Genomic DNA, 115,343 nt, shown 5'->3' with positions numbered 1-115,343 from the left:
TTCAATTTTTTCACGTAGCTTTCTAATGTGAACAACGACAGTGGCTAAATCGCCAGCTGATTCTAGTCCCCAAATACGTTCAAATAACTGTTCTTTATTTAATACTTGGTTTGGATGCGTTACAAAGAATGTTAATAAATCAAATTCTTTCGTTGTAAACGCAATTTCTTCATTGTTTATAAAAACTTTTCTCGCTCGCTGGTCAATAGAAATTCCATGAATGTATAACGTATCGCGTTGCTTACTCACATTTCCTGATAATCTTTCATAACGAGAAATATGCGCCTTTACTCTTGCTACTAATTCACTCGGGCTAAATGGTTTCGTTATATAATCATCCGCCCCTAAACCGAGTCCGCGAATTTTATCTATATCCTCCTTCTTTGCTGAAACAAGTAAAATCGGAATGTCTTTTATAGCACGTATTTGTTTACAAATTTCAAAACCATTCATTTTCGGAAGCATAATATCTAAAATAATTAAGTCATAGTCTTCCTGAAGAGCCATTTGTAGACCTATTTCACCTGAATGCTCTACATCGACTTGAAAATCACTAATTTCTAAATAATCTCGCTGTAATTCTGCAATACTTATTTCATCTTCTACTAGTAAAATTCTCTTCATTCTACTCACCACATTCCTGTACTTTTTTCAATGAGAAGAAAATACTTGTACCTTCCCCAAGCTTACTTTCCGCCCAAATTTCCCCGCCATGTTCTTCAACAATTTGCTTCGCTATCGCTAAGCCAAGTCCACTTCCACCTGTGCTAGAATTTCGCGATTGCTCTGCACGATAAAACCGCTCAAATATATACGGCAGCGTATCAGCTTCTATACCTGATCCATTGTCCATCACTTTTACAATAACTTTATTGTTATCACTTAATACTGTTACAGTAATTTTCTTCGCTTCTTTATCCATGTATTTCACACTATTATGAATTAAATTTGATATCACTCTATTTATCTTTTCGCAATCGGCCGTTACATATAGTGGTGATGAATGTAATTGTAAATAAACTTCTATACCTCCCTCACTTAAATCCATCTGCATCTCTTCTAATAATTCTTGCATAAACACGTTTAACTCTATCGTTTCAAACTGAAAGGGAACTCGGTTCAAATCAAGCTTCGAAAACAAAAAGAGCTCATCAATGAGTGTATCCATATGCTTTGCCTTCGTATGAATGGTCGTTAAATACTTATCCATTTTTTCTGGTGTATTTGCGACTCCATCTTTTATGCCTTCTACATATCCAATAATAGATGTAATCGGTGTTTTTAAATCATGAGAGATGTTTGAAATGAGCTCTTTTCGATTTTCTTCATATTGTGTTTGCATCTCAATCGACCCTTTTAACTTCTTCCTCATTTCCTCAAATCCTTGATTTAATTGCCCAATCTCATCATGGGATGTAACTGGAATTTGAAAATCTAAATCCCCTTCTTTAATTCTCCCAGTCGCATCTTTCAATACAAAAATTGGTTTTATCACACTTCTTGAGACGAAATAACTTAATAACCCTATGAGTAAAATGGCTAACAGTAAAAGCCCTCCGAACAAAATTGGAAATAATTTTTGTGTGAGATCGACAAATGAACTTTGCCTTTTTAGTACAAATATACTCCCTTCTTCATCTCCGGGAAAATAAAAATCAAATTTTACATATCGATAAAATGTATCGCCTAGTTCCGTTGTACCACGACTATTAATATTTGCTGATTCAAATTTCGGAATGGCTTCTTTTAAAGATACACCTTCAAATATTTTTGTAGCATAAGAAATCGTTTCTCCCTTTCTTACAACTATTTTCACACCTTCTTTTTCAAGTGATGAAACGAACGATTCATCTAATAGTTGTGATTGATTTTTCTTTGCCGCTAATTTCAATTCAATATACGTATTCTCTTCTTCTGGCGTAAGCGGCTTTTGAATATAGGAACTTTTATAGAAATTTTTCACCGATTCCAAGTCTCCTGTTATGGAAAAAACAATTAAAAATCCCGCGACTAATATGAGCGTAATGGAAACGAGAATAACAGCGATATAAGAGAATAAAAACCTTGTTTTAATAGACATATGTTACATCCTCACTTTAACCCGCATTAACGGGCAGTAAGACCCCCCCCTCAAAATTCAGAGAAAGCAACGAAGTTAGGTAGGGATCAACTGCCCATAAAAGCCCGATTGGTGAAGGCTAATAATCAGTGGGGGGTATCCCCCACTGATTAAAGTTTCACTTTATCAAACCTTATTACTCATAAGCATAAAAATATATGTTCAAATACTCAAGCGATTTTATAGTAATTTTAGCGTCAGTTTATAAAAATTTAATGTTCTTATTTTACAGTTGAAATGAGGAGGTTGGAATTCCATGTTCAAAAAAACATTAAGCATGATCTGTTGCGTAATTTTTTTGCAAGGATGCTCGCAAGAACACGAAGTAAAAAAGGAGATGACAAACATGGAGACAGCGCTACTAACAGCTACTGAGAAACAAGAAACGAATACTGTTATATCATTACTCAAAAAAGGGGCTGACATAAATATAACAGACAATAAAGGACGTACTTCTCTTATGATTGCTACATACAAAAATGATGTAAAAACCGCCAAAGCTCTTATCGACGCTGGTGCTGACGTAAATATCCAAGATGATATGAAAAACAATCCATTTCTATACGCCGGTGCAGAAGGTTACTTGGACATTTTAAAACTAACGATTGATGCTGGTGCGGATCCAACGCTTACGAATCGTTACGGTGGAACAGCTCTTATTCCCGCGTCAGAACATGGCTATATTGATGTTATAAAAGAACTCCTTACTCGAACAAATATCGATGTAAACCATGTAAATAACCTCGGATGGACAGCTTTAATGGAGGCCATCGTACTAAGCAACGGAGATGAAACACAGCAACAAGTCATTCAACTTCTTATTGAACATGGTGCTGATATAAATATTCCCGACAATGATGGTATTACCCCATTGCAACACGCCCGTACTCATAACTTTGAAGAGATAGAGAAGATTTTATTAGCGACAAATAAATAAAAGCTCATTTCCTATAAAAAACGTATCATTTTCAAATCTATTTTTTGCCATTCTCCCCAGTCTATGCTACAGTTATTTCGTCACATAGCTATACAGCTAGACAACTTATATATTTATAATAGGGTGGGAAAAAAACATGAGCAAACCTCGTATTGGAATGATTGGATTAGGTAGTATTGCACAAAAGGCTTACCTTCCAACACTGACAAAGGAAACTGATTGGACTTTTGTGGGAGCGTTTACACCTAATGTTAATAAAAGAAAACAAATTTGCGAGCAATATCGTATTCAAGATTTCGCTAACCTTCAGGCACTCGCTTCAGAATGTGATGCGGCTTTCGTTCATAGTTCAACTGCTACACATTATGAAATCGTTTCTGAACTTCTGAAAAAAGGAATCGATGTTTATGTTGATAAGCCGCTAGCTGCTACTACTGAGCAAGCAGAGAAGCTAGTTGAAATGAGTGAAAAGTATAATCGAAAGTTAATGGTGGGATTTAATCGCCGTTTCGTTCCTATGTACGTTACTGCCAAAGAGCAAGCTAATGATACTTCATGGATTCGAATTGAAAAGCACCGCACAAATAAGGTGGGGCCATATACGTATGACTTTACTATGTTAGATGATTACTTACATATTGTAGATACTGCTCGCTGGTTAGCTAACGATGACCTTAACATCGTTCATAATATGATGCAAATCAATGAAAAGAACGAACTTCTTTACGGACATCATACATATACAACTGCAAATGGACTTTTACTTTCTACGGCGATGCACCGCCATGCAGGTACAAATTTAGAACAAATTGAACTTGTAACGGCAGGTAAAATCATTCGCGTAAAAAATATGAACACATTTGAAATTGAGCAAGAAAACTCCGTTTCACAGAGTGGTTCACCATCATGGGAGACAACGTTAAAGCAGCGCGGATTTGAAGATGCTGTTCATCATTTTATCCAATGTGTACAAGGTGATACACAGCCTATTGTAGATGGATTAGAAGGATTAAAATCTCAACAAATGCTCCAATCTCTACTGCAAGCTGTAAGCAAAAATTAAAACGGATACATTTTTCAGAATTTACTTTCATTCCCATTTCCTCTTTATTTCTATCACAAATTTCTATAGAATATGTTGATAGGAATTATAAATTTCATATTGAATCGTGGAAAGGATGGGATTAACACATGTGGAACGAGTTTAAAAAATTCGCATTCAAAGGGAATGTAATCGATTTAGCTGTCGGGGTTGTAATCGGTGCTGCATTCGGTAAAATCGTTAGTTCTTTAGTTAAAGATATCATCACACCATTACTTGGTATGGTACTGGGCGGCGTTAACTTTACAGATTTAAAACTTACATTCGGTAAATCATCTATTATGTATGGTAACTTCATCCAAACTATTTTTGATTTCTTAATTATTGCAGCTGCTATCTTTATGTTCGTTAAAGTTTTCAACAAACTAACATCTAAAAGAGAAGAAGAAGAAAAGAAAGAAGAACTTCCAGAACCAACAAAAGAAGAAGAAATTCTTGGCGAAATTCGCGACTTACTAAAACAACAAAACTCTTCTAAAGATAGAGCATAATTGAACGGATAAAAAGGCATGCCCCCTCGGGACATGCCTTTTCTATATGCTATAACGTTTCTGAATTCATATGAATAAATAAAATAATACCAGCAACCATAAGTACCATAATACTACCTGCAAATAGTGTAATACCCATGAACATTAAACTTGTGCTCATGTCTACTGATACACTTTCAATAAAAATAGAAATTACATACGTGATAAGGGCGATTCCTGCAAGAATACTTCCTGGAACAAATCGCTTTAAGCCATTTTGTTTTAACGTCATATATGCAAAAATAGCGGTCATGCAAAGCGTAATTATCCAAAGAACGATCATCTCTTCTCCCCCCTCACAAGCCTTTTCTTTCTATTATACATGACATTGCCCTATAATAGTTAAATTTGCACTTGTGTGACATATAACAAGGAATAATCCAAACTGTAGCGAATGTCTTATGAAGAATCCCAAATACATTATCATTATCAAAGTAACGTATTTACAATACCCGCTTCACTTATCGCGAGTATTGTTTATAAAATAAAACATTCAGCATAAGGAGACTGATCTCATGTGTATGCTGTAAAATTATTATTTGAATCTGTCCATTCAGGTGAGCCTAATCCTAGTAAAATTGATGAACATTATGAAGAGAATCACGATACACTTTTTGAAGAAAGTATCATTCTCGTTAAGGCGAACAGTTTAGAGGAAGCTCATGAGCTAGGTGAAAAGATAGCTCTACAGTCTGAAGATACGTACGATAATATGTACGGTGAGCAAGTAACATGGACGTTTAGAAAAGTGTTGCATGTTTTCGAATTAGATGACACACCATTTGAGACAGGAAAAGAATTATATGCACGCTTTTTACATGTTAAGAAAACTGAAAGTGTAGATACAGTAGTTAAACACCATTATCCTGAATATGAATAAAAGCTCACAGCTATCGCTGTGAGCTCTCTTATTCTTACTTCGTTGAATCTCTAAATTGGATACGGTGAGGTAAGATAACTGAGTGATCTTCTACTTTTTCTTTGTTCATATATTTCGTTAGTAGACGCATTGCTACTGCACCGATATCATACATTGGTTGTACAACTGTCGAAAGCTGCGGACGAACCATTAATGCAAGACGTGTGTTGTCAAAACCAAGCACTTCGATATCCGTTGGTACGTTTAATCCCGCGTCTTGTGCTGCGTGGATTACACCTAGTGCCATTTCATCAGAAGATACGAAGATTGCTGTTGGTTTTTCATCCATGCCCCAAAGTCTTTCAAACGCTTCTATACCTGAATCATATGTGTAATCTCCATCAATTATAAGATTTTCATCATATGAAATACCTGCTTCTTCTAAAGCTTTTTTATAACCTTGTAACTTCTTCGCGCTTCCTGCTTTATTAATGAAAGGACCAGAGACGAAACCGATACGTTTATGTCCTTGCTCAATAAAATGCTTCATTGCATCGTAAGCTGCTTGTGTATAATCAATATTTACTGATGACGTTTCATTTTGTTCATCAAATGACGCTGCTAATACAATTGGTACTGGAGATTTTTTGAACTCTTCAACGTGAATATCTGTAATATCTTCACCCATGAAAACAATCCCGTCCACTTGTTTCCCAAGCATCGTATTTAATAAGTGGAACTCTTTCTCTTTGTTCTGGTCAGAGTTACTTAAAATGATGTTATATTTGTACATTGTTGCGATATCTTCAATTCCACGAGCAAGTTCTGCATAAAACGTATTTGAGATATCAGGAATAATAACACCCACTGTAGTTGTCTTCTTACTTGCTAGTCCACGTGCTACCGCATTCGGGCGGTATCCTAAACGATCAATTGCTTCTAATACTTTCTTTCTTGTTGTAGGCTTTACATTTGGGTTACCATTCACAACGCGTGATACGGTAGCCATTGAAACATTTGCTTCACGCGCTACATCATAGATTGTTACGTTCATCTCTTCGCACACTCCTTCTATTTATGTTATCTATTTTTATGTATCGGTTCACTTGAATGAAAAAAAGACATCAACTCTATTTGCAGATGCCAACAATCGTCCCGAGTTCTTCCTTTTACTAATGATACGCTAAAAACACAGGGTCATACAATATTTTCCCGCAAAAGTTTCGAAAAAATTCGCTTCTTTTCTCGTATTTTCGTATTTTTTATGCAAAAAAGGTCAATTTTTGTAAAAAAGCTATGTAACAAAGGCTACATAGACTAAGAAATCTTTTTATAATTTACTTCCGAATGCTTTTAATTCTTTCATAAACTCATTGAATTCTGGAATGTCCATTTGCTGCGCTGCATTTGATAATGCAACTGCTGGGTCTGGATGTACTTCAGCCATAATAGCAAAAGCACCAATTGCCATAGCCGCTTTTGCAAACGGTAAGAGAAGGTCACGTCGCCCTGTAGGGTGTGTTACATCGACAACAACAGGTAAATGTGTTTCTTTCTTTTAAATTGGCACAGCAGAAATATCAAGCGTATTACGCGTTGCTGGTTCATATGTGCGAATACCACGCTCACATAAAATGATACTACCATTCCCCTCTGCCATACTATATTCTGCTACATTAATAAATTCTTCAATTGTTGCTGATAAACCACGCTTTAATAATATTCGTTTATTTACAGCACCAGCTGCCTTTAACAGTTCAAAGTTTTGCATATTGCGAGCGCCAATTTGAATAACATCAACATAATCTGACACTTTAAAGAAGACACTGAAAGAGTCTATTTCATAAGAAAAAAGAGGTCATTCCCTACTATGTACAGGTAATGACCTCCTTTCTTCTTTCAACATCTTTAGGAAATTCGAAATGTTTTTCTCGAAGTATTCACTTTTTCAGTAGCCTCAGCTTAAAAACTGTCTTTTTTTATTATAGGAAAGAAACAAACGGTTTATCGCTGTTCTTCTCTTTTATAATAACAGCCTCGATTTTATTCTCGGACTTTATTTGTAATTGAACTTTAGCATCTTTAGGAAATTGTTCTAACATACTTTGAGCAGCCGTTTGAGAGAGTGCCATTAATTCTGACTTACCGTTATATTTAACGACAATATCCATCTTTAATTTATCCATCTTATTTTGCTTATAAGAAATCTTAGCATTAACAGGGATATAATCTCCTGGAGAAAATGCCTTCATTGCTTCAGAAAATTTCTTTAGCTTATCATTATCTTCTCCATGTGCCCCCCCAAATTCTTGAGAAGGGTACGAATACGACTTTTCATCAATAGTATCCCAATTTCCAAGATTAGTCTCGTTCTTTTGAACAGTAGCGCTTGAAATATAAGTACCATTCTTTAAAGAACTTGTACTTTCTTGCTTGAATATAGCAAACGTAATTGGAGATTTGTTATATTTATCATTTTTATTAATAGCTTCTATAAGCCCCTTAGCGACTTCAGTACCTTTAGAAATAGCTTCCTCATTAGATACACTTGAAGACATAGATAAACCAATAACAACGCCAGATAAGCTTAGTTCATTTGAATTTTGTTTGCCGAAGTAGTCCTGTTCTATAATATTAGTCAAAACTGGTACTTCTTGTTTCGTAACTAATTCATCAATTGTTTTCTCTGGAATATATTGATTTAATTGTAATACGTAATTTTCTGTATCGAATTGTTTTGAAGCAATATCCATTAAACCATTTTCATATTCTGCTAAATCTAGTTTAGAATTAGTTTTAACATTAACTGTATTAATTACCTTTTGTTCTTTTAAAGGAATAACAGTTCTATAGTAATCCTTAGAAACAGCAGTTCTTGGAATCATACTTTTTTCTTTCGTATCCTTCTGTACAACTTCATCTTTCTTCTCAATAGTATTATTGCTGCAAGCCCCCAGTAATAAACTTAAACTTGCGATGCATAATGCCATTTTCTTCATTGCTTAAAACCCACTTTCAAAAGTCAATTTACTTAGTTTTAAAGTATCTCTAGTGTACCACTAAACATATTGCAACAAAATAAAAAAGAAGCAAGCCCTTCGCTTGCCTCTCCCTATTTTACATTCTCTTCTAAAGCTTCTTTTTTAATATTCCAGTGCGATGTATGCCATACTACCATTCCATCTTTTATGTATAACACTTGCGGAGATTCATGCTTAATGCTGTACTGCTCTGCAACATGGTTCGAAACATCTCTCGCCTCTTGTACGTATAAGTAATATGCTGGCACTTCTCTTTCTTCACCGCAATACGCTTGAAACTCTGTATATGCCCCGTGACTAATTGGACATGTCGTACTATGTTTAAAAAGAACGTAAGGCTCGTTCTTTTCTACTAACGCTTCAAGTTCTTCAATCGTTTCAATCTTCATCATACTCATCATTACTCACCTCTCATGCGAAGTCTAGAGCGCTTCTCTCTCTTTTCAGCCTTCTGCTCAGCTTTCTCAAGTTTACGCTCTTCTTTTTCAATCTTTTTCTCTTGTCTCGTAGTACGGTAATGATTATACACTTCAATTGCTGCGCTGCTCCACTGTACAACTTGTGCCACTTTATCTGCATTATTTTCAATTTCGTCCGTAACAGACTCTGAAACGTTGCGAAGCTTCGTATTTAAAGAGTGGATCGTCGTTCCGATTCCATCCACACCTTCTACTACTTTATTTAGCGACTGTGACTTCTGTTGAATATCATCAGCTAACGCATTTGTCTTATGTAATAATTGCTCCGTCTCTACGCTTATTCCTTGCATTTGCTTTTCTAAACCTTCTAACGTGCTCGCAACGTTTTCTAACGTCTTCTGAACCGATAACAACGTTCTGCATACATACACTACTAATACTGCGAAAGCAACCGCGATAATAGCCGCACTTACATATAGAAGAACTTGCATTTCATCACTTCCTTTATCTTTTTCATACTTTCTCCCATTATACAATCATTTTCCGTTTCATTCTAATCCCTATCTTTTCATTAGAATTTTCATACTTATTCGTTAACTTTAACATAAATGATTCAACAAATTCCACTAAGTAGGTTACAATAGGAGAGGATACATAATTAGTAGGGAGGCTTTACATATGAAAGATCCACGCATTGAAAAGTTAGCATACAATTTAATTAACTACTCTATTCGTTTACAAAAAGGCGAAAAAGTATTAATTGAAAACTTTGGCTTACAAAAAGAACTTGTAACTGCACTTGTAAAAGAAGCATATGCAGCTGGTGGTTTCCCATTCGTTTCTTTAAAAGATCATCAAGTAGATCGCTCTTTATTAATGGGTGCTACTGAAGAACATTTCGAACAAATCGCTGCATATGAAGCTAGTGTAATGAAAGATATGGATGCTTACATTGGCCTTCGCTCTGGCGATAACATTAACGAACAAGCTGACGTTCCAAGTGAACGTATGAAAGTTCACGGCCAAACAGTTGGCAAAAAAGTTCATAGAGACATCCGTGTTCCGAAAACACGCTGGGTTGTTCTTCGCTACCCAAATGCTTCTATGGCACAGCTTGCTAAAATGAGCACAGAAGCTTTCGAAGACTTCTACTTCGAAGTTTGTAACTTAGACTACGGTAAAATGGATAAGGCGATGGATAGCCTTGTTACATTAATGAATAAAACAGATAAGATTCGCTTAACTGGCCCTGGAACTGATTTAACATTCTCTATTAAAGACATTCCAGCTATTAAATGCTCGGGTCATTTAAACATTCCAGATGGCGAAGTATATTCTGCACCAGTTCGCGATTCTGTTAACGGTACAGTTTCATACAATACACCATCTCCTTACAACGGTTATACATTTGAAAATGTACAACTTAAATTTGAGAACGGTCAAATCGTTGAAGCAACTGCAAATGATACAGAGCGCATTAACAAAATCTTCGATACAGACGAAGGCGCGCGTTTCGTTGGTGAGTTCGCAATCGGCGTAAACCCATACATCTTACATCCAATGGGAGACATCCTATTCGATGAAAAAATCGATGGCAGCTTCCACTTCACACCTGGACAAGCTTATGATGATGCATGGAACGGCAACAACTCTAACATTCACTGGGATTTAGTATGCATTCAGCGCCCTGAATACGGCGGCGGTGAAATTTACTTCGACGACGTATTAATCCGTAAAGACGGACGCTTCGTTGTAACTGAACTAGAAGCTTTAAACCCAGAGAACTTAAAATAATGAAAAACGCTCGGAATTTTCTCCGAGCGTTTTGTTATTATTTCCACTCTATATCGAACTACTTTCCTCGCTTTTTGTTTGCTGGAAATGAAAATAATATAAAAGCGCCACTGCAATAGTACCTATTAATATTGGTACATATAGAGGCAGATCCCATTTCATATATACTCTAGTGCAACCAACAAGCACAAACAAAATTTCTAAACAGAATAAAGGTTTTACATATTTCATTTCTTACCTACCATTTCTATTTTCACATTTGGGTTCTCTTTCTCGATAAGCGCGAAAAATCCATTCATATCTTGCGGCATCGCAACCATATGTACTTTGTATGCATTCGTCGTAATTTCAAGAGATTTTCCCACTTGACGAATGATTCTTATCTCTTTCAATACGATATCGTCATTTAAAATGCCGTACTTTAATACACCATTTTCTACTTTATGCTTTTTAATAAATACTTCCCAAACGAGTGGTACATTTACAAGGAAACATAAACCCATTCCAATTAACGCTGACATCCACTGCTCTTTATTTGTGAGAATCATGACAAGTGGATATACAAACATAAAAGCTAACGTGAGACAAACGAAAATTACTACCGATTTACTTCTTTGAATCGGAATGTTCATACACGCACCCCCTACCCCAAATTATACCACTTTTTCCATTTTAGTTCATAAAAAAAGGCCATTTCTACATGACCTTCTTAAACAATATATCTATAGAATTTCTTATCCACCTGTAACACTGGAAAACTTTTTGGCAACTCTTCTATACTCACGCTTTGAAAACCATTCTTTTCGTAGAAACGGTGTGCTGCTAGAAATTTAACTGTTGTTCCTAAATAAATGTCTTCCAAGTTCTTTTCTTTCGCCCAAGAAATTGCCGTTTGAAGTAGCGTATGTGATGCGCCCCATTCTTTTCCGCGGAACTCTTTCTTCACGAACATTTTTCTTAGCGCTGCTTGATGCTTTCCAATATCTAATAAAGCTACCGTTCCAACTACTTTCCCATCATAAGTTGCTACCCAAAAGTTTCCGTTGTCCCTTTGATAGAACGTTTCTATTTCAAGTAAGTCAGGCTGCTCTTCTTTCGTAATAGGGACCTTGTACTCTTTTCGCTGAATATGAACGATAAGATCTACTACTTCCTCTTGAAACATACTTTCATACGGAATAATACAAATCTTCTCGTTCATCGAATATCCTTCCATTCTGAAGCTAGTAAACTATAAACAGCAATATCCTGAAAATGATCGTATAACCATTCGTCATCTCTTAAAATACCATCTAATTTAAAACCTAAACGTTCTGGAATCGCACGGCTTTTCGCATTTTCAACACCGCAACGAATTTCAATTTTATTCAGCTTTAAATTATCAAATGCATAATGAAGCACAGTCTTCACACTTCGCGTCATAATACCTTTCGCGCCAGCATCTTCTGCAAGATAATAACCAAGACTCGTAGCTTTCTTACCCCAGCTCACCGGATGAATACCTACCATCCCAACGAGCTTTCCTTTATAGCGTATACCAGCCTCAAACCCATCTCCCTCTGCAAATTTCTTTAACCACATCGGAAAAATCTCATTATACGCATCAGCTGATTTCGTCCCATCTACCCACGGAAGCCATCTTCTTAAATGGTTACGGTTCTGATCTAATAATTCATATAATTCCTCTTTATGATGTTTTTCTAATAGTTGTAGTTCGATTTCGTCATCTACTCGAAGTGTGAACATGTTTTTTAGCCCCTTTTTATTTTTCTTATTATTCTAACATTTAAAACTAAAGAAATGCACCATAATATATCAACAATTTTTGAAATATATCGAACACAACTCCCAATATATCAACGTTTCGACAACGCTGTACACCCACGACAGCACAAAAAAGACGCACAGCCAAGCTATGCGTCTTTTCTATTACTTCTCTGCAACTTGAACTTCTTTTACGTAAGCTGCTTCGAATTTTTGGATGTCACCTGCGCCCATGAAAATAAGAACGCCGTTTTTATGTTTCTTTAACACATCCGTTGTTGTATCTGTAATTAGTTCTGCGCCATCGATACGTTTTTGCAGATCTTCAATTGTTAATTCACCTTTGTTTTCACGTGCTGATCCGAAAATATCACATAAGTATACTTGGTCAGCTTTACTTAAGCTTTCCGCGAACTCATCTAAAAATTTCTCTGTACGTGAGAATGTATGTGGTTGGAATACAGCGACAACTTCACGCTCTGGATGTTTTTGACGTGCTGCTTCAATCGTTGCATTAATTTCTGTCGGATGGTGTGCATAGTCATCAATGATAACTTGTTCTCCCATTGGCTTTTCATTAAAGCGACGTTTTACGCCTTCAAAAGTTGTTAGCTGATGCTTAACTGCTTCTACATCAACGTTTTCATAATGGCAAAGCGCGATTACTGCTAATGCATTTAATACGCTGTGATCGCCGTATCCTGTAATTTTGAACGTGTCATAATACGTATTACGAACGAATACATCGAATATAGTACCATCAGTTCTCTTTTGAATGTTACGTGCTTGGAAATCATTATCTTCTCCAAATCCATAGAAAATAACAGGTACTTTCGCTTGAACTTTTTGAAGTTCTTCATCATCACCACATGCAATAATACCTTTTTTCACTTGCAATGCCATCTCTTGGAATGCATTAAATACATCATTGATGTCTGCAAAGTAATCTGGGTGATCGAAATCGATATTTGTCATGATTGCATAGTCTGGATAGTAAGACAAGAAATGACGACGATACTCACAAGCTTCAAATACAAAATACTTACTATTTTCTACCCCATGCCCCGTTCCATCTCCAATAAGGTATGATGTTGGGTGTGCACCTTGCATTACATGGGCTAACAAACCAGTTGTTGATGTTTTTCCATGTGCACCAGTTACAGCAACACTTGTGTACTGATTCATAAGATCACCTAAGAAGTGATGGTAACGATGTACTGGGATATTTAATTCTTTTGCTGCTACGATTTCTTCATGCGTATCAGGAAATGCATTTCCTGCGATAATCACTTGTCCTTCTTTAATATTATTCTTATCAAAAGGAAGGATGGAAATACCACGCTTTTCCAATGCTGTTTGTGTAAAGAAACGCTTTTCATAATCAGACCCTTGAACAGTATGCTTCATGTCATGAAGAATTTGTGCTAATGAACTCATTCCTGTTCCTTTAATTCCTACAAAATGGTAAACTGTCATCTTAAAGAACCTCCAACATTTCGAACTAATACAACGGCCTATCTATAAGACAGTATATGAATCTTTTCTTATTTTGGTAATCATCATACATTTCTGATGCAGTGAATTTCTTTTTATATTCACTTATCAGTGATAAACTCGTACGTACTTCTTTTATGTCCATAACACATTTATTATAGCAAAAAACAAGCCGCTATACTATGATAACAGAAAAACTGATAGGGTCAATCACCTATCAGTTTTTCTCGCTTTTACATATCTTCTTTTGTTTCTAATTGAACACGCTCTAGACGTGAATTTGGACGGTATTTACGACCAGCTTTTGCTTCTGGTTTTCCATTTAATTCTACGTTATCACCAGTAAAACCAATATTCATTTTTAATAAGCTACTTCCTACTCCGTATATATCGACAGGAACATTTTGAGCTTCAAATTCACGAATACGCTTCTCATCAAACCCACCAGTTACAACGATATCTACATGTTGGAACCCTTCCTCATCAAGAGCCTTACGAAGTGCAAATACAAGTGATGGATTTACACCACGTGGATCGAATGTTCCAAGTACTTCTGGGTGACGAATGAAGTATTGATCAATCATTGTGCGAGACGTATCGACACGTACACCTTTTAATGTTGATCCAAATTCACGCGCTACGCGAAGTGCATCTGTGATGACATCATTGTTATAATCAATTAGTACGACTAATTCATCTTCTGGGAATTTTTTATGATATGCCTTTGCAGCTTCAACAACATCACCATTAAACATTTGAATTAAAGCGTGAGGCATCGTCCCCATACCACTTCTGCCCCACCATTCATTCATTGCATGCGTCGCTTGCGCGCTCATACCTCCGATGTATGCCGCATAGCCGTCACCAGCTTGTTGCGTATAATGATCGTCACGATCTCCCATGAAAATAACCGGTTTTTCTTTATCTACACTACGTGCAGCTTGGACAACGTTATATACGTTTGTCGCAACTGATGTACGACGAGCTAAAATCCCATCAATTACACCTTCTAAAAAGCCGAAGTATTCATAAGGACCATGAATTGTTAAAACTGTTTCAAACGGACTAATATTATCGCCATCCTTTAAAGAATGAATTTCTAATTCCTCAGGATTTTTGGCAAATGTTTGTAGCAATGCGATTACCTCATCTGCTCCGCAAAGAACTGCATGTTCTTTTTGAAAAAACTGCATTGTTACAACGCTTTTCGGGCGAAATTCTTCAATGATTTCTCTAGTTTTTAAAAAGTAAACGGCAGAGAACCAGCCTTCTCCAACACGTTCATCAAATTTAAATGTTTTATTTGTTAGTCGATTTATTTCACCTTTTAATTTTAATTCAATTTCTTTCATGTCGCTTTACTCCCTACTTTACTATCCAACATTTTCTATTAGTATACAGCAAAACCGTTTCCTATACATTTGTTTCCTGCATAGCAGCGAATTCATCCTCAGAAATAAGGACATCTCTCGGTTTCGTTCCTCTTCCTTCAGAAATAATCCCTTGCGACTCCATCTCTTCAATTAGACGTGCCGCGCGATTATAACCTATGCGGAATTTTCTCTGTACAGAAGATGTGGACGCTCCCCCTTGCTCTACAACAAATTGACATGCATCAAAAAATAGTTCATCTTCAGACTCACTCTGCTCTGATTTTGCTAATAAATCCTCTTGCTTAAATAAGTAGTTTGGCTTCATTTGCTTTTTCACATGATCAACTGTTCTTTCAATCTCATCATCTGATACGTATACACCTTGTACACGAACTGGTTTAGATGTGCCGTTTCCTAAAAATAGCATATCACCACGACCAAGTAACTTCTCCGCGCCCCCAATATCGATGATCGTACGCGAATCAACTTGAGATGATACTGTAAACGCAATACGCGTTGGAATGTTTGATTTAATTAAACCTGTAATAACGTCTACAGATGGACGCTGCGTCGCAACTAATAAGTGAATACCACAAGCACGAGCTTTTTGTGCAATACGACAAATCGCTTCCTCCACATCACCAGGTGCAACCATCATTAAGTCCGCTAACTCGTCAATGACAATTACAATATAAGGTAATGTCTCACCTGGGATTTCTCTACCACTTACAATCGTATTGTAACGAGTTAAATCACGAGCACCAGCATGAGCAAACAATTCATAACGACGTTCCATCTCTTCAACCGCCCACTTTAACGCAGCTGTAGCTGCTTTTACGTCAGTAATAACAGGTGCTACAAGATGTGGAACAGAATTGTATGGTGCAAGCTCAACCATCTTCGGATCAATTAGTATCAACTTCACTTCATGCGGCTTCGCTTTATATAAAATGCTCGTTAAAATCGCGTTAATGCACACACTTTTCCCTGAACCAGTTGCACCCGCAATAAGTCCATGTGGCATTTTTCGAATATCCGTTACAATTGGATCACCTGAAATATCAAGCCCCAGCGCAACTGTAAGCGGTGATTCACTCTTTGTAAATACAGGACTTCTTAAAATTTCACGCAGGAATACTGGCTTACTTTCCTTGTTTGGAACTTCAATTCCAATCGCACTCTTCCCTGGAATTGGCGCTTCAATTCGAATATCTTTCGCAGCTAAACTTAACTTAATATCATCACTTAAATTTGTAATTTTATTTACTTTCACACCTGGGTCTGGTTGTACTTCAAAACGAGTTACCGCCGGCCCTTGTGACACATTAATCACATGTGCTCCAACATGGAAATTATTAAATGTCGTATTTAATAATTCTTCCTGTTCTTCTAGCCACTCCGTATTATCTAATGCTGCCTGCTGTGGAATTGACAACAACGTTAATGGCGGAAGTTCATACTTCGGTGGCGCTTGTAGTACGTTGCGCATATCATTCTCTTTTTGATTTACAACATATGCTTTCTCTTGTACTTCCGTACTTGAAATTGACTCTTGTACTTGTCCAGCCACCACTACTTGTTGCATCGGTTTTTCTTCCACTTGAGCTTCCACTACCACTTGCTGCATTGGTTTTTCTTCCACTTGGGCTTCTACTACCACTTGCTGTACTGGACTTTCTTCCACTTGCGGGTTTACTACCACTTGCTGCACTGGTTTTTCTTCCACTTGCGGGTCTACTACCATTTGCTGCATTGGCTTTTCTTCTGCTTGTGGTTCTACTACCACTTGCTGCACTGGCTTTTCTTCCACTCGTTCACTGACAGTTGATTGCATTACGTTCGTTCTTGCCGCATGTCTTTCCATTAATTTCTTTCTATCCTGCTTTAACATGACAACATTAAATGGGACATGACGTTTTTTCTCACGTTTCGGTTCTTCTATTTGTAAAGCAGGCTGTTCTTCAGCAACTTGCTTCTTTTCTTCCGCTTCTTCAATTAAAACGTTCGCAAAGTTTTGAACATCTTTCTTTGTTTGCTCATCCGTTTCTGAAACTGGTACGAATACTTCACTTTCTTCCTTGAACGTAATTGTTTCTTGTTGAGAAATCACTGGTTGCTCTGCAACTGGTGTATTTTCCACTAAATCTGTATTCATCGTTTCTTCAATTACTGTTTCTTGAGAAATTGGTTCTTCTTCCTTAGTACCCTCTAACTCCGCAACTTCTTCTGTCGCTTCCTCAGGTTTCTCTAATTCCACAACTTCTTCTGTCGCTTCCTTAGCTTCTTCTAATTCTGCAACTTCTTCTGCTGCTTCCTCAGCTTCCTCTAATTCTGCAACTTCTTCTGCTGCTTCCTCAGGTTTCTCTAATTCCACAACTTCTTCTGTCGCTTCCTTAGTTTCTTCTAATTCCACAACTTCTTCTGTCACTTCCTCAGATTTCTCTAATTCCATAACTTCTTCTGTCGCTTCCTTAGTTTCTTCTAATTCCACAACTTCTTCTGTCACTTCCTCAGATTTCTCTAATTCCATAACTTCTTCTGCCGCTTCCTTAGTTTCTTCTAATTCCACAACTTCTTCTGTCGCTTCCTCAGGTTTCTCTAATTCCACAACTTCTTCTGCTGCTTCCTCAGATTTCTCTAATTCCACAACTTCTTCTGTCGCTTCCTTAGTTTCTTCTAATTCCACAACTTCTTCTGTCGCTTCCTCAGATTTCTCTAATTCTGCAACTTCTTCTGTCGCTTCCTCAGCTTCCTCTAATTCCACAACTTCTTCTGTCGCTTCCTCAGCTTCCTCTAATTCTGCAACTTCTTCTGTCGCTTCCTCAGATTTCTCTAATTCCACAACTTCTTCTGCTGCTTCCTCAGGTTTCTCTAATTCCACAACTTCTTCTGTCGCTTCCTCAGATTTCTCTAATTCTACAACTTCTTCTGCTGCTTCCTCAGCTTCCTCTAATTCCACAACTTCTTCTGTCACTTCCTCAGCTTCCTCTAATTCTGCAACTTCTTCTATTGCCTCCTCAGTTTCTTCTAATTCCACAACTTCTTCTGCTTCCTTAGCTTCTTCTTCAAAAGCATCTGGTATTTCTATAGTAATTGTTTCTTCAAGCTTTTCATCTGCTTTTACAATCACTACATCTTCTAAGGTTTCTTCTTCGACTTGATTTGCTGCAACTTCAGCAACAGTTTCTTCTATTTCTGTATTACATTCATTTTCTTCTGTTAATATCGAATACACATGCTCTACTTTAGAATCTATTGACTCTTCTTGTAAAGTTTCTTCGTTATCTTCTGTAGATGATAACGCCACTACATCTTGCTCCTGCTTCAAGGCTTGTACAATTGTAGCCTCTTTTTCCACATGCTGTCCTACTGTTTTATGAAGCAAATCATCACTTAGGCTTTCTTCTAATGAAGGGGCTTGACGTTCAACTTCGTAACCGTTTTTCTCTAACCATGTATCCACAACCGATTTTTCTTCTACTTTATTACTTCGTTCGTTCACTCCGTTCTTAACAGATGAACTTCCTTGTAGAACTCCCGAAAAGTCAGATAATGTATATCCCTTTTTCTCTAACCATGCGTCAACAACAGCTTTTCCTTCAACAGATATTTCAAGATCTTCTCTTACCTTTTCTTCCTCCTGCACAACCTTCGTTTCTACTGAAGGACGGTTATATCCATAAATCGGAGAAATCATTTCTGTTGGACGAAATGGTCTACGGTTACTTTCTTGCGACGGTACGAATGCTTTTTTTACGACAGGCTCTGGTTCCGGTTCATATTGCAATTCCGGTTCCTCATATGTAGGTGCTTCTGTTTCCACATACGGTCGTCTGCTTCTTTCCACTTTTATTCCTCTTTGAGTAGGCTGTTCTTCATATGCTCCTCTTTGAATAGGTTGTTCTTCAAAGTTAGGCAGTTCTCTTACATCCTCCTCATCGAAGCCATTATCTGGTATTAATGGAAAACGACATTTCCCTGCATTCCGACTTGCCATTTGTGCTTCTCTTGCTTCAGTGTAGTGGTTTACACGAGGAATTTTCGGCTGACTTTCAATTTGTGCCGGTACTTCTTTATTCATCACTGTTTTTTCTTCCTCTTTGTTAAACAGCTTTTTCATCCAATCTAACATGTTTACCACTCTTTCTACTAAATAGTAACATCCTTTATTGTATCAGCATTCGGCAAAAAGTGCAGGTAAAATTAAGCATATTAGTTTTATCCATAATATTCTAATTCGCGATTGTTTTTCATATAGAAAAACGAGGTCTTACATGTAAGACCTCGTTTAATCTTTACCCTTCCGATATTCATCCACACTATCCGTTACACTTTGCAATAAAGAATTTACATACTGTGGGTCAGATAATTTTTTGTCTTCTTCAGGGTTTGACATAAATCCAAGTTCTAATAGTACTCCTGGAACTTTTGACCAATTAAATCCAGAAAGATCATCCCGAAATTTAATTCCATTTACTTTCACTTGATGATTCTCTCTCATTTTATTTACTATCGTTTGAGAGATTTGAAGACTTTCAGCATAAATCTCTTTCGTATACGGACTTCCTTCTGCCGGTGTCAATACAGCAAATCCACTTTGATTTGGATTTTCAGAACCATCTGCGTGAAGGCGCAAAAATAAATTCGCTTTATGATCATTCGCGAATGTTGCTCGTTCCTTATTACTTATATCAGCCTCATGTGACGTTCTCGTCATCAATACTTGTATACCTTTTTCTTCCAGTTTTTCTTTCAATATAAAAGCCATCTCTAATACAAGAACTGATTCCCTCTTTTTCGTTACAACTCCCGCTGTTCCGTCTGTTACTTTATATTTTTGCGTAGTTGCTCCTGGACCAATTGCCTCTAAATTTAAATTCGCTTTTTGTTGATGACCTGGATCAATAACGACGAGAAACTTTTCTTGTTTTTCATTACTCTCTACTTTTTGTTCATTATTTTGCAGCGGTTGCTCAGTTGGCTGCAGCGGCGTAGTTTCCTCTTTCTTTTCCTCGGCCGGCACTTCCTCCTGCTTATGTTCCACTTGCTCATTCGTTTGAATTGCTTGCGGCTGTTCTTTCTTTTCTTGTTCTTCTTGCTGCTTTTCTACCGGTGCGTCTTCCTTATTATCTTTGTTTTTTTCTTGTATAGAAGATGTTGTTTCTTTTTTCGGCTCTTCTTGCGAACAACCTCCCATATATATTCCAATGACTGCAATAGCGCTCATTATTTTTATATACTTCATTTTTCTCTCCTATCACTTTGCACCGGTCTCAAAGTTTTTCTTATAATTGTTTTATAATTTCATCCATATTTCCAATATGAACGGGTTGCCACGTTTCTGTACCACGCTCTGCGGTATAGACTAGATAAGCATCATCAGCTACATTTACGAAAACAGGATCCCCCATATCCGTTTCATATCCGATAACAATCCATTCCTCTTTCCATTTTCCACTTTCTTCACTTATTAATGAATTTTTATGTTTATCATATCGATAACCGATTTGTCCTTTTTCTAATTCATTTTCGCTAAACACATATATTTCATAGGAACCTAGTTCGATATCTTGCTGTTTTGAAGTTTCAATTCGTTTCAGAAGTTCTGCAATTTTTGGTTGTTGCTTCATACGTCTACCCCCTTCTTTTTTTCTAAATTTTAACTAATCCGTTTTTGAAATACAATATAGATTTTGAGAGGAAACGTTACAATCCTAGGAATTTCGCACAAAAAAATAGCCTCACATATGCGAGACTACTTTTTCTAACATCAATTAAAATTTAAATTCTTGTCCAACTTCAAAGCTATCTTCTAATACAAGAATACCTTTTTCTTCTGGAGCATCTGGAAGCTCTAACTCACGTGCAGAGCAAATCATTCCAGAAGAAGGAACACCGCGAAGTTCAGCTGGTTTAATTAACATACCACTTGGCATTACAGCACCGATTTTTGCAACAACAACTTTTTGTCCTGCATCAACGTTTGGTGCACCACATACGATTTGTAATGTTTCTGTACCGATTTCTACTGTACAAATGTTTAATTTATCAGCATTTGGATGCTTCTCTTTTTCAGCTACATAGCCTACAACAAATTTCGGCGTGAAATCAGCTTCTACTTTTTCTTCAAAGCCATTCTTCGCTAAAATTCCGTTAATTTTTTCAACAAACTCTTTCGTTAATGTAACGTTTCCGTTGTCTGTTACTTCTACATAAGAAGACGCATTAAAGATGTTGAATCCTGCTGTTACGTTGCTTTCACGATCGTATACGCGAGCAACATCTCCTTTGCGGTCAAATGTACGGTTTTCTAAAGTAATATCTTGTAAGGTAACAATTAAAGTGTCACCAATTCCTTCAAGGTTGTAAAAAACGTTCACTTCGTTCATCCTTTCTCTTTTCCATCTGTCTTCTTCCGATTCTTCGCTAAAATAAAGATTGGTTCGAAGTCCCCATCTTCATATACGAATGAAAGTGATGTAATCGGAACATGCCCTTCGGCAAAAAATTTCATTGTCATTTGTGCAATAATATCATAACCGATTTCGTTGACGATATCAGCAATAATTAATACATCTTGGTGAGGAACTGCAACAACCATATCACCAGAGATCTTTTCACGCATCGAGTGTAGTAACGATTCGTTTAAAATACGACTCGCATCGTATCCATCATTTGTGTTTAAAAAGTAGAATGTATTACCTGCTACTGTCTCCTGCTTAAATTCATAGCCTAATGAGCGAGCATTAAATAATGCCATTTCACGTACTTGTTCCTCTGTAAGCTCTAATTTTTGCAATAGGCGCTCATCAATTAATCGATATGTTTTATTAGAATCTAGCGCATAGTAAATACGTGTTTCCGCCGTATGGTCCGTCATAATAAACGGATTTCCTTCTTCTGATTGTTTCGGGAAAGAAGTAGAGCGAATAACAGGTAAAATTTTCGCCGTGCTATTTTCTTCTTTATGCATTGCAATTAGCGCTTCTTGTACGTAATAAGCGACCTCTTCAATTGCTTTTTCTTTGTTCACTTCCCATTTTGCAACTACTCCTGGAAGTGATACGTTAATACCTTTTTTCGAGTCTGTTTGTTCAATACGAAGAACTTCTTTCTCGCTATCATAATGACAGTCCCATTCTGGTCGAGATAATTTCTTCATTAACTCGTCTTTCATCTTTTTACTTGTCATTTTCATCTCTTTTTCCTCCCTTCCAAAAAAATAACCTCCCCCGCGAAGGTAGAGGTTGTTTTTACAATTCAATTGGCTAATTGTCTTATTTTAAACCTTCAATAAACTCTTCGATTTGCTCTTGTGTTTTACGATCTTTATTTACATAGCGTCCAGTTTCTTCACCTTTATTGTACGCTACAAAGCTTGGAATGCCAAATACGTCTACTTTCACGCATAAATCAATAAATTCATCACGATCTACATAGTAAAATGAGAAATCACTATACTTCTCTTCTACTTCTGGCATAAATGGATCAACGAAACGGCAATCTGGGCACCATTCTGCTGAGAACATGAAGACTACATTCTCTTCATTTTTTAATTCTTGGAATTGTTCCATGCTTTCTAATGATTTCACCTATATTTCCTCCTCTAACGAGTGCACTTTTTCACACTATAATCTTTTCTTTATACTACCATACATCGCGCATGGTGCAAGGTTTATGCTTGCTTTTCATCATACTTATATTGCCCAACAAGTAACTTAACAACGTGTACAAATAATTCCGTTCGGTCGACATAATCATCTGTAAAAATACCGATAGCACCTTCGTGACTACGAATATCTTTTCGCTCTACAAACTCTTCCATCACTTCACTTAGCTCTTTTCCTTCTTCAAGCGGTGCTAAAAAATCGTCTGGTAACTTAATACGTGCCCCGCCCGCAACAAATGTTTTACCTTCAATCGTCGCTAAAGCACCCCAGTTACACATAAATAACCCATGCTCCGTTTTCATAACGCCGCCTTCTAGCCCAATGCCGATATGAGCTGCACCTTCCTGCAATGCTCTCTTCGCTCTATTTACTGCTCCTTGCATCGTCTCTTCATCTGAAAAAGGCTGATTTGCTACTCCTGATGGAACAGAAAGAGATGTAATTTCAGCATCTTCCCAAACCTTCTCCACAGCCCCAACCTTCGTCTTATTCTTCGATCCAACCACTACCTTCATTTCATTCACCTCTATATAAATTCATCATTCTATCCTAATACTAGCCTCGAACACCAAATCAGTCTTCATGACTGAGATTTATACCGTAGTGCGCCTGACCGCACACACGCATCTCTGTGTCATCTCTCCCACCTAAAAAAAGAAAAGGTTTTCCAAAAACAGCCTTCCTCTCTCTTCCTACCCGCGGTCTTAATACATCGCTCGAACACCAACTAGACACTGACCGCTCCCATTCATCGCTGGGTCATCTATTCAACCTAAAAAAAGAAGGGTTTTTCACCCTTCCTCTTTACGCGTTATTCTTAATTGTCTCTAACGTCGTTTTGTCCGTCGCTCTCACAAGCTTCGTAATTAATTCCTTCGCTGCCGCATAATCATCAACATGTAAAATAGAAGCATGTGTATGAATGTAGCGTGCACAAACACCAATTACTGCTGATGGGATACCAGAGTTACTTGTATGCACACGGCCCGCATCTGTACCACCTTGTGAAATAAAGTATTGGTACGGAATGTTATGTGTTTCTGCTGTATCTAAAATGAATTCACGCATTCCTCTATGTGTTACCATTGTACGGTCATAAATACGAAGAAGAGCGCCTTTTCCTAATTGACCGAACTGCGTCTTATCACCAGATGCATCATTTGCTGGACTTGCATCAAGCGCATAGAAAATATCTGGTTGAATCATATTTGCAGCAGTTTGTGCTCCGCGAAGACCTACTTCTTCTTGTACAGTCGCACCAGAGTATAATGTGTTTGGTAATGTTTCATCTTTTAATTCCTTTAGCAATTCGATAGCAAGGCCACATCCATAGCGGTTGTCCCAAGCTTTCGCCATAATTTTCTTTTCATTTGCCATTGGCGTGAATGGGCAGATTGGAACGATTTGTTGCCCTGGCTTTATGCCAATTTCAATCGCATCTTCATAACTATCTGCACCTATATCAATTAACATATTTTTTATATCCATCGGTTTTGCACGTTGCGCATCACTTAATAAATGAGGAGGAATGGAACCAACAACCCCAATAACAGGACCATTCTTCGTCATAACTTGTACACGCTGAGCTAATAGTACTTGGCTCCACCAGCCACCTAACGTTTGAAAACGAAGCATCCCATTTTTCGTAATTTGCGTAACCATGAAACCTACTTCATCCATATGACCTGCTACAAGAACGCGCGGGCCAGTTTCGTCCCCTTTTTTCAGGCCAAATACGCTACCTAAACCGTCTTGCACAATCTCATCAGCATATTTGCTTAATTCTTGCTTCATAAAACTGCGCACATCATGTTCAAAACCTGATGTACCTTGTAATTCTGTTAACGTACGAAATAATTGTAATGTCTCTTTATTCACGAAGTCCCCTTCTTTCAAACCTTAGTAGAATACCTCTTTTATTGTAACGAAATTTTCGAAATGTTTCTAGTTTCTTCTTTTTTAGTTGCATTTGCATTATAATTATTATTGGTACACTATTTTTATTTTACAGAATTGAGGTGAATATATGAGCTGGAAAGGTTTAGTCACAGGTCTTGGCGTTGGGTTCGCAGCTGGTTATTTCGTTGCAAACAAAGTACAAGAACAATCCCATATTTCTTCAGAAAAAGCATTGAAAATGGTGAAACAAGCATTAAGTCATAAAGGTGAAATTACTGGCTCTTGGGTACATATGGTTCCAGAGGCATTTGAAAAATATGATGTCGCGTACGAAGTTTATCGCGGCGGTCTTACAACGATGTTAGATGAAATACAAGAACGATTTGAATTTTTAGTTGATGCTAAAACAGGTACTGTTTTAGAGGTTATAGCAGCATAAAAAGAGGTTTCCCATTAGGTGAACCTCTTTTTTTTTAGAATTACCAACAAAAGCTGATAATAACAGCAATACATAATAAGTGGAGATTGTTCCAATAAATATTTTTGGACACCTTCCTCTTATTAATATTAAGCTTCTATATTTGTTTTTCTCTCTATCTTCTCCACTATATGCCCTTCCTCATTCCACTTTACTGCACGGTAATATGCATCATGATAAAAAGTAAACCACGCCTCTTTTTCAGCACCATACTTCATCCACTTTTGTTTATGTTCAATCGATGTCATTGGATAGTCATCATATGCCATTACCCATAATACATTTTGATGTGCATACGTCGGTAAAATGTCCGCTAAATGAAGCATCGTTTCACCCTGACTTTCAAGGACGACAACGGCATGTCCATCGCTATGACCACCCGTATGCACCATCTTTATTTCATCCGTAATTTCTATTTCTTGCTTGAACGTAACAATCTTATCAACGATTGGCTCCCAATTTTCCTTCCAATATGTATTACGCGATCTAACATTCGGATTTTTCATTTCATTCCATTCAGTCTCACTTACATAAATCGTTGCGTTCGGAAACGCCGGAACAAGGTGATTTCCCTCCCATTTTGTTAAACCAGATGCATGGTCAAAATGAAGATGCGTCATTAAGACGTAATGAATATCTTCATTATGCAGTCCCAATTTTTCTAAAGATTCCTTAACTGATGATTCTTCTGTTACACCTTGATTCCGCTTCATTTTCTCATTCAATTTACCATTCCCTATCCCTGAATCAATAAGCATGTTTCCTTCTTTCGTTTGTAAGAGTAACGGATCTGTTCGTAAATAAATATGATTTGTATCATTATGTTTATATTTTCGTGACCAAAGTACTTTTGGCACAACTCCAAACATCGCGCCTCCATCTAAATGTGTATTCCCACCTTTTAGCCACGTCACTTTTATATTTCCAATTTGTAACTGTTCCATATCCCATCCCCCTTTTTCATTTAATTTTAACATAATATTCCGATTATTTTTCATATAAAAAACCTATGCATTACTGCATAGGCTCCGTACGATATTTTGCTTCAACTCGATAAATACGATGACCTTTACTAGAAAATTTCTCTTCGTATTCCGTCATAATGTTTCCTTCATAATCACTATTATGAAGATCTAGGCTAAGGTAAGTTAATAACATACCATACTCAGCCATACTCATAATAGAATATTCAAATAAGCCTTGGTTATCAGTTTTGAAATGAATTTCTCCGCCATCTACTAACACTTCTTCATAATTGCGTAAAAATGTTTTATACGTTAAACGACGCTTCGTATGACGATTCTTCGGCCATGGATCTGAGAAGTTTAAATAAACGCGGTCAATTTCACCTTTCGCAAAGAAAACTGTTAAATCTTCAGCATCTTTATTAATTAACTTTAAGTTCGGTACTTCTTCTTCAATTAATTTATCAAGTGCATCTACAACAACACTTGTGAATTTTTCAATTCCAATATAGTTAATATGCGGATTTGCTTTTGCCATATCATACATAAAGCGGCCACGTCCTGTACCTACTTCAATATGAATTGGCTGTTCATTTCCAAATATTTCTTTCCAGTTACCAGCGCTCTCCTCTGGGTTTCCAATTACGATATGTGAATACTCATTAATTCGATCCATTGCATAAGGCTTATGTCTTAAACGCATAGATGTCTCCCTCTCTTTACAAAACTATTTTAAAGGAAAAATTCCTTCTTTCTGTTTTAATCAATCTATCAAACAAAAAACCAAGTACGTACGAGCACTCGGTCCGTTTCTTTCAAGTATAAGATGTACCATTTTGATAAAAACTACATAAAGCATTAAACATTCCATGACGAAATAGCTTTTTCTCTTACATTTCTAGGGAGAGAAAAACACTCGAAAGGATGATCCGTTCATGCCAATTAATCAACAGCATCAATTAGAAGTGTTAAAAGATATTTTAATCAACCATCAAAGTGATTGCTGCGGGACAGTTTCTGAATGCGAACAATTAGAGCGACTCATTCAATCGTTACTCGCAAACGATAGTATAAGTAGTGACACTAAAGTAATGCTAAACGATGTATATTCTTATAGTCAATCGGGTAAATCTTCCTCTAATTTGGACAACCATATTTCCAATAATCAAGAACAACTTACTCAGTGGATTGCTGGAATGGACAATTTTTCTTAAGTATTATTCTGAAGCAAGTAGTTGCTGTAAATATTGATGCCAATATTTAGCTTCTGCTTGCTGCTTTTTTGTTGTGTGCCATTGCATAGATAAAATCGTTTGTGCTATCACATACCATCTCATACGCCTAAGCAATGATTCATCTAGTTCAATCTCATAATATCCGAGCCACTCACTCCATTCATGGCGCGGAACATACCAATATAATAACATACCAAGATCTAAAGCTGGGTCAGCAATAACAGCCCCATCCCAATCAATTAAAAACAATTCATCTTCGTCCGACAATATCCAATTGTTATGGTTTACATCACAATGGCATACAACGAATTCATTGTACTCAATGTCTTTTAATGACTCCGTTAAATATTGAAGACCTTGCTGAATTGTTTCATCAACTCTTATATCTCCTCTTAAAACGAGCTGTAATTGTTGTAATAACTCTTGCGCATGAAGCGGCTGCTTTCCTAGCCTTTGAATCATCTGCACAAGCGCTTTAGAGGAGTGTATTTTCTTCAAAAGTTTCGCAACACGTTCTAGTTTCATATCCTCTGGCTCTAACTTCTGTCCCGGAAGCCATTTTTGAGCAGAAATTACATCACCGTTCGTTACCCTTCTTGTCCAAAGTAATTTTGGAACAATTCCTTCTGCTGACAATACCGCTAAAAAGGGCGATGTATTCCGCTTTAAAAATAACTTTTGTTGTCCGTTTTGCGCAATATATGCATCGCCCGTTACTCCACCAGCCGGTATAAGACTCCACTCTTTTCCTAATAATTGTTCCAACCATTCCATATTCATTACCCGTTAACAAATCCTTATCTTTTATAGTTATGAAAAGAAAAACCGCAACATTTCTACACATGTTGTGGATTCATATATTTTACTGTATTTGAATGAAAAAACTTGGCATAAGCCGAAAACAGGATAAATCACCTGTTCTTCTAGTTTATTTTACAAAATCAATCATAGAATGACAACTTATGAAAATCGTCACCTTTGTCAATTCTACATTTATTACATTCTCATCGTCAAGTAGCGATTTGTCACATTATCGTCAATATATACGTGCTAATTGGAGCCAATTGAAGTTCCTTTCCTCTAAATGAAGAAATTGGCTCTATTTTCGCTTGCTTTTCGTTTACTAAAACATGCCACGTTTCTTCTTTTGGAAGCTGCACCGTTTTAGCTTCCAAACCGCTATTAAATAAAACTACAATCTCTTTCCACGGTCCAAATAATTCTACATGCTCTAGGTGGTATGCCAGTACTTCTGTAGATGTTCGCAAAAAAGTCATATGCGTTTTTATAAGGTCTGCATTTTGTAATCGGAATGCCCCGTGCCCTTTGCGAATCGCAATTAACCCTTTTATATAGTTAACGGTCTCCATCTCTTTCTCTTTTTGATCCCAATCTAATTGATTAATTTCATCATTTGCATTATAACTATTTTCATTCCCTTGCTTCGTACGATAAAACTCTTGCCCCGCATGTAAGAAAGGAATCCCTTGTGAAAGAATAACCATTGCAGTTGCTAAACGATGACGCCTTTTCAAAATTCCTTCTGATTCTGGATTACTTTGCACTAGTTTATCCCACATCGTCATATTGTCATGACATTCTACATAGTTGATGCTTTGCATTGGCTCTAGGAACAATCCTGTTTCTTTCATACTTAAAAGGCTACCAGCTACTATATACTGCAAATGATTACAGTCTACATGCCCACCAAATGCAAAGCCACGTTTATTTATATTAAAAGTACTTCCTTTTATTCCATCACGAAATTGATCATTAAACTGTGCGATACATGGCATTTTATTCGCATTATTTAACGTCGCTTTCTCTTCAAGAGGAAGCGGTGTTTGCAAATCCCATCCTTCACCTAATAACAGCGCATCCTGCTTTATTTTTCGTACTTCTTTTTCTAATTCATTCATCGTTTCAACATCTAAAATTCCCATTAAATCAAATCGGAATCCATCAACATTGTATTCAGTAAGCCAATATAAAACAGATTCTATAATAAATTTCCTCATCATTTTCCGTTCAGATGCTATATCATTTCCAACTCCCGTCCCATTAGAAGGCATACCGTCTTCCCCATGACGAAAATAATATCCCGGGACAAGCTTCTCAAATGATGATAATTCTCTTTCATAAACATGATTATATACAACATCTATAATCACCCTGATGCCGTGATCATGAAATGTTTCAATTAGTTGTTTACACTCTACTATCCTGTTATATGGATCAGAAAGGTTTGTAACATAAAATCCTGTTGGTATATTGTAATATAACGGATTGTAGCCCCAATTATATGCGGAAGCAGGATTCACTTCATCTATACCACCAAAACAATGTAAAGGTAATAGTTCAACATGTGTAACGCCTAAATCTTTTATATGAGACAATCCTGTTAATGTCCCATTTCGCCCTACTGTCTCCTCTTCCATTAGCCCTTTATATGTTCCTTTCTTATTCACCCCACTGTTTGGGTGAATAGTAGCGTCACGAATATGCAGTTCATACAATATGGCATCTGTCATTGACTGTAATGGTGATAATTCTACTCGTTTTGTCACATTCGTTTTTTCCAAATCGATAACGACGCCGTATTTTCCATTTATCGTCGCAGACTTTGCATAAGGATCAACCGCTTCGTTCCATATTAAATTAATACAAACAAGGAATGTATATCGTGCTCCATCATGATCACCTTGTAATGTATGAATCCACACTCCGTTTTCTTCTCTGTACATTTCATAATCAATATATTCTTTATCACTTTTATAAATCCGTACTTTCGCAAGCCTTGCAGTCGGAGCCCATACTTTAAATATTGTTTCTTCTTTTTTATACACAGCACCTAAGTCGGTACCTTCGTAATAATATTTTTCATCGAAAACTACTGTTCGAATCACAGCGCCTATTTGTAAATCTGTTTCTTCATTCCGTTCGTCCCGTACTGTATAATACTTCCCCACATCTATCGGCTCTTCTATAAAACATTCATACTTCGTTGCATCTGGAAGAGCAATAGTATGAACAATCGGTAACTCTTTCACATTGCTTCCTTCTTGTAAACGAAATGTCCGGCTTGTTCCATACGCATGCGGGAGCAAAATTGTAATTTTATTCATTTCATCTAAATAGGCATCAAATGGACGTTTTACTTTCAACATAAAAAATCACCATCATTCTCAAAATTAAAATGAAACGAGCTGCAAGTGATAAGGGTTTTCTTATCAGCGAAGCTCTATACAGTAACACATTATTCCCTATAGTATATTCACCTGTATAAAAAACGTTTTCATACATTCTATTTTTGTAGTTTTATTTCAGTAATCGATTTATACTTCGGCGTTTCCTTAACGTGAGATTCATACAAAGTAATCGTATCTGCTTGAAATGATGTTACAGGTAAATCTTTTATATTTGTCAGATCAAATACTTTTTCTCCAACCCATTTACGCGCAACAGTAATATGTGGATGATAAGGACGTGTATCTAGAGAGAAGCCATTTTCTTCACAAATTGTATGCACTTGCTTTTGTAAAGTAAACAAATCTTGATTATCACTTATCCCCGCCCAAAATATACGAGGTTGGTCCACCTGTCCGAACGTAGAAAGTCCTTGTAACGTGAACGATAATTCCGTTTTTTCTGTAAGTGTTTGTAATCCATTCTTTATTCCTTCTAACTGTTCCTCTGTCGCACTTCCTAAAAATGAAAGGGTAATATGATAGTCTTCTTCATGTACCCACGAGCGAAATGGTAATTCATCCTTCACTTCCTCTTTATAATTAGAAAGAATTTCTTTTATATGACGTGGTAAAGTTACTGCGACAAAATAATGCGTCACCATCTACATCGTCTCCTTTATGTTATTGTTGCTTTTCTTCCTTATCTCATTCAGCTAAAAAGAATCCGCCCTCTAAAGTAGAGAGCGGTCATTATTTAAATATCTTTTATTTCGCTAATTCATGAATTGCTTGCGCATAAATCGCTGTCGCTTTTAATAAATCTTCAATTTCAATGTACTCGTCTTTTTGATGCGCAAGTTCTTCTTTTCCTGGGAATAACGGGCCAAATGCAACGCCAGCTTTCAATGAACGAGCATAAGTACCACCGCCAATTGCTAACAATTCAGCTTTTTCACCCGTTTGTTCTTCATATACGCGTTGCAAAGTACGAATTAACGTATGATCTTTGTCAACGTGATGCGGGCGAGAGTTAGAATAATCCGCTACTTCAAATCCATGAGTACCAACATATTCTTTTAACTTTGCAATCGTTTCTTCAAAGTTAGTCGTAACTGGATAGCGTACATTTAATCCTAAATTACCACCGTTTTCTTGCGAGTAAGACAGGCGCCCAACATTCACTGTTAACGGCCCGCTAATATCGTCTTTATAAGAAATACCAGCTTTTTCTCCAATAATATCACCTGTAAATGTTTCTGTTACAAACGATGCAAATGAAGCCCCTTTTCCATCAAGAGAAACTTTCGTTAAGCAGTTTGCCAATAATAAACCTGCATTTTCTCCCTTTTCTGGAGTAGATCCGTGAGCTGAAATCCCTTTGATTTGCAACGTCACCGTATTTCCTTCTACAATTGCTTTACCTATTTTTTTAGCAGTTTGTAAATACTCTTCATATGCTACTGTAAGTGCATTTACATCTTCTCCTGTAATAACTGCTTCTGCAAAATCAGGAACCATATTTAAACGACGACCTGACTCAAATGAAAGAAGCTTAAATGTGCCTTCTTTCTCTTCGCTACCATTTTGCACAACTTGTATGTCAGAAATTCCTTTTTCCGCATTAATAATTGGAAAATCTGCATCCGGCGCAAAACCGATTGTTGGCATTTCTTCATTTTTAAAATAATGATCTACACACTTCCAATTGCTTTCCTCATCTGTTCCTAAAATCATACGAACACGTTTTGAAAGAGGTAAGCCTAATTCTTTAACGATTTTCATCGCATAATAAGCTGCCATCGTCGGCCCTTTATCATCAATTGCACCGCGTGCAAAAATCTTCCCGTCGCGAATATCCGCACTATACGCAGGAGTTGTCCAGCCATCTCCTTCTGGTACAACATCAACGTGACAAAGAATACCTACTAATTCTTCTCCTTGTCCCATTTCAAGATGACCTGCATACCCTTCTAAATTTTTAGAAGCGAAACCTTCTGCTTCTCCTTTATGTAACATGAAAGATAAGGCTTTTTCTACACCTTCACCAAATGGCGCGCCCTCTTTCGCAGATTCTTCTTCCCATACACTTTTAATTTGCAAAAATTGTTGTGTATCAAGAATTAAATCATCTTTTCGTTTTGTAACTTCTTCTGTCCAATTAATCGTTGACATCACGCATCCATCCTTCACTATATTGTCTCTTTCATCATAGCAAACGAAAATCTCTTATGCCATACATGAAAACCTAATAACTAACAATTTTAATATTTCAGATATTTCTTATTAGTTTTTCTTTTATTTTCTCAAAGAAATTTGCAGGAATTTGGCGTTTTACGTAGAAATTTATGAGTTAGTTGACTGACCAAATATACAATGTCAACTTCCAATATTTTTCTATATGAATCTTTGTTAAACTTTTGTAAAATTTAAGTAGATTAAAGCATGAATTTTATCATGTAGAGTACAATGGTAGTAACGACCTTCTTTCCTGAATGGGGTCAAAAAAACTGGTAGAGGAGTGGTTTTCTCTTGAAACCTACAACTACTCGTATGCTAACACGCATTAAATCAATTTATATGTACATCAATGAAAACGGTACGGTAACAACGAAAGACCTTGTAGATGAGTTCGGGATCACACCGCGAACGATACAACGTGATCTAAATGTGTTGCAGTTTAATGAACTCGTGTATAGCCCTTGCCGCGGCAAGTGGACAACGACAGGAAAGAAAGTGAGAATGACCTCATAACAAAAAAATAATTGTATGTAAATAAATACATACCCCTTTCTATATAATTAGAAAGGGGTCTTTTCTATATAATTAGAAAGGGGTCTTTTCTATACTCTAAAATTGGCGTTACTTCTCGTTATCTACTTGATACGTCTTTAACATTTCTACTTCTTCATCTGTTAGCTCGCGATATTGCCCAAGTTCTAACTCTTCATCTAACAATAAAGGTCCCATCTCTGTTCTCTTTAAATACACTACTTTTTTCCCTACAGCTTCAAACATACGCTTTACTTGATGGAATTTCCCTTCTGTAATAACAAGCTCAATTTCGGAAATATCATCACTTTTTAAAATTGTAAGTTCGCCTGGCTTCGTTTCATAGCCATCTTCTAAAATAACACCTTTAGCGAATTCTTTTACATCCTCTTCTGTTACAACGCCTGAAATGTGTGCATAATATTTTTTCGGCACATGCTTTTTCGGAGATAATAGTTGATGCGTTAACTTCCCATCATTTGTGATTAATAAGAAACCTTCTGTATCAATATCGAGCCTTCCAACAGGGAATGGATCGAAAATCGCATCTTCTAATTCTAATAAATCTATTACTGTTTCGTGGTTATCATCTTCTGTCGCTGAAATAACACCTTGTGGTTTATGCATCATTAAATAAACAAACTCTTTATATTCCACAACTTCACCGTGAATCATAACCTCTTGCTCTTCTACATTCACATGAAACTTCGCATCTTTCACTGGCGTTCCATCAATCTTCACAACGCCGTCTTTCAGTAATTTCTTTACTTCTTTTCTACTTCCGTGTCCCATATTCGCTAATAATTTATCTAATCTCATGTTCTTCACCTTCTTTATTTATCATAGAAAAGGGGACGTATTTACGCCCCTTTTGATTTCAACTTTATTTTGAATCTACTACCAAGTTTACGCTGGATTTTCTCTAAAGCTTCTCCGCCAAATACTCTTTCTAGTACTCCTGTGCGAATCGCTAACAATCCGTAAACAAGACCACCAATACCTGCACAAATCGCAACTGTAATAAGAGCACCAATACGGCCATCAGGCGAAATCATGAAGGATAGAAGCCATTGTGATAGTTTTACAGCAATAACCATTACAAGTGTTAAGACTGCAATTTGGAATGTTCTCTTATATACAACACCAAATGAATAGTGTGCGTGTTTTTTAATTTGTCTATTCGTATACCATACGGAAGCTAAGAAGCCGACTGCAGTAGCCAAAATCGCCCCAACTGTACCGAAATAACGAATAAAGATTACGTTACATGCAAATTTCAAAATAACACCCATCACAAGCGCAATAACCGCATGTTTCTGCTGGTTAATCCCTTGCAGAATTGCTGCTGTTACTGTGAATAAAGCGAATAACAATGCAACTGGCGCATACCACATTAATACTTGTCCACCTAGTGGGTCTGAATCGTAGAAAGCAGTGTAAATCGGATATGCAAGTGTAGAAATACCGACAACTGCTGGCAATGTTAAAAACATATTCGCCTGGAATGTTTGTGTAATTTGTAATTTCAAATAGCGGTATTGCTTTTCAGTAAACGACTTTGTAATCGCTGGCACGAGCGTTAAACTAAACGCTGTTGCAAGTGATACTGGAATCATAATTAATTTATGCGTCCACATCGTGAAAATACCGAGTGCTCGCTCTGCGATATCTCCTTGACCAATCGCCTGCATAATAGAGTTAAATGTCAATGTATCAATTTGTTGATATAAAGGAATTGTTAATCCAATTACAACGTAAGGGATTGCATATGCAAACAACTCTTTAAACAATTGAGCGGTACTTACCGTCGACTCTGGTACAGTTTGCTCAATTAAATATTGATCCAAATATTTTTTACGTTTTAACCAGTACCAAATTAACACGCCAAGTGCTCCAACTGCTGAAACGAACGCAGCGAATGTCGCAACCCCAACTGCCGTTGCTACTGTACCGCCAAGTACTTTAATAACGATGAAACTACCCGCTAATAAAAAGACGATACGAATAATTTGCTCAATAATTTGTGAAACCGTAGTCGGTCCCATCGATTGGTGGCCTTGGAAATAACCACGAATCAAACTTGCTGCCGGCACAACAATAAGCGCAAAACTTACGAGGCGAATAATCGTCGTAACTTCTTCTATCTTATTTTGTAAACTTTGTTTACCAAGCATTGCTTCTGCAAATAATGGTGCGGTCATGTACAGTACTAAGAAGGAAAGAACTCCTGTTACTATCATCATAACCATTCCCGAGCGGAACATTCTCCGGCTCGTTTTATAATCTCCAAGTGCATTATATTTGGAAACAAACTTAGAAACAGCAAGCGGCACTCCTGCCGTTGCGATACTTAAAAATATCGTATATGGAATGTATCCATATGTATAGAGCGTTCCGCCTTCTGTGCCTACTAATGCATGAAACGGAAAAACGTAAATCATGCCTAAGAACTTTACTAAAAATGTCCCTAACGTCACAATAAGCGTTCCGCGCAGAAATTTTGAATCGGACATACGAAAATCCTCCTACATCTACATAAAGTGAAACTATAATTAGTTGAACTAATCTGGCTTTTACGGGCAGTTTATCTCCCACCTAACTTCTTTGCTCTAGCCGAATTTTGAGGTGGGAGTTTTACTGCCCGTTAATGCGGGATAAAGTGAAACTATAATTAGTGGGAGACTCTCCTCCTACTAACCATTCAAGCATTTACAGGCTGCTTTAACTCCCTCTTTACTTCTCCAAAATCTTAAGGTAGTAGTCTTATTGCCCATAAATAGCACGATAATGCTGAACTCTAACTTTTGTATTGTACCACAATTCTCCTCTTAAGCAGTACTTCACTCTATTTTTCTTTTAAGGGAAAACATGCTATTCTTTTAGGCAGGAAATGTAGAAAATGAGGTCGATATATTATGCATTATGATGTTATTGTCATCGGCGGCGGTCCTTCAGGGCTAATGGCTGCAATCGGTGCTGCTGAAGAAGGCGCAAGCGTCTTACTTCTTGATAAAGGAAATAAACTAGGACGTAAACTTGCGATTTCTGGTGGTGGTCGTTGTAACGTAACGAACCGTCTACCACTTGATGAAATCGTTAAACATATACCTGGAAATGGTCGCTTCTTATACAGTGCTTTTTCTATTTTCAGTAATGAAGATATTATTACATTCTTCGAAAATCTCGGTGTACAACTGAAAGAAGAGGATCATGGCCGCATGTTCCCAGTATCAAATAAAGCGCAATCTGTTGTAGATGCACTGTTAACACGATTAAAAGACTTAGGTGTGAAAATACGTACGAATACGCCTGTCGAAACGATTGAGTATGAAAACGGTCAAACGAAGGCTGTTATTCTGCAAACAGGTGAAGTGTTAGAAACGAATCACGTCGTTATCGCTGTTGGCGGAAAATCTGTTCCTCAAACTGGTTCTACTGGAGACGGATACGCTTGGGCTGAAAAAGCTGGGCATACAATTACAGAACTTTTCCCAACAGAAGTACCAATTCTTTCAAACGAACCGTTTATTCGTGACCGCACATTACAAGGTCTTGCTTTACGAGATGTAAACTTAAGTGTATTAAACCCGAAAGGAAAAGTTATCATTTCTCATAAAATGGACATGCTTTTCACTCACTTCGGCCTATCTGGTCCTGCTGCTCTTCGCTGTAGCCAATTCGTTGTGAAAGCGATGAAAAAGTTTAAAACGAACACAGTGCACATGAGTATCGATGCATTGCCAGAAGAAAATAGTGAGCAACTGTTCCAGCGCATGCTGAAACAAATGAAAGAAGATCCGAAAAAAGGAATTAAAAACGTTTTAAAAGGCTATGTTCCTGAACGTTACTTTCTATTCTTATTAGAAAAAAATGAAATTGACGGTAGCGAACAAGCTGGACAAGTTTCTCATGAGAAGATTCGCGCACTTGTGAAAGACTTTAAAGAATTTACCGTCCATGTAAATGGTACGCAGTCAATTGAAAAAGCATTCGTTACTGGCGGAGGGGTATCCGTTAAAGAAATTAACCCGAAAGAAATGGCTTCGAAATTCACGAATGGTTTATACTTCTGCGGAGAAGTTCTTGATATTCACGGTTATACTGGCGGCTATAACATTACATCTGCCCTTGTTACTGGCCGAATTGCCGGAACAACAGCAGGACAAAATTCAAAAATGCAATACTAAAAAAGAAACAGGGACTCCTGTTTCTTTTTTTAGTATGTTGAAATAGCAAAGTAATACACGAAATTATATCGGCGATACTTTAAATATGTCGACCGTTTCTTCAAAAATATCCCTTCCTCCTAACTTCCCATTGCTTTTTTGTTGCTTTATATACCTTAGTACCTTTATATTTTATATTGTTGAATATTCGAAAAAGGGTAAGGGGAAAACAAATGAGAAAAAAAGTCATGATGTCTTTAATGCTAATGACGTTTCTTTCTGCGGTAGAAGGAACGATTGTTAGTACAGCGATCCCTCGTATAACGAGTGATTTGTCAGGTGTCGAACTTGTTAGTTGGGTATATGCAATCTATATGCTTGCAACAGCTGTTTCGACTCCAATATACGGAAAGCTAGCTGATTTATTCGGCCGTAAAAAAGTTCTGCTCATCGGAGCAACAATCTTCTTAATCGGTTCTGCACTTTGCGGAGTCGTTACATCAATGGAACAATTAATCTTCTTCCGTGCTCTTCAAGGTATAGGGGCTGGTGCTGTTATGCCGATCACAATGACGATTATTGGAGACCTATATAGCGAAGCGAAAGACCGCGCGAAAGCACAAGGCTGGATGAGTGCAGTTTGGGGTGTATCTGGTGTTATTGGGCCGTTAGTAGGTGGATTTTTAGTTGATTCTCTTTCTTGGCGCTATATTTTCTTCTTAAACGTTCCTTTTGGAATTATCGCTTGCTTAATGTTTGCCACTTCTTATAAGGAATCTGTTAAGTCCGCCGCTAAGCAACATATCGACTATCTTGGTGCGACAGTTTTCTCATTAAGTACAATTGCTTTACTATACGCATTATTAACAGGTAGCAGTAAGCAAAACTGGGGAGACATTTCAATTATTGGCCTATTAATCTTTGCCGCTGTTTCATTCATTATTTTCTTATACATCGAGAAAAAGTCTCCGGAACCATTAATTCCGCTAGCACTTTTCTCTAACCGTACATTATCTACAATAAACATACTAACACTTATTGCTGGCGCAATGATTATTAGTATTACAGTGTATCTTCCAATTTGGAGCCAAGGTGTTTTAGGAAAAAATGCGACAGAGGCTGGACTCATTTTAATGCCGATTCCTGTTATGTGGACATTCGGTGCGATGTTCTCCGGTAACTTAGTTGGCAAGTTACAAACGAAACAAATTATTTTACTTGGAGCTAGCATTTTATCAGTTGCTACTTTCTTATTATTTACATTATCAACAGATTCACCATCATTCCTTATTTATGTTGCAGTCGGATTATTCGGCTTAGGAATGGGGCTTGTTACACCAATTTACATGGTAACAATTCAAGCAGCTGTACCGGCGAATACGCGCGGAACGGCAGTCGGATTAAATACATTTATTAATACTTTCAGTCAAACACTAGGTGCTGCAATCTTCGGAACGATCTTCAATACGATGATTCATGCACGTGGCATTAAAAACCTTGATCTTGTATCTGGCGGACACGGCGGAACTACAGCAAACGTGGTAACCGAATCGCAATCCGCATTAGCATCAAGTGTACACGTCATTTATATGAGTACTTTCGTATTAGCGGTATTCACATTAATTATCGCTTGGATCCTATTAAAACCAGCTAAACAAACAAGTGAACAATAAAAAGAGGATGACCATTTTGGTCATCCTTTTTGCATAAAATCTACTCTTCATTCTCCACAATATGTTTAAGCACGGACAATTTATTATCCCAAAATCGTTCATAGTACGAGAGCCACTGCTGTAATTCCTCTAATGGTTCTGGATGCAAACGATATATCTTCTCTCTTCCGCTCTTTCTTCCACTCACTAAATTCGCTTCTGAAAGAATATGAAGGTGCTTTACAACTGCAGTACGGCTCATCGGAAAATGATCCGTTATTTTTGAAATGGGTAACTCTTTATCACTTAATAACCGTAACACTTCTCGGCGGGTTGGATCAGCAATTGCTTGAAACACATCATATTTCGCTGCTGATGAGGACATTTAACCTTCGACAACCTTTTTCAGTTTTTCATTTACAATCGCTACCCAGCCGCCATTCATTCTATCGCGAATAATAGAGCTCTTCGCATTCGCTTTCGGAAGGATTTCATCAGGATGTTTCCAGCCGCCGTGAATTAACGTAAATTCTGTTTTACTATCTCCTAAGTCTTTCAAATTAAATGAAACAATCCAGCCATCTGTATCCCATGAGAAAGATAAATGATTTGGCTCATCAATCTCTAACACTTTACATGGTGATGGCCCAAAAGGTGATTGCACATGAAACTCATGTCCTACCTCTAATTCGAAATCATTTGGCATAAACCATGACGAAATTCCTTCTGCAGTTGATACTACATTCCATACTTTTTGAATAGGCGCGTTAAAAACGATTGTTTGTTTAATATCATTTAATGTATTTTGTTGTTCCATTTTATATCTCCTTTATTCGGCATTAAAATATAACACCTTTTAGTTTCACATTAACAATATAACACCTTTTGGTTTCATGTCAAGAAAGACTCTTTTTCACTGTTGAGAAATTCTCAACATTTTTTCAACAGGACAAACACCCTCTCACCATTCCTTCATAATATACTCACAAAGGCAATGAAAAATAGAAAATTCCCTCAATATGAAACTCTATCACTCCTATTGAGAGAAGCGCCTAACTTATCTCATCTGTACTTCGTCTCTCCTCCTTCCCTCGGGGACAATACGCGAGATATGTAAAAAACAGAAGGAGTATGCCCGCCGTTTGGGTAGGTAGTTATTTCTCTTCTCCTCAACATTTCCTTAGGAGCGAAATGACTACCTCCCCACTTTTTTAAACAAAAATAAAAAGGAGATGAAAGCTATGTTCTATTGCATTAACTGTTCTGAAATTCACCATGAAAAACACCCGAATGATAAAGTTTTCAAAAACGGTTTTTATATTGATCCATTTTTAGGTGATCGTTATCACCTCGGTATGTGCACTGATGCTCAGGAGCACGAAGCAGAAAAAGTTCTTTTAACGGAAAAGAAAATCGGTGCAACACAATCTATTATGAGTATTTTACCGACACATGTTGTCCCAACGTAAAGCATAAAAAAGAGCTGGCTCCCCAGCTCTTTTTTATGCTTTATAAACAATCATCGCTGAAAAACAATAAATTTGATTTTCATCATCGTTAATTGAAACACCAACTTGATACTTTATATCTACAAAATTTCCATCATCAATTTTTTTCAAAAATACATTTACAGCGTCTTCTAAGTCTTTTTCATGACTTTCATCAAACACTTTCACACGAATCATGTTAACACCATCCTAGATCGCAGCCCTCCGCCGCTTGTTTATTGCCACGGTGCGTATCTATGATGCGATAAAACTTTCCATCTTCATATATATATCCGTCTTCTAACACATATTGTTTATCTTCAGTATAGACATAAAACTTACCTATCATAAACTTACTCGTATATAATTCCAAATAATCTTGCCTAAATTTAGCTACAACTTTATTTGTAATATCAATTCTAATTGTTCGCCCCACCTTCTCTCCCTCCCTTGCAAAGAACGGATTTAGGTATATTGTATTAACGATTTTATATTTTATGCTTAAAAATAAGTGGATATGCCCTCTTTCTGCACCTGTACTATTTTTCTAAAAACCCCCCCCTATTTATTCAACTTATAAGAGCAAAAAAACGACTTTTATATATTGACTACAGCACATCAGATGTGATATTATATAAAATTTGACATTTTTACCCTAGTATGTTATCATTAAAAGTAGTTACCACATACGGAGGTGGATGATTTGTTTCAAATTGGTGATAAAATCGTTTATCCAATGCACGGTGCAGGAATCATCGAAGCAATTGAAGAGAAAGAAATATTAGGCACTACGCGTCAATATTGTGTTATACGCATCATTAGTAAAGATATGCAAGTAATGCTTCCGATGAATCAATTACAAAAATCAGGTATACGTTATATCGTCGATAAAGGTACGTTAGATGGTATACTTCTTGAATTTCATCATGGGGGATCAGACCCCACACTCTCTTGGAAACAAAGATATACAATGAATATGGAAAAAATGAAGAACGGCAATCTTCAAGATAGTGCAGAAGTTGTTCGTGATTTACTTCGTCGCAATAAAGAACGAGCATTAAATGCGAGCGAAAAACAAATGCTAGATAATGCGCGTAAAATGGTTATTAGTGAAGTTGCGCTCGTACAGAATGTTTCAGAACATCAAGCAACAGAATTTCTTCAAGAGACAATCAATCATTAATTTTAAAAATAGCCGACCGCTATTTTTTTTTTGCGTAAAAAAGGCCAAAGAGTTAAATCTCTTTGGCCTTTCATATTACCCACGCCCCGCTTGAAACGATGGGTATAAAGTCATTCCACCATCTGCAAATAACGTAATTCCAGTTACGTAACTTGCCTCTGCTGAAGCAAGCCACGTTGCTACTGCTGCGATTTCTTCAGGTTTTCCAATGTAACCCATTGGAATCATACTTTCTACGTCGTCACGTTTTTTCGGGTCAGCAAATTTTTCAGCATTAATTGGCGTATTAATTGCACCAGGCCCAATATTATTTACCCGAATACCTTTTGGTGCATATTCTAACGCTAACGTTTCTGTCATAAGCTTAACCCCCCCCTTACTAGCCGCATAATGCACAAATAATGGCCACGGGATTTTCTCATGAACACTAGACATATTAATAACCGAACCTTTAATATCGTGTTCCACAAAATATTTAATCGCTTCACGACTTCCTAAAAAAGTACCTGTTAAATTTGTATGAATTACTTTATTCCAATCCTCTAACGGCATTTCATGCGACGGTACCGCGTTTTCTATCCCTGCATTATTAATCATAACGTCGAGCGTACCAAATTCTTTCACAGCAGATTGAATGAGATTTACAACATCTGCCTCGACCGTCACATCACCTTTTACAGCAATCGCTTCTCCACCTACCTTTTTTATTTCTTCTAATACATCGTTCGCTTCTGACTCTCTTGAGCGATAGTTAATAACAACTTTCGCCTTCTCTTTAGCAAATCTTACTCCCATGGCTCTTCCAAGACCAGTTGCTGATCCTGTAATAACGACGACTTTCCCTTCTAAATCGCTATACATTTTAATACCTCCTTAACCTTTCGCAATCCCCAGCATAATTCCAGCTGCAATGATAAAAACGATACCAATAACAATCCCAATTAATTGACGCTTCGTTTTCCTTTCACCTAATATAAAAATCCCGCCAAGCGTCGAAATAATAATTCCCATTTGTGAAAGGGAAAAGCTTGTTGCGACCCCAACTCTTGGCTGCGAAATGAATAAAAACATATTTCCAGCTGCCCAAATCAATCCTGGAAGAATATTTCGAATCGCATATTTATTGAATGGATGATGTTTAAATGTGAGTAAAATCCCGCCTAATACCATACCGACCGCTTGTGGTAATAAAGCCGACCAACCGTTCACGTTAAATAACCGGATAACTACTACGTAAACTAAATAACCGACTGTTGAAATTAATAAAATAATAATTCCTTTTTTAAAATTTCCTGCTTGCTCTGCATTCTTCTCTTCTGTACTTTGCAGCGATGTTAAAATAACCCCGATAATAATACAAACGAGCGCCAAAACTCCAAGAACGACCGATATCGTCGTTGACCATTCATGAAACACGATAACCCCAAATAATGTTGTTGCAACTAATTGAAGCCCTGTTGAAATCGGCATCGTTCTAGAAACACCCATTAAATCAATACTTTTTAATTGATTCGCTTGACCAAGTGCCCAAAATAAGCCAGATACAATTCCAACTCCAATAACGGTCGGAGTTAATACTGGCTTCATAAAAATATAAACGACAATTGAGAAGATAAGTGCACCGAACGTTGTACCGAGCGTTTGACTATACGGTCCCCCACCCAGTTTCACGTTAAATAGCACAATACTCCCCCAAAATATAGCTGGTAAAATCGCTAAAAGTATATCCATCGCTCATTACCTTTCTCTACAAAATGTCATAGGTTATCGCTCTAAATCATTAGAGTGAGCTTTTATTTTTTCGTTTTTTCGTGCACAAATCTTTTCTACAATAGCACCAGAAACATTCTTTTCTCGCTCCACTTTCTTTATCTTTATGTGATCTAAATTGTCTTCCAAAGTAAGTGTAACTTTATCATTCGGTGGATTATGTGCCCCTTGAAATGTAAGAAATTGTATCGTAACTTCAAACCTAGGAACAAACTCATCTTTCTTGCCTAGACGCTTTATATTTGTAACTGAGTCACATTCATATTGATCTTCTGTCACTTGCCTTATAACCGAGTAATATCGATTCAGTAACGCACTTTCTAAAAGCTGTTCCGTCGATTCCTTTGCCAAAGAATTGCTTGGAGAAAAGAAAAAAACAGAACATATCATTGCAATCATTACACATATCTTTTTCATAACTTCCTCCTTTTCCTATAAGATAGTGTTCTCCAAAATGCCATAAAAAAACGACTTTCCCTATTTAGGAAAGTCGTTTTTTATAGCATAAATCCAATATTAACCACCACTCACTGGTGGTATTAGTGCAACTATATCACCAGTGTGTATCGTGTCATCTTCATTTGCGTACTCTTCATTAATCGCAACCATAATTGGCGCTGACACTGGTACATTATATTCTTTCGCAACAATATCTTTTAACTCTGCAACAGTAATATTTTCTTTCTCTATTTGTAATTCACTCGTTCCTGCTTCTTCTTGCAAGTTCGCAAATAACAATACTCGAATCATATTTATAACTCCTTCCCAGGCTCTCCTGCTGGATATGGTGTTTTTTCTAATTGGTCACCAATCCATGAGTCACCATCTTCCCAAAACTCCTTTTTCCAAATTGGAACAATTTGCTTAATACGCTCCATAATATATTCATTCGCTTCATAAGCCTCTTTGCGATGAGGCGTTGATACAGCAACAACAACCGCTATATCAGAAATTTGCAGCGTGCCGATGCGATGCGTAATCGCAACATGTGTACCGGGCCACTTCTCCTTCACTTCTGATCCAATTTTCTGTAGCATCTTTTCTGCCATCGTCTTATAAGCTACATACTCTAAGTATAGTGTACGACGCCCTTTCGTAAACTCCCTAACTGTCCCGATAAATGTTGTAACAGCACCACATTCACGGCGAACTACTTTCTTTGTCACCTCTTCAATCGAGATTTCTGTATCAATTACTTCATAATACGTATTTATCATTTTGCACCCCTAGCCGTTTGTAAAAACCAGTCTATATACAATTTTTCTTCTGTTATATGAAATACTTTATATTCTTCTCGTACATTTGACGAAGCATCATACCACGTAATAACTGCCGCTATATTTTCTACTTTATGTAAAAGTTCAGCGTCTTCCGCAGAACGAAGTAACACTACTTTCGGATAGTTCTCAGCTTTATAGCCCTCTATTAAAATCGTATCTACTTCAAAAAATTCGTACAAGCGGATAATTTCTTGCAAGGACCATTCATCTCGCAAAGAGGACAAAGATAGTAATCCGGCACCTTCTACACTACTTACTACAGCACCAGCTTTTCTGTGTCTTTCACTATCTTTTTGCGCTACTTCAGGAAAGCCCCCGTGACCATGATGTTTAATTGTAGCAACCTTCATTTCTCTTTCAGCTAATGCATGTACAATCTTCTCTACAAGTGTTGTTTTCCCGCTATTTTGATACCCTACTATTTGTAAGATTGAAGAGGCTTTGCCCACGGCCAATCACTTCCCTCAGAGCATTCTAACAATAATACAGACACTTTCATTCCTGCTTCAAATCCTCTCGTTCCTCCAGGCAGCACGATAAAAGCATTTGCATCCGCAAGTGAAGAGACCGCACTCGATTTATCTAAACCGACTGGCATCGCTTGTAGTGCCCCATTAACAATACTCGCTTTCGCTCTTACAAAACGAGTAAACGGATTTGGTTTTGGGAAATCTTTTTGTAAAATAGCATCAGTTCTATATACGTGAGGCTCCTTCACATGCAAATACGTTTTCATAATTGGATGCACAAATAATTCGAAACCTACATAACAGGCTGACGGATTACCTGATAAACCGAAAAGTAGCTTTCCATCAACTTCAGCTACTGTCGTTACACTCCCCGGTCTCATCGCTATTTTATTAAAGAGTACATTCGCCTGTAACCTTGCATAAATAGCTGGCAAATAGTCGTAATCCCCTACTGAAACACCGCCCGTTGTAATTAAAATATCAACCTCATCCATCGCTGATTTAACAGCTGTAAAACATGCATCTAACTCATCGGCAAGTTGTCCATAGTAACGCACTTTTCCGCCAGCTTTCATAATTTGAGCGGCAATCATGTAAGAGTTACTATTTCTAATTTTCCCTGGCTCTAACGCCTCATGCACTTCTAGTAATTCGCTGCCCGTCGTTACAATACCGACAACAGGCTGTTTTACAACTTTCACAGTGCTATATCCAAACGTCGCTAATAATGCGGCAACACCTGGATTGATTACAACACCTTTCTTAACGAGGACTTGATTTTGTTTTATATCTTCTCCTTTAAATGACACATTGTCACCGTTTTGGAAAGGACGTTTTAACTTCATATATGTACTTTCGTTCCTCTCGAATCCTTCCGTCAGTTCTAGCATTACGACTGCATTGCAATCTTCTGGAATAGCTGCTCCTGTCATAATACGAACCGCCTGAAAAGCCCCTACTTCTTCTGCAAAAACAGATCCTGCTCCGATTTCCCCTATTACTTCAAATTCAATCGGATGCTCTTGACTCGCTTCCTTCGTGTCTTCTGCTCGAATTGCGAAACCATCGTAAGGAGAACGATCAAAGTGAGGAACGTCGTGATCTGAGACAACATCCTCTCCAAGAATCCTCCCGTAACTTTCTGTAATAGAAACTTCTTCTACTTCACCATGCTTAGCATATTTCATAACCCGCTCTACAGCCTCAGCAACTTGAATCGGGATTCGTTTTTCTACCATTGTTTCTCACCTCATATTTGCAAAATATCTAATCTCGATTACACTTTATATATTAAATCGCAATTACTTCAAGGAGGAATTCCATGTCTTCATTCACACATTTCAACGACCAAGGGCGCGCTAAAATGGTTGATATAAGTGACAAAAAAATAACCGTTCGAACAGCAATAGCATGCTCTAGCATTCTCGTTACAAAAGAAATTTTTGATAAAATCTCACGCAATGAAATTGGTAAAGGTGACGTATTAGCCGTCGCACAAATCGCAGGTATTATGGCTGCAAAACGTACTTCTGATATTATCCCAATGTGCCATCCTTTATTATTAAAAGGTGTTGATGTCTCTTTCGATTGGAAACAGTCAGAAGAACAATATCGGCTACTTATTGAAGTAAAAGTTAAAACAGAAGGTAGTACCGGCGTTGAGATGGAAGCTTTAACAGCTGCTTCCGCTACCGCTCTTACTGTATATGACATGTGTAAAGCCGTTGATAAGGGTATGATTATTGGCGAAACGTACTTACTTGAAAAAACGGGCGGAAAAAATGGAGATTATATTAGAAATTCTTAATCCTACCTTTTCCATTTGAACCTAAAGGATTCCCCTTTAGGTTCAACCTATATATCTTGCATATAGTCGTTTCGCAACATTCATATCATTCGTACCATGAATAAACGCCCTGCCATCTGTAAATAAAACAAAACGATATTCTTCCACTGGAAATGATAATAAGTACGGCGTTGCTTTTACATCCACACTTTTTTGTAAGCGCTTTTTAATTTCTTCTAAATTAAAACCCTGACGCACACCTGGACGGATTTGAACTGTATTTCGCCCACATAATACTTCTGTTTTCGTTTGTGCTTCAAATGTTAAACTCGGATATGTACGTAACTTTCCACAGGATAAACATGTATCCTTTTTCTGCCTATTCACTTTAAATGCCATCTGTTGATTATTCCAAAGATCAAATGATAGCATCGTTTCACGAAGTGCCTCAAAATCTTCTACTAATATTTTCAAGGCTTCCGTTATTTGATGTGCAACTACTAATTGCACTGCTGGCTGTATAATACCGGCCGTATCACATGTCGCTCCGCTCGCCGGATGTTCCATTAAACATCGAAAACACGGCGTTTTTCCTGGCAAGATTGTATAAGTTACTCCGTAGCTTCCAACGCATCCTCCGTATATCCACGGAACGTTATACATCTGCGATATATCATTAATAAGAAGGCGCGTTTCAAAATTATCTGTCGCATCTAATATTAAATCTACACCTTTAATTAAATCTTCCATTTCTTGCACCGTTACATCAGTCACAACCGGTACAATTTCTACTTCGGAATTAATTGCCTTTAAATGTTCTGCTGCCGCTATTGCTTTCGGTTTATAATGCTTCGCATCTTCTTCTGTATATAATTGTTGCCTTTGTAAATTACTCCATTCTACATAATCACGATCCGCAATTGTTATTTTTCCAACACCTGCTCTAACAATTGCTTCTGCATTCGCTGCTCCGAGTGCACCAGCACCGATAACGAGCACATGCTTCCCTCTTATTTTCCGTTGCCCTGCTTCCCCAACACCAGAAAATAACATTTGTCTTGAATATCGCTCTTGCATACGACATCCCCCTTTCTTATCCTCCTATATAAGACATTTCAATTTTCGGACGATTTTTCGCACTTTCTTCTGTCCGTTCATCTGAATATCGATCTTTTCTATTCTCCCATACATATTGTATAGCTTTTAATAACTCATTATCCGAAAGGTTTTCCCTCAGAAGTTTCCTTAAATCCATTCCTTCTGTTGCAAACAAGCAAGTATAAAACTTTCCATCTGCCGAAATTCTTGCTCTCGTACAAGAAGAACAAAATGACTCAGAAACAGAGGTAATAAAACCAACCTCTACATTCGTTCCAACGTATCGATACCGCTTCGCAACCTCACCAAAATAATGAGCTTCAGCTGGCTCAATTGGATACACCCCATGAATCATATCAATTAATTCTCGTTTCGTAATAACTTGATCAAAATTCCATCCATTCGTACTGCCAACATCCATAAACTCAATAAATCTAAGCGTGATTCCTTGTTCTTTAAAATACGTAGCAACCGGAAGTACTTGATGATCATTCATTCCTTTTTTCACAACCATATTTACTTTCACTTCAAGGCCTGCTTCTTTCGCTGCCATAATTCCTTTTAACACTGGCTTCGTATTCATATTCCGGCCATTAATTGCGCGGAACACATTATCATCTATCGCATCCAAACTAACATTTACTCGGTGTAACCCAGCTTCTTTTAACGCCTTCGCTTGCTTCGTTAAATGAATCGCATTTGTCGTTAATCCTATATCTACTAAACCGTCAATTTTCACGAGACGTTCGATAAGTTTTGTTAAGTCCTTACGGAGCAAGGGTTCGCCACCAGTAAGTCTAATTTTCCGTACACCGATGCTAACAAATACTTTTGCTAATCGCTCTATTTCATCAAATGTCAGTAAAAACTCATCTTTCAAAAAAGCATAATCAGGACCAAACACTTCCGCTGGCATACAATACGTACACCGTAAATTACAACGATCAATGACAGAGATGCGTAAATCTTGAAGTGGGCGTCCGAAAAAATCTTTAACCTTCTCCTGCATCGCCACTCTCCCTTTCTGCCAAATTTATACCTCTCTTCATTCTATTATAATATATTTTTGAACCGCGATGTTTTTGCTAAGGTGAATAAAGTGAAACTTTAATCAGTGGGGGTTTTGTCCATCCCCACTGATTATTAGCCCACAAATAGAGGGATAAAAAACCTTGAAACATAAAAGTTCCAAGGTTTTTTTGCTTATTAACTTAATCTAATAATAGTTAGAGTAGCTCCTGGCGTTGTCGTAGATAATGTAGCCACTGCAAGTAATCCAAATAACTGTAAACTAATAGCAGAGCCCGCAGCTAAATTACTAATAATTGTCGCATTAAATGAACCTGTAGCCACTGCCGGTGAATTTATTGTTCCTGCTAGCGGACTTCCATTTACAGTTATACGCGAACTTACAAGTAAAGCTGCCGTTATATTAATTGTGTAGGCTATATAATAATTACCTGCATTTGTAACGGTAAACACAGTATTTCCACCACTAACTGTTATTCCCGGTCCAATATTTTGATTGTTCGGTAATGGTATATTCGTACCCCCTAACAACACGGAAATAGCACTTCCTGAAGTATTATTTGCAAAGGAATACGTTGCAGTTGTACTAACTCCAGTCACCCCGGTCGCTCCAGTGGCTCCTGTCGCTCCCGTTGGACCTTGGATTCCTTGTGAACCTGTTGGACCCGTGCCTCCGGTTGGACCTTGTGAACCTGTTGCCCCCGTTGGACCCGTGTCCCCGGTTGGGCCTTGTGGACCTTGTAAACCTTGCACACCTTGCGGACCAGTTGGACCTATTTCTCCTTGCACACCTTGTATTCCGGTTGGGCCTTGTGGACCAGTCGGACCTTGCACTCCTTGTATCCCTTGAATTCCCTGTGGGCCTTGTGCTCCGGTTGCACCTGTTGCCCCTTGTATCCCTTGTGGGCCTTGACCTCCTTGGACTCCTTGAGGACCTGTTGGACCTTGGATTCCTTGCGGGCCTTGAATTCCTTGCGGCCCTTGATCTCCCGTTGCTCCCGTTATACCTTGGATCCCTTGTGGACCTTGAACACCTTGCGGACCGGTTGGTCCTATGTCTCCTTGTACTCCTTGTATTCCTTGTGGACCCTGCAGCCCCGTTGCTCCTGTTGCACCAGTTACTCCAGTTGCTCCGGTCACACCCGTCGCCCCTGTTACTCCCGTATCTCCTACTCCTCCCGTTACACCTGTCGCTCCTGTCGGACCAGGTGGTCCACCGGATGGACCTGTCAATCCCGTCGGCCCTGATGGACCTGTTGGGCCAGTCGGTCCAGCTGGGCCTCCTGATGGACCCGTTACACCTGATGGACCCGTTACTCCAGTTGCCCCTGTAGTCCCTTCCCCTGTCGCCCCTGTTGTACCCGTATCTCCAGTTACTCCTGTCGGCCCTTGGATTCCTTGAATTCCTTGTGGGCCTTGCACTCCTTGCGCACCCGTCGGTCCTTGAATTCCTTGGATACCTTGAACTCCCTGTGGACCCATTGGACCTGTTGGACCTATATCCCCTTGAGTACCTTGCACTCCTTGCGGGCCCTCTGGACCTGTTGCTCCTATATTCCCTTGAACACCTTGAACTCCAGTTGCTCCTTGTGCTCCGGTTGCTCCTGTTATACCTTGAATCCCTTGTATTCCCTGAATTCCTTGTGGACCTTCTGGACCTGTTACTCCTATTGGTCCTTGAATTCCTTGGATTCCTTGTGGGCCCTCTGGACCTGTTGCTCCAGCTGGTCCTGGCACTCCTTGTATTCCTTGCGGACCCTGAAGTCCTTCTGGGCCTTCTGGGCCTGTTGGTCCTATATCACCCATTGGCCCTTGAATTCCTTGGACTCCTTGTGAGCCTGTGTCTCCGGTTGGACCAGGTACCCCTTGTATTCCTTGTGGGCCTTGATCTCCTGTTGCTCCTGTTATACCTTGAGGTCCTATGGCCCCTTGTATACCTTGCGGACCTTGATCTCCAGTTGCCCCCGTTATCCCTTGAATTCCCTGAACCCCTTGGATTCCTTGTTCACCAGTTACTCCTGTCGGACCAGGAATACCTTGAATACCTTGCGGACCTTCTGGACCCGTTGGTCCAATTGGCCCTTGAACCCCTTGGATTCCTTGCAGGCCCTGTGCTCCTGTTTCTCCTGTACTTCCAGTCGGTCCTGTATTTCCAGTCACTCCCGCACTTCCAGTTACTCCAGTATTTCCAGTCGCTCCCGTCGCACCTGTACTTCCACTCGGTCCACCTCCTGGCCCTGTCGCACCAGTTGCTCCAGTCGGACCTGGAGGTCCTCCAGATGGGCCGGTTATCCCTGTTGGACCTGTTATTCCAGTCGGACCACTAATCCCCTGACCAGTCGCTCCTGTTGCTCCCGTATTTCCACTCGGTCCTTGTGGGCCTTGTATCCCTTGAGCTCCTTGTATTCCTTGTGAACCTGTTGCACCCGGTACCCCTTGCACTCCTTGAATTCCTTGAGGTCCCTCTGGCCCAGTAGCTCCAATCGGCCCCTGTAATCCCTGTATCCCCTGTATACCTTGTGCCCCAGTCGCTCCGATTGGACCAATTGGACCTTGTAACCCTTGCACTCCTTGAGGTCCTGTCGCTCCAGTTTCTCCCTGTGGTCCCCTTAATCCTTGTGGTCCCTGCTGTCCTTCTGGTCCTGTTGCACCCATTTGTCCAGCTGGTCCTTGAATCCCTTGCACTCCTTGAGGTCCTGTCGGGCCCATCTCCCCCATCGGACCTTGAAATCCCCTTGGTCCTTGTGGGCCAGTCGGGCCTTGTGGACCGGTTGGACCAGTAATCCCAATGCCAGTAAATCCCGTTGGAACGGGAGGAAAGGTAGGTCCAATAAGATTCGGTGAAATTCTGAAATTAGAGTTTAATGAATTTTGTCTATCGCGCTCTTTCACACTTTCACCACCTACACACCATCTTTTTTACTTTAAACAAACCTCTTCTTCTTAATATGTATTTACAAAAACAATCTCAAAGACTATTTTTATTTTAAATAATAAAAACTCCCTTAATTCCTTAAGGGAGTCCCGCAATTGAATCCATATTATCTGTATTCGGGACAGCTTGCGCTATACCCGATGCATTTACACTTTGCCCCATATTTGTTCCTGTTAAAGCACCAGCAGGGGTACCTCGTGTATAGGTTGTCGTCACCGAATCTCCCGGTTGTAAACACAGCTTCGTCTCCGTCCCTATTACTGTAACAACATCAATCCAAGTGCAACCCGTTGAACCACTATACGATTTCGTAGCAGTAAATGAAGTATCACTCAAATTGTCACCTGTAAATATATTCCCAGTATTATTAACGATAATAAATTCTTTAATACGTGCAGGCATACTTACACTCTACCTTTCCTTTATGCACCTAATGTACGTGTACTCGTCGCTAATGGCGGAAGAAACACTGATGTTCTAATCACAGCTTCTGGCTGTCGTTTCCCATTTAAAAACACAGCCGCACTCGATCCTCCAGCACCAGCATATATTTTTGCCACAGATAAAGGTGAGATATCATAACAGTCGCCGACATTAACAGCTCCTGTATTATTAATAATTTTTACTTTACGCATGTTAATTCCCATTTCCCCTCCCCCTTTTGTATACTGTATGCAAAAGAAAAAAACTTGAAACAGACTCGTTTCAAGTTTTTGCAGCTACTTATTTAGTTTCGCCTTCATATTGAAGCATACCGCCAACCATATTCACTGTTTTAAATCCTTGCTCATTTAAATAATGGCATACATTTTCACTACGCATTCCCGAACGGCAAATAAAGATATATTCATTCTCTTTCTCAAAGAAATCTACTTTATTTGGAATATCGCCCATTTTAATATGTACAGCTTCCGGAATTTTCCCTGCCGCTACTTCTTCATCTTCTCTTACATCTACTAAAAATAATGTTTCTCCATTTTCTAAACGCTCTTGCACTTCTTCTGTAGTAATTGTTTTTACTTCTGTCATATGTAGTTCCTCCTTATATACAATAAAACCTTCAGTTTCTTCTTTAAACAATCATTTCTCATCAATTTTAGCATGCGAAGGAAGGAACGCAAAGAATGGAACATTTATTTCTCAATTTCCCCGCAAAACTTATTCTTTACAAACATAACTGACGCATTGTATCCTCAATATACTTGTTTGATGAAAGGAGCCAGTTAAAATGACACTTTTTCTTTTCATTATGGGCATCATTTTCTTAGTTTTTGCAGTTATTGCTCTTAGTATGAAAAATAATAAAAAGATAAAATCCCCTCAAGAAATGTCATTCTTATTTCTATTACTTAGTATAGCTTTCTTCGGTTTATCAATCGCTTCATATATTTTCCGTCTGCAAATCATGTAAAAAAAGGTGCCTACTATAAATCATGCACCTTTCCACATTAATTATTTCCTACACAAAACTAGATACTTTCCGGTTTAAAAACTCATAAATTTTCTTTTCAAATAAATGAACATCTAACGCTCCTGCCATATGCCCATTTATACTTTCTATCTCATATACTTCTGCATATTTCCCCTGTTTTTGCAAAATGTCTACCATTTTATAATTATAACGAGGTGGCTGAAGTAAATCTTGTTTGCACGGAATCATGAGTACATTCGCTTCTATATTAGAAAGAGCCTCTTCTAAAGAAGAAAATCCATGCGCAATATCATGTAATAAGACTGCTTTCGCAGTGTACATCCACGAATTTGCATCTACTAAATCTATACTTTTGCATATCACTTTATTAATCTCCTTCTCAAATGATGTTAATGCAGAAAATTCCTGATAAGGTGCCATTTCTATACTGTTCCGCGGGAATGCCATTTCATAAAAATGTTCATCAAACGCATTCATAAACATCATTCGATTTGCTAAATGAAGACCCTTCGTTGGCTGCTCTTCTCCATACTTTCCACCTTTCCAGTTTGGATCAAGCTGAATTGCTTCAATCGCATTTTGCGCTACATTTCCCGACGTTATAATTGGATTTTGTGGATTCGTAATAACTCCAATCACTCGCTCTACCATATGAGGATAGTGAACAGCCCATTGCTGCGCAATCATCCCACCTGCCGACGGTCCCATTACAGCATGTAGCCTAGCAATCCCCATATCTTTTATTAACTTATATTGCATACGTGCTACATCTAAAAATGTGAAAACTGGAAAATCCATCGCATACTCAAAACCAGTCATCTGATTTATCGATTTTGGTCCCGTTGTAATTACGTAGGGATTCTTCACCTGTACATTACAAAGGTTATCAGTGCATATAACGAAATATTTATTTGTATCAATTGCTTTTCCAAGTCCAATTAACCCATCCCACCAACCAGCTTCCTCATCATGCTCTGTATATTTTCCTGCCGCATGACTTGTTGCACTAAAATAGTGACAAACCAAAATCGCATTTGATCTTTCTCTATTTAAAGCACCATACGTCTCATACCCCATTTGAACAGGAATTTCCCTACCATTTTCAAGCACAAACTCTTTTAAAACAAATTTCTCCTTTTTTACAATTTGCATAGACTCACCTTCTTCCCATCATATTATGAACTGCTTACTAAAGGATTTTTTCTACGGAAAGCATTCTCCTTCTTCTTTTCATAAATAAATGAATAATATACAAAAATAGCCACAAAATAGCACTATATTACAAGATCAAAGAGGGCATACATATGATTTGGAATTGGTTACGTAAAAAGAAAAAATCAAATTCAACAGAAACAAAAGAAGCAGATAATACTCCGAAACAGCAATCTAGTAATCAAGAGGATGAAAACAAAGAACAGACTAGAAGTATGAAACACAGTACGGGTAAAAATAGTGAACAAAAAAAATCTGAGCAAGATGATTCTTCCCAAGAGAAACAGCAAAACTCTAAGCAAGGTAATTCTTCTCAAGAGAAACAACAAAACTCTAAGCAAGGTAATTCTTCTCAAGAGAAACAACAAAATTCTAAGCAAGATGATTCTTCTCAAGACAAACAGCAAGGTTCTAAACAGGATGATTCTTCTCAATCGAAACAGCAAGATTCTAAACAAGACGATTCTTCCAAAGAGAAACAGCAAAACTCTAAACAAGGTAATTCTTCTCAAGAGGAACAACAAAACTCTAAGCATGATGATTCTTCTCAGGAGAAACATCAAGATTCTAAACAAGACGATTCTTCCAAAGAGAAACAGCAAAACTGTAAGCAAGGTAATTTTTCTCAAGAGGAACAACAAAGCTCTAAACAAGATGATTCTTCTCAAGACAAACAGCAAAATTCTAAACAAGATGATACTTCTCAAAACAAGCAGCAAAATTCTAAGCAAGAAGATAACTCTCAAAACAAACAGCAAAGCTCAGGAAGTAACAGCATTTATGACTTTAGCAAACCAGAAAGTGACCATATTCATTCTCTACAAGATTTAATAGAGAAGATGAAACAGTCTAGTGACTTTGTTAATTACCATACATCTGACGATGAAACGATGCCTTATTGGATTTCTTACTATCGTCCTTCACTTGATGGTGAGAAATTGCAAAAGTATTTAATGCCTACTCTTTTGGAACGTCCTTGCGCTCCATTAGAAGAATTAAAAGAACATATTCCAATGAGTGGTATAACGATTACGAACGACTTACAAAAAATTGAGGACATGGTTTTAAAGGGACATGCAATTATTCAATTAAATCAGCAAGATCAAAAATGTATGCTTGCAAACATTGCAATTGATAATTATCGTGCACCAACTCCTCCATTAAATGAATCCACCGTTATCGGGCCACAAGAAGGATTCGTAGAAGATATTGATACGAATATTAATTTAGTACGAAAACGTCTTCCTGTTTTAGATTTACACACAAAAGAGATGATTATTGGAGAGTTTTCAAAAACAAAGGTTGTCATGATGTATTTAGACAACCTTGCCGAAAAAGATAATGTAGACTTTCTAGAAGAATCACTTCGAGCTCTTGAATATGATCAAATTAACGATAGTGCTTATATACAGGAATTAATGGGTGAAAAGTCAATTTTTCCTCTCTATATAAATACAGAACGCACTGATAGAGTCACAAAAGCACTTATTGATGGAAAAATTGCTATTTTTGTTGATGGTTCTCCAAGTGTCCTCTTAACGCCTGTATCATATTTCGATTTTTTCATTTCACCAGAAGACTATAACGTATCTTGGCTATATGCGACATTTTCAAGAATATTACGCCTTATCGCAGTTCTATTCTCAATTTGTGCCACACCGCTATATGTCGCTATTTTAAATTATCATTACGAGCTCATTCCAAGTGATTTGCTTGAAACATTGATTTTATCAAGGGCACAAGTACCCTTCCCACCTTTAATCGAGGCGCTCTTTTTAGAATTAGCCATTGATTTATTAAGAGAAGCTGGCGCGCGATTACCAATGAAAGTTGGACAAACACTAGGTATTGTAGGCGGTATTGTAATTGGGCAAGCATCTGTACAAGCTGGTTTAACGAGTAATATTTTATTAATTATTGTTGCTTTATCAGCTTTAGCTTCCTTTATTACGCCCATTTATAAAATGGGTAACGCCGTTCGTTTACTACGTTTCCCATTTCTCGCATTTGCAGAAATAGGTGGGCTCTTCGGTATATCTCTTGGATTTATCTTTTTATTTACCCATTTGTTTAGACTTACTTCTTTACGTAAGCCGTACGCTCTCTTTTATCCAACGAGACAACAATCCTTTAAAGATTCTTGGATTCGTTTTCCATTAACAATGATTGATACTCGAGATGTTCAAGCAAGACCGCAACACGTAAAGAAAGCAACTAATGGAATTTCTACAAAACATACGTCAGATTTTGATGATTAAGAAATGAGGTGCATCGATGAGTAAAATTAAAGCAGAACACCAAATATCACCCGTCTTCGTTTTCTTTTTAATTCACGGTGCACAATTTGGTGCTGGTGTTCTCGGATTCGCTCGAATCATTGCAAAAGCCGCTGGATACGACGGCTGGATGGGCGTTCTAATCACAGGAATCTGTATCCATATTCTTATATGGATGATGTATTTCTTATTAAAAGAAACAAACGGGAATTTAATCGACTTACATCGGCAAACATTTGGAAAGTGGCTAGGAAACGGCATTAATATCATCTTTGCTGCTTATTTTTTAATCGTCAGTATTTCCGTCATTCGAACATACGTTGAAATTATTCAAGTGTGGATGTTTCCTACCGCTTCCACTTGGATGTTAACACTATTTTTATGCTTAATTAGCTATTACATTATCTCTTCTGGATTTCGTGTAATTACCGGCATTTGTGTCATCTCAGTTGGTGGTACATTAGGATATTTATTTCTTAGCCTATTCGTTTTGAAATACTCTCATTGGCCTAATTTACTCCCTATATTCACACATTCTTTTTCAGATATTTTAAAAGCCGCTCAACTGTCAATCTACAGTATGACCGGTTTTGAGGTTTACCTCATGGTTTATCCATTTGTGAAAAACCCTAAACAATCTCATAAATTCGCTCAATATGGGGCACTATTTTCAAACCTACTATATTTATTTAGTACCCTTTTAGCCTTTGCGTTTTTTAGTGAAAAACAATTATTAAAAACAATATGGTCCCAACTTTCTATGACCCAAGTCATTCAATTACCATTCATAGAAAGGCTAGAATATATTGCAATTTCAGCTTATGCACTCGTTATTATTACAAGCTTTATCCTTCCTTTATGGTCGGCAACGAGAGCAACTCACGAAATATTCCGTGTAAAACAAAGAGGTGTTCTAATCGCTTTCATCTTTATCACTCTCATTGTTTCACAACTTTTAACAAACAGGCACGATATTAATAATTTTATTAGTAACGCATCAAAAGTTAGTTTTTGGCTCATTTATGTATACATCCCAATCCTATTTATTATTGTGTGGGTGAAAAGAAAATGGAAAAAATCAAAAGAAAATTAATACTTATTTCTTGTATAGCACTTTTTAGTTTAACTGGATGTTTACAAAAAAATATTATCGATGATGTACAACTTATTCAAGGAACCGTTTTTGATACAGCAAAGGATAATAAAATAAAAGTAACATTCGTTTGTCCCATTCAGAAAAAAGGAAATAAAGTTCAAGTTTTTGAAGGCAGCTCAAATGCGGTAAAACAAGTAAAAGCAGACACATCTTTAGAATCTTCTCAACCATTTGCTAGCGGACAAATGCGTGTTGCTCTATATACTATACGACTTGCAAAAAAAGGAATGTCTACTTCATTCGATACATTACTTCGAGATGTGAATATAGGGAACGCTTTATATGTTGCTTTACTTGAAGGTAATGGTACTGAACTTTTAAAAGGGAAATATACGACTTCATACAACGTTGCAATTTATATAAAAAAATTGTTAGAGCATAACATGGAAACTGGTCCTTTACCAACGGATAATCTGCATGTAGGAGCATTCCGTTATTATCAAGAAGGGCAAGACTACTATATTCCAATTTTAAAGAAACATGGTGATAAAATAAAAATCACCGGAATTGGTCTTTTTAAAAAGGATAAATATATCGATAAAATTGCGGAAAAAGATATGTTCATATTTAAAGGACTATTAGAGAAACATAAATTAGATTCACATGAATTTAAAACAGATTCTGCGTACGTAATGATTAATAATATTCGTTCTGTTCCAACTTACGATATAAAGATTAAAAACGGAAAGCCTTCTTTTTTCATTCACGTTCATCTTGATGCACGTATTCAAGAACTATCGAAGCAAATTAACTTAGAAAATAACAAGAACACAAAAAACATTGAAAAAAATGTACAAAAACAATTAGATACACAAGCTGCTAAATTAATTAAGCAGTTTAAATCTTTAGGCGTCGATCCCCTCGGACTAGGAGCAAAATATAAGCAACATTATCGTCCATTTAAATTAGAAGAGTGGAAAAAAATGTACAAAGATGTCCCTGTTAACATAAAATACACCATAAATATTACAAATTCTGGTGTGATTGAATAAGTTAATGATTGAACTCCCCTCTCTGGCATGGTACAACGGAGAAGGGAGTTTTTATTTTTAAATAGAGAAAAGGGATATTTACGGGGGAGCTTATGTCTAAAAAATTAATAAAACCTATTTTAAATGGTATTTTATTTCTCGGCGTCTTTTTATTTGCTCATACATACTTAAAAAATGTTTCTTTCACACGTTATTTACTTGTCGTTATACCAATGCTACTCATCGGAATGTTTGGCATCGATCTTATTTTATCCATTTTAATTAAGAAAGAAGAATAACGAGCGAACATCTTATTTCTCATAAGATGTTTTTTTATTAAATAACTACCTTATGTTACAATAAACTTCGGCATAACGTAAGAAAGGATGAAACAACATGACAAACGAAAAAGGTTTAGATAAAGGGTACGAACTTGTTGCAAAAATGCATGAAGAGTTCGGACATCCTGTGACAAGTACTCCAACAAAACTAACAGAAGAGCGTGCAAAAATTCGTGCTAGCTTTATGCAAGAAGAGTTAGAAGAATTTCTAGAAGCAACAACTGTTGAAGATCAATATGATGCACTTATTGACCTTATTTACTTTGCATTCGGAACGTTTGCAGAAATGGGCGTACGTCCAGATAAAGGATTCGAAATTGTAAACAATGCTAACATGGCAAAACTATTCCCTGATGGAAAGCCTCGATTCCGCGAGGGCGACGGCAAAATTATGAAACCAGAAGGATGGCAAGCACCGGAACCACAACTTCGTGCGGAAATCGAACGCCAACGTCAAGAGGCAGAAAAAAACTGCTAGGATCTCCTAGCAGTTTTTTATTATGTCTTTTTTCCTTTGGTCTATTAATGACCCACGTGTCCCGCGTGCCCTGCTGCTCCTGCTGCTCCTGCTGCCGCCCCTGCTCCAATTCCACCTGCCCAAGGCTGCTGTTGCTGCTGATACTGTTGGTATTGTTGTTGACCCTGATGCTGTTGTTGGCCTTGATGATGCTGTTGACCTTGGTGATGGTGTTGACCTTGGTGATGATGTTGACCTTGGTGATGGTGTTGACCTTGGTGATGGTGTTGACCTTGGTGATGATGTTGACCTTGGTGATGATGTTGGCCTTGGTGATGGTGTTGACCTTGATGAGTTTGAGAAAGGACAGCCTGCGGGTGAATTTGATGATGACCTTGGTGATGTACTTGTTGCTGATGGTGGCCGTGATGATCTTGATGACCGTGGTGCTGATGGTGACCGTGGTGCTGATGGTGACCGTGGTGCTGATGGTGGCCTTGGTGTGTTTGGAAAAGAACAGCCTGCGGATGAATTTGATGATGACCATGATGATGTACTTGTTGTTGATGATGACCGTGGTGCTGATGATGGCCTTGGTGACCATGATGGCCGTGTTGTTGATGATGGCCATGATGCTGATGATGACCGTGGTGCTGATGATGACCGTGGTGCTGATGATGACCGTGTTGTTGATGATGGCCGTGATGCTCATGATGACCGTGAACACCTTGAGGGAATCCGCCGATTCCACCAGCTACAACACCAACGCCAGGTACAGGAAATCCTGTTTGTACACCGCCAACGAAAGATGGAAATGTAGTTGGCATACCTACAGGCACTCCTCCTTGTGTACCTCCTACTACTGCCGGAAATCCTGTTTGCACTCCAGCTACTGATGTTGGGAATCCTGTTTGTACACCCGCCACTGACGTCGGAAATCCTCCAGCTTCTCCTCCCATCCAACTTGGGATTCCGCCATATCCGTGTTGACCATCTCCTCCCATAAACATCATTTGTCCATAACTATCCGATCCACCTCCGAAGAAGCCATGTGGTGCATTATTGTCCATCCCTTTCATTCCTTTCACCTCTTCTGCTCAATTTAACCTACCTTTTTTATCATATTTCCTATAGAAGAATAGGTGTTTGTCTATATAGGAATTCCGCACCTTTTTCTTCATTCTCCATTCATGATAGGATTAATTGACTGATTATTTTTCTTTCACTTGAAAGGGGGCATTTCCATTGGAGAACATAGCAAAAGCTTCAATTGATGATTTAGAGTCAATCTTACATATAGATGTCGCTGTAATCGGAGACGATAGTAGACGAAATTATATTAAACACGCTATTGATGAAGGAAAATGCATAATTGCAAAAGAGGACAATTCTATTTCCGGTTTTCTAACATACGATACAAATTTCTTTGGTTGTACTTTCCTCTCATTAATCATTGTTTCGCCAACGAAAAGAAGACAAGGTCATGCAAGCTCATTAATCTCATATATGTTAAGTAATTCTCCTACTCAAAAAATATTTTCTTCAACGAACGAATCGAATGCAAATATGCAAAAAGTTTTTAAAGCGAATGGATTTATGCGTAGTGGAATAATTGAAAACCTAGATAAAGGCGATCCAGAAATTATTTTCTATATAAAAAAGCTCAGAGCATAGAGGCTCTGAGCTTTTCTTTCATTCATTAGTTTGCAACAACGTTAACAAGTTTTCCAGGAACAACAATTACTTTACGAACTGTTTTCCCTTCAATTTGTTCTTTGATTTCCTCAAGTGCAAGTTGTTCCATTTCTTCTTTTGATGCATCTTTACTCATTGTTAATTTTGCGCGAACTTTGCCCATAATTTGAACAACGATTTCAACTTCATCTTCTACAAGTTTAGACTCATCAAATGTTGGCCAGCTTGCATATGTGATTGTTTCACTGTATCCAAGTTTGCTCCATAGTTCTTCCCCGATGTGAGGTGCAACTGGTGCAATCATTTTCACGAAACCTTCTACATATTCTTTCGGAAGTGTTTCAGCTTTGTATGCATCGTTAATGAATACCATCATTTGAGAAATCGCTGTGTTGAAGCGAAGCTCTGCATAGTCTTCTGTTACTTTCTTCACTGTTTGGTGGTAAGCTTTTTCAAGATCTTTGTTTGGTGCATCAGTAATTTTCTCACTTAATTCACCGTTCTCTTGAATGAATAGGCGCCATACGCGGTCTAGGAAGCGACGAGCTCCGTCAAGACCATTTTCAGACCAAGCGATTGAAGCATCTAATGGTCCCATGAACATTTCGTATAGACGAAGTGTATCTGCACCGTGGCTTGCTACGATATCATCAGGATTTACAACGTTACCTTTTGATTTACTCATTTTCTCGTTGTTTTCACCTAAGATCATACCTTGGTTGAATAATTGTTGGAACGGTTCTTTCGTTGGAACTACACCGATATCATATAATACTTTATGCCAGAAACGAGCATATAGTAAGTGAAGTACAGCGTGCTCTGCTCCACCGATATAAATATCAACTGGAAGCCATTGTTTTACTTTTTCAGGGTCTACAAGTGCTTCGCTGTTGTTTGGATCGATGTAGCGTAAGTAGTACCAGCAGCTACCAGCCCATTGCGGCATTGTATTCGTTTCACGACGACCTTTTTTACCAGTTTCAGGATCAACAACATTTACCCACTCTTCAATGTTTGCAAGTGGTGATTCACCTGTACCTGAAGGACGAATGTTTTCTGTTTTCGGAAGAACTAATGGTAATTCTTCTTCTTTCACAGCTGTCATTGTACCATCTTCCCAATGGATTACTGGAATTGGCTCACCCCAGTAACGTTGGCGACTAAATAACCAGTCACGTAGACGGTACGTTACTTTTTGATTTCCTGCGCTTGTTACTTCAAGCCACTCAATCATTTTTACAATTGCTTCTTCTTTATTTAAACCATCAAGGAATGCTGAGTTTACGTGCGCACCATCACCTGTATATGCTTCTTTCGAAATGTCTCCGCCTTTTACAACTTCCTTCATTGGAAGATTGAACGTTGATGCGAATTCATAGTCACGCTCATCGTGAGCTGGAACTGCCATTACAGCACCTGTTCCGTAAGTTGCAAGAACATAATCAGCGATCCAGATTGGTAATTTCTCACCGTTTACTGGGTTAACTGCGTAAGCACCAGTGAATACACCAGTTTTTTCTTTCGCAAGTTCTGTACGCTCTAAATCGCTCTTCATTTTAACAGAGTTAATGTAAGCTTCTACAGCTTCTTTTTGTTCTGGTGTTGTAATGTTAGCAACAAGTGCGTGCTCTGGAGCCAGTACACAGTAGCTTGCTCCAAATAGTGTATCAGGACGCGTTGTGAAAACTGTGAACTTCTCATCTGTACCGTCGATGTTGAAGTGTACTTCTGCACCTTCAGAACGACCGATCCAGTTACGCTGCATATCTTTTAAGCTTTCTGGCCAATTAAGCTCATCTAGATCTTCTAATAGACGATCTCCGTAAGCTGTAATTTTTAGCATCCACTGTCTCATCGGACGACGCTCAACTGGATGTCCACCGCGCTCACTCTTACCGTCAATGATTTCTTCGTTTGCAAGTACTGTACCAAGTGCTGGGCACCAGTTTACAGGTACTTCATCAACGTAAGCTAAACCTTTTTCAAATAGTTTTAGGAAGATCCATTGTGTCCACTTGTAGTAGGTTGGATCTGTTGTATTTACTTCACGATCCCAATCGTAAGAGAAGCCTAATGCTTTAATTTGATTACGGAACGTATTAATATTAAGCTCTGTAAATTCAGCCGGGCTGTTCCCAGTATCAAGTGCATATTGCTCTGCTGGAAGACCGAATGCATCCCATCCCATTGGATGAAGAACGTTATATCCTTGCATACGCTTCATACGAGATAAAATATCTGTCGCTGTATAACCTTCTGGATGACCTACGTGTAAGCCTGCACCTGATGGATATGGGAACATATCTAGTGCATAAAATTTTGGTTTTTCTGTTTCATCTGGCGTACGGAATGTTTTATTCTCTTCCCAATGCCCTTGCCACTTCTTCTCAATTTCTTGATGATTAAAGCTCATGAGATACCCTCCTTGAAATTCTATTTATTTTCACCGCCCAAAATACAAAAAACCTCTCATCCCTAGAAAGGGACGAGAGGTTATAGATTCCCGCGGTACCACCCTAAATTAATGTAATAAATACATTCGCTTAGATCCGTAACGTGGATTAACGGCAATTGCTACTAATGATTTCACAACTGCAACTCAAAGGCGAGTTCATAACGAAACGTGGATTGACTTGCACCGACCGTCAACTCTCTAAACCAGCTTCTATTACTACTACTCCTTCTCACTGTTATTACAAATATGAGTTAATGTGAACTACCCACCACTTAGTATCTCTTAAGAGCTTACTTGAAGCGAGGGCTTCTCGGTTAATCGTTACTCTTGCTAACTAACGAATTTGTCATAGGACAGCCGAGCTAACTCCCTTGTTCCAAAGGATATTTTATTACTATTTATTTAAATATATTCTAAAACATGTTGCATGTTCCGTCAAACTAAACTGCAATTTTTTCTTCAACTGTTTCTTCTACTTTTACTCGTCTATCATAAATACTCGTTGCTATAAGCGCTACTACAAGCATTACCATGATCGCAATAAACAATACTTCCATATTGTATAAGTCAACAATCGCTCCGCCAACGACCGGTCCGAACATTTTCCCTACAGTCGCTGCGCTATTTACAACACCTTGATAAAATCCTAGCTTATCTTTCGGTGCAAGTATATTTGCGATGGTCGGAACTGCCGGCCATACGAATAATTCACCAATTGTTAATGTCACCATCGCAATGAGAAACATCGTAAATTGCTGCGCTTGGCTTAAAACAATAAACGACGCCGCAAAAATGATAATTCCAATCATAATTTGTTGTTTTAAAGAACGCTTCAGCCAGCGAATTAACATACTAACAAGTGGCTGCGCACAAACAATCATCGCTCCGTTTATCGTCCATAATAAACTATAATGGCGGAGGCTAATATCTAATTCTCGCATATGAGTCGCAATTGCCCCTTGCCACTGTACGTATGTAACCCAGCATAAAGCATATGCTACACATACGATTAGAAGCGCTTTGAAGCCAGGTGTAAGTGACCAACCTTTTTTCGTTTCGGCTTCTTTTTGTACCTCTTGCTCTTTTTTTGCTTCCATACCACGAAATCCAATAAACGCAATTAAGAAGAAAATAAAATATAAAATAAAGTTCGCTAAGAAAATATAATCAAAACGATAAGACGCAACTAATCCACCGCACGCTGTTCCAATCGCAATCCCAACGTTTTGTCCAACATACATTGCATTGAACGCTCTTCTCCCGCCTTCTGGCCAAACCGTACCGACCATCGCATACATCGATGGAAACACCATTCCAGAACCGAATCCGATTAATGCTAGCCACACAACATATAATGGCCAACCATGGAAAAATACAAGACCTAAAATCGATACAAGTGTAATGACAATCCCTACTAAAATTGATTTATAACCGCCCCATTTATCAAATAAAACACCGCCGAGCAAGTTTCCGATTACACCAGTAAGCGAGTTGATCATTAATACCATTCCGGCTACTGATAAAGATTTCCCTAAACTATCATGTAAGTAAATTGTATTAAAAGGCCATAAAAAAGAAGCACCCGTGACATTAATAATCATCCCAGCTACTAATAGCCATACTTTCCTTGGCATAGTCTCCCCTCCTATTCTCTTTTTTTCGTTCATATATATAACAGTAAAATTGTAGTCGTTTTTAAATAGGAAGGCAACTGATTAATAGTTGATGAAATTCAGATAATAGCACAAAGACGATTAGAATGTATTCTAATCGTCTTTGTAAAATATTAATCTATAAATAATGGAATCGTTCCCTCGCGAAAGGTTATCCAACTTCCTTTTTACGTTTTGCACTTTCTTTCGCACTCCATTTAAATATTTTGTCTAGTAGAGAGTATATTCTCCCAGACTCCTTCGTTAATAATGGCCCTAACGACGCCAATATTAAAACATATAAAGCTGAGAATGGTTTAATCGTTGCCATTAAGCCACCCGCTATTCCGAGATTCGCGACAATAATGGAGAATTCCCCACGTGATATAAGTGTTAAACCGATATTCGTAGAAGCCTTATGCGATAACCCGGCTTTACGACCTGCAATCATTCCAGCTGTAAAATTACCGATGAGAGTAATGAAAACTGCTCCTAATGCCAACCATACTGCTCCTCCAAGTGAAAACGGATCTATACTTAAACCGAAGCTGAAGAAAAATATAGCTCCAAAGAAATCACGAAACGGGACGACGAGATGCTCGATCCGGTCACTATGCTCTGTTTCTGAAAAGACGAGTCCTAACAATAAAGCCCCAATCGCTTCCGCAACATGAATTGTTTCTGAAAATCCTGCTACAAAGAATAAAATAGCGAATATTACGATAATAAAAATTTCGTTTGACGAAATATCTAATACTTTATTTAGGAACGGCGTAGCTTTTCTAGCGATTACAAAGAATAGGAGCATATACCCTACTGCGATTAACACCGATGTAAGAGCACCTACAAATGATGTTGCACCTCCGAGTACTAATCCTGAAACAACTGATAAATATACAGCTAAAAAGATATCATCAAACATAATGATTCCTAAAATTAGCTCTGTCTCTTTATTACCAGATCTTCTTAAATCAACGATTACTTTCGCTACAATTGCACTCGATGAGATTGTAATAATTCCAGCAATAATTAATGTTTCTAGTAAGGGGAAGCCCATTATATATCCATAAAGTAAACCTAATATGAAATTAAGCGATATATGAACACTACCCCCAAAAGCAATCGACTTTCCTGATTTAATTAATTTTTTTATTGAGAATTCTAAACCTAAATAGAATAAGAGGAATATGACGCCAACACGGCCGAGGAAGGAAATAACTTCTCCGCTTTCAATAAACCTTAAATCGATAAGTCCTAAATCTGGGGCATGAGGCCCCACTAACATACCGAGTATAATGAGAAACGGAATAATCGAGAACTTTAACTTCGCAGCGAGGATAGCTGCAAAAGCTACTAATACTAACGCAGTTCCAACTTCAAAGATTAAAGTATCCATCGATTAGGAATCACCTCCTGCTGAAAGCAATTCATTAATAATTCTTTTTACTTCATGTCTTTCACCCGACAATACGAGCATATCGCCAGCTTCAATAATAGAGTCTGGACCTGGATTAAAGAATTTCTTCATATTCTTTTTCAAAATAGCAATAATCGTTACGTTATACGTTTTTCTGACATGTAAGCTACCAATTGTTTGTTGTACTACTGGTGCATTATTCTCCACCTTAAACCATTCAATTGATAATCCTTCAAAAGCCATCTCAATTGTGTCTAGCGCTTGCGGCCTATATACCATTCCGCCTAATATAGCCGCAATTTGTCTCGCTTCAGAATCACGAAGAGAAATGCTTGAAATACTCTCATCGTGATCCGCATCAAAATGATACATTTCTCTTCGGCCATCATCATGAATAACGATAACCATTTTTTCATTACCTTTTGTGATTACTTCAAACTTACAACCAATGCCCGGTAGTTCACTCTCTCTAATATTCATATTTTCCGCCTCCTAAAGTTTTTAGTTACGGCTTTTACAAATCTACATCAATCTCTGTTTTAAACTTCTCATCTTTTGAGATTCCTAAATACTTGAGCGTCTCTGATGGAGTTGCGTGATGAAAATGCTTTTGCAATAGCGCAATCGCTATTCCTCTTTTGTACGCATGAAATCCAAATGTTTTTCGCATTGAATTCGTTCCAATCTTTCCAACAATCCCAACCGCTTCAGCTGCGCTATGGATAACACGATATGCTTGTTGGCGTGAGATTGAATTTGTCGTTTTATTAGATTGAAATACGTAGTTTTCTCTTTGAGCATCAATAGATTTTACATACTCTAAAAGGGCTTCTTTTACTTTTGTATTTAAATAAATATCTTGTTTGAATTTTTCATCTTTCACAGGAAGAGAATAAAACTCTTTAACAGTCTTATCTTCATTTAATACCTCTTCAAATTTCATACTAAGTAGCTCAGTAATCTTTAATCCAGTGTTAATTCCAATAACAAATAAAAGATAATCTCGCTGCGAGTGCTCTTTTAAATACTTTTTCATAGCCTCAATTTGGTTTATATCTTTTAATGCCTCTACAACTTCCATACATGTATCTCCTCATCTTATGAACGGTAATTTTCTCATTATCCTGTCCATTTTACCTTATCATGCTATGAGATTTCCATGTATTATCTATTATTTTCACAATATACTCTTACGACAATTTTTCATTTGGAAATTTATGATTGTACAAATACGGTGTGGGTAGAAAAAATAGGGGGAGTACAAGTTCAGCTTCTTTCTACAGATCGGATTCCTCCTTTCATTTTTCGGTTGCTGATACTTTCATATTATGTTACTTATTTACATTATATTATATATTTCAGTAACATTAAAGTGTTTTTTCTGAAAATATAAAAAGCCGAGCACTTTCACTCGGCTTTTTACCTATTAATCTTCTTTTGGAAGAACAATTCCTTTATACAATTGAACTGTAATGAAGTAATAAATCGCATAAATAACTAAGAAAATTACGATTGGTACCCAAATACGGAAGTAAGGATCCATTAAAATAAATCCGAAAATATTCATACCAACTAATACGTGAGCGATCCCCACAATTGCTGGGAATAAGAATACTAAGAATAATTCTTTATAAATCGATTTCGTTAATAACTCACGGCGCACACCGATTTTACGAAGCATTTGATAACGCGTAATATCTTTTGATGCACCAGAAAGAATTTTAAACATTAAACAACTTGCCATCATTGCTAAGAACGCAATTCCAAGGAAGAATCCCATAAATACTGTTCCACTCGCAATGCCGTAGAATCCATTGTAAGATTGATATTTACTATCTAATCTTTCAGCTTTTACATTTTTATATTTAACTAGCTGCAACTCGTCAAGTTTTTTCCATTCTTTTGTGTATGCTACAAAATCGTCTGTTTTTCCAGTAACTACGATTCCTTCTTTACCATTTACAGTATCGTACATTTTCTGATCTACAATTTTAATTGCATGATCTTCATATAGATAAAATGGCTGAATTGTTCTGAAAGCCTCGTTCCATTCTTCTGGAAGTTCTTTAGCACTCGCATCTTTTTCATTCATTTCTCTAGAAACTGCACCTACTGGTAGTTCCTCTGAAACTTTCTTTGTTTTTCCTAAATCCTTCATACTTTCCATCTGTTTTGTATCTTGTACGAAAGGAGGGTTTTTCTCTAAATCTTCTTTTACATAATAAACGTATTTATTATCAACTTTGTAACGATATTCATTTTTCTCTTTAAATGTAATACCATCTAAAATTTTCTTTTCTTCAGCTGTTGGGTTATGAATAACTGAATCATATATTACTAAACCATCAACCATTTTTATAACGTTATTTTTAAATGCCATACCACCTGAAATTGCACCCGCTCCAAGAGCAACTAACATCGCTACCGTTGCAAGTACTTTCGTTAAGCTATTAATACGGAAATTTAATTGTGCAAACGTAAAAGCATTAAGTCCTTTTTCACTACGCTTTTTATTACTCTTTAACTTTCTAATGATAACTGGGAGAAGTGATCCAAATAGCATGTAAGTACCAGTTGTTGTTGTAATTAATGCAATAAGGATTCCCATTTCTCTTAGTTTTTCCATGTAAATCATTGATGCATAGCCAATTCCTAATAAAATAACAGCAAGGATTGCAACGACACCTGTCATTTTTCCTTTTACCGCAACACGTTCTGTTTGTGCATCTGCATGTACAAGTTGCAGTACTGAAATACGTGATAACTTAATACTGTTCATAATTGCTGATAATACAAATAATGCAAAGAAGAAAATGCAAGTAACAGTCATAGATGGTAGATAAAATGCCTTATAGCCTTCACCAGCAAATTCTAATTGTTTCATTAATAACTGTCCGATACCTTCTGCAAGTCCTACACCAACTGTAAGTCCAATCGCAAGAGACGCAGCACCTAATACAATCGTTTCAATAAACATAAGTAATGTAACTTTATGCTTTTTTGCACCTAACATCATGTACATACCAAACTCTTTTTGACGAAGAGATAATAAGAAAGAGTTTGCATATAAAATGTAGAAGAACGTTATAATTGCTAATAAAAATGAACCTGCTTGGAATACGAAACCAATAGACTTAATAACAGAATTGGATTCGATAAACGCTTTATTCAGCGCTAACGTTTGGAACATATAAAAAATTGAAATCGACATGACAAGACCAACAAGTAAGACAATATAATCTTTCAGCTTACTCTTTAGCCCTGACATGGAAAGTTTAAATAACATGCCCTAGACCTCCCTTCCTACGCTTTTTGTGTGCCTAAGTCCGCAAGCACATCTAAAATTTCTTTATAAAATTCTTCACGCGTACCACCGCGGTGAATTTCTTTATATAGCTCACCATCTTGAATGAATAAAATACGCTGACAGTAACTTGCACTATATGGATCATGCGTAACCATCATAATAGATACGCCTTGTTCTTCATTTAAGTTTGTCATCGCATCAAGTAAACTTGCTGCATTTTTCGAATCAAGAGCTCCTGTTGGCTCGTCTCCTAAAATAATTGCCGGTTCATGCACTAGAGCACGTGCTGCTGCTGAACGTTGTTTCTGTCCACCGGATACTTCAGTTGGATACTTTTGAAGAATTTCTGTAATCCCTAACATATCCGCTACTTTCTCTACTTTCGGTCCAATATTACGTGATGAAACACCTTGAAGTGAAAGTGGAAGTGCAATGTTCTCATAAATAGATAAGTTCTCTAATAAGTTGAAGTCTTGGAAAATGAATCCTAACTTTTGCGAACGGAAATCAGAAAGCTCACCTTGCTTCATTTTCGTAATGTCCGTACCCGCAATTTCAACAACGCCACCCGTTGCTTTATCAAGCGTTGAAATTACATTTAATAATGTCGTTTTACCAGAACCAGATGGTCCCATAATACCAACAAATTCACCCTCTTGAATTGAGAATGATACACCTTTTAACGCGTGTGATTGGTTCTCACCTTTTTTACCGTACACTTTTTGAACGTTTTTCACGTCTACAACTGGTTTCGTCATATATATCCTCCTACGCTTGTTTTTCCATTACCTATTTTGCGCCTTTTGGAGGTGAACTGCTATTTATTAACATTACAATTACCTTACACTTTTGTAATAAAATAAAACCAGGTCGTATTTCGACCTGGTTTACTCTGATTGCTTCGATCTTTGAGGTTGTCCTTTTTTACTGTTACGCTGTTTCACTTGAACAACTGGATCAAGTTCATTTGAAAATTCAGCGTTATGTCCATTTTGCGTTTTTTGCTCTGGATTATTTTGATCTGAACGTTTTGCCATTACATTCACTCCTTATTAGTGCGGTGTAATAATCATTTGATGTTGCAATTGGCGAATTGCCATACGTGCTCTATTTAATTGCTCACGTTGCTCATCATTCGCATGTTGCTGCATAGTTTGTAAGTCGTTATATGCTTGTTCTAATTGTAACTGAGCATCCGAATACTCCATCGTATTGTAATGCTCTTGTCTCATGCCTTGGTCTAATTGTTCTTTCGCATATTCCACCGCTTGTTCTGCCTGTGTAATATACTCTTCAAGTGATTGACGCTCTGCCATAATTGTCCCTCCTTGCTTCAATTCCCCTTTAGTGTGTCCCTTCCATATGAACCTTATGAGTATGTTATAATGGATTTTGTTTCATTTTGACTCGTCTTAGGAGGGAAAATAATGAAGGTTCAAAACCCTTTTCCATATACAAATGACAATAAACGTTATCATACATGGAATTACCACTTACGAAATGAATTTGGTGAAAAAATCTTTAAAGTTTCATTAGATGCTGGCTTCGATTGCCCGAACCGTGACGGTACAGTTGCTTACGGTGGTTGCACGTTTTGTAGTGCTGCTGGATCTGGTGACTTCGCTGGCGATCGCCGCGATGATGTTATAACGCAATATCATGAAATGAAAGAAAAAATGCACTCAAAGTGGAAAGACGGAAAATGTATCGCTTATTTTCAGGCTTACACAAATACACATGCACCACTTGAAGTGTTAAAAGAAAAATTCGAACCGCTTCTAGCAGAAAAAGATGTTGTCGGTCTTTCTATCGCAACTCGTCCAGATTGCTTACCAGACGATGTTGTTGCATATTTAGCGGACTTAAATAAACGCACGTACCTTTGGGTTGAACTCGGACTACAAACCGTCCATGAACGTACTGCAAATCTTATTAATCGTGCTCACGATTATCCTTCTTACGTTGAGGGCGTAAATAAATTACGTAAGCATGGCATTAGAGTTTGCTCGCATATTATTAACGGTCTTCCCCTTGAAGATTATGACATGATGATGGAAACAACTCGTGAAGTAGCAAAGCTTGACGTACAAGGAATTAAAATCCACTTACTTCATTTATTAAAAGGAACGCCAATGGTGAAGCAATATGAAAAAGGACAATTAGAATTCCTTTCTCTTGAAGATTACGTAAGTCTCGTTGTTGACCAACTTGAAATTATTCCAGAAGATGTAATTGTGCACCGCATCACAGGTGACGGTCCGCCTGATTTAATGATTGGCCCAATGTGGAGCTTAAATAAATGGGAAGTATTAAATTCCATCGATGCAGAATTTGTACGCCGCGGAAGCTGGCAAGGAAAATATGCAAATGAGGAGAAACAAAAATGAAATTAGAACGTGTATTACCGTTTGCTCGCTCGCTGCTGCAAACGGCTGTTAAAGAAGGCGATTACGCTGTAGATGCAACTTTAGGAAATGGACATGACACTTGCTTCCTAGCTGAAATCGTTGGAGATAACGGAAAAGTATTTGGATTTGATATTCAAAAAGAAGCAATTGAAAGCTCTACTATCCGCCTAAAAGAAAAAGAGCTTTTTGAACGTACTGTTTTAGTTCACGATAGTCACGATACGCTTCTATCCGTACTACCAGAAGATGCAAAAGGAAAAGTAACAGGCGCTATCTTCAACTTAGGTTACCTTCCAGGCGGTGACAAGCATATCGTCACAAAACCGAACTCAACAATCTCGGCGATCGAGCAATTATTAGAAGTAATGGCACCTGAAGGTATCATCGTCCTTGTCATTTACCACGGACATCCAGAAGGACAAGTAGAACGCGACGCTGTACTTAAATTTGCAGAAAAACTAGATCAAAAAGAAGCTCACGTTTTGCGATACGGCTTCATTAACCAGCAAAATAACCCGCCATTTATTGTGGCGATTGAGAAGCGATAAAGTGAAACTTTAATCAGTGAGGTTTACTGTCCGGCAAATAGCAGGATAATTATATCAACGATTTTTCAGATATATCGATCATTCGACAAAACATAACAAAAAAAGACGTGCATTCATTGCACGTCTTTTTCTTATTCTCCTATATAATGGATGTATACAATATTTGAAGAAAGAAGGATAGAACTTTGCTAGTAGAACTAAGAGGAATTCAAAAGAAGTATGGCAAATCACTTATACTAGACAACATCGATTTATCCATTCCAGAAGGAGAAGCACTCGCTATTATTGGTGGGAACGGGACTGGAAAAAGTACTTTACTCAAAATAATTGCAGGCTTTATTCCACCTACGGCAGGGACACTTCAAAGAAAAGAACATATACAAATCAGTTATGTCCCTGAACATTTTCCTGAAGGAATTCGTTTTACATTAGAGGATTATTTATATCATCTCGGCCACATTCACGGTTTATCAACAAAATATTTAAGAAATAAAATTCCGATGCTCCTTGAATCTTTTCATCTACATCATGCAAAGCATTACGTTGTACGAAACTTTTCAAAAGGTATGAAACAAAAAACAGGCATTATGCAAGCATTACTTACGGACGTCCATTTATTAATTCTAGATGAACCTCTTTCTGGACTCGACCCTAACTCTCAGCAAGAATTAGAGCATATTTTACTCTCATTAAAACAACAAGGCATATCTATACTCTTCACATGTCACGAAAAACAACTACTAGAAAACTTCGCCGATAGAATTGTGACATTAGCAAATCATACAATTGCGGAAGATACCTCTGTGCAAAAATCAACAGAACAGGTCTATATTGAGGCAATTGTTCACGAAACATTTTCAGCTATAGAACTACAAAAGCAATCAGGATTTATACAAGTTACACACAATTCAAATCAAAACCTCATTCAATTACAAATCGAAAAGGAATATGCAAACGAAATGCTTCAGTTTTTATTACATAAAAAAGCATCTATCACACTGCTACAGCCTAATTTTTAAATCGAAAGAAGGTTTATTATGTTTGCGCTTATTCGTTACCATTTTCTCGACTACACGAAATCGTATAAGTACATTCCTCCTATTGCGATGTACTGCATAAGCTTACTTTTTGTATATACATATAAACCAACTCCCATTGTACCAACATACTTAGAAACAGCACTCGCACTTTATTTATTATCTGCCTGGATTACAGTCACAATTTTTCATACTGAAGATCCTGTACAAGAACAAATCACTATTTCACATACAAATAATATTTCGGCATTATACGTTGGTAAATATATTACGGCTTTTTTTATTTGTACTGTTTTATCTTTTATATCCGTAATCTATCCAATTATTTTGCAAATGTTTAATGAAAAAATGACAGCTTCTTTATTTCTAGTCGGATTTCTCGCTCACATGTCTTTATCTATACTAGGAATTTCAATCGCAACATTATTTACTAGAAATATTATTCAAAAAGCAAGCACCGCTTGGCTTAGTCTTACATTTATATTACTTATGACGATTGCCTCAATCCGGTTAAAAAAAGAGTTACTATGGTTTTTACCACCTGTCGAAAGCTTTATAATGCTTGGACAATACAAATATAATATACTTACTCATACTCTATGGCTTACAGCTTGGGCTATTGTATATTCATTTTTATTACTTACTTTATTTCTTTTTCTCGTTCGCAGAAAACGTTTTTGATTACATATTAAAGGGGACTAAACAATGATTGGAATACTAGCAGGAATGGGTCCAAAATCAACCGGACCATTCGTCGATACAGTTGTAGCAGGGTGCCAAACAATATATGGAGCAAAGCATGATATTGACTTTCCTCATATGATGATTTATTCGTGCCCAACACCGTTTTATATGGATCGCCCTATTGATCATGCGGCGATGAAAAAAGCGATTATTGAAGGAGCGCAAAAACTTGAAAGTACTGGTGTAGATTTCATCGCAATGCCATGTAATACAGCGCATCTTTTTTTCGAGGAATTACAGCGTTCTATTACCATTCCTATTTTGAATATAGTCGATGAGACGTTAAAAGCAATTCCTGAAAATACAAAAAGAGTCGCTCTTCTTGCAACAGAAGCGACTGTTCAAGCAGGTATTTACCAAGACGGGATTATAAAACGTAATATAGAGTACATTCATCATGAAAAATGGCAGACAATGATTAATCAAATTATTACTTGTATTAAAGGCGGAGAAATTGAGGAAGCTCGTAAATTATGGAGTCTGCTCGTTTTACAGTTAAAAGACGAAGTAGATACCGCTATTATCGCATGTACCGATTTGAATGTGGTGATGAGTGAGGACTTTGTTGATTCCGCTCAATGTCTTGCGAAAGCAGTTGTTAGGATCTATGCATCCAATATAAAAAAGTCTTCATAAACATAGAACACATCCTTTTTAAAATGTGTTTTATGTTTGATAAAAACAACCAAAACTTTTAACTTTTTTCACAATTCTTTCAAAGTAATCACACTTAATCTCGCTATATTAAATAAGTAGTTTATTCATATAGGGAAGGTTAGGGGAACTGTCGTATGAAACAAAATCGTTCGCTTCATTATATTTTTTGGCGTTGGCATTTTTATGCCGGGCTTTTTATTACGCCGCTTCTTATTACTTTGTCACTGAGCGGAATTGGGTATTTATTTCGGGAAGAAGTTGAAGATTTCATCTATAAAGATTTATATTTCGGGAAGAGCGCCCAAACAGAATCTATTTCGATGTCTGATTCGCTTTTCTTAACAGAGAAAAAATATCCGCATTATAGCGTGACGAAAATTAGTGAGTTTAATGGGGATTATAATACGAGGCTTACGATTGCTAATGAATATACAGGAAAGCAAAAATTTGTGTATTTAGATAGCAATAATCAAATTGTTGGGGATCAAAATGCAGCTGAAACGTTTGCCAATATAATGCGGGAATTACATAGTTCCCTTTTAGTCGGTGGCACTGTCGTCAATTATATTGTAGAACTTGCAGCGTGCTGGACAATCTTTTTAATTGTAACCGGGTTGTATATGAGTATACGCCAATTCAAAAACACACCAGCATCCAATAAGCGAGAAAAGGCAAAACGACGTCATTCTATTATCGGTATTATATTTACAATTCCTCTCGTTCTTTTAGTTGCATCAGGTTTACCTTGGTCAGGATTTATGGGTAACCAAATTTATAAAATCGCAGCGTCGAATGAATCAATCGGATATCCGAAATTGTATATGGCACCACCTGAATCAAAGGTAAAAGAATTACCCTGGGCAACAAGAAAAGAAGCTCCTCCGGAATCAAACTCAAATGAACCAAAAGCAATTTCAGTTGATGAATTACAAAAAGGAATTGAAATAAAGAAGCCATACGTTATCTCACTACCGACTGATCCGAAAAGTGTATTCACTGTTTCGAAATCAAGCGGTTCCGGTATTACGGGTATGGATGTGGCACCAAATGAAGAAATAACAGCTTACTTTGATCAATATAGCGGAGAACTCATTTCGAAAACGGACTATCGTGATTATGGATTATTTGCACAATGGTTCACTTACGGTATCCCGCTTCACGAAGGACATTTATTCGGATGGCCAAATAAAATATTATGCTTACTAACGACATTATCTTTATTACTTCTTATTTATTACGGAATAAAAATGTGGTTAGCAAGAAAGCCGAAAGGAAAATTAGCAGCACCGCCAAAACAAAGAGATAAAAAAAGCATAATCGTTTTCTTTATCATGATGGTTATACTAGGCGCTGTCATGCCTTTATTCGGACTATCTGTTTTAGTTATTCTCGCGATTGAACTTCTCATATATGTATTTTCAAAAATACGATCATAATAAGAAAACCACTCAACATGAGTGGTTTTCTTCATCACTGCGCCATTTTCTTTCGGTACATCTTCCCGTTCCAGTAGAAGAATCGTGAAGTGAGCCCTCCGTATTTTACAATGCGCCGTGCCATTTTGTGCATATTCTTTTGCGCAGATACTTTTTGATCTGATAAATAAATACCAAGTAATCCTCGGCTTATGAGACGATGAAACTTTGCATGAGGCAAATCACCAATGCTCTTCTCTGCTTCTTCTACAAAATGTTTCATACGATCTAATATAGCTTGCTCGTTTTCATAATAACTACAGAAATTCAAATCTCCGCCGATACGGTCTTCTTCTTGATCGATGAAATAATCAAGTAAAATGTGAAGTCCTTGTACGTATGGAAAATACCCTTGTCTAATTTTCACAATATCTTCTTCATGTAACTCATCATGAAATGCATATGCTACAAGACAGAAAATTCCAAGCGTAGAACCTGCACATGCTGAAAACTCAAACCAACTCATCGGTGGTAAATTTTCTTTATGCGCTTCAAACCATGTTTTTAAGCGTGGTTCTCTTTCTTCTAACTTCACGTGTTTATGAATTTGCAAATCACAATAATAACAAGCAAGTTCATGAAGAATTGGAGCAATTTTATCATAATGCTTCGTTTTCTTTAAAACATCCTGACATGTTTCAACAAGCTCATCTAAATAACCACCATCATCTTGATCATCACGATAACGATAATAGTTACCGCCCCCTTCAACTTCAGGGCTTAATGCCATTACCATCGACTCATGAAGAGCCGCAAAGTCTTTCGGGTCAAGTGATGTACTACGATCACATAAATTATCTAAATAGTCGCTAATCGTTTGATAAGCTACGATAAAACGAATACATTCCTCACGATGTTCATTTGCTAGTAGCGCTAAAATGCCACCGCCCTCGCAATGAAACGTTTTATTCTCAATACTTGCGATTGCCTGACTATGAAGCTCGTCATTCGGAATATGGTAGGCACGCTCTTTCCACATCGCTAGCTCATGGTGTACTACCGGAAACACATCACGGTATACTTTCGCCATGAGCGTTATGGGATTACTCGGTACGTTCACTTCTTCCTTCATCTCCTCTATTCAATGTACAAATAATTTACTTATTTGTTTCTATTATGTTATTGATGCGTATTTCAGTAAATGACTGAATATAATTCAAAATTTCATCACGCTCATACTCATTTAATAACTCATGATAACAATTCGGCCATTCTTTAAAAGCCTTATCACTTATTTTAACATTATCAAACCAAGTACGGACACGTGTTTTATCTACAAGTTTATCCTCACAAGCCTGCATTAGCAAGAGTGGAACGTCTGGAAAATCGCCTATTTTTTTATGCGCAATTTCGATAGACTTAATCAATTCACTATACCAACGTACTGATACTTTGCGCAAGAACAATGAATCATTCTCCATCGCATCTCTCACTTCATGATTACGAGTTGACATTTCCACTGTAAGATTCGTTGCAAATTGCAATTTTGGAGCAACAACATTTAATATTTTTGAGGCAGCTCGAAGCGGAGCAGAAGGTCCAGTTAATACACCTAAACATGGTGAACTTAAAATAATACCATCTACATCTTCTCTCTTCGTTTCTTGCATCATACGAATGACAATAAGACCACCCATACTATGACCAAATATAAAAATAGGTAATCGATACTTCCTTGCCTCTTTCACCCATAATTTAACTTCCTCTATGTATTCATCAAATGAATCAATATGTCCTCTATTTCTCGAAGTCGTTCCATGTGATGGAAGGTCTCCCATCACAACGTGGTAGCCAATATGATTCCACATTTCCGCTATAGCTTCGTAACGTCCGTGATATTCCATTGCGCCGTGCACGATAACGACTACAGCTTTCGCTTCCTCTGCTACATAATTCCACATACGGACCTCCTCCATTTCACTCTTTCTCATAATTTGATACACTAAAACTAGTCTCTAGGAAAGGAAGGCTTTACATGATATATCCTTACAAAGAAAAAAATCCGAAAATTGCGAGTAGTGCTTTTATCGCTGACTATGTTACCATTACAGGCGATGTGACAATTGGCGAAGAATCTAGCATTTGGTTTAATACAGTCATCCGCGGTGATGTATCACCAACGATAATTGGAAATAGAGTAAATGTACAAGATCAATGTACACTTCACCAAAGCCCCCAGTATCCTCTTATTTTAGAAGATGACGTTACCGTTGGGCATCAAGTTATTTTACATAGCTGCAAAATTGAAAAAGATGCTTTAATCGGAATGGGATCTATCATATTAGATGGCGCTGAAATTGGTGAAGGAGCTTTCATTGGTGCTGGTAGTCTCGTTTCACAAGGAAAGAAAATCCCTCCTAATACGTTAGCTTTCGGTCGCCCTGCGAAGGTCATTCGCGAATTAACAGAAGAAGACCGTAAAGATATGGAACGTATCCGCACACAATACGTTGAAAAAGGACAATATTATAAATCGTTACAAAAGTGATTTTATCGCTGCCATAAGACTGGCAGCTTTTTTTATGAAAAAATCTAACTTTTTCTTTACAAAACCTTATTATCCCCTCAATAAAATCTTATTAAAATAGAAGTTAATAACTCCATATATATGTAAATGAGGGAGGAAAAATCTCATGAAGGTCAGTGGACTATATAAAATAGAATGTTACATCTTCAAAGGAATTAATCGCTACTTTGATCAAAAAACATTAAACATCTTTTTCAGCAATATTACCCATATCGGTGGTGCAAGTTTTTCCATTGCACTTACCCTATTCTTTTTAATTTTCGCAACAGGGAATTTGCATCAAGCTGCAATTGCAACTGCTATTTCTTTAACAATTAGCCATATTCCTGTGCAAATATTAAAAAGATGGTATCCACGAAAACGTCCTTATTTAACAATTCAAGATGCGAAATATCCAGTACAGCCTTTAAAAGATCATTCTTTTCCATCCGGACATACAACGGCTGTTTTCTCTGTCCTCATTCCATTTATTTGCTATAATCCAAACTTGCTTGCTTTTCTATTACCGTTAGCATTATGCGTCGGTATTTCCCGTATTTATTTAGGGCTTCATTATCCGTCAGATGTATTTGTAGGCATGTGCCTTGGCATTTGCTCTGGCATCATCTCTTTTTATCAACTCATTCCACTCATGTAAAGGAGCGATATGATGAGAGTCGCCATATTTACCGATACATTTACACCACAAGTCAACGGTGTGGCGAAAACTTTGGAACGTTTAACTAAATATTTTCAAAAAGAAAATATCGCCTATTCTGTTTTCGCCCCTCAGCATACGGCAGAAGATAATTTCGTAGCGAATGTGAACAAAATGAGAAGTATCCCGTTAACAATATTATATCCAGAATGTCGCTTTTCCTTTCCTACTCCGCGCATTAAGCGGGAACTTCTTGCCTTTAAACCTGATATCATTCACATCGCTACGCCTTTCAATATGGGGATTTGTGGGTTATATTATGCCAAAAAGTTAAATATCCCAGTTGTCGGTTCTTATCATACTGATTTTGACGCCTATTTACGCTATTACAAAATCGAATTTCTCTCCAATATGCTATGGAACTATTTAAGGTGGTTTCATAGTCATATGCAAAAAAACTTTGTTCCTTCTCCTGAAACATTACATCAATTAAAGAAAAAAGGATTTCAACAGCTCTATATTTGGGGACGTGGTGTAGATTGTACTCTCTTTCATCCAACTTACAATAAAGACCTATTCCGAAAAAAATATAATATTACAGCGAAATATATTCTTTCCTACGTCGGGCGCCTTGCTCCTGAAAAAGATATCGATACTCTTCAAACACTTATTCAAACGACAAACAAAGAACGTGACGATATTCATTGGCTCATCGCTGGAGACGGGCCTCTAGCAACAAATTTGCGTGAGGCTGTTCCGAAAACAAATGTCACTTTTACTGGATATTTACAAGGTACGGATTTAGCTGAAGCATATGCTTGTTCTCATATGATGGTATTTCCATCAGCTACTGAAACGTTCGGAAATGTCGTACTTGAATCATTTGCATGCGGTACACCTGTCATCGGAGCAAATAGTGGCGGGGTTAAAAATATTATTACAGATGGAAAAACGGGAATTCTTTGTCCACCAAAAGATACAGATTCCTTTCTATCCTCCATCAATTCTTTATTGCAAAATGAAGAGCAGCTTATGCAAATGGGCATAGCAGCTTCGTCTTATGCTAAATCAAAAAGCTGGGATGAGATCTTTCGTGGCTTACTTGACCAATATGAAGAAGTCCTTCAGCACACTGCATCAGAATTACTCGCTTAAACAGAAAAACTCCCTTCCAAAAAACGAAGGGAGTTTATTACACAGTTATAAATTTTAGTTTAATAAATGATACATAAGGTGAAATATCATTTTATTCCTATATTCATTATAACAAAAAGATACATAACTAAACAGACTTGTAATAAAAACCCATAAAAATTAATATATGGTTATACAGTATTTTTTACTGTATGGTGATTTTAAGAATCCCCTTAAAATCAACTTACTCACATACCTTTATACAGCAATTGTTCCCCAATTTCTGTATATCAAAAAACCTTTCATTCATTTGAAAGGTCTTTTTGAGCCTGCACATATTCTTCTTTCGTATTCACATTTATAAACCAATCTACATTCGCTTGTACATCTTCACCAGCAATATATTTCACATTACATTGTGATAAAAGCTGGCCCATACTTCTTTTTTCTTCTTGAAGCAAAGCATAAATCTTTTCTTTCACGCGGTTATTATACGCTGCAAGTAACGGTTGTTTTCTTCCATTAATAATAGGGACAACAGCATCATATTCATCGCTCGTTTGCTCTAATAAAATGGTAATCCATTCATTTGAAACGTTCGGTGCATCACAAGGCATGATAATATACCAATCTGAATCTATGTATTCCATTCCTGACACTATTCCAGCAAGTGGCCCATTTCCTTTATAGTGCGACATATCTTCTATAACTGGAACTTGTACTAATTGCTCTACTCTCTCTTTTATATCAGTATGACTAATAACAACAACATCTTGCAAAATACTTTCCATTACTTGCACAATATGCTCAATAAAAGTACTCTCTTTCCAGCCTACTAACGCTTTCGACTCACCGAATCGGCTCGACATACCTCCTGCTAATACAATTCCAGCACACTTACTCATTGGCGATGCAGCTCAAATGTAATATGACCTAATTCCGGTAAAATTAATTTATTCATTGCAAGGCGAACTGCTCCGCTAGATCCTGGCATCGAAAAGACAACTTTCCTTCCAATAGTACCGCCAATTGCTCGACTTAACATCGCAGCGCTTCCGATATCTTCTAAATAACTAATCATACGGAACAACTCACCAAATCCAACAATTTCTTTATCTAATAACACTGAAACTGCCTCAATCGTTACATCACGTTTCGTAATACCAGTTCCGCCATTCGTTAACACGACATCAACATCTTCCCTATGATAACCAGCTAACACAGCCTGCTGGATACTTTCTTTATCATCTTTCACAATTTCATAAGAGGTCACTTTATGTCCTGCTTCTTTTAATAATTCATGTAATAGTTGTCCGCTCTTATCTGTCTCTTCCGTACGTGTATCGGAAATCGTCACGATTTTGCAGCGCACTTCTTTTGGAGCTTGTTTTTTATGTTCAGTTACGCTCATGTCTCATCTTTCCCTCCTAAAAATTTCCCTTCACTTTATTATACGTATCTTTATACTGTTACAAGTAAAAAAATAAAAATTGTGACCCTATCTTAATAATGACTTCCTTAAGATCCTAAGAATAAAATCCAAATAATTAAAACTGTTACAATTAAGTAAAATAATTACTTTTATTGATAGAAATAGCCATTCCCCTTAAATTCATTAACCATATATCTATTTAAACTACACACTTAGAGAATCATTTTTTATCTTACATAAAAATAGTTTGGATAACAAATATCAGTAGCATTTTATTAATCAACAATAAAAAGATGGTCGAGTCAATACCCTAACCATCTCTAAGTGTCTTTCTCAAATTTTACCATTAACCTTCTCTAATAATTTCTAATTTTCCATCTAAAAATATCTCCTAAGCGAGAATTCAACTTCGGTTCACGAACCACCTAACGCATTAAGTAGAGCCCCTAAAATTCCCACCATATTAGTCAATAGTTTATTTAGATTAATAAAAACTATAGTTATAATCCCTAATAATACAAGCGCTATTACTCTTGTTACAATATTAAATATATTTATTTCAAAATACCCCCTTCAAAAATTGACTTTACACACTTTAAATTAACATACCGTTTTTTAGACTTCACATTCCTAATTATTACTAAAAACACGTCCATATTCCTGGTATAAACTAAAATGAGTAAAAATATATAGTTGAAAATATTTTGAATGTTATAATTAATCGCAACATATTTTCTCATCATAGAAAATCTTGTTTTCAAACATATTAATTCTTAATAAGGAGCTTAAATTACTATGGAACTTTATAAAAAATTAACAACAACATTCATTCTCTTATTTGTTGCTTCCATCACTGTCGGCTTTTCCTTAAAAAGCGCGATTCCATATGCTACATTAGTGAGTATTATATTCGCAACGCTATTTTTACTGAGCAGTGCTTTTTACGCAGGAAAAGCACACCAACTGAAAGGGTGACCGTCTATGTTCCGTAAGAAACCACACCTTTGTAAATCATGTGAAAAGGAAATACAAACGTATGAAAAAGCGTGGATTCATATGCCATTTCCGGCAAGTGGGATGACAAATATGAAGAAGTATATTGAGCTAGACGGGGAAGTTTATTGTAGTTCTTGCATTCAAGTAGTAAATAAAGTGAAACTTTAATCAGTGGGGATTTTGTTCTTCCCCACTGATTATTAGTTGAACCAATCGGGCTTTTACAGGCAGTTAGCCTCCTACATAACTTTTTTGCTTTACAGCCGAATTTTAAAATGGGAGGCTTACTGCCCGTTAATGCGGGATAAAACCAAATAAAAAAAGCTTTGCGACACGCGCAAAGCTTTTTTTTCATATATTATAGACCAGCTTGCTCTTTTAAAGTAGCTGCTTTGTCTGTACGTTCCCATGTAAGATCTACATCAGTACGTCCGAAGTGGCCGTAAGCTGCTGTTTGTTTGTAAATTGGGCGACGTAAGTCTAGCATTTTAATAATACCAGCTGGGCGAAGATCGAAGTTGTTACGAACTAGTTCTACTAATACGTCTTCAGATACTTTACCAGTGCCTAATGTATCAACTGAAATTGATACTGGTTGTGCTACGCCAATTGCGTATGCAAGTTGTACTTCTGCTTTGTCAGCAAGACCAGCTGCTACGATGTTTTTCGCAACATAACGAGCTGCATATGCTGCAGAACGGTCAACTTTCGTTGCATCTTTACCAGAGAATGCACCACCGCCATGGCGAGCGTATCCACCGTAAGTATCAACGATGATTTTACGTCCTGTTAAACCAGCATCACCTTGTGGTCCACCAATTACGAAGCGGCCAGTTGGGTTAATGAAGAATTTCGTTTCTCCATCCATTAATTCTGCTGGAACTACAGCTTTAATTACGTGCTCTTTTAAATCGCGATCGATTTCTTCCCACGTAACATCTGGATGATGTTGTGTAGAAATTACAATTGTATCCACACGTACAGGTTTACCATTTTCATCATACTCAACTGTAACTTGCGTTTTTCCATCCGGACGTAAGTATGATAATGTGTCATCTTTACGTACTTCAGTTAAACGACGAGCTAATTTGTGAGCAAGCGAGATTGGAAGTGGCATTAATTCTTGTGTTTCATTACATGCGAAGCCAAACATTAAACCTTGGTCTCCCGCACCAATTGCCTCAATCTCAGCGTCAGTCATTTGACCTTCGCGTGCTTCTAGTGCTTGGTCAACACCCATAGCGATGTCAGCAGATTGCTCATCGATAGATGTTAAAACTGCACAAGTTTCTGCATCGAATCCGTATTTTGCGCGTGTGTAACCAATGCCTTGAATTGTTTCACGAACGATTTTTGGAATATCTACGTAAGTAGAAGTCGTAATTTCCCCCGCTACCAATACTAAACCAGTTGTTACAGTTGTTTCACAAGCTACACGTGCATTTGCGTCCTTTGCTAAGATCGCATCTAAAATTGAATCAGAAATTTGGTCACAAATTTTATCTGGATGTCCTTCAGTTACAGACTCAGATGTGAACAGATGACGTTTTTTTGTCATGTGGTAAACCTCCCTACAGTAATTGTATATATTGTACGGAACTCATCCTTAATTTGCCACAAACTGCGACATACATTTATTCTCCCACACAAGCATACAGAAAAACCTTTCCTACTTAACATAGAGGAAAGGTTTAATTTGCTACTTGCATACTGCTTTTTGCCCTTTGCTCTTATCGTTCGAGACCGTTAGCCTCGCACAGGTTTTAGCACCTATTCACCTGTATTTACCACTACAAATGAGGTTGCTGGGCTTCATCGGGCCTGTCCCTCCGCCAGCTCGGGATAAGAGAGTATCCGTCCCAATCTATACTAAAGAAATGATATTCATTTGTCAATTAATATTCACATTTTCCTGAAAGTTTTTCTCAATACCCATAGAATGAAATATTAATAGGGAAATGATACATTCACACAAACAAAAATAAATAAATAGTATACATTATTTATATAATTGTGTTATACTATTGATGGGGATTACGAGAAATATTTCATTAAATGAAAAGGATGGTATATAAATATGAGTACTGTGAATGTCCAAATTGGTTTACATGAATTATTGAACGGAAGCAATGCACAGATTCAATTAAGTGTTCCGCAATTAGTGGAAAAAGTATTAATGCGAAACGAAGGGAAATTAACTTCTACTGGTGCCGTTTCTGCTTCAACAGGAAAATACACAGGACGTTCTCCTAAGGATAAATTTATTGTGAAGGAAGCATCGGTTGCTGACAAAATTGCTTGGGGAGCCGTGAACCAACCGATCTCTGAAGAACATTTTAATAAATTATATATAAAAGTTTTAGAATACTTAAAAGAAAAAGAAGAGTTATTCATCTTCAAAGGATTTGCTGGCGCTGATCGCAACTATCGCCTACCAATTCAAGTTGTTAACGAATATGCATGGCATAATTTGTTCGTACATCAATTGTTTATTCGTCCAAATGAAGAAGAATTAGCAACTCACGAATCAGAGTTCACAATTGTTTCTGCACCAAACTTCAAAGCAGATCCAGCAATTGACGGTACAAATTCTGAAGCATTCATTATGGTTTCATTCGAAAAACGTATCGTACTAATCGGTGGTACAGAATATGCTGGAGAAATGAAAAAATCAATCTTCTCTATTATGAACTTCTTACTACCTGAACAAGACATTCTTTCTATGCACTGCTCTTCAAACGTAGGCGAAGAAGGCGACGTAGCACTATTCTTCGGTTTATCTGGAACAGGCAAAACAACATTATCTGCTGATCCAAACCGTAAATTAATCGGTGACGATGAGCACGGTTGGTCTGATAACGGCGTATTCAATATTGAAGGCGGTTGCTATGCAAAATGTGTAAACCTTTCTCATGAAAAAGAACCACAAATCTTCGATGCAATCAAATTTGGTTCAGTTTTAGAAAACGTTGTCATTGATGGTCAAACACGCATCGCTGACTATAACGATACTACTTTAACAGAAAATACACGTGCTGCATACCCTATGCATGCGATTGACAATATCGTACTGCCAAGTGTTGCAGGACATCCAAATACAATTATTTTCTTAACTGCTGATGCATCTGGCGTATTGCCTCCAATCAGTAAGTTATCAAAAGAACAAGCTATGTACCATTTCTTAAGCGGTTACACTAGTAAGCTAGCAGGAACAGAGCGCGGTGTTACATCTCCGCAAGCTACATTCTCTACTTGCTTCGGTTCACCGTTCTTACCGCTTGATGCATCTCGTTATGCTGAAATGCTTGGTGAAAAAATCGAGAAACATGACGCAAAAGTATTCTTAGTAAACACTGGCTGGACTGGTGGCGAATATGGCGTTGGTAAACGTATGAACTTAGGTTACACTCGTGCAATGATTCAAGCAGCACTAAGCGGTGAACTTGCTAAGGCTGAAACTGCAAAACACGACATCTTTGGCCTTGAAGTACCTCGTCACGTTCCAGGTGTACCTGACGAAGTATTAATGCCTGAACAAACTTGGGCTGATAAAGATGCTTACAAAGTGAAAGCAATTGAGCTTGCAAACGAATTTAAAGAAAACTTCAAAAAATTCGATAGCGTTTCTGAAGATATTATTAACTTAGGCGGTCCAATCGCTTAGGTTAAAATTTTCTGTTGGAATAACCCTTTTACTCATATGAATAAGTGTTGTGTAACCGTAAAGTTCCGCGTACTCACCGACAAAACCCAATGCGGCTTAACGGTTACACACACTTACATAAAAAAGAAGCTTACGTTTTCCGCGTAAGCTTCTTTCTATATATTCTTTAATTTACTCACATACAAATCACAGCTTCGAACACACAAACTATTCCCCACTTACTACATCCTTCTAGTTTCACACCGCATGGGACTAAAAAAGGATCTGACCGCTTCTATCCATCGCCAGATCCTCTATTCCAACTTAAAACTTCCCAAGCCCAATTTTCAATTTACATACTCGGATTTCCATACATACAAACCACGGCTTCGAACATATAACCTATTTTCCCACTCACTACATCCTTCTGGTTTCACACCGCATGGGGCTAAAAAAGGCCCTAACCGCTTCTATCCACCGCTGGATCCTCTATTCCATCTAAAAAGAGGCTTTTCATCTTTTTCAGCCCTTCGTTAATTCTTCCTCATCCTTCATACTATAATACCCTAAATTAATAACGATTAAGAAATAACCACCCAGAATACCTACTGCAAATGCCCACATTACCATATGATGCTCAATTTCGTACATGATAATAGCACCCAAAATTGCAGCTGCAAAGCGATTAAACATACCAAGCGTCGGTGCTTTCGTCTTCTTTACTATACTATCTCCAAGCTTTTCGATACGCCTTCCTAAAATCCAAACACAATACATGCTTACAATAAGTCCAATTCCTGCACCTAGAAAATGTGCTGAAAACGGTGTTAACATCCAGCCTAATAACAGAATACCTAGTAGATAATATGATTGAACTTTAAACGATTTTAATGACAAACTAATCATGCTGTACTCCCCCTCAATGTTTTTTCTATTTATCCAACAAAAGCTGTATAACTCATTTCTTTCGAGTCCATACTACTTAAAATCTATTTCATTCAAATTAAAAACAACATAAACGGTATGTTTATGTTGTTAAAATGCTTTTAGGAAATAATATTATACAAGATTTTTAATATAGAATCCCTCATAAATGTGACGTTTTTCAAAACATTTTCGTCCAATTATGAAAAAATTGATATCAATCTATGAACATACGGATATGATGTAATAAGCACATAAATAAAGGGGGCGTCTAATGATTTATTTTTTAATGGCTCTCATTCATCTCATTGTTCCTGCACTTATTGGACTTTCCTTGTATTGGTACACGAAAAAACATAGTATTTTCTATGCTGTCCTCGGTGTTCTTCTTCCAGGAATTATTCTAATTACACTCTTCCGCATTCCTTTTCTTAATTTAATCCCACTTATTACTGCCATTTTATTCCTCGTATTTTTACCAAAAATAAAAAAATAGGAAAGCAGATCATAGGTGATCTGTTTTCCTATTTTGATATAGGTTCTTGCACGATAGAATGCGCTTCTACTTTCTCTGATTTCACAAACCATAGACCGAAGAAAATGATCATTCCACCGATTATTTGTTGTAACGATACATATTCATTTGCCCATACTGCTGCAAATAAAACCGCTACGAGCGGCGTAATATACATATATACCATCGTATGTGATGCTCCAATTTTTTGAACACCAACATACCACATGACTAAACCAAATACTGTTACAAAGAAAATAGAATATAGTAAAGCAAACAATGTCATTCCGTGTATAATGTGAAATGGCATGACAAATACATGTGGGCCACTTAACAATAAGAGCGGAATCGCTCCAACTAATGTCGACCATGCAGTAACACGTAATGCTGAGTATTTTTTAATAAGCGGCCCTGCTAAAACGGGATAAAGTCCCCAACATATTGATGTAATAAGTCCAATCCCATTTCCGTAGAAAGAACTAGCGAGTGAATGCCCCGCTACTAAAACTAATGTAGCACCAATAAAGGCAATCATGGAACCAACTAACTTTCGAGAAGAAAATTTTTCTTGTTTCAAGAAAATCGCAAATACAGTTGTAAAAATAGGTGAAATAGATATGAGTAAAGAAGCATTTGTAGCGGATGTGTATTTTACAGTTTCCATAAATAACGTTTGATACAGTACAATACCTACAACGCTAACGATGATTAATCTTGGTATATCTTTTCGCTCCATATAAAGTGACTTTTCGATAAAGAACGTAAGTAATAACAGTAGTGGTGCTGCTGTCATCATTCGAACTGCAGTAAACTCAATTGCTGTAAATTCTAAAAGTCCATATTTCGCAATCGTATAGTTAATCCCCCAAATAATAACGACACTTAAAATTAATAACTCAATTCCCCATCTTTTCATGCGCAACCCCCTCCGCAAAGAGAATTATACAGAAAATTCAACTATATGTACATTTCATTATGTGAAAAAATCCATAAGAAAAAGGAGCATATTATATACTCCTTCTCTCTTCATTATACTCGAACATGTAACTTCATATTCGGATTATAAAACTGGCTTGGGCTCTTCAGCTGGAAAGTCCCTCCAACTTCATGCCAATCAACTGTTAATTTATCATCCATAAATACAAGCTTTGTGCGATCTGCAATAAAGTTTAGTACGCTTGATTCGATATCTACATCGCGCTCATCTTTCTCTGAAACGGCTACTAAATCAATAATCCCGCTCATAACACAACCGCAACCTTCATTATCATAAAATAACTTTATATATTTCGTTTCACTTGGAATCGTATCCATAATCTTTTTATATGCTGCCTCTGTTACAGTAACGTACATGTGTTAACCTACATCCTCTCTTCTCGTATCATTTATATATTGTACCACCATTTTTCTCGAATCTTATATGCAGAAAATTAAGACTACTATAAAATATATGTGATAAAGTGAAACTTTAATCAGGGAGGTATCCATCCCCCTCTGATTATTAGCCCTCGCCAATCAGGCTTTTACGGGCAGCCCGACTCCCACCTAACTTCTTTGTCCCAGCTTAATTTGGAGGTGGGAGTCTTACTACCTGCTAACGCGGGATAAATCAATTTAAAAAAACATCACTTTTGATTAAGTGATGTTTTCTATTTATCTCTTACACTATCATTAAATCGGCAACATAATCTCAACAGTCGTTCCAACTCCAACTTCACTTTCAAAGTTCAATTTACCGTGGTGATCTTTAATAATTTTTTCCGTAACTACTAATCCTAAGCCTGTTCCAGTTTCTTTCGTTGTGTAAAAAGCTTCATTTAGCTTCGGAATTTTATCTTTCGGAATGCCGCATCCCTCATCTATAATTTGAACAATGATCACATCTTCCACTATAACTTTTACAGTAATAGTTCCGCCAACTGACATTGCTTCAATCGCATTTTTTATTAAATTAAAAAATACTTGTTTCAATCGTTTTTCCTCACATGTAATTGATGGTATATCTTTACTATAAATAGCATGCATTTTTATCCCTTGTTCTAAAGCTGGCTTTTCCATAACCCTGATAACATAAGAGATGATTTCTTTAATATTATGCGTTTCGGATTCTACCGATTTAGATTTCTCAAACCCATTTAGTTCTGTAGCAATTGTATGAATTCGCTCTACTTCCTGTCTCATAATTTCACTATAAATTTTATCTTCTGGATATTTTTTCGCTTGCTTATTCACAAGTTTTTTCAATTTTTCTAACGGTCTTCTAATCTTATCGCCAATTACTGTCGCCATTTTTCCAACCATTGCTAATTTCTCTACATTTCGTATTTCTTTATCCATCATTTCAAGTGTACGAACGTAAGATTGGAATCTTAAAAATATAATCCAACATATAATAACAAACACGCTATATAATGCTATTGGGATAAGAACAATAAAGGATTGAACAACGAATCCCATAAGTGCATATTTTCCAACAATAGTTCCGGCAACTAACCAAAAGTACCTCTTATTCACAAATATCGGTGCAAATAAAATAAAGAATCCTTCTACTATATTCCCGCCATCAAATTCCGCATCACTTCCGTAATAAATAATGAAGTTATGAATAAAATCCAATATATTATAGCCAATTAAAATAATATACTTCACAATATACGGCTTTTTCCATTTCATAAAATAAAATCCTATAAAGAATAATCCAACCATCAAACTATATAGCCATAAACCTAATCCTTCTCCAAAAGCATCTGCTAGTTTTTGATTTTCATCTGATAAAAGGACAATAATTTTTTCAGCAAAATCATACGCAAAAAATATAACGAAGAATAAGCTTAAAAATATTATTAATGCCTTTATCTCTTCTTTTTCAAATATATTGCCTTTTTCCATATGATAACTCCTTTAACAACACCTCTTAATCTTGTGTCACATTACGCTCACATTTTTTCGGGAGCAGTATTTCTACTCTCGTTCCTTTCTTTACTTCACTAGAAATGTGTAATTCTCCAAGATGCTCTGTCACAATTCGCTCTGCTACCGTAAGACCTAATCCAATTCTATCTTGCTTCGTTGTATAAAAAGCATCCTTAACTCGTCCTAAATTATCCTTTTTTATCCCAAAACCACTATCTACTATACTTACTATTACATAATCTCTTTTTTTATTTTCAACTTGTATTTTTAATGTTCCGCCATGTTCCATTGCCTCTAAAGCATTTTTAATAACATACAAAAATACTCCTTTTAATTTGCGTTTATCACATTCAATTTCACTTCTATTTTTCTCTTCATTAAAGGTGCAATTTATATTTAACTCATTCATTTTCCCGCGCATGTTTTCTACCGCTTGTACTAAAACATCACTTACAATGTGTTTTTCATAAACAGAAGGTTTACATGCAGCAATCTCCATTAATTCACTAATCATATTATTCATATTTTCGATTTCGAGAATCATTTGTTCATATGTTGCATCTTTTTCGTGTTTCTCTTTTTGTAATTGCGTAAACCCTTTTAGTGAAGCAAGTGGGTTTTTAATTTCATGTCCGACTGTCGCTGCCATTTTTCCGATAACCGCCAATTTTTGTGACTGACTTGCCTCTGCAATACGTCCCTTTACTGCTGAAAGATATTGTAAAAATCGATTTAAAATAATAAATGACACGAAAAGTAACACCATATTTATAACAAGAGACATAAACAGGTTAAGTTCTCCAAATACAAATAGGTATATCATATATTTCCCTATAAGGAATGGAGCTAAGACAAATAAATATTTTTTACTCAAAAAGATCGGTACGAAGAAAATGAAAATATATTCAATTACATTCCCTTCATCAAATGCTATTGTATTATGAAAAGCATACCATCCAATATTAAAAGTCTCTGCGATCATGTATGCAAATAAATATGTATATTTAACTAAATATGCTTTTTCTCTCTCAAATAAGTAAACACTAATACCTAATATAGCCATAATATATGCAAGCTTCCATATCCCTTTATGCCAATTTGCTAAAGGCATTGTATCTTCTAATATAATCGCGTATGCAACCTCGTATACAATTAAAATAACATGTATTACCCATAAGAAAATCTTAGCGTTTTTCTTTTCTTCTTTAGCTGATAGAAAACTCTCTTCCACTTCAACACCCCTTCAAAAGAATACCATTTATTATAATAAATGATTTTCATAGACAAACAAAGATAAATTGAACAAATGAGGAAAATCAATCCATAGATAATATACTTCCCCACACCATATGTAAGCATAAAAACCATGAACAATAATACGTATAATATGGGAGGTGCTTTATATGGACGGTCGTGAAAATAAGAAGATAGAACAGTTACAATCCTTTACGAAAAACAATGAAGGAAAAGAGATGACAACGAATACAGGTGTCAAAATTTCAAATGATGAAAACTCTTTAACCGCCGGCGATCGTGGTCCTACACTTTTAGAAGATTTCCTGATGCGAGAAAAACTCGCTCATTTTGACCGTGAACGAATTCCTGAAAGAGTCGTTCATGCCCGCGGTTACGGAGCACATGGTGTTTTTGAGCTATATGATTCTTTAGAAGACTTAACAATGGCTCATTTTTTACAAGACCCATCTAAAAAGACACCTATTTTTATTCGTTTTTCTGAAGTTGCTGGATCAAAAGGTGCAAATGAAACGAACCGAGATGTACGAGGATTCGCTGTTAAGTTTTATACAGAGGAAGGAAATTTCGATTTAGTGGGTAATAACATTCCGATTTTCTTCATTCAAGATGGTATTAAATTTCCGGATCTTATTCATGCGCTTAAACCAGAGCCACATAATGAGATTCCCCAAGGGCAAACAGCACATGATACTTTTTGGGACTTTATCGCCAATAATCAAGAATCAGCTGCGATGATGATGTGGATTATGTCAGATCGCACAATTCCGAGAAGTTTTCGAATGATGCAAGGATTCGGCGTTCATACATTTCGCTTAGTTAACAAACAAGGAAAGTCACGATTCGTAAAATTCCACTGGAAGCCAAAGCTTGGCGTTCACTCGTTAATTTGGGATGAAGCTCAAAAACTAGGCGGCGCTGATCCAGATTATCATCGCCGTGATTTATGGGAAAATATTAATGCCGGAAACTATCCTGAGTACGAACTTGGCGTTCAAATTTTAGAAGAAGAGGATGAATTTAAATACGATTTCGATATATTAGATGCAACAAAAATTTGGCCGGAAGAAGACTTCCCTGTTAAGATCATCGGAAGAATGACGTTAAACCGAAACGTTGATAACGTATTTGCGGAAACAGAACAAGTCGCACTGCACCCTGGAAGCATCGTCCGCGGTATCGATTTTACAAATGATCCTCTCTTACAAGGTAGACTATTTTCTTATACAGATACACAATTAGCACGCGTCGGTACAAACTATCAAGAGTTACCGATTAATCGTCCGGTATGTCCTTTTCATAACAATCAAAGAGATGGTGCGTCTAAATATATAATTGATAAAGGAAAAGTCGCTTACCATAATAACTCTTTAGCTAATAACTCTCCCTTTACTGTACCTGGTACGAAAGGCGGTTTCGTTACATATCCTTCTACTGTTTCTGGACATAAAACAAGAGAAACAGCCGCTAGTTTTAAAGACCATTTCTCACAAGCCCGTTTATTTTGGAATAGTATGAGCCACGTCGAAAAAATCCATATTATGCAGGCCTTTTCCTTTGAATTAGGAAAAGTAAAAAGTAAATCAGTTCGCCAACAAGTCGTAGGTATGATTGGTCATATAAGTACAGAATTAGCTACTTTAGTAGCTGAAGCAGTCGGGGCAACAGTGCCAAATGTTCAAGAATCAAATGTTACAAAATCCTCACCAGCACTAAGTATGGAACATACAACATTCAGCCCAAATACATTACGAGTAGGCGTCATTGTCGCAAACGGATATGACGGTCAAAACGCACAATATATTATAAATCAATTCAAACAAGCCGGTCTTCAGCCCGTTATTATTTCCGAACGATTAGGTTTTGTGCAAGGCTCTCAAAATGGACAGTGGGAAGTGAATGATACTTTCTTAACAGGATCACCACTTCTTTATGATGGGCTACTTCTTATTGGCGGAAATATTAATGATCATTTTCTTAACAAGGCAAGTTCATTCGTCGTAGAATCGTATAATCACTTTAAGCCAATTGGCGCTTTCCAAAATGGAACTACTATTGTTCAATCTTTAAACATCGAAGGAAAACCTGGCGTTATAACAGAACAAAATCCTACCTTACTTGCGAATGAATTTATTCAGGCAATGACAAAACAGCGATTTTGGGAAAGAGCCTATTAAAATACATGAGGAGGATACGTCATGTTCGTTACAGTGGAAAAAGATGTACACATTTTTGTGCAAGATATGAACCCAGGTCCTGACAGTAAAACTGTTTTCTTTGTACACGGCTGGCCTTTAAATCACCAAATGTTTCAATATCAATTCAATGTTTTACCACAGCACGGTTTTCGCTGCGTCGCTATGGACATTCGCGGAAACGGGCAATCTGATAAACCATGGACTGGTTACACTTATGATCGTTTAGCTGATGATATCGCAATTGTATTAGAAGCACTTCAAATAGAAAATGCTACGTTAGTCGGCTTCTCAGTCGGTGGCGCTCTCTCTATTCGGTATATGTCACGATATAATGGTCGTCGTATTTCCAAACTTGCATTAGTGGATGCTGTCTCTCCTTCTTTCGTGAAAAACCAAGAATCCCCTTACGGCGTACCGAAAGAACAAGCAGATGCTCTGATTGCTCAAATGTATGCAAATTTGCCTAAATTTCTTAATGATGTATCTTTATCATTTTTTAATAGAAACTTAGGAGCTGCCACGTTAGAATGGTTTTCTTATCTCGGTATGCAGTCCGCTTCTTATGCTCTCATCAAAATTTTGCAAGCTGCTGCAAACGAAGACGTAACGAAGGACTTGAGTAAAATTAACGTCCCAACAAAAATATTCCACGGTGTTCACGACCAACTCATCCCTTATAAAAGTGCTGAGCTAACAAAAGAGCGAATTAAAAACTCTGAACTATATCCTCTTACAAATAGTGGCCACGGCTCTCCAATCGATCAAGCGGATGAATTAAATAAGGGACTAATAAAATTTTTAAATTCATAGTTCCTTTACAGTAAAAAAAGAATTTTCCCTTACGGCAAATTCTTTTTTCTTAACTACCTTTTGCACGAGCAAATTCCACATATGACTTATTCTTCTCTTCCATTAAAAATAAAACGATAATGCGGAAAAAATGAAGAGTTGGAACAATTGTCATACAAAGAATAGATAAAAAATAAACACGCTCATCGTTAAACGCATAAATACTAACAACTCGAAATCCTGTCTGTTTATAAATCCATACAACAAATAATTGCAAACTAAAAATTAATAACAAATCTGGAACTGATTCTAGTGAACTACTCGCCACTTAGCAAAGCTTGAAGTGGGAGCTTCTCAGTTCCACGACGAAAGTACCCTTTCGTCTCCCTGAGCGTTACTTCGGGGTGTTCCACCCCTAGATGTCCAACGCTTGGACGCTCTTTTAGTACGGTTGATATTTTACGCAGGAACCGAATGGCTTGGTTTTCGCACTCTATTTTCTTCCTGCAACCTCATATATCAAGTTATCAAAGAACTTCATATAGCTAGTTTATCAAAAGTTTTTGGCTATGCCAAACCGAAATTCATCTCCCACCTACCGTTGGGCTACGCCCTTCACACGCTTGAGGAAGGAGAATTCTTTCGGGGAATTAGTTAAAATTAAACAAATTGTCCAATTATATACTAGGTGAAAAATTCACATACTTCTCACAAATCAATTATTAAAACGACTCTATTTTAATTTATACTAAATGTACAAGTAATACTCCCTAAACCTAGCTTGTCTGGTTATCCCGTTAAATACTATGAAAAAAGAACTTGTATCGTATACAAGTTCTTTTTTGTCGCCTATTTAAATAATATATCCTTACTATATTGCTTTCCGATGAGTAAGTCATATTGAATAAACTCATATTGCTTTAACATTTCTTTTTGTTTTTCTGTTAAATTTTTTATTACTTCTCCGTCTTTTCCTATCTTCAATTCATCACGAAGTACGGGAATTTCTTCATATAACTTCGATAAAAATTGATAGAACGGTACCTTATTTAATCCAGCATAATCAAAGACAAGATTTGAAAAATAGATTGGACTTACTAAACCTAAATTGTCATTTGGCATATCAAAATTTGCATACATTAATAACGGCGTTTGCGCCATCGCTAATCGTTCACTTGGCGTTTTTTCATTTGTTATATAACCAGTCTCTTTATAAAGAGATTTATTTGTTCCTAGTGATGGGAGATGGTCCCCAAAAAATACTAATAATGTAGGTCTATCTAAATTATCTAGCTCCTCTATTAAATACTGAAGAGCTTCATCTGAACGTCTTAGCCCTTCTGTATAAGTCTCTAATTCAGCCTTCGACTCTTCATTTTCTAATCCACTAATCTCTATTTGATTTTCACCAAATCTTCCTTCTGTAAATGGAAAATGATTTTGCATCGTAACTGCATGAACAAACGTAGGTTTCTTTTGCTTCTCTAATTCAGCTATTATCTCTTTACTCATAGATAGATCGCTAATATAATCTCCATCAACTTCTACATTTTCCATCGTATCTTGTGCATTAAACTTATCAAATCCTAACACTTTATATACATCATCCCGTTTAAAGAATGAGCGACCGAACGAATGAATTGCACTTGTATAATACCCTTCTTTTTTCAATGCTCGAGGAATTGATGGAATTTCTTTCTTATTTGTAACGACTTGCTGATATGGTATTGAGCCTGGTTTTAACAAACTCATTGAATAACTCGTTAATGCCTCAAATTCAACATTTGCAGTATTTCCTCCAAATGCAGGAGAAATAGTTTGTCCACCAGGAAAACTTTCTATATAATGATGCAAATTAGGTAAAGGATCTTCACTAAAGGACAGGTTCGTTAACTTCGTTGGATCCCAAAACGATTCACTCATTACAAAAATAATATTCGGTTTCTCTTTTTGCTTCTGCGCCCCTATATTGCTACTATATTGTTTCTTTATATCGTTTGCTATTTGAAGCATATTTTCTTTTGAATAATCTTTCGGCTTTTCAATGACTGTCGTATCTAAATTACTTATAAATCCTAGCACAAAACCATTTGAAGCATAATTTTCATTTTGATTCCACAAAACGAACTCTATACCTGACTTTTGAAACCATTTATTCATAAACGTATTCGTAAAATTACCATACACATATAAAATAAAAACGGATCCTATTATAAATAGAACTCGTACGCCTGCATGAACTTTTACATTTTGAATATACTTCCTCACATACATCCCCGCCAAAATACAGACAACAACACTTACAATAACGAGAAGAATATAACCCCAACTAAAATAATCCATCACCATTGGTATAACAGATTGCATATGTCCAATCTGTGTAAAATCAGAAGGATATAGTGGGTCTCCCCTAAAAATAATTTTGAAGTGATTTACAATAGCCAAAATGATTAGCAAAATGCTTGTCAAAATAGTACTCAAAAAAACTTTCCCAAGCACGTTATACACCAAAACATATATCGCATAAATTACAATTAAACTAAATATAAACTGTGCGTTATAATTGTAAATCCAATTCAGTGTATTTACGAGATTCATATTATTTTGCGTGAAAATAAAAAGCAAAGTAACCACATGCGCTACTAAAAACATTCTAATATAAATCCTAATAATCCGTTTGAATTTATTAACAATATCTTTATTCAAATGCGCAACATACAATAGTACAATCCACATCAAAATTGTCATTATACTTAAGACAATTATTTGATTTAACATATCTTTCATCGTATCTAAACTAAAATATTTTAAAATCAAGAAAAGTGTGGGTATTACATATAGGGTTACTAGACCACTTAACATCGCTGAAATTAATATACTTCTTCTTGGCTGATGAAATGAAAAATCACACCTCAATTCATTCCCTCTTTTCTGTTTATTAATTTCACCCCGCACCGTAAAAACAGTTTCTATTAAGATAACATACTTCATGCATTTCGTCTTCACACTGGATTCTACTATAACTGTAGTTTCTTAATTCTCCCTTAATCAATAGTTAATTTTTGGAATGCTAACTATTCATTCTTAAAAAACTAAATTCCTTCATTCCACTTTATGATATAATAACTATGTTTTGGAAAACCTTAATACTAATAGGGTTTTATCATGAAAATACGAAAGAAACAATAAAAAAGGAGATGCTCATTTTTGCTAAATAAGTTTAAAAATCTACCTAAAGCGGTATATGCAATTTTGGCGCTTTCTTTCCTACTGCACGTTTTTTGTCTAGTAAAACAGCCAGGATTAGATGGAGAGTTAGTCAAAGTAACATATGGTGCAAATGATGCCTTTAACTATTCGTTAACAGCTGAACAATTATTAAAACATGGTGTATTTGGCTATGTTTATTTAGAACCTAGTGAAGTGCCTGGAAAAAATGCATATATCACACCAGGTCAGCCGCTATTATTAGCTGGTGCTATGATTATTTCTGATGTTACATCACTTCCTTACTATTACGTAGCAACTGTTATTAATATGATACTAAACCTTTGCACAGTGTTATTAGTATTCTTAATAGGGAAAGAGTTATTTGAAAAGAATATTTATGGAATTGTTGCGAGTATTTTATATGCTATTTATCCAAGTAACTATACATACTTCCGTACATTACTAACAGAAGTTCCTTCAATATTCTTATTATCGTTAAGCGTGTATGTATTTGTTCTCGCATGGAAATACAATAAAGCAAAATTCCATATATGGTTTGGAATTGTCGTTTCCATTTTACTTATGTTCCGCCCAAATCCAGCTCCAATGATGCTCATTCCTGTTCTTGTCGTCTTGTTCACATATGGATTTAAAGACTCCATTCGAATTGGATTATTATGGTTCATTGGCCCGTTCTTTATTATCGGTGCCTGGGTTGTTCGTAACTATTTAGCGTTCAATCAATTTATCTTATTCTCAACCCAAGGTGCGGACCCATTAATTGCCGGTGCAGATCCATTTAACAAAATTGGCTATGAAAATGTAGTTAACCAAATGAAAGCCCAGGGCTTAGATGATAAAAATGCATACGCAAAAGATTTAATCAAAAATGGATTTAAAACGGACTTCACATATTGGTTCTCTTGGTTCACTGTCGGTAAAACAATTGAGTTATTCAAAACAGCTCCTGCTGTAGACCAATACCGTATTCATAACTTTATACAAATGTGTCATAGAGTCTTTATCATCGGTACATTCTTGAGCAGTTTCTGCTTCATGCTAAATTCATTTAAGCATAAGCGCGTTATGATGCTAGTAGCAAGTTCTGTTATTTACATCATCTTCTCAAACTTATTCTTAGCAATTAATCGCTACGGATTTTTCATTAACCCTCTTATGTGCTTAATTCTTGCATACGGGTTAGTTTACGCTGTGCAGAAGCTTCCATTTTTCCGCACTAGCCAAGCATAATAAAAAAGAGGTCGTCCAAAAATGATATGATCCCCTTATAGTAGACAGGAAAAAGAAAGCACATTAACCTGTTTACTATGGAGGGGATTTTTTCATGGGAAAAATTAGAGTCACTTACGATGTAGAATTTAAGAAACAAGCTATAGATTTATACTTAATAGAAGGCATGAGCTATAAAACCATTGCGAAAGAATTAGGTATTCATCACTCGGTTGTAAGTCGTTGGGTGAAACACTTTGAAGCTGAAGGAATCAAAGGACTAGAAGAAAAACGCGGTAAAGCGAAAGGACCAGGTTTAGGTAGACCAAGGGTTAGACCCGAAGATCCTGAAGCTAAGATCAGACGATTAGAAGCGGAAAATGAAATGTTAAAAAAGCTCTTAGGGATGTAAAAGGAGGAATGAAAGTCGTATCCAAAATAAAAAAATTCGAAGTCATCCATGAAATGACAAAAACAGGTTATACAGTGACCATTCTATGCGATATTGCTGGTGTAACCAGAAGTGGGTACTACAAATGGATAAAACGGCATACGACGCCTTCAAAAAAACAATCAGAGGATATCGAAATTAAGAAAAAGATATTGAAGTGTCATAAAAAATTAAGAGGAATTTATGGATATAGAAGAATACAAGTGTGGCTGAAAGCCACATATAACCTTCATTTGAATCATAAACGCATCCAAAGATTGATGAGTGAACTAGGTATCAAAGCCGTAATTAGGAAAAAACGACCTTATTACGGAAAAAAAGAAGCTTATGTGATTTCAGAGAACCATCTAAATAGGGAGTTTCAAGCTTCAAAACCGAATGAGAAATGGGTAACCGATATTACCTATTTGATTTTCAATGGACAGCGCTTGTACTTATCCGCTATTAAGGATTTATACAATAATGAAATTGTTGCCTATGAAACCAGTCGTAGAAACGACTTAAAACTTGTGTTAGATACACTTAAAAAGGCAAAGAAAAAACGAAATGTGAAGGGAATCCTCTTACATAGTGATCAAGGGTCCCAGTATACATCTCGTCAATATAATCAATTACTTAAAAAATATCAGATGAAGGCAAGTATGTCTCGAAGAGGCAACTGTTGGGATAATGCTTGTATGGAAAACTTCTTCAGTCACTTTAAGGCAGAGTGTTTTCATTTACACTCCTTCCATAAAGCGAATGAGGTCAAACTTGCCGTGCGTAAATATATGTACTTTTATAATCATCAAAGATTTCAAAAGAAATTAAATAACCTGAGTCCATATAAATATAGAACTCAGGTTGCTTAGTTGCGCTTTTTTAATACTGTCTACTTGACAGGGGTCACTGCAAAATGGACGACCTCTTTTTTTATTTATCCAACACTTTGAACACGGCCAATTTGTCCATCTTGTAATCGAACCTTAATTCCGTACGTATGTGTTGCCGTGTTTGTTAAAATATCTTTCACAACACCGCTCACTGTTTTACTATAATCTTTATCTAATTGAATAACTACATGTGAACCAACCGAAATTTGTGATCTTGTCGGTTTACCACCTGTTGCTTCTGTTGTTTTTTCTTGTTTTTGTGTTCTCTCTTGTCGTGCAGACTGTTGTTGCTGAATCTTCTGTTGCTCTTCTTGCTTACGTTTCTCTTCCTCTACTCTTCTTTGCTGCTCTTCTTGCTTACGTTTTTCTTCCTCTACTCTTTGTTGCTCTTCCTGCTTACGTTTTTCTTCCTCTACTCTTTGTTGCTCTTCTTGCTTACGTTTTTCTTCCTCTACTCTTTGCTGCTCTTCTTGCTTACGTTTTTCTTCCTCTTCCTTTTGCTGCTCTTCTTGTTTGCTTTCCTCTTCTACCTTCTTATCTTCTTCAACTTTCTTCTCATCTATTTTCTGTTCTTCCGCTACCTTCAGCTTTTCCTCTTCATCTTTACAAGCTGTTAAAACAACTACACATAAGCCCGTAAGTAAAAATAATAATAATTTTTTTAACATTAAAAAATCCTCCTATATATACATTGCAAATAATGACCTTTAATAGAATAACAAATATGTATGAATCCCTTTGTCGTAATTTGTCGTATATATTGGATTTTCCATGTAACACTACATGCTCCAAATAGAGAAGAACCTGTCGTGTGACAGGTTCTTCTCGTTATTTATTAGGATACGATGATTAGCATGTTTACTATACAAGAGGAAGCATCCATATTTTCCATATGATACTTACGATTACTATAAGTACAAAATCAAACAAATCTAATCTCGGACCCTTTTTCATAGTCATGTCTAGCCACATATAAATCCATTTCATTTCCTTATATTTATGAACATTTTTCTTTGCGAATCGGTAAGTAAGCACTTGCATAATGTAAATTCCAATTACGCAAATAAGCAATAAGATGAGAAATTCAAACACAAAATTCCTCCCTATTTTTGAAGCGTTCTTTCTACTATATGGTTCTTCAAAACCCATTCCTCAAATTGAGCACTTCCAAATTCCCAGCTCAAATCACGAGCATGTACAGAAAAAACGTAATAACCGGCATATTCGTCCATAAACATCCCTGCCCCTACATCATCTTTTTGAATACCGTATACTCCAAAATTAAAATACACATCCCACACGTCTTCATGCTTCCTCTTATAAGCAATCGATTCCATATCACATTCAGTTCCGAAATAATCAAGATGTAAATGTACGCTATCATCGTATTCGTAATCCATTTTATCACCCCTTATATTTGTACTTCTTTACTACCCAAAAAATTCCTGCTATATATACTCACATATGGGCACTTACCTACATATTATGCTTGTAGATTGACTTCTAGGAGGTGTCATATAGTGAAAAATTTAATAACCGTTTTTTGCATCATGTTACTAGCTGTTTTCACATTCGCTGCTTGTAGTAGTACAAAGGAAAGTACGAAAGAACAAGCTCAAAAAATTCGCGTTGGCGAAGTTACACACTCTCTTTTCTACGCACCATTATATGTTGGAATTGAAAAAGGATTTTTTAAAGATGAAGGCTTAAATATTGACTTACAAACAACAGCTGGCGGAGATAAAACGATGACCACCCTTTTATCTGGCGGAATTGATATTGCTCTCGTTGGTTCAGAAACGTCTATTTATGTTCATCAACAAGGAGCAAAAGATCCTGTCATTAATTTTGCGCAGCTTACACAAACAGATGGTACATTTTTAGTTTCCCGTAAAAAATTAGACTCTTTTAATTGGAACGACGTAAAAGGCGTTACATTTTTAGGACAGCGTAAAGGCGGCATGCCGCAAATGGTTGGTGAATACGTTTTAAAGAAAAATGGCATTGACCCTCGCAAAGATACGAACTTAATTCAAAATATCGAGTTTGCTAATATTGCAAATGCCTTTGCATCTGGTACGGGAGAATTTGTACAGCTCTTTGAACCGACTGCAAGTATACTTGAAAAAGAAGGAAAAGGTTATATCGTCGCGTCTTTCGGAGCTGAATCTGGTACTGTTCCTTATACAACGTTTATGGCAAAAGAAAGTTTCTTACAGAAAGATAAAGCTGCTGCAGAAAAATTCACGCGCGCACTATATAAAGCGCAGCAATGGGTTGATACACATAGTCCAGAAGAGATTGCCGATGCCGTTTCACCACTATTTAAAGACACTTCAAAAGACATTTCAGTAAAAGTAATTGAACGCTACAAAAAACAACATTCATATGCGACAAATCCATTATTAGATGCGGCAGAATGGAAACAACTCCAAACGATTATGAAAGAATCTGGTGAATTACAAAAAGAAGTTCCACATGAAGCGCTCGTCAATACAAAAATTGCCGAAAGCGTTATTAAGAAATAGAGGCGAAGTGTATGAGCTTTTTACAAATACGTAACGTTTCTCACTGCTTTTTTGCAAAAGAAAATGCCAAACTTATTCTTGAAGATATGAGTTTGCAAGTAGAAGAAGGCGAATTTATTTCAATCCTTGGTCCAAGTGGTTGCGGAAAAACAACGCTCCTCTCCATCATCGCAGGTCTACTTGATCCAATTGAAGGTATCGTATTTTTAGATGGTGAACCGATTACAAGTAAGACCCCCTCTATGGGCTATATGCTCCAGCAAGATTACTTGTTTCCGTGGAAAACAATTGAAGAAAATATTATGCTCGGACTTCATATTCGGAAGGTTTATGATGAAAATACGAAAGAACATACATTAAAGCTTTTAAAACAAGTCGGCCTATATGATATAGAACAGCAATACCCTCGTGAACTATCCGGTGGTATGCGCCAACGTGCTGCACTCGTTCGAACATTAGCGACCGACCCAAAAATTTTATTGTTAGATGAACCATTTTCCGCTCTTGATTATCAAACAAAATTAAAACTAGAAGATCTCGTCTTCACATTACTACGTAACTATAAGAAAACATCCCTACTTGTGACACATGATATTGAAGAAGCAATTGCGATGAGTGATCGTATTTATTTACTGCAGGCGAACCCTGGAAAAATCGCAAAAACATTCATCGTCCCAGAAAGTATCCGTTCCTTATCGCCGTTAGAAGCACGCCACCACCATGACTTCCCATCCCTCTTCCAAGAAATATGGAAGGAGCTGGAACGACTTGGATAATATAAAACAACTACATGAACAGTTTCGAAAAAAAGAAAGACAACATGCATGGTTAGCTCGCTCTTTACAACTTGTACTTCTTGTTCTTTTCTTTGCACTATGGGAAATAGCTAGTAAAAAAGAATGGATTGATCCTTTACTCTTTAGCTCTCCTTCAAGTATTTGGGATCTCTTTTTAACGAAATGGATTGACGGTTCACTTTGGGTCCACATATGGACGACATTACTTGAAACAGGAGTAGGCTTCATTCTCGGAACTGTACTTGGAGCTATTATTGCTACTCTCCTTTGGTGGATGCCACTTTTGGCCCGCGTACTTGATCCTTATCTCGTCGTACTAAATGCAATGCCAAAAGTTGCACTCGGTCCAATCATCATTGTTATTTTCGGTCCAAATATTTCATCCTCTATCGCAATGGGGGTAATCATCTCTATCATCATTACCATTCTCGTTATTTACAGCGCATTTCAAGAAGTCGATTCCAACTATATTAAGGTCATGGACACATTTGGCGCAAATAAATGGCAATGCTATAAGCACGTTATTCTCCCTTCATCTTTCCCTGCAATTATTTCAACGTTAAAAGTGAATGTTGGCTTATCATGGGTCGGTGTTATTTTCGGGGAACTCCTCGTTTCTAAACAAGGACTTGGCTATTTAATTAGCTACGGATTCCAAGTCTTTAACTTCACACTCGTCTTGCTCAGTGTATTGCTCACTTGCGTCCTCGCAACTCTTATGTATGTATTTGTCGAGGCATTTGAAAAACTCCTTATTGGAAAACGAAAAAAAAGCTGACTTAGAGCGATACGCTAGAGTCAGCTTCTTTCTTCTACCTTTTATCACATATTTTCGAATCATCTGCAATATTCCCATTAGCAACCGTAACTGTATGGAAACAATCTTTCACACGCACCGTAACGACATTATCTTTTCGATCAATAATATGATAATCATTAAACTCTTTATTTAATGCACTACGAATTTGCTCCCCTTCAAAAATCGGAAAACCGTGAGACATTACCCAAATGAGACCAGCAACAGCAAGAATCGTTTTCATACGTTTCATTACCTCCTCGAGAGTAAACTTATAGCCCCTATACTATGCGCATTATAATTGTGTCTAATTTGTGACGTTTTTATACTAATTCTATTTTAATGATTCAGTTCCTTCTTCTTTTTTAAAAAAGACAGAATTTTCAATTTTATCAACATAAAGAAACGCAAAGAACTATAATTCTTCACGTTTTCCCTTGGCTAAAATATATCGAACACATAATTCGCATTAGTGTCCACTTGGTTATTCTATCGTTTTCGAAACATCATATAATCCCGCTAACACTTCCGCTCTCATTTTTACAAGCTCGGGGAATTGATAGAAGAAGACAATTTTTTTATATTTTAATTCTGTTCCTTCTTTCACCTTTTTTGAATCTTGTAAAATAAACGCTGTAAATGTATCCGCAATATCCTCTGCCACATTTGTCGTCCCATACAGTGAAACAAACTCACCATGCTTTTCCTTAAAAAATTCAATTTGAGCTTCTTCGCTTTCTTCCACTTTCTTTTCTGTCCACTCCTGGTCAATTGGTTTCCAGAAAGAATTATAAAATTGATTTATATAAGAGCTCTCCTTCGCACATCCTTCTTGTAAGAAAAGAGATTTACATTTATTTTGGTATGATGAAATATCTTTATCTTCTTCAAAAGCCTTTAAGTACTTTTCATTTACTGGTATTTGTTTATGTCCCAGCGTCAATACGTGAGCCGTCTCATGTATTAATGTTTTCATCACCTGATCGATATTTACTGCAGAATCAAGCGTATCTAAACTAATGGTCCACTCTTTCGGATACTCCATACTCGGCATAACATGAGCCACAATTCCATCGTATCCATCTGTTACCATATCAAACTCTTTTATGTCAGTGCGATACTTAGCAGGAATAAGCGTGCTATACATCTCCCATAACGATTCATGATAATCCCTATCTTGACGTTGCTTTAATACTTCTTCTTTCGCGTCCTTATCCTCCGCAAAAGCCTTATTCAATCGTTTGCGATCTAGTTTATCGAAATAAGGATCTACAATTTCATCACCATCGATATAATAAGAAGCTAAAAAGAAATAATTTTCATCATCCTTTTTTTTCATTTCTGCTTCTTTCATATCGTTACTTGAATGTCCTTCTAAATCATAATCCTCTAGTACTTCAAGTTCTGAAAGTCCATCTATCTTTTTATATACTTTTTGAAGTGTTTTATCACCTATTTGTGTGCATTCTTCTGTCGTTTCGCACACATCTTTTTTCTCTCTTTTCAAAGTTTGCTCCGACATATCACATCCAGCTACTAAGCCCGTTGAAATCATAAAACACATTAACTTGCCATACAGTTTCTTCATACGCCCCTCCATTATTCCATTCTACAAAAATATCATAATCATTTTTTAACGAATATGCGATAATTAATTATAAAAACTGTATGGAGGTTTCCCATGATTCGAGCAGTCTTATTTGACTTAGATGGAACACTATTAGATCGTCGTCAATCTCTAGAGCAATTTATTCGTGATCAATATAATCGCTTCGCCTTTCATTTGATAAACATAGAAAAATTCGAGTATTGCTCTCGTTTTCTCGAACTCGACAATAATGGTTACACGTGGAAAGATAAGGTATATTCCACTCTCCTTTACGAATACAACATTACCACTTTAACGCAAGAGCAACTGCTGCACGACTACATTACAAACTTCCAACATCATTGTATTCCTTTCCAAAACATGCATGAACTACTTCAACAATTAAAACAGCGAAACATTAAAATTGGTATTATTACAAACGGCTTTACTACATTTCAGATGAGCAACCTTCGAGCACTAAACATACATACGTATACAAGCACGATTCTTGTTTCAGAAGCAGAAGGAATTAAAAAGCCTCACCCTGAGATTTTCGAACGGGCTTTACAAAAGCTAAACGTAAAAGCAGAAGAATGCCTTTACGTTGGGGACCATCCAGAAAATGATGTGCTTGGTTCTGAACAAGTAGGGATTCTTGGCGTTTGGAAGAGAGATTCATTTTGGGGTGACTTTGAACATTCACGTGTCGTGGATGATTTATTAGAGGTGCTTTCGTTTTTAGAGGTGGAGGTAAAAACAATACAATAGTAAATAAATTATATCAGCGATTTTTGAAATATATCGATTTACCAACAAAAAGAGGAGGCCGTTGTTCAAAAACGCCTCCTCTTCCTTTATTATTCATATACTGTAAACTGCGGTTTACTCGGATGATCTTTAACTAGCGCATCATCTGGAAACTTTGAAACTTTTTTATATAAAGCAATGTCACCGATACAACCTGCTGTTAGTAGAATCCCTAAAAATGAGAGTGGCTCCAAATTCATAGCTAATCCCAATACAATTGGTAAAATTCCAGTTGGTAAAAACGGAAGCATTAACACTGTCTTCATTTGCTTTACTGTAATCACCTGTTTAGAATGAGCATATGCAGCACCTAATTTCCAATTGACGCCCCATTTTAGTTCACTCCACGGAACACCTCCGATATAACGAAATCCAATTAAATGTATTGCCTCATGAATACAAACGAGGATAATCATTCCAATAATCAAAAGAAACATAATCGGCAATGTAATTTCAATTTGAAACTCGCCTGAAAAAAGCGCATGTAAATAACCAATTCCAATCGCCAGAGCGAATATTATAAAAAATGAATAAACATTTAATTTAACCATTGAAACAGAGACAGTTGTTTCTTTTCTGTTATCCACCTTTTCACCTCCTAAAATGTAAATATACCTTTATGAAATTGTATAATATATCTAAAACGATATAAAGACATATTTACATTCATTCTTACACATAAAAAAGAAACCGGCCATTTTACTTCGTAAAACAGCCGATTTCTTCTATATGTTTCATCGTACGCGCTAATACATCATCGCGCATAATAAAGCTAAATTTTCTATCAGTTTTAATATTATCAGGAATGTCTTTTAATAAAACAGACCCTTTCGTTTCTTCGTAATGCGTATGTTGCTCTACCGCACTAATTGTTGCAAAATAAATGTTTTTAATGATTATTTTGTCTTTTCCGGATACTTTGTATTGCCCTAAGTAAGTTAAATCAGAAACTATGCCGCCGGTTTCCTCATGAACTTCTCGAACTGCCGCTTCTTCCGGTGTTTCCCCGAGTTCTACTTTACCACCTGGAAATTCAAGACCACGGCGTAAATGATGCGTTAATAACCATTGATCCCCGTACCGGCATACAACCCAAACATGCTTTGGCTCAGGAGAAAATGGGTAACGTTCAAACGATAATTGTACAGTGTTGTGGTAATAATCTTTAAATTTGTACATGCCATTACTCCCCTATTGATGATTACAAGTTTTTCCTACCACAAATTGTAGCATATTCTCGCTTTTCTGCATAATATTATCCAATTACAATCCATTGATTATTCCCATTTGTGCGACTAATTCTTTCGTTTCATGATTCCCTAGATCATAAATCATTTTATATGCTTTTTGTAGTTGTTCATCATATCGATCATTATTCGAATCGTGATGATACTCAACGAATGGAACGTGGGAGCGTACATACGAACCTAAGTCCTCTTCATACGCTTGATCAAAATACTCTCTTAACTCCGTAATCTCTTCGTCATTTGCATAAATTTCAAAATTATACGTATCCGCCGTCTTCACTTGCGAAATTTGACCATTTCCAACTGATATATAATATGTTTTTTTATTCTCCATGTAACACCCTTCTTTCATCCTTTTAATTTCTATTGTTTTCATCAATTACAAAATTATGTAAAATAAAGAAAAGGAGGGATTTCATGCTCAAAATATTAATTATCGGCATTATAATCGTACTGATCATATTAGTACTCTCCGTTATGACGATTAATAAAGGCTATTCTTACAAACATTCGATTGATAAACCAGAAGATAACCCTTATACAAAAAACAGTAAAGAGCATTCATAATATACTACGCATTTTAATCGCACTCAGTGTCATCATATCCGCTATTAGTTTACTGACAGGTCAAAATAACTTTCTACCACTTTCACAATTTCTATTAGGAGCTTTAATGTTTCTCATCGCAATTGAGCAAATAAAAAAGAAGGATTCAGGAACCGGATTTATTTGCATTGTTGCTGGTGCTTTCATTTGGCTTGTTTTTATCATTACCTACATAAAATAGAGGAGGGTCTTTTATGCTGAAAGGATTACGGATTACTTTATCACTTATTGCTTTATCTATAGCAATCTATAGCTTTTTTACTGGTAATAGGGAAATCATGCTTTATATGTTCATCTTTTTAGGGGGGATGGCTTTCATTATTAGTATAGAGGAAATCTTGAAACAGCAAAAAGGTGGTAGCATACTTGCTCTGTTAGCAGGAGCTGTTGCTTTATTTCTTGGCTTCTCAGAAATATTTCGATAAATAGTCTCTTTAAAGGAGGAATTCGATGCTAACTGGAATACGCTATTTTTTCATGCTTCTCACAATCTCTCTTTGCACTTATTCTCTTGCTACCGATAATTTCACACTTCTCCCATACATGCAATTTGCTCTCAGTTGTTTCTTTATTCTTCTAGGAATTAATGAACTGAAATCCGGAAGAAAATCAATGGGTATCTCGCATTTTTTCGTTTCTATTCTTATGCTCTTCATTGTAATATCGAACTACCTTCGTTACATGTAGAATGAAACTTTAAATACCAACTACAAACTGTTATTACATTGAAGGCTAATTTAAAACTACAAGAAGATAGGTGGTAGTATGCTAAAAACATTTCGCATCATATCCGCTCTTATTGTCATCTCTCTCGCTCTATATGGAATATCTACAAACCCGCTTGTTACGATGCCCTATATGCTTATTGCCTTATCTATTATGACTTTCATCATGAGCGCAGAAGAAAAACAGAAAGGAAAGAAAGTACATAGTACACTCTCCTTCTTTTCTGGCGTATTTACTTTAATCGTCGCTATTATAATTATTATCTCCAGGTAACTAACTCTTTCTACTTAAAAGGGGCTAAAATGCACATAAAACAAATACAACTAATCATCGTTTTTATTACTTTGATTCTATGTTTATACAGTACATTTACAATGAACTTTCAAATCTTTTCACCTACCATTTGTATGGCATTTTAGTAGGAATTGAGATGATTCAAAAGCAGTAAAAGCAAATTGGAGCTATTAGCATCGGTTTAAGTATGTTTACCATTATTTTTGTCATTCCATTTATACTGTTCTTCTAAAGGAGGATTTCATGTTATAAAACATTCGAATTATAATAGCGACTATCGCTCTTATTCTCGCCCTATTTAGCCTCTTTTCAAACTTCTCTATGCTTTTACCATTCGTATTTATCCTTTTAAGTATTATGTTTATCCTTTTTGGAATTGATGAAATAAAAGAGCGGCAAAAAGCAAAAGCATTTGTTTATTTTCTCGGTTCTGTCTTTATTTTATATGTTGCAGTGTCTAGTATACTTTCATAAAAGAAGAGCAAGTTTTCTCTTAACAAAATAAAAAAACTGCCCTTTCACAGGCAGTTTTTCATTCTTATCCAAATACTTTTTCAAGTTCATCTTTATCTTGGCTTAGCCAGAAGTTCATTAAGCGTTGTGCTCCTTCTAAGTCGTGAAGCTTCGCTTGGCCACATTGTGTTTCGTTTGCAGCTGGAATTTCTGTAATTTGAACCGCATCTTTTAATGTTAGTTCTAATAAATCAATGATTTCGCGAACTGTTGGTGTTCCGCTTACTACAAGATAATATCCTGTTTGGCAGCCCATTGGCGAAATATCAATAATGTCAAAATGCGGATAACGATCAATATATTTACGTAAATTAAATGCTAATAAATGTTCTAACGTATGAATAACATCTGGTTTCATTGCTTGTTTATTCGGTTGGCAGAAACGAATATCAAATTTATTTACAATACCGTCACTACCTACATTGTGGACTCCACAATGTCTTACATAAGGCGCCTTTACAATCGTATGGTCTAATTCAAAGCTTTCTACTGATGGCATACAACATCTCTCCCGCTTTTAATTTAATTCCGTTATATCCAATATGATATAACGGAAATCGACATTAGTAAAGAATTATGTACTGTCGTGCTATAATACTTTAAGACTATGCTGAAAAGGAGACCATTATGAAACAGATTTTTATCAGTATTATACGCTTTTATCAAAATTTCATTTCTCCGATGACACCGCCAACGTGCCGCTTTCATCCGACTTGCTCTCATTATGGATTAGAAGCGTTTCAAAAACACGGTGCCCTAAAAGGATTTTGGCTTACATGTAAGCGTATATTAAAATGTCACCCTTTCCATCCAGGAGGATTTGATCCTGTCCCAGATAAAAAGGATGACAAAGTAAATTCTTAATTTTCGTAACCATTTACAACTAAATCTAATTTTCCTGTGTCAGGATCTATAACAAGACCGTGAACAGGTACTTCTTCCGGAAGTAACGGATGGTTGCGAAGTATTGACACACTATGTTCTACACTTTCTTCTACACTAGAGAACCCTTGTAGGAATCTTTCTAAATCGATTCCAGAATAACGAAGTGTATCTAATTTCTCTTCTGTTACGCCGCGCTCTTTCATTTTCTCAATTGTACTGCTTGCTTGAATTTTTGCCATACCACAATCATGATGACCGACAACACATACTTCATCAGCTCCAAGCTCATATACAGCGACTAAAATACTACGCATAATACTTCCGAATGGATGTGAAATAACAGCGCCTGCTACTTTAATAATTTTTACATCACCGTTACGCATATTCATAGCTTTCGGTAATAATTCAACAAGACGAGTATCCATACAAGAGATAATTACCATTTTTTTATTTGGAAATTTTCCTGTTTCATACTCTTCGTATTTTTTCTCTTCAACGAATTTTTCATTGTATTGTAAAATCTCTTCTAATGACTTCATAGTAAAGAACCCTCTTTTCTCTCATTTACACTACATATATAGTGTACCAAAATTTGAAAAACTCAAAAAGGATATTGCTTTATAGTAAAAATAGGATTTTTTCAGATAATCGACATAATTCTTTCAAAATATACACACACCTTTGTAACAAGTCTCACATACTTTAAACGTTTTTTCACTATAAACTGATTGTAGATAATGTAAAAAAGGAGTGAATATTTATTATGTCCGACGTTCTGTTACTAAGTCGTTTTCAATTTGCAATTACTATTTTTTATCACTTTTTATTTGTACCTTTGACAATCGGACTTGTTATTTTAGTAGCATGTATGGAAACTCAATACGCCCGCACATTGAATCCAACATACCGCAAAATGGCAAATTTCTGGGGAAAACTTTTTACAATTAACTTCGTAATGGGGATTATAACTGGGATTACGATGGAATTCCAATTTGGAACAAACTGGTCTGAGTACTCCAAATATATGGGGGATATTTTCGGATCACCTCTCGCAATCGAAGCACTCGTTGCCTTCTTCTTAGAATCTACTTTCATGGGAATATGGTTATTCGGTAAAGACAAAATCTCACCAAAATTCCGTGCTTTCTGTATGTGGATGGTTGCACTTGGAACAAATATTTCTGCCCTTTGGATTATTACTGCAAACGGATTCATGCAAAATCCTGTTGGGTACGTAGTACGTAACGGCCGGGCTGAATTAAATGACTTCTGGGCACTTGTTACAAATCCATATGCATGGAATATGTTCTTCCACACTGTAATTGGTTGTTATATTGTCGGTGCTTTCTTCGTTATGGCAATTAGTGCATATCACTTACTACGTAAAAACGAAGTGGAATTCTTCAAAAAATCATTTAAATTTGGTTTAATGTTAGGTTTATTCGCCGCAACAATTACACCATTTATGGGCCATCAATCCGGTGTATCAGCTGCTAAATATCAACCAGCAAAAGGAGCTGCGATGGAAGCTGTTTGGGAAACCGGAAAAGGACAAGGCTTCTCAATCATTCAAATTCCTGATGTGAAAAATGAAAAAAACTTTGAACTACTTACTATTCCAAAGCTCGGAAGTTTCTTCTATACAAACTCATTTGATGGAGAAATTGTTGGTTTAAAAGATATTCCAAAAGAGGATCGTCCAAATGTTAACCTCGTGTACTATAGCTTCCGCTTAATGGTTGCACTTGGCATGTTCTTTATGGCATTAACTTGGTACGGTTTCTATTTAAACCGAAAAGGAAAACTAGAAAACTCAAAATGTTATTTAAAAATTACAATGTGGTCTGTTTTATTTCCATATATCGCAATTAACGCTGGCTGGATTGTCGCTGAAGTAGGTCGTCAACCGTGGACAGTTTATAAACTAATGCGTACAGCAGAATCCGTGTCACCTATATCAGTTCCACAAATTTGGTTCTCATTAATTAGTTTAATATTGTTCTACACTTTACTCTTAATTGCAGACGTATACTTAATGCTAAAGTTCGCGAAAAAAGGACCTGCTGCATTAGAAGAGCCTGCTACTGAAGGAGGTGCGGC

At 36.9% G+C, this 115,343-nt stretch carries 128 protein-coding genes, 3 pseudogenes, 1 riboswitch and 1 other annotated feature (2 of these 133 only partly in view); of the genes and pseudogenes, 51 read left to right on the top strand and 80 right to left on the bottom strand.

Annotation, left to right across the window (positions count from 1 at the left end; all coding sequences use genetic code 11):
* Together JFU18_RS19750 and JFU18_RS19745 are read right to left on the bottom strand one after the other, a co-directional pair.
* On the bottom strand, positions 1–624 hold the 5' portion of the coding sequence (locus JFU18_RS19750; RefSeq protein ID WP_002034338.1) for a response regulator transcription factor. The gene continues 66 nt to the left of window position 1, outside the view; 624 of the gene's 690 nt are visible here — the first part of the coding sequence; the start codon lies at positions 622–624; its stop codon lies beyond the left edge, outside the window.
* A 1-nt stretch (position 625) separates the two neighbouring features.
* Positions 626–2,080: a sensor histidine kinase gene (locus JFU18_RS19745; protein WP_002034337.1), complete on the bottom strand. Its 1,455-nt coding sequence runs from the start codon at positions 2,078–2,080 to the stop codon at positions 626–628.
* 295 nt (positions 2,081–2,375) lie between these two features.
* Between JFU18_RS19745 and JFU18_RS19740 the strand changes: the two genes are divergently transcribed.
* The 3 genes from JFU18_RS19740 to mscL all read left to right on the top strand — a co-directional run bounded on the left by JFU18_RS19740 (position 2,376) and on the right by mscL (position 4,649).
* Positions 2,376–3,056: an ankyrin repeat domain-containing protein gene (locus JFU18_RS19740; RefSeq protein WP_201034376.1), complete on the top strand. Its 681-nt coding sequence runs from the start codon at positions 2,376–2,378 to the stop codon at positions 3,054–3,056.
* Between the two features lie 136 nt (positions 3,057–3,192).
* Positions 3,193–4,119: a Gfo/Idh/MocA family protein gene (locus JFU18_RS19735; protein ID WP_002129436.1), complete on the top strand. Its 927-nt coding sequence runs from the start codon at positions 3,193–3,195 to the stop codon at positions 4,117–4,119.
* A 128-nt stretch (positions 4,120–4,247) separates the two neighbouring features.
* On the top strand, positions 4,248–4,649 hold the full coding sequence (gene mscL, locus JFU18_RS19730; protein ID WP_002015591.1) for a large-conductance mechanosensitive channel protein MscL: 402 nt from the start codon (positions 4,248–4,250) through the stop codon (positions 4,647–4,649).
* Between the two features lie 49 nt (positions 4,650–4,698).
* Here the strand turns inward: mscL and JFU18_RS19725 are convergent, their stop codons facing one another.
* Entirely contained in the window at positions 4,699–4,971 is a 273-nt protein-coding gene (locus tag JFU18_RS19725) for a DUF3917 domain-containing protein (RefSeq protein ID WP_000636592.1), read from the bottom strand.
* A gap of 111 nt (positions 4,972–5,082) precedes the next feature.
* Between JFU18_RS19725 and JFU18_RS19720 the strand changes: the two are divergent.
* Positions 5,083–5,190 (top strand): annotated as a pseudogene (locus JFU18_RS19720) (DUF3949 domain-containing protein); the annotation flags it as partial.
* 15 nt (positions 5,191–5,205) lie between these two features.
* Entirely contained in the window at positions 5,206–5,568 is a 363-nt protein-coding gene (locus JFU18_RS19715) for a DUF4288 domain-containing protein (RefSeq protein WP_002138663.1), read from the top strand.
* 34 nt (positions 5,569–5,602) lie between these two features.
* Here JFU18_RS19715 and ccpA read toward each other — a convergent pair whose 3' ends face one another.
* The 5 genes and pseudogenes from ccpA to JFU18_RS19685 all read right to left on the bottom strand — a co-directional run bounded on the left by ccpA (position 5,603) and on the right by JFU18_RS19685 (position 9,498).
* Positions 5,603–6,601, bottom strand: coding sequence for a catabolite control protein A (gene ccpA, locus JFU18_RS19710; protein WP_002034370.1), 999 nt, complete (start codon positions 6,599–6,601; stop codon positions 5,603–5,605).
* Between the two features lie 276 nt (positions 6,602–6,877).
* Positions 6,878–7,354, bottom strand: a pseudogene (locus tag JFU18_RS29910) (bifunctional 3-deoxy-7-phosphoheptulonate synthase/chorismate mutase); the annotation flags it as partial.
* A 175-nt stretch (positions 7,355–7,529) separates the two neighbouring features.
* Positions 7,530–8,546 (bottom strand): CamS family sex pheromone protein, encoded by a 1,017-nt coding sequence (locus JFU18_RS19695; RefSeq protein ID WP_002015611.1) that lies wholly within the window; start codon positions 8,544–8,546, stop codon positions 7,530–7,532.
* A 113-nt stretch (positions 8,547–8,659) separates the two neighbouring features.
* Entirely contained in the window at positions 8,660–8,986 is a 327-nt protein-coding gene (gene ytxJ, locus JFU18_RS19690; RefSeq protein ID WP_002067603.1) for a bacillithiol system redox-active protein YtxJ, read from the bottom strand.
* Positions 8,987–8,988: 2 nt separating this feature from the next.
* Positions 8,989–9,498 carry a DUF948 domain-containing protein gene (locus JFU18_RS19685; RefSeq protein WP_012261840.1) on the bottom strand — a complete coding sequence of 170 codons (510 nt, stop codon included), beginning with the start codon at positions 9,496–9,498 and terminating at the stop codon, positions 8,989–8,991.
* Between the two features lie 187 nt (positions 9,499–9,685).
* Here JFU18_RS19685 and JFU18_RS19680 point away from each other — a divergent pair, with 187 nt between their 5' ends.
* On the top strand, positions 9,686–10,801 hold the full coding sequence (locus JFU18_RS19680) for an aminopeptidase (RefSeq protein ID WP_201034378.1): 1,116 nt from the start codon (positions 9,686–9,688) through the stop codon (positions 10,799–10,801).
* Positions 10,802–10,849: 48 nt separating this feature from the next.
* Here the strand turns inward: JFU18_RS19680 and JFU18_RS19675 are convergent, their stop codons facing one another.
* The 14 genes from JFU18_RS19675 to JFU18_RS19610 all read right to left on the bottom strand — a co-directional run bounded on the left by JFU18_RS19675 (position 10,850) and on the right by JFU18_RS19610 (position 24,980).
* On the bottom strand, positions 10,850–11,032 hold the full coding sequence (locus JFU18_RS19675) for a hypothetical protein (protein WP_088040257.1): 183 nt from the start codon (positions 11,030–11,032) through the stop codon (positions 10,850–10,852).
* Positions 11,029–11,433, bottom strand: coding sequence for a PH domain-containing protein (locus JFU18_RS19670; protein WP_098635261.1), 405 nt, complete (start codon positions 11,431–11,433; stop codon positions 11,029–11,031). Before JFU18_RS19670 ends, JFU18_RS19675 begins: the two co-directional genes overlap by 4 nt.
* Positions 11,434–11,510: 77 nt before the next feature.
* On the bottom strand, positions 11,511–12,002 hold the full coding sequence (locus JFU18_RS19665; RefSeq protein ID WP_201034379.1) for a GNAT family N-acetyltransferase: 492 nt from the start codon (positions 12,000–12,002) through the stop codon (positions 11,511–11,513).
* Positions 11,999–12,547: a GNAT family N-acetyltransferase gene (locus tag JFU18_RS19660; RefSeq protein ID WP_085312539.1), complete on the bottom strand. Its 549-nt coding sequence runs from the start codon at positions 12,545–12,547 to the stop codon at positions 11,999–12,001. Before JFU18_RS19660 ends, JFU18_RS19665 begins: the two co-directional genes overlap by 4 nt.
* 183 nt (positions 12,548–12,730) lie before the next feature.
* The gene (murC, locus tag JFU18_RS19655; RefSeq protein ID WP_002015598.1) at positions 12,731–14,041 is read right to left on the bottom strand and encodes a UDP-N-acetylmuramate--L-alanine ligase; all 1,311 of its coding nucleotides are present in this window, start codon (positions 14,039–14,041) and stop codon (positions 12,731–12,733) included.
* Between the two features lie 251 nt (positions 14,042–14,292).
* Positions 14,293–15,411, bottom strand: a complete 1,119-nt coding sequence (locus JFU18_RS19650; protein ID WP_002015597.1) for a nicotinate phosphoribosyltransferase — start codon at positions 15,409–15,411, stop codon at positions 14,293–14,295.
* 61 nt (positions 15,412–15,472) lie between these two features.
* A complete protein-coding gene (locus JFU18_RS19645) occupies positions 15,473–19,564 on the bottom strand; it encodes a DNA translocase FtsK (RefSeq protein ID WP_201034380.1) in 4,092 nt (1,363 codons plus the stop codon).
* A 156-nt stretch (positions 19,565–19,720) separates the two neighbouring features.
* On the bottom strand, positions 19,721–20,677 hold the full coding sequence (locus JFU18_RS19640; protein ID WP_201034381.1) for an N-acetylmuramoyl-L-alanine amidase: 957 nt from the start codon (positions 20,675–20,677) through the stop codon (positions 19,721–19,723).
* A 40-nt stretch (positions 20,678–20,717) separates the two neighbouring features.
* Positions 20,718–21,062, bottom strand: coding sequence for a hypothetical protein (locus JFU18_RS19635; RefSeq protein ID WP_002015616.1), 345 nt, complete (start codon positions 21,060–21,062; stop codon positions 20,718–20,720).
* Between the two features lie 144 nt (positions 21,063–21,206).
* The gene (ytpR, locus tag JFU18_RS19630) at positions 21,207–21,821 is read right to left on the bottom strand and encodes a YtpR family tRNA-binding protein (protein ID WP_002089041.1); all 615 of its coding nucleotides are present in this window, start codon (positions 21,819–21,821) and stop codon (positions 21,207–21,209) included.
* Positions 21,818–22,630 carry a DUF1444 domain-containing protein gene (locus JFU18_RS19625; protein WP_002089043.1) on the bottom strand — a complete coding sequence of 271 codons (813 nt, stop codon included), beginning with the start codon at positions 22,628–22,630 and terminating at the stop codon, positions 21,818–21,820. Before JFU18_RS19625 ends, ytpR begins: the two co-directional genes overlap by 4 nt.
* A gap of 79 nt (positions 22,631–22,709) precedes the next feature.
* A complete protein-coding gene (locus tag JFU18_RS19620; protein WP_002015619.1) occupies positions 22,710–23,024 on the bottom strand; it encodes a thioredoxin family protein in 315 nt (104 codons plus the stop codon).
* A gap of 83 nt (positions 23,025–23,107) precedes the next feature.
* On the bottom strand, positions 23,108–23,617 hold the full coding sequence (locus tag JFU18_RS19615; RefSeq protein WP_002089045.1) for a DUF84 family protein: 510 nt from the start codon (positions 23,615–23,617) through the stop codon (positions 23,108–23,110).
* 289 nt (positions 23,618–23,906) lie between these two features.
* Positions 23,907–24,980, bottom strand: coding sequence for a M42 family metallopeptidase (locus JFU18_RS19610; RefSeq protein ID WP_078184718.1), 1,074 nt, complete (start codon positions 24,978–24,980; stop codon positions 23,907–23,909).
* A gap of 148 nt (positions 24,981–25,128) precedes the next feature.
* On the opposite strand from JFU18_RS19610, the gene JFU18_RS19605 reads away from it, so the two are divergent.
* Entirely contained in the window at positions 25,129–25,440 is a 312-nt protein-coding gene (locus tag JFU18_RS19605) for a PepSY domain-containing protein (protein WP_002015622.1), read from the top strand.
* A 128-nt stretch (positions 25,441–25,568) separates the two neighbouring features.
* Here JFU18_RS19605 and JFU18_RS19600 read toward each other — a convergent pair whose 3' ends face one another.
* Positions 25,569–26,423 (bottom strand): YtnP family quorum-quenching lactonase, encoded by an 855-nt coding sequence (locus JFU18_RS19600; protein WP_434088054.1) that lies wholly within the window; start codon positions 26,421–26,423, stop codon positions 25,569–25,571.
* Between the two features lie 70 nt (positions 26,424–26,493).
* On the bottom strand, positions 26,494–27,147 hold the full coding sequence (gene trmB, locus JFU18_RS19595; RefSeq protein WP_002015624.1) for a tRNA (guanosine(46)-N7)-methyltransferase TrmB: 654 nt from the start codon (positions 27,145–27,147) through the stop codon (positions 26,494–26,496).
* Positions 27,148–27,379: 232 nt separating this feature from the next.
* Here trmB and JFU18_RS19590 point away from each other — a divergent pair, with 232 nt between their 5' ends.
* Positions 27,380–27,658, top strand: coding sequence for a YtzH-like family protein (locus tag JFU18_RS19590; protein ID WP_002015625.1), 279 nt, complete (start codon positions 27,380–27,382; stop codon positions 27,656–27,658).
* Between the two features lie 3 nt (positions 27,659–27,661).
* On the opposite strand, the gene JFU18_RS19585 is transcribed toward JFU18_RS19590, so the two are convergent.
* The 4 genes from JFU18_RS19585 to pepV all read right to left on the bottom strand — a co-directional run bounded on the left by JFU18_RS19585 (position 27,662) and on the right by pepV (position 33,039).
* On the bottom strand, positions 27,662–28,459 hold the full coding sequence (locus JFU18_RS19585; protein ID WP_002034382.1) for a phosphotransferase family protein: 798 nt from the start codon (positions 28,457–28,459) through the stop codon (positions 27,662–27,664).
* A gap of 245 nt (positions 28,460–28,704) precedes the next feature.
* Positions 28,705–30,846 carry a type I pullulanase gene (gene pulA, locus JFU18_RS19580; RefSeq protein WP_085312542.1) on the bottom strand — a complete coding sequence of 714 codons (2,142 nt, stop codon included), beginning with the start codon at positions 30,844–30,846 and terminating at the stop codon, positions 28,705–28,707.
* A gap of 137 nt (positions 30,847–30,983) precedes the next feature.
* A complete protein-coding gene (thpR, locus tag JFU18_RS19575) occupies positions 30,984–31,529 on the bottom strand; it encodes an RNA 2',3'-cyclic phosphodiesterase (RefSeq protein WP_085312543.1) in 546 nt (181 codons plus the stop codon).
* Positions 31,530–31,632: 103 nt separating this feature from the next.
* Positions 31,633–33,039: a dipeptidase PepV gene (gene pepV, locus JFU18_RS19570; protein ID WP_085312544.1), complete on the bottom strand. Its 1,407-nt coding sequence runs from the start codon at positions 33,037–33,039 to the stop codon at positions 31,633–31,635.
* Between the two features lie 357 nt (positions 33,040–33,396).
* On the opposite strand from pepV, the gene JFU18_RS19565 reads away from it, so the two are divergent.
* Entirely contained in the window at positions 33,397–33,618 is a 222-nt protein-coding gene (locus JFU18_RS19565; RefSeq protein ID WP_000805512.1) for a DeoR family transcriptional regulator, read from the top strand.
* Between the two features lie 108 nt (positions 33,619–33,726).
* Here the strand turns inward: JFU18_RS19565 and JFU18_RS19560 are convergent, their stop codons facing one another.
* Together JFU18_RS19560 and JFU18_RS19555 are read right to left on the bottom strand one after the other, a co-directional pair.
* Positions 33,727–34,455 (bottom strand): pseudouridine synthase, encoded by a 729-nt coding sequence (locus JFU18_RS19560; RefSeq protein WP_144504652.1) that lies wholly within the window; start codon positions 34,453–34,455, stop codon positions 33,727–33,729.
* 41 nt (positions 34,456–34,496) lie between these two features.
* Positions 34,497–36,149 carry a putative polysaccharide biosynthesis protein gene (locus tag JFU18_RS19555; protein WP_002089053.1) on the bottom strand — a complete coding sequence of 551 codons (1,653 nt, stop codon included), beginning with the start codon at positions 36,147–36,149 and terminating at the stop codon, positions 34,497–34,499.
* A gap of 402 nt (positions 36,150–36,551) precedes the next feature.
* Between JFU18_RS19555 and JFU18_RS19550 the strand changes: the two genes are divergently transcribed.
* Both JFU18_RS19550 and JFU18_RS19545 read left to right on the top strand, forming a co-directional pair.
* On the top strand, positions 36,552–37,823 hold the full coding sequence (locus JFU18_RS19550) for a BaiN/RdsA family NAD(P)/FAD-dependent oxidoreductase (RefSeq protein WP_002129466.1): 1,272 nt from the start codon (positions 36,552–36,554) through the stop codon (positions 37,821–37,823).
* Positions 37,824–38,035: 212 nt separating this feature from the next.
* Positions 38,036–39,475, top strand: a complete 1,440-nt coding sequence (locus JFU18_RS19545; protein WP_085312546.1) for an MDR family MFS transporter — start codon at positions 38,036–38,038, stop codon at positions 39,473–39,475.
* Positions 39,476–39,515: 40 nt separating this feature from the next.
* On the opposite strand, the gene JFU18_RS19540 is transcribed toward JFU18_RS19545, so the two are convergent.
* Together JFU18_RS19540 and JFU18_RS19535 are read right to left on the bottom strand one after the other, a co-directional pair.
* Positions 39,516–39,839 (bottom strand): ArsR/SmtB family transcription factor, encoded by a 324-nt coding sequence (locus JFU18_RS19540; protein WP_002015665.1) that lies wholly within the window; start codon positions 39,837–39,839, stop codon positions 39,516–39,518.
* Positions 39,840–40,271: an SRPBCC family protein gene (locus JFU18_RS19535; protein WP_002067696.1), complete on the bottom strand. Its 432-nt coding sequence runs from the start codon at positions 40,269–40,271 to the stop codon at positions 39,840–39,842.
* A gap of 424 nt (positions 40,272–40,695) precedes the next feature.
* Here JFU18_RS19535 and JFU18_RS19530 point away from each other — a divergent pair, with 424 nt between their 5' ends.
* On the top strand, positions 40,696–40,923 hold the full coding sequence (locus tag JFU18_RS19530) for a DUF3973 domain-containing protein (protein WP_085312547.1): 228 nt from the start codon (positions 40,696–40,698) through the stop codon (positions 40,921–40,923).
* 33 nt (positions 40,924–40,956) lie between these two features.
* Here the strand turns inward: JFU18_RS19530 and JFU18_RS19525 are convergent, their stop codons facing one another.
* Complete coding sequence (locus tag JFU18_RS19525; RefSeq protein WP_000621746.1) at positions 40,957–41,139, bottom strand: sporulation protein Cse60; 183 nt, start codon at positions 41,137–41,139, stop codon at positions 40,957–40,959.
* Position 41,140: 1 nt separating this feature from the next.
* Positions 41,141–41,377: a DUF2553 family protein gene (locus tag JFU18_RS19520; RefSeq protein ID WP_002089059.1), complete on the bottom strand. Its 237-nt coding sequence runs from the start codon at positions 41,375–41,377 to the stop codon at positions 41,141–41,143.
* Between the two features lie 267 nt (positions 41,378–41,644).
* Here JFU18_RS19520 and JFU18_RS19515 point away from each other — a divergent pair, with 267 nt between their 5' ends.
* Complete coding sequence (locus JFU18_RS19515) at positions 41,645–42,124, top strand: CarD family transcriptional regulator (RefSeq protein WP_201034382.1); 480 nt, start codon at positions 41,645–41,647, stop codon at positions 42,122–42,124.
* Between the two features lie 75 nt (positions 42,125–42,199).
* Here the strand turns inward: JFU18_RS19515 and JFU18_RS19510 are convergent, their stop codons facing one another.
* The 7 genes from JFU18_RS19510 to JFU18_RS19480 form a co-directional block, all read right to left on the bottom strand.
* Positions 42,200–42,985 (bottom strand): glucose 1-dehydrogenase, encoded by a 786-nt coding sequence (locus JFU18_RS19510; protein ID WP_002138693.1) that lies wholly within the window; start codon positions 42,983–42,985, stop codon positions 42,200–42,202.
* A 12-nt stretch (positions 42,986–42,997) separates the two neighbouring features.
* On the bottom strand, positions 42,998–43,855 hold the full coding sequence (gene glcU, locus JFU18_RS19505) for a glucose uptake protein GlcU (RefSeq protein ID WP_098636405.1): 858 nt from the start codon (positions 43,853–43,855) through the stop codon (positions 42,998–43,000).
* A 33-nt stretch (positions 43,856–43,888) separates the two neighbouring features.
* Positions 43,889–44,311: a DUF3888 domain-containing protein gene (locus JFU18_RS19500; protein ID WP_002089063.1), complete on the bottom strand. Its 423-nt coding sequence runs from the start codon at positions 44,309–44,311 to the stop codon at positions 43,889–43,891.
* A 99-nt stretch (positions 44,312–44,410) separates the two neighbouring features.
* A complete protein-coding gene (gene moaD / locus JFU18_RS19495) occupies positions 44,411–44,644 on the bottom strand; it encodes a molybdopterin converting factor subunit 1 (protein ID WP_201034383.1) in 234 nt (77 codons plus the stop codon).
* Between the two features lie 2 nt (positions 44,645–44,646).
* Positions 44,647–45,111 carry a molybdopterin synthase catalytic subunit MoaE gene (gene moaE, locus JFU18_RS19490; protein WP_002129479.1) on the bottom strand — a complete coding sequence of 155 codons (465 nt, stop codon included), beginning with the start codon at positions 45,109–45,111 and terminating at the stop codon, positions 44,647–44,649.
* Entirely contained in the window at positions 45,108–45,629 is a 522-nt protein-coding gene (mobB, locus tag JFU18_RS19485; protein WP_137077247.1) for a molybdopterin-guanine dinucleotide biosynthesis protein B, read from the bottom strand. The genes moaE and mobB overlap by 4 nt, the downstream gene beginning before the upstream one ends.
* Positions 45,593–46,882: a molybdopterin molybdotransferase MoeA gene (locus JFU18_RS19480; RefSeq protein ID WP_201034384.1), complete on the bottom strand. Its 1,290-nt coding sequence runs from the start codon at positions 46,880–46,882 to the stop codon at positions 45,593–45,595. The genes mobB and JFU18_RS19480 overlap by 37 nt, the downstream gene beginning before the upstream one ends.
* Positions 46,883–46,965: 83 nt before the next feature.
* On the opposite strand from JFU18_RS19480, the gene moaC reads away from it, so the two are divergent.
* On the top strand, positions 46,966–47,451 hold the full coding sequence (gene moaC / locus JFU18_RS19475; protein WP_002129484.1) for a cyclic pyranopterin monophosphate synthase MoaC: 486 nt from the start codon (positions 46,966–46,968) through the stop codon (positions 47,449–47,451).
* Positions 47,452–47,493: 42 nt separating this feature from the next.
* Here the strand turns inward: moaC and JFU18_RS19470 are convergent, their stop codons facing one another.
* From JFU18_RS19470 to JFU18_RS19445, 6 genes are all read right to left on the bottom strand, one after another.
* Positions 47,494–48,507: a molybdopterin-synthase adenylyltransferase MoeB gene (locus JFU18_RS19470; RefSeq protein ID WP_201034385.1), complete on the bottom strand. Its 1,014-nt coding sequence runs from the start codon at positions 48,505–48,507 to the stop codon at positions 47,494–47,496.
* A gap of 16 nt (positions 48,508–48,523) precedes the next feature.
* The gene (gene moaA, locus JFU18_RS19465; RefSeq protein WP_002138702.1) at positions 48,524–49,537 is read right to left on the bottom strand and encodes a GTP 3',8-cyclase MoaA; all 1,014 of its coding nucleotides are present in this window, start codon (positions 49,535–49,537) and stop codon (positions 48,524–48,526) included.
* A 197-nt stretch (positions 49,538–49,734) separates the two neighbouring features.
* Entirely contained in the window at positions 49,735–52,449 is a 2,715-nt protein-coding gene (locus JFU18_RS19460; RefSeq protein WP_201034386.1) for a BclA-related collagen-like exosporium protein, read from the bottom strand.
* Positions 52,450–52,570: 121 nt separating this feature from the next.
* A complete protein-coding gene (locus JFU18_RS19455; RefSeq protein WP_201031923.1) occupies positions 52,571–52,894 on the bottom strand; it encodes a hypothetical protein in 324 nt (107 codons plus the stop codon).
* Between the two features lie 20 nt (positions 52,895–52,914).
* Positions 52,915–53,139 (bottom strand): spore germination protein, encoded by a 225-nt coding sequence (locus JFU18_RS19450; protein ID WP_201034387.1) that lies wholly within the window; start codon positions 53,137–53,139, stop codon positions 52,915–52,917.
* A 76-nt stretch (positions 53,140–53,215) separates the two neighbouring features.
* On the bottom strand, positions 53,216–53,521 hold the full coding sequence (locus JFU18_RS19445; RefSeq protein ID WP_000141214.1) for a rhodanese-like domain-containing protein: 306 nt from the start codon (positions 53,519–53,521) through the stop codon (positions 53,216–53,218).
* Positions 53,522–53,720: 199 nt separating this feature from the next.
* Between JFU18_RS19445 and JFU18_RS19440 the strand changes: the two genes are divergently transcribed.
* On the top strand, positions 53,721–53,903 hold the full coding sequence (locus JFU18_RS19440; RefSeq protein WP_002129493.1) for a hypothetical protein: 183 nt from the start codon (positions 53,721–53,723) through the stop codon (positions 53,901–53,903).
* A gap of 48 nt (positions 53,904–53,951) precedes the next feature.
* Here the strand turns inward: JFU18_RS19440 and JFU18_RS19435 are convergent, their stop codons facing one another.
* The gene (locus tag JFU18_RS19435) at positions 53,952–55,076 is read right to left on the bottom strand and encodes a homoserine O-acetyltransferase family protein (protein ID WP_201031924.1); all 1,125 of its coding nucleotides are present in this window, start codon (positions 55,074–55,076) and stop codon (positions 53,952–53,954) included.
* 152 nt (positions 55,077–55,228) lie between these two features.
* Between JFU18_RS19435 and JFU18_RS19430 the strand changes: the two genes are divergently transcribed.
* From JFU18_RS19430 to JFU18_RS19410, 5 genes are all read left to right on the top strand, one after another.
* The gene (locus JFU18_RS19430) at positions 55,229–57,394 is read left to right on the top strand and encodes a spore germination protein (protein ID WP_201034388.1); all 2,166 of its coding nucleotides are present in this window, start codon (positions 55,229–55,231) and stop codon (positions 57,392–57,394) included.
* 16 nt (positions 57,395–57,410) lie between these two features.
* Positions 57,411–58,505, top strand: a complete 1,095-nt coding sequence (locus JFU18_RS19425) for a spore germination protein (protein WP_085312559.1) — start codon at positions 57,411–57,413, stop codon at positions 58,503–58,505.
* Positions 58,481–59,560 carry a spore germination protein GerHC gene (gene gerHC, locus JFU18_RS19420; protein WP_201034389.1) on the top strand — a complete coding sequence of 360 codons (1,080 nt, stop codon included), beginning with the start codon at positions 58,481–58,483 and terminating at the stop codon, positions 59,558–59,560. Before JFU18_RS19425 ends, gerHC begins: the two co-directional genes overlap by 25 nt.
* A gap of 92 nt (positions 59,561–59,652) precedes the next feature.
* The gene (locus tag JFU18_RS19415; protein WP_201031928.1) at positions 59,653–59,838 is read left to right on the top strand and encodes a hypothetical protein; all 186 of its coding nucleotides are present in this window, start codon (positions 59,653–59,655) and stop codon (positions 59,836–59,838) included.
* A 97-nt stretch (positions 59,839–59,935) separates the two neighbouring features.
* Positions 59,936–60,358 (top strand): pyrophosphohydrolase domain-containing protein, encoded by a 423-nt coding sequence (locus JFU18_RS19410; RefSeq protein WP_002034433.1) that lies wholly within the window; start codon positions 59,936–59,938, stop codon positions 60,356–60,358.
* Positions 60,359–60,402: 44 nt separating this feature from the next.
* Here JFU18_RS19410 and JFU18_RS19405 read toward each other — a convergent pair whose 3' ends face one another.
* Positions 60,403–61,416, bottom strand: a complete 1,014-nt coding sequence (locus tag JFU18_RS19405; protein ID WP_201034390.1) for a VrrB protein — start codon at positions 61,414–61,416, stop codon at positions 60,403–60,405.
* Positions 61,417–61,582: 166 nt separating this feature from the next.
* Here JFU18_RS19405 and JFU18_RS19400 point away from each other — a divergent pair, with 166 nt between their 5' ends.
* On the top strand, positions 61,583–62,011 hold the full coding sequence (locus JFU18_RS19400) for a GNAT family N-acetyltransferase (protein ID WP_085312562.1): 429 nt from the start codon (positions 61,583–61,585) through the stop codon (positions 62,009–62,011).
* A gap of 25 nt (positions 62,012–62,036) precedes the next feature.
* On the opposite strand, the gene leuS is transcribed toward JFU18_RS19400, so the two are convergent.
* The 9 genes from leuS to JFU18_RS19355 form a co-directional block, all read right to left on the bottom strand.
* Complete coding sequence (leuS, locus tag JFU18_RS19395; RefSeq protein ID WP_201031930.1) at positions 62,037–64,445, bottom strand: leucine--tRNA ligase; 2,409 nt, start codon at positions 64,443–64,445, stop codon at positions 62,037–62,039.
* A gap of 65 nt (positions 64,446–64,510) precedes the next feature.
* Positions 64,511–64,729, bottom strand: a binding site (T-box leader).
* A 198-nt stretch (positions 64,730–64,927) separates the two neighbouring features.
* Positions 64,928–66,121, bottom strand: coding sequence for an MDR family MFS transporter (locus tag JFU18_RS19390; protein WP_201034391.1), 1,194 nt, complete (start codon positions 66,119–66,121; stop codon positions 64,928–64,930).
* A gap of 190 nt (positions 66,122–66,311) precedes the next feature.
* On the bottom strand, positions 66,312–67,535 hold the full coding sequence (locus tag JFU18_RS19385; RefSeq protein WP_002034427.1) for a cation:proton antiporter: 1,224 nt from the start codon (positions 67,533–67,535) through the stop codon (positions 66,312–66,314).
* 3 nt (positions 67,536–67,538) lie between these two features.
* Complete coding sequence (locus JFU18_RS19380; RefSeq protein ID WP_001026048.1) at positions 67,539–68,036, bottom strand: cation:proton antiporter regulatory subunit; 498 nt, start codon at positions 68,034–68,036, stop codon at positions 67,539–67,541.
* Positions 68,037–68,070: 34 nt separating this feature from the next.
* Entirely contained in the window at positions 68,071–68,637 is a 567-nt protein-coding gene (locus JFU18_RS19375) for a tyrosine-type recombinase/integrase (RefSeq protein ID WP_002034425.1), read from the bottom strand.
* Between the two features lie 345 nt (positions 68,638–68,982).
* A complete protein-coding gene (locus JFU18_RS19370) occupies positions 68,983–70,842 on the bottom strand; it encodes an FtsX-like permease family protein (protein ID WP_201031933.1) in 1,860 nt (619 codons plus the stop codon).
* 17 nt (positions 70,843–70,859) lie between these two features.
* Positions 70,860–71,621 (bottom strand): ABC transporter ATP-binding protein, encoded by a 762-nt coding sequence (locus tag JFU18_RS19365; RefSeq protein ID WP_002129519.1) that lies wholly within the window; start codon positions 71,619–71,621, stop codon positions 70,860–70,862.
* A 129-nt stretch (positions 71,622–71,750) separates the two neighbouring features.
* Entirely contained in the window at positions 71,751–71,900 is a 150-nt protein-coding gene (locus tag JFU18_RS19360; RefSeq protein ID WP_001129345.1) for a hypothetical protein, read from the bottom strand.
* 15 nt (positions 71,901–71,915) lie between these two features.
* Complete coding sequence (locus JFU18_RS19355; RefSeq protein ID WP_002089099.1) at positions 71,916–72,179, bottom strand: YtzC family protein; 264 nt, start codon at positions 72,177–72,179, stop codon at positions 71,916–71,918.
* A 111-nt stretch (positions 72,180–72,290) separates the two neighbouring features.
* Between JFU18_RS19355 and mnmL the strand changes: the two genes are divergently transcribed.
* From mnmL to JFU18_RS19325, 6 genes are all read left to right on the top strand, one after another.
* On the top strand, positions 72,291–73,250 hold the full coding sequence (mnmL, locus tag JFU18_RS19350) for a tRNA modification radical SAM protein MnmL/YtqA (protein WP_002129523.1): 960 nt from the start codon (positions 72,291–72,293) through the stop codon (positions 73,248–73,250).
* Complete coding sequence (gene mnmM / locus JFU18_RS19345; RefSeq protein WP_201034392.1) at positions 73,247–73,819, top strand: tRNA 5-(aminomethyl)-2-thiouridylate-methyltransferase MnmM; 573 nt, start codon at positions 73,247–73,249, stop codon at positions 73,817–73,819. Before mnmL ends, mnmM begins: the two co-directional genes overlap by 4 nt.
* Before the next feature lie 185 nt (positions 73,820–74,004).
* Complete coding sequence (locus tag JFU18_RS19340; RefSeq protein WP_002034419.1) at positions 74,005–74,838, top strand: ABC transporter ATP-binding protein; 834 nt, start codon at positions 74,005–74,007, stop codon at positions 74,836–74,838.
* A gap of 18 nt (positions 74,839–74,856) precedes the next feature.
* The gene (locus JFU18_RS19335) at positions 74,857–75,537 is read left to right on the top strand and encodes an ABC transporter permease (RefSeq protein WP_201031934.1); all 681 of its coding nucleotides are present in this window, start codon (positions 74,857–74,859) and stop codon (positions 75,535–75,537) included.
* A gap of 24 nt (positions 75,538–75,561) precedes the next feature.
* Positions 75,562–76,236 (top strand): aspartate/glutamate racemase family protein, encoded by a 675-nt coding sequence (locus tag JFU18_RS19330; protein WP_201034393.1) that lies wholly within the window; start codon positions 75,562–75,564, stop codon positions 76,234–76,236.
* Positions 76,237–76,391: 155 nt separating this feature from the next.
* Positions 76,392–77,693, top strand: a complete 1,302-nt coding sequence (locus JFU18_RS19325; RefSeq protein WP_201034394.1) for a PepSY-associated TM helix domain-containing protein — start codon at positions 76,392–76,394, stop codon at positions 77,691–77,693.
* A 34-nt stretch (positions 77,694–77,727) separates the two neighbouring features.
* On the opposite strand, the gene JFU18_RS19320 is transcribed toward JFU18_RS19325, so the two are convergent.
* Together JFU18_RS19320 and JFU18_RS19315 are read right to left on the bottom strand one after the other, a co-directional pair.
* On the bottom strand, positions 77,728–78,792 hold the full coding sequence (locus JFU18_RS19320) for a tetraprenyl-beta-curcumene synthase family protein (protein WP_002089107.1): 1,065 nt from the start codon (positions 78,790–78,792) through the stop codon (positions 77,728–77,730).
* Between the two features lie 37 nt (positions 78,793–78,829).
* Positions 78,830–79,633 (bottom strand): alpha/beta hydrolase, encoded by an 804-nt coding sequence (locus tag JFU18_RS19315; protein ID WP_201034395.1) that lies wholly within the window; start codon positions 79,631–79,633, stop codon positions 78,830–78,832.
* Between the two features lie 74 nt (positions 79,634–79,707).
* Between JFU18_RS19315 and JFU18_RS19310 the strand changes: the two genes are divergently transcribed.
* The 3 genes from JFU18_RS19310 to JFU18_RS19300 all read left to right on the top strand — a co-directional run bounded on the left by JFU18_RS19310 (position 79,708) and on the right by JFU18_RS19300 (position 82,051).
* Positions 79,708–80,220, top strand: a complete 513-nt coding sequence (locus JFU18_RS19310) for a gamma carbonic anhydrase (protein WP_002015678.1) — start codon at positions 79,708–79,710, stop codon at positions 80,218–80,220.
* Positions 80,221–80,365: 145 nt separating this feature from the next.
* The gene (locus JFU18_RS19305; protein WP_085312572.1) at positions 80,366–80,896 is read left to right on the top strand and encodes a phosphatase PAP2 family protein; all 531 of its coding nucleotides are present in this window, start codon (positions 80,366–80,368) and stop codon (positions 80,894–80,896) included.
* Between the two features lie 12 nt (positions 80,897–80,908).
* A complete protein-coding gene (locus JFU18_RS19300) occupies positions 80,909–82,051 on the top strand; it encodes a glycosyltransferase family 4 protein (protein WP_085312573.1) in 1,143 nt (380 codons plus the stop codon).
* A 281-nt stretch (positions 82,052–82,332) separates the two neighbouring features.
* Here JFU18_RS19300 and JFU18_RS19295 read toward each other — a convergent pair whose 3' ends face one another.
* Positions 82,333–82,935, bottom strand: coding sequence for a molybdenum cofactor guanylyltransferase (locus JFU18_RS19295; RefSeq protein WP_085312574.1), 603 nt, complete (start codon positions 82,933–82,935; stop codon positions 82,333–82,335).
* Positions 82,932–83,441, bottom strand: a complete 510-nt coding sequence (locus JFU18_RS19290) for a MogA/MoaB family molybdenum cofactor biosynthesis protein (RefSeq protein ID WP_085312575.1) — start codon at positions 83,439–83,441, stop codon at positions 82,932–82,934. Before JFU18_RS19290 ends, JFU18_RS19295 begins: the two co-directional genes overlap by 4 nt.
* 816 nt (positions 83,442–84,257) lie before the next feature.
* On the opposite strand from JFU18_RS19290, the gene JFU18_RS19285 reads away from it, so the two are divergent.
* Both JFU18_RS19285 and JFU18_RS19280 read left to right on the top strand, forming a co-directional pair.
* A complete protein-coding gene (locus JFU18_RS19285) occupies positions 84,258–84,437 on the top strand; it encodes a hypothetical protein (protein WP_201034396.1) in 180 nt (59 codons plus the stop codon).
* 6 nt (positions 84,438–84,443) lie between these two features.
* The gene (locus JFU18_RS19280) at positions 84,444–84,626 is read left to right on the top strand and encodes a hypothetical protein (RefSeq protein ID WP_201031940.1); all 183 of its coding nucleotides are present in this window, start codon (positions 84,444–84,446) and stop codon (positions 84,624–84,626) included.
* Positions 84,627–84,816: 190 nt separating this feature from the next.
* Here the strand turns inward: JFU18_RS19280 and metK are convergent, their stop codons facing one another.
* On the bottom strand, positions 84,817–86,016 hold the full coding sequence (gene metK, locus JFU18_RS19275) for a methionine adenosyltransferase (protein ID WP_002015707.1): 1,200 nt from the start codon (positions 86,014–86,016) through the stop codon (positions 84,817–84,819).
* 169 nt (positions 86,017–86,185) lie between these two features.
* Positions 86,186–86,307, bottom strand: a riboswitch (SAM riboswitch).
* A 228-nt stretch (positions 86,308–86,535) separates the two neighbouring features.
* Between metK and pckA the strand changes: the two genes are divergently transcribed.
* On the top strand, positions 86,536–88,122 hold the full coding sequence (gene pckA / locus JFU18_RS19270) for a phosphoenolpyruvate carboxykinase (ATP) (protein WP_201034397.1): 1,587 nt from the start codon (positions 86,536–86,538) through the stop codon (positions 88,120–88,122).
* A 501-nt stretch (positions 88,123–88,623) separates the two neighbouring features.
* Here the strand turns inward: pckA and JFU18_RS19265 are convergent.
* Positions 88,624–89,007, bottom strand: a complete 384-nt coding sequence (locus tag JFU18_RS19265; RefSeq protein WP_002129542.1) for an ATP synthase subunit I — start codon at positions 89,005–89,007, stop codon at positions 88,624–88,626.
* A gap of 292 nt (positions 89,008–89,299) precedes the next feature.
* Between JFU18_RS19265 and JFU18_RS19260 the strand changes: the two genes are divergently transcribed.
* Entirely contained in the window at positions 89,300–89,521 is a 222-nt protein-coding gene (locus tag JFU18_RS19260) for a hypothetical protein (protein WP_002034446.1), read from the top strand.
* 28 nt (positions 89,522–89,549) lie between these two features.
* Here JFU18_RS19260 and JFU18_RS19255 read toward each other — a convergent pair whose 3' ends face one another.
* From JFU18_RS19255 to JFU18_RS19240, 4 genes are all read right to left on the bottom strand, one after another.
* Positions 89,550–90,455, bottom strand: a complete 906-nt coding sequence (locus JFU18_RS19255; RefSeq protein ID WP_201031942.1) for a DMT family transporter — start codon at positions 90,453–90,455, stop codon at positions 89,550–89,552.
* A gap of 113 nt (positions 90,456–90,568) precedes the next feature.
* Entirely contained in the window at positions 90,569–90,892 is a 324-nt protein-coding gene (locus JFU18_RS19250; protein ID WP_002089124.1) for an iron-sulfur cluster biosynthesis family protein, read from the bottom strand.
* Between the two features lie 318 nt (positions 90,893–91,210).
* A complete protein-coding gene (locus JFU18_RS19245; RefSeq protein ID WP_201031943.1) occupies positions 91,211–92,428 on the bottom strand; it encodes an ATP-binding protein in 1,218 nt (405 codons plus the stop codon).
* Between the two features lie 25 nt (positions 92,429–92,453).
* Positions 92,454–93,683, bottom strand: a complete 1,230-nt coding sequence (locus tag JFU18_RS19240) for an ATP-binding protein (RefSeq protein WP_201034398.1) — start codon at positions 93,681–93,683, stop codon at positions 92,454–92,456.
* 172 nt (positions 93,684–93,855) lie between these two features.
* On the opposite strand from JFU18_RS19240, the gene JFU18_RS19235 reads away from it, so the two are divergent.
* Positions 93,856–95,883 carry a catalase gene (locus tag JFU18_RS19235; RefSeq protein WP_201034399.1) on the top strand — a complete coding sequence of 676 codons (2,028 nt, stop codon included), beginning with the start codon at positions 93,856–93,858 and terminating at the stop codon, positions 95,881–95,883.
* A 21-nt stretch (positions 95,884–95,904) separates the two neighbouring features.
* Positions 95,905–96,714, top strand: a complete 810-nt coding sequence (locus tag JFU18_RS19230) for an alpha/beta fold hydrolase (RefSeq protein ID WP_201034400.1) — start codon at positions 95,905–95,907, stop codon at positions 96,712–96,714.
* 49 nt (positions 96,715–96,763) lie between these two features.
* Here the strand turns inward: JFU18_RS19230 and JFU18_RS19225 are convergent, their stop codons facing one another.
* Complete coding sequence (locus JFU18_RS19225; protein WP_234803722.1) at positions 96,764–97,021, bottom strand: hypothetical protein; 258 nt, start codon at positions 97,019–97,021, stop codon at positions 96,764–96,766.
* 521 nt (positions 97,022–97,542) lie between these two features.
* Positions 97,543–99,609 (bottom strand): LTA synthase family protein, encoded by a 2,067-nt coding sequence (locus JFU18_RS19220; RefSeq protein WP_201034401.1) that lies wholly within the window; start codon positions 99,607–99,609, stop codon positions 97,543–97,545.
* Between the two features lie 291 nt (positions 99,610–99,900).
* Between JFU18_RS19220 and JFU18_RS19215 the strand changes: the two genes are divergently transcribed.
* From JFU18_RS19215 to JFU18_RS19205, 3 genes are all read left to right on the top strand, one after another.
* Complete coding sequence (locus JFU18_RS19215) at positions 99,901–101,154, top strand: glycosyltransferase family 39 protein (RefSeq protein ID WP_060750080.1); 1,254 nt, start codon at positions 99,901–99,903, stop codon at positions 101,152–101,154.
* A 94-nt stretch (positions 101,155–101,248) separates the two neighbouring features.
* The gene (locus JFU18_RS19210; protein ID WP_201031948.1) at positions 101,249–101,545 is read left to right on the top strand and encodes a transposase; all 297 of its coding nucleotides are present in this window, start codon (positions 101,249–101,251) and stop codon (positions 101,543–101,545) included.
* Positions 101,546–101,553: 8 nt separating this feature from the next.
* On the top strand, positions 101,554–102,435 hold the full coding sequence (locus tag JFU18_RS19205; protein WP_201031949.1) for an IS3 family transposase: 882 nt from the start codon (positions 101,554–101,556) through the stop codon (positions 102,433–102,435).
* Positions 102,436–102,500: 65 nt separating this feature from the next.
* Here JFU18_RS19205 and JFU18_RS19200 read toward each other — a convergent pair whose 3' ends face one another.
* The 3 genes from JFU18_RS19200 to JFU18_RS19190 form a co-directional block, all read right to left on the bottom strand.
* The gene (locus JFU18_RS19200) at positions 102,501–103,124 is read right to left on the bottom strand and encodes a YwbE family protein (RefSeq protein WP_201031950.1); all 624 of its coding nucleotides are present in this window, start codon (positions 103,122–103,124) and stop codon (positions 102,501–102,503) included.
* A gap of 193 nt (positions 103,125–103,317) precedes the next feature.
* Complete coding sequence (locus JFU18_RS19195) at positions 103,318–103,548, bottom strand: hypothetical protein (protein WP_201031951.1); 231 nt, start codon at positions 103,546–103,548, stop codon at positions 103,318–103,320.
* An 11-nt stretch (positions 103,549–103,559) separates the two neighbouring features.
* Entirely contained in the window at positions 103,560–103,856 is a 297-nt protein-coding gene (locus JFU18_RS19190) for a DUF3986 family protein (RefSeq protein WP_002112440.1), read from the bottom strand.
* A 120-nt stretch (positions 103,857–103,976) separates the two neighbouring features.
* On the opposite strand from JFU18_RS19190, the gene JFU18_RS19185 reads away from it, so the two are divergent.
* Genes JFU18_RS19185 through JFU18_RS19175 form a run of 3 tightly spaced genes read left to right on the top strand, consistent with a single transcriptional unit; the run spans position 103,977 to position 106,559 of the window.
* On the top strand, positions 103,977–104,984 hold the full coding sequence (locus JFU18_RS19185) for an ABC transporter substrate-binding protein (protein WP_201031952.1): 1,008 nt from the start codon (positions 103,977–103,979) through the stop codon (positions 104,982–104,984).
* A gap of 11 nt (positions 104,985–104,995) precedes the next feature.
* On the top strand, positions 104,996–105,760 hold the full coding sequence (locus JFU18_RS19180) for an ABC transporter ATP-binding protein (RefSeq protein WP_201031953.1): 765 nt from the start codon (positions 104,996–104,998) through the stop codon (positions 105,758–105,760).
* Positions 105,753–106,559, top strand: a complete 807-nt coding sequence (locus JFU18_RS19175; RefSeq protein WP_002138764.1) for an ABC transporter permease — start codon at positions 105,753–105,755, stop codon at positions 106,557–106,559. The genes JFU18_RS19180 and JFU18_RS19175 overlap by 8 nt, the downstream gene beginning before the upstream one ends.
* Before the next feature lie 34 nt (positions 106,560–106,593).
* On the opposite strand, the gene JFU18_RS19170 is transcribed toward JFU18_RS19175, so the two are convergent.
* Together JFU18_RS19170 and JFU18_RS19165 are read right to left on the bottom strand one after the other, a co-directional pair.
* A complete protein-coding gene (locus JFU18_RS19170) occupies positions 106,594–106,821 on the bottom strand; it encodes a hypothetical protein (RefSeq protein WP_060750083.1) in 228 nt (75 codons plus the stop codon).
* A 240-nt stretch (positions 106,822–107,061) separates the two neighbouring features.
* Entirely contained in the window at positions 107,062–108,165 is a 1,104-nt protein-coding gene (locus tag JFU18_RS19165; RefSeq protein ID WP_061674609.1) for a hypothetical protein, read from the bottom strand.
* A 93-nt stretch (positions 108,166–108,258) separates the two neighbouring features.
* On the opposite strand from JFU18_RS19165, the gene JFU18_RS19160 reads away from it, so the two are divergent.
* Positions 108,259–108,933 carry an HAD family hydrolase gene (locus tag JFU18_RS19160; RefSeq protein WP_201034402.1) on the top strand — a complete coding sequence of 225 codons (675 nt, stop codon included), beginning with the start codon at positions 108,259–108,261 and terminating at the stop codon, positions 108,931–108,933.
* Positions 108,934–109,022: 89 nt separating this feature from the next.
* Here JFU18_RS19160 and JFU18_RS19155 read toward each other — a convergent pair whose 3' ends face one another.
* The 3 genes from JFU18_RS19155 to JFU18_RS19145 form a co-directional block, all read right to left on the bottom strand.
* Positions 109,023–109,559: a DUF3267 domain-containing protein gene (locus tag JFU18_RS19155; protein WP_078184686.1), complete on the bottom strand. Its 537-nt coding sequence runs from the start codon at positions 109,557–109,559 to the stop codon at positions 109,023–109,025.
* Between the two features lie 112 nt (positions 109,560–109,671).
* Positions 109,672–110,151: an antimutator 8-oxo-(dGTP/GTP)ase gene (mutTA, locus tag JFU18_RS19150; protein ID WP_002015736.1), complete on the bottom strand. Its 480-nt coding sequence runs from the start codon at positions 110,149–110,151 to the stop codon at positions 109,672–109,674.
* A gap of 84 nt (positions 110,152–110,235) precedes the next feature.
* Positions 110,236–110,553, bottom strand: coding sequence for a hypothetical protein (locus JFU18_RS19145; protein ID WP_002089150.1), 318 nt, complete (start codon positions 110,551–110,553; stop codon positions 110,236–110,238).
* 83 nt (positions 110,554–110,636) lie between these two features.
* Here JFU18_RS19145 and ytzI point away from each other — a divergent pair, with 83 nt between their 5' ends.
* The 6 genes and pseudogenes from ytzI (at position 110,637) to JFU18_RS19120 (ending at position 112,319) form a co-directional block, all read left to right on the top strand.
* A complete protein-coding gene (ytzI, locus tag JFU18_RS19140) occupies positions 110,637–110,786 on the top strand; it encodes a YtzI protein (protein WP_085312585.1) in 150 nt (49 codons plus the stop codon).
* Positions 110,779–111,006: a DUF3953 domain-containing protein gene (locus tag JFU18_RS19135; RefSeq protein ID WP_061674620.1), complete on the top strand. Its 228-nt coding sequence runs from the start codon at positions 110,779–110,781 to the stop codon at positions 111,004–111,006. The genes ytzI and JFU18_RS19135 overlap by 8 nt, the downstream gene beginning before the upstream one ends.
* Before the next feature lie 13 nt (positions 111,007–111,019).
* Positions 111,020–111,250 carry a DUF3953 domain-containing protein gene (locus tag JFU18_RS19130; RefSeq protein ID WP_201031956.1) on the top strand — a complete coding sequence of 77 codons (231 nt, stop codon included), beginning with the start codon at positions 111,020–111,022 and terminating at the stop codon, positions 111,248–111,250.
* 340 nt (positions 111,251–111,590) lie between these two features.
* Positions 111,591–111,824 carry a hypothetical protein gene (locus JFU18_RS19125; protein WP_002129577.1) on the top strand — a complete coding sequence of 78 codons (234 nt, stop codon included), beginning with the start codon at positions 111,591–111,593 and terminating at the stop codon, positions 111,822–111,824.
* A gap of 29 nt (positions 111,825–111,853) precedes the next feature.
* Positions 111,854–112,077: pseudogene (locus tag JFU18_RS30385) on the top strand (hypothetical protein).
* A 23-nt stretch (positions 112,078–112,100) separates the two neighbouring features.
* Positions 112,101–112,319, top strand: coding sequence for a YczI family protein (locus JFU18_RS19120; RefSeq protein WP_307838362.1), 219 nt, complete (start codon positions 112,101–112,103; stop codon positions 112,317–112,319).
* Positions 112,320–112,383: 64 nt separating this feature from the next.
* On the opposite strand, the gene luxS is transcribed toward JFU18_RS19120, so the two are convergent.
* Positions 112,384–112,857, bottom strand: coding sequence for an S-ribosylhomocysteine lyase LuxS (gene luxS / locus JFU18_RS19115; protein ID WP_001141371.1), 474 nt, complete (start codon positions 112,855–112,857; stop codon positions 112,384–112,386).
* Between the two features lie 128 nt (positions 112,858–112,985).
* On the opposite strand from luxS, the gene yidD reads away from it, so the two are divergent.
* Positions 112,986–113,222 (top strand): membrane protein insertion efficiency factor YidD, encoded by a 237-nt coding sequence (gene yidD / locus JFU18_RS19110; protein ID WP_137058126.1) that lies wholly within the window; start codon positions 112,986–112,988, stop codon positions 113,220–113,222.
* Here the strand turns inward: yidD and JFU18_RS19105 are convergent.
* Positions 113,219–113,782: a beta-class carbonic anhydrase gene (locus JFU18_RS19105; protein WP_002089163.1), complete on the bottom strand. Its 564-nt coding sequence runs from the start codon at positions 113,780–113,782 to the stop codon at positions 113,219–113,221. The genes yidD and JFU18_RS19105 overlap by 4 nt on opposite strands.
* 224 nt (positions 113,783–114,006) lie before the next feature.
* On the opposite strand from JFU18_RS19105, the gene cydA reads away from it, so the two are divergent.
* Positions 114,007–115,343, top strand: partial view of a cytochrome ubiquinol oxidase subunit I gene (gene cydA, locus JFU18_RS19100; RefSeq protein WP_201034403.1) — the 5' portion only. Its footprint extends 13 nt past the window's final position; only the first 1,337 of its 1,350 coding nucleotides appear in the window; its start codon is at positions 114,007–114,009; the stop codon falls past the right edge of the window.

Origin of the sequence: Bacillus sp. TH22, from assembly GCF_016651015.1 — a bacterium.
Taxonomy (GTDB): domain Bacteria; phylum Bacillota; class Bacilli; order Bacillales; family Bacillaceae_G; genus Bacillus_A; species Bacillus_A mycoides.
The sequence above is the reverse complement of the archived record's forward strand: the minus strand, read 5'-3'. Positions and strand labels throughout refer to the sequence as shown.

Coding starts and splice junctions, on each gene's coding strand:
- JFU18_RS19745 (WP_002034337.1), bottom strand. CDS start 2,080: ATGTCTATTAAAACAAGGTTTTTATTCTCTTATATCGCTGTTATTCTC.
- JFU18_RS19740 (WP_201034376.1), top strand. CDS start 2,376: ATGTTCAAAAAAACATTAAGCATGATCTGTTGCGTAATTTTTTTGCAA.
- JFU18_RS19735 (WP_002129436.1), top strand. CDS start 3,193: ATGAGCAAACCTCGTATTGGAATGATTGGATTAGGTAGTATTGCACAA.
- mscL (WP_002015591.1), top strand. CDS start 4,248: ATGTGGAACGAGTTTAAAAAATTCGCATTCAAAGGGAATGTAATCGAT.
- JFU18_RS19725 (WP_000636592.1), bottom strand. CDS start 4,971: ATGATCGTTCTTTGGATAATTACGCTTTGCATGACCGCTATTTTTGCA.
- ccpA (WP_002034370.1), bottom strand. CDS start 6,601: ATGAACGTAACAATCTATGATGTAGCGCGTGAAGCAAATGTTTCAATG.
- JFU18_RS19695 (WP_002015611.1), bottom strand. CDS start 8,546: ATGAAGAAAATGGCATTATGCATCGCAAGTTTAAGTTTATTACTGGGG.
- ytxJ (WP_002067603.1), bottom strand. CDS start 8,986: ATGAGTATGATGAAGATTGAAACGATTGAAGAACTTGAAGCGTTAGTA.
- JFU18_RS19685 (WP_012261840.1), bottom strand. CDS start 9,498: ATGCAAGTTCTTCTATATGTAAGTGCGGCTATTATCGCGGTTGCTTTC.
- JFU18_RS19680 (WP_201034378.1), top strand. CDS start 9,686: ATGAAAGATCCACGCATTGAAAAGTTAGCATACAATTTAATTAACTAC.
- JFU18_RS19675 (WP_088040257.1), bottom strand. CDS start 11,032: ATGAAATATGTAAAACCTTTATTCTGTTTAGAAATTTTGTTTGTGCTT.
- JFU18_RS19670 (WP_098635261.1), bottom strand. CDS start 11,433: ATGAACATTCCGATTCAAAGAAGTAAATCGGTAGTAATTTTCGTTTGT.
- JFU18_RS19665 (WP_201034379.1), bottom strand. CDS start 12,002: ATGAACGAGAAGATTTGTATTATTCCGTATGAAAGTATGTTTCAAGAG.
- JFU18_RS19660 (WP_085312539.1), bottom strand. CDS start 12,547: ATGTTCACACTTCGAGTAGATGACGAAATCGAACTACAACTATTAGAA.
- murC (WP_002015598.1), bottom strand. CDS start 14,041: ATGACAGTTTACCATTTTGTAGGAATTAAAGGAACAGGAATGAGTTCA.
- JFU18_RS19650 (WP_002015597.1), bottom strand. CDS start 15,411: ATGAAAGAAATTGAATTAAAATTAAAAGGTGAAATAAATCGACTAACA.
- JFU18_RS19645 (WP_201034380.1), bottom strand. CDS start 19,564: ATGTTAGATTGGATGAAAAAGCTGTTTAACAAAGAGGAAGAAAAAACA.
- JFU18_RS19640 (WP_201034381.1), bottom strand. CDS start 20,677: ATGAAGTATATAAAAATAATGAGCGCTATTGCAGTCATTGGAATATAT.
- JFU18_RS19635 (WP_002015616.1), bottom strand. CDS start 21,062: ATGAAGCAACAACCAAAAATTGCAGAACTTCTGAAACGAATTGAAACT.
- ytpR (WP_002089041.1), bottom strand. CDS start 21,821: ATGAACGAAGTGAACGTTTTTTACAACCTTGAAGGAATTGGTGACACT.
- JFU18_RS19625 (WP_002089043.1), bottom strand. CDS start 22,630: ATGAAAATGACAAGTAAAAAGATGAAAGACGAGTTAATGAAGAAATTA.
- JFU18_RS19615 (WP_002089045.1), bottom strand. CDS start 23,617: ATGAAGGTAGTGGTTGGATCGAAGAATAAGACGAAGGTTGGGGCTGTG.
- JFU18_RS19605 (WP_002015622.1), top strand. CDS start 25,129: ATGAGCTGGAAAGGTTTAGTCACAGGTCTTGGCGTTGGGTTCGCAGCT.
- JFU18_RS19600 (WP_434088054.1), bottom strand. CDS start 26,423: ATGGAACAGTTACAAATTGGAAATATAAAAGTGACGTGGCTAAAAGGT.
- trmB (WP_002015624.1), bottom strand. CDS start 27,147: ATGCGTTTAAGACATAAGCCTTATGCAATGGATCGAATTAATGAGTAT.
- JFU18_RS19590 (WP_002015625.1), top strand. CDS start 27,380: ATGCCAATTAATCAACAGCATCAATTAGAAGTGTTAAAAGATATTTTA.
- JFU18_RS19585 (WP_002034382.1), bottom strand. CDS start 28,459: ATGAATATGGAATGGTTGGAACAATTATTAGGAAAAGAGTGGAGTCTT.
- pulA (WP_085312542.1), bottom strand. CDS start 30,846: ATGTTGAAAGTAAAACGTCCATTTGATGCCTATTTAGATGAAATGAAT.
- thpR (WP_085312543.1), bottom strand. CDS start 31,529: ATGGTGACGCATTATTTTGTCGCAGTAACTTTACCACGTCATATAAAA.
- pepV (WP_085312544.1), bottom strand. CDS start 33,039: ATGTCAACGATTAATTGGACAGAAGAAGTTACAAAACGAAAAGATGAT.
- JFU18_RS19560 (WP_144504652.1), bottom strand. CDS start 34,455: ATGAGATTAGATAAATTATTAGCGAATATGGGACACGGAAGTAGAAAA.
- JFU18_RS19555 (WP_002089053.1), bottom strand. CDS start 36,149: ATGTCCGATTCAAAATTTCTGCGCGGAACGCTTATTGTGACGTTAGGG.
- JFU18_RS19550 (WP_002129466.1), top strand. CDS start 36,552: ATGCATTATGATGTTATTGTCATCGGCGGCGGTCCTTCAGGGCTAATG.
- JFU18_RS19545 (WP_085312546.1), top strand. CDS start 38,036: ATGAGAAAAAAAGTCATGATGTCTTTAATGCTAATGACGTTTCTTTCT.
- JFU18_RS19540 (WP_002015665.1), bottom strand. CDS start 39,839: ATGTCCTCATCAGCAGCGAAATATGATGTGTTTCAAGCAATTGCTGAT.
- JFU18_RS19535 (WP_002067696.1), bottom strand. CDS start 40,271: ATGGAACAACAAAATACATTAAATGATATTAAACAAACAATCGTTTTT.
- JFU18_RS19530 (WP_085312547.1), top strand. CDS start 40,696: ATGTTCTATTGCATTAACTGTTCTGAAATTCACCATGAAAAACACCCG.
- JFU18_RS19525 (WP_000621746.1), bottom strand. CDS start 41,139: ATGATTCGTGTGAAAGTGTTTGATGAAAGTCATGAAAAAGACTTAGAA.
- JFU18_RS19510 (WP_002138693.1), bottom strand. CDS start 42,985: ATGTATAGCGATTTAGAAGGGAAAGTCGTCGTTATTACAGGATCAGCA.
- glcU (WP_098636405.1), bottom strand. CDS start 43,855: ATGGATATACTTTTAGCGATTTTACCAGCTATATTTTGGGGGAGTATT.
- JFU18_RS19500 (WP_002089063.1), bottom strand. CDS start 44,311: ATGAAAAAGATATGTGTAATGATTGCAATGATATGTTCTGTTTTTTTC.
- moaD (WP_201034383.1), bottom strand. CDS start 44,644: ATGATTCGAGTATTGTTATTTGCGAACTTGCAAGAAGAAGCAGGAACG.
- moaE (WP_002129479.1), bottom strand. CDS start 45,111: ATGATAAATACGTATTATGAAGTAATTGATACAGAAATCTCGATTGAA.
- JFU18_RS19480 (WP_201034384.1), bottom strand. CDS start 46,882: ATGGTAGAAAAACGAATCCCGATTCAAGTTGCTGAGGCTGTAGAGCGG.
- moaC (WP_002129484.1), top strand. CDS start 46,966: ATGTCTTCATTCACACATTTCAACGACCAAGGGCGCGCTAAAATGGTT.
- JFU18_RS19470 (WP_201034385.1), bottom strand. CDS start 48,507: ATGCAAGAGCGATATTCAAGACAAATGTTATTTTCTGGTGTTGGGGAA.
- moaA (WP_002138702.1), bottom strand. CDS start 49,537: ATGCAGGAGAAGGTTAAAGATTTTTTCGGACGCCCACTTCAAGATTTA.
- JFU18_RS19455 (WP_201031923.1), bottom strand. CDS start 52,894: ATGCCTGCACGTATTAAAGAATTTATTATCGTTAATAATACTGGGAAT.
- JFU18_RS19450 (WP_201034387.1), bottom strand. CDS start 53,139: ATGGGAATTAACATGCGTAAAGTAAAAATTATTAATAATACAGGAGCT.
- JFU18_RS19445 (WP_000141214.1), bottom strand. CDS start 53,521: ATGACAGAAGTAAAAACAATTACTACAGAAGAAGTGCAAGAGCGTTTA.
- JFU18_RS19440 (WP_002129493.1), top strand. CDS start 53,721: ATGACACTTTTTCTTTTCATTATGGGCATCATTTTCTTAGTTTTTGCA.
- JFU18_RS19435 (WP_201031924.1), bottom strand. CDS start 55,076: ATGCAAATTGTAAAAAAGGAGAAATTTGTTTTAAAAGAGTTTGTGCTT.
- JFU18_RS19430 (WP_201034388.1), top strand. CDS start 55,229: ATGATTTGGAATTGGTTACGTAAAAAGAAAAAATCAAATTCAACAGAA.
- JFU18_RS19425 (WP_085312559.1), top strand. CDS start 57,411: ATGAGTAAAATTAAAGCAGAACACCAAATATCACCCGTCTTCGTTTTC.
- gerHC (WP_201034389.1), top strand. CDS start 58,481: ATGGAAAAAATCAAAAGAAAATTAATACTTATTTCTTGTATAGCACTT.
- JFU18_RS19415 (WP_201031928.1), top strand. CDS start 59,653: ATGTCTAAAAAATTAATAAAACCTATTTTAAATGGTATTTTATTTCTC.
- JFU18_RS19410 (WP_002034433.1), top strand. CDS start 59,936: ATGACAAACGAAAAAGGTTTAGATAAAGGGTACGAACTTGTTGCAAAA.
- JFU18_RS19405 (WP_201034390.1), bottom strand. CDS start 61,416: ATGAAAGGGATGGACAATAATGCACCACATGGCTTCTTCGGAGGTGGA.
- leuS (WP_201031930.1), bottom strand. CDS start 64,445: ATGAGCTTTAATCATCAAGAAATTGAGAAGAAGTGGCAAGGGCATTGG.
- JFU18_RS19390 (WP_201034391.1), bottom strand. CDS start 66,121: ATGCCAAGGAAAGTATGGCTATTAGTAGCTGGGATGATTATTAATGTC.
- JFU18_RS19385 (WP_002034427.1), bottom strand. CDS start 67,535: ATGGATACTTTAATCTTTGAAGTTGGAACTGCGTTAGTATTAGTAGCT.
- JFU18_RS19380 (WP_001026048.1), bottom strand. CDS start 68,036: ATGAATATTAGAGAGAGTGAACTACCGGGCATTGGTTGTAAGTTTGAA.
- JFU18_RS19375 (WP_002034425.1), bottom strand. CDS start 68,637: ATGGAAGTTGTAGAGGCATTAAAAGATATAAACCAAATTGAGGCTATG.
- JFU18_RS19370 (WP_201031933.1), bottom strand. CDS start 70,842: ATGTTATTTAAACTTTCCATGTCAGGGCTAAAGAGTAAGCTGAAAGAT.
- JFU18_RS19365 (WP_002129519.1), bottom strand. CDS start 71,621: ATGACGAAACCAGTTGTAGACGTGAAAAACGTTCAAAAAGTGTACGGT.
- JFU18_RS19360 (WP_001129345.1), bottom strand. CDS start 71,900: ATGGCAAAACGTTCAGATCAAAATAATCCAGAGCAAAAAACGCAAAAT.
- JFU18_RS19355 (WP_002089099.1), bottom strand. CDS start 72,179: ATGGCAGAGCGTCAATCACTTGAAGAGTATATTACACAGGCAGAACAA.
- mnmL (WP_002129523.1), top strand. CDS start 72,291: ATGAAGGTTCAAAACCCTTTTCCATATACAAATGACAATAAACGTTAT.
- mnmM (WP_201034392.1), top strand. CDS start 73,247: ATGAAATTAGAACGTGTATTACCGTTTGCTCGCTCGCTGCTGCAAACG.
- JFU18_RS19335 (WP_201031934.1), top strand. CDS start 74,857: ATGTTTGCGCTTATTCGTTACCATTTTCTCGACTACACGAAATCGTAT.
- JFU18_RS19330 (WP_201034393.1), top strand. CDS start 75,562: ATGATTGGAATACTAGCAGGAATGGGTCCAAAATCAACCGGACCATTC.
- JFU18_RS19325 (WP_201034394.1), top strand. CDS start 76,392: ATGAAACAAAATCGTTCGCTTCATTATATTTTTTGGCGTTGGCATTTT.
- JFU18_RS19315 (WP_201034395.1), bottom strand. CDS start 79,633: ATGTGGAATTATGTAGCAGAGGAAGCGAAAGCTGTAGTCGTTATCGTG.
- JFU18_RS19310 (WP_002015678.1), top strand. CDS start 79,708: ATGATATATCCTTACAAAGAAAAAAATCCGAAAATTGCGAGTAGTGCT.
- JFU18_RS19305 (WP_085312572.1), top strand. CDS start 80,366: ATGAAGGTCAGTGGACTATATAAAATAGAATGTTACATCTTCAAAGGA.
- JFU18_RS19300 (WP_085312573.1), top strand. CDS start 80,909: ATGAGAGTCGCCATATTTACCGATACATTTACACCACAAGTCAACGGT.
- JFU18_RS19295 (WP_085312574.1), bottom strand. CDS start 82,935: ATGAGTAAGTGTGCTGGAATTGTATTAGCAGGAGGTATGTCGAGCCGA.
- JFU18_RS19290 (WP_085312575.1), bottom strand. CDS start 83,441: ATGAGCGTAACTGAACATAAAAAACAAGCTCCAAAAGAAGTGCGCTGC.
- JFU18_RS19285 (WP_201034396.1), top strand. CDS start 84,258: ATGGAACTTTATAAAAAATTAACAACAACATTCATTCTCTTATTTGTT.
- JFU18_RS19280 (WP_201031940.1), top strand. CDS start 84,444: ATGTTCCGTAAGAAACCACACCTTTGTAAATCATGTGAAAAGGAAATA.
- metK (WP_002015707.1), bottom strand. CDS start 86,016: ATGACAAAAAAACGTCATCTGTTCACATCTGAGTCTGTAACTGAAGGA.
- pckA (WP_201034397.1), top strand. CDS start 86,536: ATGAGTACTGTGAATGTCCAAATTGGTTTACATGAATTATTGAACGGA.
- JFU18_RS19265 (WP_002129542.1), bottom strand. CDS start 89,007: ATGATTAGTTTGTCATTAAAATCGTTTAAAGTTCAATCATATTATCTA.
- JFU18_RS19260 (WP_002034446.1), top strand. CDS start 89,300: ATGATTTATTTTTTAATGGCTCTCATTCATCTCATTGTTCCTGCACTT.
- JFU18_RS19255 (WP_201031942.1), bottom strand. CDS start 90,455: ATGAAAAGATGGGGAATTGAGTTATTAATTTTAAGTGTCGTTATTATT.
- JFU18_RS19250 (WP_002089124.1), bottom strand. CDS start 90,892: ATGTACGTTACTGTAACAGAGGCAGCATATAAAAAGATTATGGATACG.
- JFU18_RS19245 (WP_201031943.1), bottom strand. CDS start 92,428: ATGGAAAAAGGCAATATATTTGAAAAAGAAGAGATAAAGGCATTAATA.
- JFU18_RS19235 (WP_201034399.1), top strand. CDS start 93,856: ATGGACGGTCGTGAAAATAAGAAGATAGAACAGTTACAATCCTTTACG.
- JFU18_RS19230 (WP_201034400.1), top strand. CDS start 95,905: ATGTTCGTTACAGTGGAAAAAGATGTACACATTTTTGTGCAAGATATG.
- JFU18_RS19210 (WP_201031948.1), top strand. CDS start 101,249: ATGGGAAAAATTAGAGTCACTTACGATGTAGAATTTAAGAAACAAGCT.
- JFU18_RS19205 (WP_201031949.1), top strand. CDS start 101,554: ATGAAAGTCGTATCCAAAATAAAAAAATTCGAAGTCATCCATGAAATG.
- JFU18_RS19200 (WP_201031950.1), bottom strand. CDS start 103,124: ATGTTAAAAAAATTATTATTATTTTTACTTACGGGCTTATGTGTAGTT.
- JFU18_RS19190 (WP_002112440.1), bottom strand. CDS start 103,856: ATGGATTACGAATACGATGATAGCGTACATTTACATCTTGATTATTTC.
- JFU18_RS19180 (WP_201031953.1), top strand. CDS start 104,996: ATGAGCTTTTTACAAATACGTAACGTTTCTCACTGCTTTTTTGCAAAA.
- JFU18_RS19170 (WP_060750083.1), bottom strand. CDS start 106,821: ATGAAAACGATTCTTGCTGTTGCTGGTCTCATTTGGGTAATGTCTCAC.
- JFU18_RS19165 (WP_061674609.1), bottom strand. CDS start 108,165: ATGAAGAAACTGTATGGCAAGTTAATGTGTTTTATGATTTCAACGGGC.
- JFU18_RS19160 (WP_201034402.1), top strand. CDS start 108,259: ATGATTCGAGCAGTCTTATTTGACTTAGATGGAACACTATTAGATCGT.
- mutTA (WP_002015736.1), bottom strand. CDS start 110,151: ATGTACAAATTTAAAGATTATTACCACAACACTGTACAATTATCGTTT.
- JFU18_RS19145 (WP_002089150.1), bottom strand. CDS start 110,553: ATGGAGAATAAAAAAACATATTATATATCAGTTGGAAATGGTCAAATT.
- ytzI (WP_085312585.1), top strand. CDS start 110,637: ATGCTCAAAATATTAATTATCGGCATTATAATCGTACTGATCATATTA.
- JFU18_RS19130 (WP_201031956.1), top strand. CDS start 111,020: ATGCTGAAAGGATTACGGATTACTTTATCACTTATTGCTTTATCTATA.
- JFU18_RS19125 (WP_002129577.1), top strand. CDS start 111,591: ATGCTAAAAACATTTCGCATCATATCCGCTCTTATTGTCATCTCTCTC.
- luxS (WP_001141371.1), bottom strand. CDS start 112,857: ATGCCATCAGTAGAAAGCTTTGAATTAGACCATACGATTGTAAAGGCG.
- yidD (WP_137058126.1), top strand. CDS start 112,986: ATGAAACAGATTTTTATCAGTATTATACGCTTTTATCAAAATTTCATT.
- JFU18_RS19105 (WP_002089163.1), bottom strand. CDS start 113,782: ATGAAGTCATTAGAAGAGATTTTACAATACAATGAAAAATTCGTTGAA.